At 52.3% G+C, this 114244-nt stretch carries 109 protein-coding genes, 4 tRNA genes and 1 pseudogene (1 of these 114 only partly in view); 75 read left to right on the plus strand and 39 right to left on the minus strand.

What is annotated here, in order from left to right; all coding sequences use genetic code 11:
* On the plus strand, nucleotides 1–126 hold the final stretch of the coding sequence (gene uraA, locus OGX99_RS14855) for a uracil permease (protein WP_003037932.1). Its footprint begins 1164 nt before the window's first position; the window shows 126 of its 1290 coding nt (coding positions 1165–1290); its start codon lies beyond the left edge, outside the window; the stop codon is at nucleotides 124–126.
* 95 nt (nucleotides 127–221) lie between these two features.
* Nucleotides 222–923 (plus strand): DnaA inactivator Hda, encoded by a 702-nt coding sequence (locus tag OGX99_RS14860; protein ID WP_211924219.1) that lies wholly within the window; start codon nucleotides 222–224, stop codon nucleotides 921–923.
* Nucleotides 924–957: 34 nt separating this feature from the next.
* Here the strand turns inward: OGX99_RS14860 and arsC are convergent, their stop codons facing one another.
* Both arsC and bepA read right to left on the minus strand, forming a co-directional pair.
* The gene (arsC, locus tag OGX99_RS14865; RefSeq protein WP_151224079.1) at nucleotides 958–1317 is read right to left on the minus strand and encodes an arsenate reductase (glutaredoxin); all 360 of its coding nucleotides are present in this window, start codon (nucleotides 1315–1317) and stop codon (nucleotides 958–960) included.
* 12 nt (nucleotides 1318–1329) lie between these two features.
* Entirely contained in the window at nucleotides 1330–2793 is a 1464-nt protein-coding gene (gene bepA, locus OGX99_RS14870) for a beta-barrel assembly-enhancing protease (RefSeq protein ID WP_252837828.1), read from the minus strand.
* Between the two features lie 226 nt (nucleotides 2794–3019).
* Between bepA and OGX99_RS14875 the strand changes: the two genes are divergently transcribed.
* From OGX99_RS14875 to iadA, 4 genes are all read left to right on the plus strand, one after another.
* Complete coding sequence (locus tag OGX99_RS14875) at nucleotides 3020–4084, plus strand: AI-2E family transporter (RefSeq protein ID WP_151217644.1); 1065 nt, start codon at nucleotides 3020–3022, stop codon at nucleotides 4082–4084.
* 166 nt (nucleotides 4085–4250) lie between these two features.
* Nucleotides 4251–4910: a hypothetical protein gene (locus OGX99_RS14880; RefSeq protein ID WP_286544066.1), complete on the plus strand. Its 660-nt coding sequence runs from the start codon at nucleotides 4251–4253 to the stop codon at nucleotides 4908–4910.
* 1 nt (nucleotide 4911) lies between these two features.
* Nucleotides 4912–5373, plus strand: a complete 462-nt coding sequence (locus OGX99_RS14885) for a YjiG family protein (protein ID WP_003037948.1) — start codon at nucleotides 4912–4914, stop codon at nucleotides 5371–5373.
* Nucleotides 5374–5384: 11 nt separating this feature from the next.
* On the plus strand, nucleotides 5385–6548 hold the full coding sequence (iadA, locus tag OGX99_RS14890) for a beta-aspartyl-peptidase (RefSeq protein ID WP_286544068.1): 1164 nt from the start codon (nucleotides 5385–5387) through the stop codon (nucleotides 6546–6548).
* Nucleotides 6549–6634: 86 nt separating this feature from the next.
* Here iadA and bcp read toward each other — a convergent pair whose 3' ends face one another.
* Nucleotides 6635–7105, minus strand: coding sequence for a thioredoxin-dependent thiol peroxidase (gene bcp / locus OGX99_RS14895; protein ID WP_151217641.1), 471 nt, complete (start codon nucleotides 7103–7105; stop codon nucleotides 6635–6637).
* Nucleotides 7105–7677, minus strand: coding sequence for a glycine cleavage system transcriptional repressor (locus tag OGX99_RS14900; RefSeq protein ID WP_043017165.1), 573 nt, complete (start codon nucleotides 7675–7677; stop codon nucleotides 7105–7107). The genes bcp and OGX99_RS14900 overlap by 1 nt, the downstream gene beginning before the upstream one ends.
* 145 nt (nucleotides 7678–7822) lie before the next feature.
* Here OGX99_RS14900 and dapA point away from each other — a divergent pair, with 145 nt between their 5' ends.
* The 6 genes from dapA to ypfH all read left to right on the plus strand — a co-directional run bounded on the left by dapA (nucleotide 7823) and on the right by ypfH (nucleotide 14376).
* Nucleotides 7823–8701: a 4-hydroxy-tetrahydrodipicolinate synthase gene (dapA, locus tag OGX99_RS14905; RefSeq protein WP_006683510.1), complete on the plus strand. Its 879-nt coding sequence runs from the start codon at nucleotides 7823–7825 to the stop codon at nucleotides 8699–8701.
* 16 nt (nucleotides 8702–8717) lie between these two features.
* On the plus strand, nucleotides 8718–9752 hold the full coding sequence (gene bamC / locus OGX99_RS14910) for an outer membrane protein assembly factor BamC (RefSeq protein ID WP_151217639.1): 1035 nt from the start codon (nucleotides 8718–8720) through the stop codon (nucleotides 9750–9752).
* A gap of 111 nt (nucleotides 9753–9863) precedes the next feature.
* Nucleotides 9864–10577 carry a phosphoribosylaminoimidazolesuccinocarboxamide synthase gene (gene purC, locus OGX99_RS14915; protein ID WP_003835086.1) on the plus strand — a complete coding sequence of 238 codons (714 nt, stop codon included), beginning with the start codon at nucleotides 9864–9866 and terminating at the stop codon, nucleotides 10575–10577.
* Nucleotides 10578–10706: 129 nt separating this feature from the next.
* Nucleotides 10707–11573: a KPN_02809 family neutral zinc metallopeptidase gene (ypfJ, locus tag OGX99_RS14920; RefSeq protein WP_005121887.1), complete on the plus strand. Its 867-nt coding sequence runs from the start codon at nucleotides 10707–10709 to the stop codon at nucleotides 11571–11573.
* Between the two features lie 15 nt (nucleotides 11574–11588).
* Complete coding sequence (locus OGX99_RS14925) at nucleotides 11589–13604, plus strand: tRNA(Met) cytidine acetyltransferase TmcA (RefSeq protein WP_286544072.1); 2016 nt, start codon at nucleotides 11589–11591, stop codon at nucleotides 13602–13604.
* A 73-nt stretch (nucleotides 13605–13677) separates the two neighbouring features.
* A complete protein-coding gene (ypfH, locus tag OGX99_RS14930; RefSeq protein WP_187258616.1) occupies nucleotides 13678–14376 on the plus strand; it encodes an esterase in 699 nt (232 codons plus the stop codon).
* 47 nt (nucleotides 14377–14423) lie between these two features.
* Here ypfH and OGX99_RS14935 read toward each other — a convergent pair whose 3' ends face one another.
* From OGX99_RS14935 to OGX99_RS14945, 3 genes are read right to left on the minus strand one after another with little or no spacing between them, the layout of a single operon-like run.
* Nucleotides 14424–14624, minus strand: a complete 201-nt coding sequence (locus tag OGX99_RS14935) for a membrane protein (protein WP_003037974.1) — start codon at nucleotides 14622–14624, stop codon at nucleotides 14424–14426.
* A 27-nt stretch (nucleotides 14625–14651) separates the two neighbouring features.
* On the minus strand, nucleotides 14652–15779 hold the full coding sequence (gene dapE, locus OGX99_RS14940; RefSeq protein WP_005121892.1) for a succinyl-diaminopimelate desuccinylase: 1128 nt from the start codon (nucleotides 15777–15779) through the stop codon (nucleotides 14652–14654).
* Nucleotides 15780–15782: 3 nt separating this feature from the next.
* Nucleotides 15783–16139 carry an ArsC family reductase gene (locus OGX99_RS14945; RefSeq protein WP_286544077.1) on the minus strand — a complete coding sequence of 119 codons (357 nt, stop codon included), beginning with the start codon at nucleotides 16137–16139 and terminating at the stop codon, nucleotides 15783–15785.
* Between the two features lie 387 nt (nucleotides 16140–16526).
* Here OGX99_RS14945 and ypfM point away from each other — a divergent pair, with 387 nt between their 5' ends.
* The gene (ypfM, locus tag OGX99_RS14950; protein ID WP_001386977.1) at nucleotides 16527–16586 is read left to right on the plus strand and encodes a protein YpfM; all 60 of its coding nucleotides are present in this window, start codon (nucleotides 16527–16529) and stop codon (nucleotides 16584–16586) included.
* Between the two features lie 75 nt (nucleotides 16587–16661).
* Here the strand turns inward: ypfM and acrD are convergent, their stop codons facing one another.
* The gene (gene acrD / locus OGX99_RS14955) at nucleotides 16662–19775 is read right to left on the minus strand and encodes a multidrug efflux RND transporter permease AcrD (protein ID WP_151217635.1); all 3114 of its coding nucleotides are present in this window, start codon (nucleotides 19773–19775) and stop codon (nucleotides 16662–16664) included.
* A gap of 172 nt (nucleotides 19776–19947) precedes the next feature.
* Nucleotides 19948–21645 (minus strand): nitrate/nitrite two-component system sensor histidine kinase NarQ, encoded by a 1698-nt coding sequence (gene narQ, locus OGX99_RS14960; RefSeq protein ID WP_151217634.1) that lies wholly within the window; start codon nucleotides 21643–21645, stop codon nucleotides 19948–19950.
* A 264-nt stretch (nucleotides 21646–21909) separates the two neighbouring features.
* On the opposite strand from narQ, the gene aegA reads away from it, so the two are divergent.
* From aegA to OGX99_RS14975, 3 genes are all read left to right on the plus strand, one after another.
* On the plus strand, nucleotides 21910–23889 hold the full coding sequence (gene aegA / locus OGX99_RS14965) for a formate-dependent uric acid utilization protein AegA (RefSeq protein WP_151224072.1): 1980 nt from the start codon (nucleotides 21910–21912) through the stop codon (nucleotides 23887–23889).
* A gap of 67 nt (nucleotides 23890–23956) precedes the next feature.
* On the plus strand, nucleotides 23957–24532 hold the full coding sequence (gene nudK / locus OGX99_RS14970) for a GDP-mannose pyrophosphatase NudK (RefSeq protein WP_151217632.1): 576 nt from the start codon (nucleotides 23957–23959) through the stop codon (nucleotides 24530–24532).
* Nucleotides 24533–24654: 122 nt separating this feature from the next.
* Nucleotides 24655–25698: a DUF1176 domain-containing protein gene (locus tag OGX99_RS14975; protein WP_151217631.1), complete on the plus strand. Its 1044-nt coding sequence runs from the start codon at nucleotides 24655–24657 to the stop codon at nucleotides 25696–25698.
* Here OGX99_RS14975 and tkt read toward each other — a convergent pair.
* Complete coding sequence (gene tkt / locus OGX99_RS14980; RefSeq protein WP_286544081.1) at nucleotides 25688–27682, minus strand: transketolase; 1995 nt, start codon at nucleotides 27680–27682, stop codon at nucleotides 25688–25690. The two genes, OGX99_RS14975 and tkt, sit on opposite strands and share 11 nt — an antisense overlap.
* Nucleotides 27683–27960: 278 nt before the next feature.
* Between tkt and maeB the strand changes: the two genes are divergently transcribed.
* From maeB to eutR, 18 genes are all read left to right on the plus strand, one after another.
* Entirely contained in the window at nucleotides 27961–30240 is a 2280-nt protein-coding gene (gene maeB, locus OGX99_RS14985) for an NADP-dependent oxaloacetate-decarboxylating malate dehydrogenase (protein WP_151217626.1), read from the plus strand.
* Nucleotides 30241–30399: 159 nt separating this feature from the next.
* Complete coding sequence (eutS, locus tag OGX99_RS14990) at nucleotides 30400–30735, plus strand: ethanolamine utilization microcompartment protein EutS (protein ID WP_003037995.1); 336 nt, start codon at nucleotides 30400–30402, stop codon at nucleotides 30733–30735.
* A gap of 12 nt (nucleotides 30736–30747) precedes the next feature.
* Complete coding sequence (eutP, locus tag OGX99_RS14995) at nucleotides 30748–31227, plus strand: ethanolamine utilization acetate kinase EutP (RefSeq protein ID WP_151217625.1); 480 nt, start codon at nucleotides 30748–30750, stop codon at nucleotides 31225–31227.
* A complete protein-coding gene (eutQ, locus tag OGX99_RS15000; protein WP_151217624.1) occupies nucleotides 31205–31918 on the plus strand; it encodes an ethanolamine utilization acetate kinase EutQ in 714 nt (237 codons plus the stop codon). The genes eutP and eutQ overlap by 23 nt, the downstream gene beginning before the upstream one ends.
* A 9-nt stretch (nucleotides 31919–31927) precedes the next feature.
* The gene (eutT, locus tag OGX99_RS15005; protein WP_286544086.1) at nucleotides 31928–32731 is read left to right on the plus strand and encodes an ethanolamine utilization cob(I)yrinic acid a,c-diamide adenosyltransferase EutT; all 804 of its coding nucleotides are present in this window, start codon (nucleotides 31928–31930) and stop codon (nucleotides 32729–32731) included.
* Nucleotides 32728–33744: a phosphate acetyltransferase gene (pta, locus tag OGX99_RS15010; protein ID WP_048210962.1), complete on the plus strand. Its 1017-nt coding sequence runs from the start codon at nucleotides 32728–32730 to the stop codon at nucleotides 33742–33744. The genes eutT and pta overlap by 4 nt, the downstream gene beginning before the upstream one ends.
* Before the next feature lie 41 nt (nucleotides 33745–33785).
* Nucleotides 33786–34079 carry an ethanolamine utilization microcompartment protein EutM gene (gene eutM / locus OGX99_RS15015; RefSeq protein ID WP_005121908.1) on the plus strand — a complete coding sequence of 98 codons (294 nt, stop codon included), beginning with the start codon at nucleotides 33786–33788 and terminating at the stop codon, nucleotides 34077–34079.
* A 121-nt stretch (nucleotides 34080–34200) separates the two neighbouring features.
* Nucleotides 34201–34488 (plus strand): ethanolamine utilization microcompartment protein EutN, encoded by a 288-nt coding sequence (gene eutN / locus OGX99_RS15020; protein ID WP_005121909.1) that lies wholly within the window; start codon nucleotides 34201–34203, stop codon nucleotides 34486–34488.
* 11 nt (nucleotides 34489–34499) lie between these two features.
* Entirely contained in the window at nucleotides 34500–35903 is a 1404-nt protein-coding gene (locus tag OGX99_RS15025; protein WP_005121910.1) for an aldehyde dehydrogenase family protein, read from the plus strand.
* 11 nt (nucleotides 35904–35914) lie between these two features.
* Nucleotides 35915–36754 carry an ethanolamine utilization protein EutJ gene (eutJ, locus tag OGX99_RS15030; RefSeq protein ID WP_286544089.1) on the plus strand — a complete coding sequence of 280 codons (840 nt, stop codon included), beginning with the start codon at nucleotides 35915–35917 and terminating at the stop codon, nucleotides 36752–36754.
* Nucleotides 36744–37931, plus strand: a complete 1188-nt coding sequence (eutG, locus tag OGX99_RS15035; protein WP_187253533.1) for an ethanolamine utilization ethanol dehydrogenase EutG — start codon at nucleotides 36744–36746, stop codon at nucleotides 37929–37931. The genes eutJ and eutG overlap by 11 nt, the downstream gene beginning before the upstream one ends.
* 27 nt (nucleotides 37932–37958) lie before the next feature.
* The gene (gene eutH, locus OGX99_RS15040) at nucleotides 37959–39191 is read left to right on the plus strand and encodes an ethanolamine utilization protein EutH (protein WP_003038023.1); all 1233 of its coding nucleotides are present in this window, start codon (nucleotides 37959–37961) and stop codon (nucleotides 39189–39191) included.
* Complete coding sequence (eutA, locus tag OGX99_RS15045) at nucleotides 39188–40591, plus strand: ethanolamine ammonia-lyase reactivating factor EutA (protein ID WP_151224069.1); 1404 nt, start codon at nucleotides 39188–39190, stop codon at nucleotides 40589–40591. The genes eutH and eutA overlap by 4 nt, the downstream gene beginning before the upstream one ends.
* A gap of 11 nt (nucleotides 40592–40602) precedes the next feature.
* Nucleotides 40603–41964, plus strand: a complete 1362-nt coding sequence (gene eutB, locus OGX99_RS15050) for an ethanolamine ammonia-lyase subunit alpha (RefSeq protein ID WP_003038029.1) — start codon at nucleotides 40603–40605, stop codon at nucleotides 41962–41964.
* Nucleotides 41965–41984: 20 nt separating this feature from the next.
* A complete protein-coding gene (eutC, locus tag OGX99_RS15055; RefSeq protein WP_003038033.1) occupies nucleotides 41985–42875 on the plus strand; it encodes an ethanolamine ammonia-lyase subunit EutC in 891 nt (296 codons plus the stop codon).
* 9 nt (nucleotides 42876–42884) lie between these two features.
* Nucleotides 42885–43544 (plus strand): ethanolamine utilization microcompartment protein EutL, encoded by a 660-nt coding sequence (gene eutL, locus OGX99_RS15060; protein WP_040233508.1) that lies wholly within the window; start codon nucleotides 42885–42887, stop codon nucleotides 43542–43544.
* Nucleotides 43545–43555: 11 nt separating this feature from the next.
* Nucleotides 43556–44086: an ethanolamine utilization microcompartment protein EutK gene (gene eutK / locus OGX99_RS15065; protein ID WP_151217621.1), complete on the plus strand. Its 531-nt coding sequence runs from the start codon at nucleotides 43556–43558 to the stop codon at nucleotides 44084–44086.
* A gap of 47 nt (nucleotides 44087–44133) precedes the next feature.
* The gene (gene eutR, locus OGX99_RS15070) at nucleotides 44134–45186 is read left to right on the plus strand and encodes an HTH-type transcriptional regulator EutR (RefSeq protein WP_005121920.1); all 1053 of its coding nucleotides are present in this window, start codon (nucleotides 44134–44136) and stop codon (nucleotides 45184–45186) included.
* Nucleotides 45187–45274: 88 nt separating this feature from the next.
* Here eutR and hemF read toward each other — a convergent pair whose 3' ends face one another.
* Nucleotides 45275–46174: an oxygen-dependent coproporphyrinogen oxidase gene (hemF, locus tag OGX99_RS15075; protein WP_187253531.1), complete on the minus strand. Its 900-nt coding sequence runs from the start codon at nucleotides 46172–46174 to the stop codon at nucleotides 45275–45277.
* A 2-nt stretch (nucleotides 46175–46176) separates the two neighbouring features.
* On the minus strand, nucleotides 46177–47046 hold the full coding sequence (gene amiA, locus OGX99_RS15080; protein WP_005121924.1) for an N-acetylmuramoyl-L-alanine amidase AmiA: 870 nt from the start codon (nucleotides 47044–47046) through the stop codon (nucleotides 46177–46179).
* 211 nt (nucleotides 47047–47257) lie between these two features.
* Between amiA and OGX99_RS15085 the strand changes: the two genes are divergently transcribed.
* The 6 genes from OGX99_RS15085 (at nucleotide 47258) to OGX99_RS15110 (ending at nucleotide 52951) form a co-directional block, all read left to right on the plus strand.
* Complete coding sequence (locus OGX99_RS15085; protein ID WP_003038048.1) at nucleotides 47258–47683, plus strand: GNAT family acetyltransferase; 426 nt, start codon at nucleotides 47258–47260, stop codon at nucleotides 47681–47683.
* On the plus strand, nucleotides 47670–48119 hold the full coding sequence (locus OGX99_RS15090; RefSeq protein WP_187258623.1) for a DUF2919 domain-containing protein: 450 nt from the start codon (nucleotides 47670–47672) through the stop codon (nucleotides 48117–48119). The genes OGX99_RS15085 and OGX99_RS15090 overlap by 14 nt, the downstream gene beginning before the upstream one ends.
* Before the next feature lie 59 nt (nucleotides 48120–48178).
* A complete protein-coding gene (locus OGX99_RS15095) occupies nucleotides 48179–48754 on the plus strand; it encodes an RpoE-regulated lipoprotein (protein ID WP_278238394.1) in 576 nt (191 codons plus the stop codon).
* 93 nt (nucleotides 48755–48847) lie between these two features.
* Nucleotides 48848–49747 (plus strand): porphyrinogen peroxidase, encoded by a 900-nt coding sequence (yfeX, locus tag OGX99_RS15100; protein WP_151217617.1) that lies wholly within the window; start codon nucleotides 48848–48850, stop codon nucleotides 49745–49747.
* A 448-nt stretch (nucleotides 49748–50195) separates the two neighbouring features.
* Nucleotides 50196–51572, plus strand: a complete 1377-nt coding sequence (gene argH / locus OGX99_RS15105; protein WP_187258624.1) for an argininosuccinate lyase — start codon at nucleotides 50196–50198, stop codon at nucleotides 51570–51572.
* A gap of 62 nt (nucleotides 51573–51634) precedes the next feature.
* Complete coding sequence (locus tag OGX99_RS15110) at nucleotides 51635–52951, plus strand: anaerobic C4-dicarboxylate transporter family protein (protein ID WP_187258625.1); 1317 nt, start codon at nucleotides 51635–51637, stop codon at nucleotides 52949–52951.
* A gap of 123 nt (nucleotides 52952–53074) precedes the next feature.
* On the opposite strand, the gene OGX99_RS15115 is transcribed toward OGX99_RS15110, so the two are convergent.
* Nucleotides 53075–54391, minus strand: coding sequence for an anaerobic C4-dicarboxylate transporter family protein (locus OGX99_RS15115; protein WP_187253526.1), 1317 nt, complete (start codon nucleotides 54389–54391; stop codon nucleotides 53075–53077).
* Nucleotides 54392–54535: 144 nt separating this feature from the next.
* Between OGX99_RS15115 and OGX99_RS15120 the strand changes: the two genes are divergently transcribed.
* The 7 genes from OGX99_RS15120 (at nucleotide 54536) to cysM (ending at nucleotide 61106) form a co-directional block, all read left to right on the plus strand.
* Nucleotides 54536–55192: a FadR/GntR family transcriptional regulator gene (locus OGX99_RS15120; RefSeq protein WP_151217613.1), complete on the plus strand. Its 657-nt coding sequence runs from the start codon at nucleotides 54536–54538 to the stop codon at nucleotides 55190–55192.
* A 173-nt stretch (nucleotides 55193–55365) separates the two neighbouring features.
* On the plus strand, nucleotides 55366–56157 hold the full coding sequence (gene ucpA, locus OGX99_RS15125) for an SDR family oxidoreductase UcpA (RefSeq protein ID WP_103771634.1): 792 nt from the start codon (nucleotides 55366–55368) through the stop codon (nucleotides 56155–56157).
* Between the two features lie 157 nt (nucleotides 56158–56314).
* Entirely contained in the window at nucleotides 56315–57331 is a 1017-nt protein-coding gene (cysP, locus tag OGX99_RS15130) for a thiosulfate/sulfate ABC transporter substrate-binding protein CysP (RefSeq protein ID WP_187258626.1), read from the plus strand.
* On the plus strand, nucleotides 57332–58165 hold the full coding sequence (cysT, locus tag OGX99_RS15135) for a sulfate/thiosulfate ABC transporter permease CysT (RefSeq protein WP_006683552.1): 834 nt from the start codon (nucleotides 57332–57334) through the stop codon (nucleotides 58163–58165). It begins immediately after the preceding gene.
* Nucleotides 58165–59040 (plus strand): sulfate/thiosulfate ABC transporter permease CysW, encoded by an 876-nt coding sequence (gene cysW / locus OGX99_RS15140; protein WP_086550289.1) that lies wholly within the window; start codon nucleotides 58165–58167, stop codon nucleotides 59038–59040. Before cysT ends, cysW begins: the two co-directional genes overlap by 1 nt.
* A complete protein-coding gene (gene cysA / locus OGX99_RS15145) occupies nucleotides 59030–60127 on the plus strand; it encodes a sulfate/thiosulfate ABC transporter ATP-binding protein CysA (protein WP_151217610.1) in 1098 nt (365 codons plus the stop codon). Before cysW ends, cysA begins: the two co-directional genes overlap by 11 nt.
* A 67-nt stretch (nucleotides 60128–60194) precedes the next feature.
* A complete protein-coding gene (cysM, locus tag OGX99_RS15150; RefSeq protein WP_151217608.1) occupies nucleotides 60195–61106 on the plus strand; it encodes a cysteine synthase CysM in 912 nt (303 codons plus the stop codon).
* Nucleotides 61107–61178: 72 nt separating this feature from the next.
* Here the strand turns inward: cysM and OGX99_RS15155 are convergent, their stop codons facing one another.
* Both OGX99_RS15155 and ptsJ read right to left on the minus strand, forming a co-directional pair.
* On the minus strand, nucleotides 61179–61913 hold the full coding sequence (locus OGX99_RS15155; RefSeq protein ID WP_286544093.1) for a type 1 glutamine amidotransferase: 735 nt from the start codon (nucleotides 61911–61913) through the stop codon (nucleotides 61179–61181).
* A gap of 13 nt (nucleotides 61914–61926) precedes the next feature.
* Nucleotides 61927–63219 (minus strand): MocR-like B6 salvage transcription factor PtsJ, encoded by a 1293-nt coding sequence (ptsJ, locus tag OGX99_RS15160; RefSeq protein WP_286544096.1) that lies wholly within the window; start codon nucleotides 63217–63219, stop codon nucleotides 61927–61929.
* Between the two features lie 82 nt (nucleotides 63220–63301).
* Between ptsJ and pdxK the strand changes: the two genes are divergently transcribed.
* Both pdxK and OGX99_RS15170 read left to right on the plus strand, forming a co-directional pair.
* The gene (pdxK, locus tag OGX99_RS15165) at nucleotides 63302–64168 is read left to right on the plus strand and encodes a pyridoxine/pyridoxal/pyridoxamine kinase (protein ID WP_286544099.1); all 867 of its coding nucleotides are present in this window, start codon (nucleotides 63302–63304) and stop codon (nucleotides 64166–64168) included.
* Nucleotides 64165–64404: a cytoplasmic protein gene (locus OGX99_RS15170; protein ID WP_151217601.1), complete on the plus strand. Its 240-nt coding sequence runs from the start codon at nucleotides 64165–64167 to the stop codon at nucleotides 64402–64404. Before pdxK ends, OGX99_RS15170 begins: the two co-directional genes overlap by 4 nt.
* A gap of 61 nt (nucleotides 64405–64465) precedes the next feature.
* Here the strand turns inward: OGX99_RS15170 and crr are convergent, their stop codons facing one another.
* From crr to cysZ, 5 genes are all read right to left on the minus strand, one after another.
* On the minus strand, nucleotides 64466–64975 hold the full coding sequence (gene crr, locus OGX99_RS15175; RefSeq protein WP_000522253.1) for a PTS glucose transporter subunit IIA: 510 nt from the start codon (nucleotides 64973–64975) through the stop codon (nucleotides 64466–64468).
* Between the two features lie 40 nt (nucleotides 64976–65015).
* On the minus strand, nucleotides 65016–66743 hold the full coding sequence (gene ptsI, locus OGX99_RS15180; RefSeq protein ID WP_003038080.1) for a phosphoenolpyruvate-protein phosphotransferase PtsI: 1728 nt from the start codon (nucleotides 66741–66743) through the stop codon (nucleotides 65016–65018).
* 45 nt (nucleotides 66744–66788) lie between these two features.
* Entirely contained in the window at nucleotides 66789–67046 is a 258-nt protein-coding gene (ptsH, locus tag OGX99_RS15185; protein ID WP_003038086.1) for a phosphocarrier protein Hpr, read from the minus strand.
* A 383-nt stretch (nucleotides 67047–67429) separates the two neighbouring features.
* Complete coding sequence (gene cysK / locus OGX99_RS15190) at nucleotides 67430–68401, minus strand: cysteine synthase A (protein ID WP_151217599.1); 972 nt, start codon at nucleotides 68399–68401, stop codon at nucleotides 67430–67432.
* A 163-nt stretch (nucleotides 68402–68564) separates the two neighbouring features.
* Nucleotides 68565–69326: a sulfate transporter CysZ gene (gene cysZ / locus OGX99_RS15195; protein WP_187253521.1), complete on the minus strand. Its 762-nt coding sequence runs from the start codon at nucleotides 69324–69326 to the stop codon at nucleotides 68565–68567.
* Between the two features lie 230 nt (nucleotides 69327–69556).
* On the opposite strand from cysZ, the gene zipA reads away from it, so the two are divergent.
* From zipA to OGX99_RS15210, 3 genes are all read left to right on the plus strand, one after another.
* Nucleotides 69557–70555: a cell division protein ZipA gene (gene zipA / locus OGX99_RS15200; RefSeq protein WP_151217595.1), complete on the plus strand. Its 999-nt coding sequence runs from the start codon at nucleotides 69557–69559 to the stop codon at nucleotides 70553–70555.
* Nucleotides 70556–70626: 71 nt separating this feature from the next.
* On the plus strand, nucleotides 70627–72642 hold the full coding sequence (ligA, locus tag OGX99_RS15205; protein ID WP_187253520.1) for an NAD-dependent DNA ligase LigA: 2016 nt from the start codon (nucleotides 70627–70629) through the stop codon (nucleotides 72640–72642).
* Between the two features lies 1 nt (nucleotide 72643).
* Nucleotides 72644–72862 (plus strand): DUF3820 family protein, encoded by a 219-nt coding sequence (locus tag OGX99_RS15210; RefSeq protein ID WP_003038102.1) that lies wholly within the window; start codon nucleotides 72644–72646, stop codon nucleotides 72860–72862.
* Here the strand turns inward: OGX99_RS15210 and OGX99_RS15215 are convergent.
* Nucleotides 72859–73857: a bile acid:sodium symporter family protein gene (locus OGX99_RS15215; protein WP_210904502.1), complete on the minus strand. Its 999-nt coding sequence runs from the start codon at nucleotides 73855–73857 to the stop codon at nucleotides 72859–72861. The two genes, OGX99_RS15210 and OGX99_RS15215, sit on opposite strands and share 4 nt — an antisense overlap.
* Before the next feature lie 89 nt (nucleotides 73858–73946).
* Here OGX99_RS15215 and OGX99_RS15220 point away from each other — a divergent pair, with 89 nt between their 5' ends.
* On the plus strand, nucleotides 73947–74873 hold the full coding sequence (locus tag OGX99_RS15220; RefSeq protein WP_286544102.1) for a LysR family transcriptional regulator: 927 nt from the start codon (nucleotides 73947–73949) through the stop codon (nucleotides 74871–74873).
* Nucleotides 74874–74898: 25 nt separating this feature from the next.
* Here OGX99_RS15220 and OGX99_RS15225 read toward each other — a convergent pair whose 3' ends face one another.
* Nucleotides 74899–75660 carry a nucleoside-specific channel-forming Tsx family protein gene (locus OGX99_RS15225; protein WP_286544105.1) on the minus strand — a complete coding sequence of 254 codons (762 nt, stop codon included), beginning with the start codon at nucleotides 75658–75660 and terminating at the stop codon, nucleotides 74899–74901.
* Nucleotides 75661–75913: 253 nt separating this feature from the next.
* On the opposite strand from OGX99_RS15225, the gene xapA reads away from it, so the two are divergent.
* The 4 genes and pseudogenes from xapA (at nucleotide 75914) to OGX99_RS15245 (ending at nucleotide 79212) form a co-directional block, all read left to right on the plus strand.
* The gene (gene xapA, locus OGX99_RS15230) at nucleotides 75914–76747 is read left to right on the plus strand and encodes a xanthosine phosphorylase (protein WP_151217587.1); all 834 of its coding nucleotides are present in this window, start codon (nucleotides 75914–75916) and stop codon (nucleotides 76745–76747) included.
* A gap of 56 nt (nucleotides 76748–76803) precedes the next feature.
* Nucleotides 76804–78060 (plus strand): annotated as a pseudogene (locus tag OGX99_RS15235) (nucleoside permease).
* Between the two features lie 57 nt (nucleotides 78061–78117).
* The gene (locus OGX99_RS15240) at nucleotides 78118–78276 is read left to right on the plus strand and encodes a XapX domain-containing protein (RefSeq protein WP_003847305.1); all 159 of its coding nucleotides are present in this window, start codon (nucleotides 78118–78120) and stop codon (nucleotides 78274–78276) included.
* A 51-nt stretch (nucleotides 78277–78327) separates the two neighbouring features.
* Nucleotides 78328–79212 carry a LysR family transcriptional regulator gene (locus OGX99_RS15245; RefSeq protein ID WP_252837897.1) on the plus strand — a complete coding sequence of 295 codons (885 nt, stop codon included), beginning with the start codon at nucleotides 78328–78330 and terminating at the stop codon, nucleotides 79210–79212.
* A gap of 149 nt (nucleotides 79213–79361) precedes the next feature.
* Here the strand turns inward: OGX99_RS15245 and OGX99_RS15250 are convergent.
* Nucleotides 79362–79437, minus strand: a tRNA-Lys gene (locus OGX99_RS15250).
* A 4-nt stretch (nucleotides 79438–79441) separates the two neighbouring features.
* Nucleotides 79442–79517, minus strand: a tRNA-Val gene (locus OGX99_RS15255).
* A 258-nt stretch (nucleotides 79518–79775) separates the two neighbouring features.
* Here OGX99_RS15255 and gltX point away from each other — a divergent pair.
* Nucleotides 79776–81191 carry a glutamate--tRNA ligase gene (gene gltX / locus OGX99_RS15260; protein WP_151217583.1) on the plus strand — a complete coding sequence of 472 codons (1416 nt, stop codon included), beginning with the start codon at nucleotides 79776–79778 and terminating at the stop codon, nucleotides 81189–81191.
* A 58-nt stretch (nucleotides 81192–81249) separates the two neighbouring features.
* Here the strand turns inward: gltX and OGX99_RS15265 are convergent, their stop codons facing one another.
* The gene (locus OGX99_RS15265) at nucleotides 81250–81642 is read right to left on the minus strand and encodes a MerR family transcriptional regulator (protein ID WP_286544110.1); all 393 of its coding nucleotides are present in this window, start codon (nucleotides 81640–81642) and stop codon (nucleotides 81250–81252) included.
* Nucleotide 81643: 1 nt separating this feature from the next.
* On the minus strand, nucleotides 81644–82006 hold the full coding sequence (locus OGX99_RS15270) for a YfeC-like transcriptional regulator (protein ID WP_006683575.1): 363 nt from the start codon (nucleotides 82004–82006) through the stop codon (nucleotides 81644–81646).
* A gap of 221 nt (nucleotides 82007–82227) precedes the next feature.
* On the opposite strand from OGX99_RS15270, the gene OGX99_RS15275 reads away from it, so the two are divergent.
* Together OGX99_RS15275 and OGX99_RS15280 are read left to right on the plus strand one after the other, a co-directional pair.
* Nucleotides 82228–82303, plus strand: a tRNA-Ala gene (locus tag OGX99_RS15275).
* A gap of 42 nt (nucleotides 82304–82345) precedes the next feature.
* A tRNA-Ala gene (locus tag OGX99_RS15280) sits at nucleotides 82346–82421 on the plus strand.
* Nucleotides 82422–82564: 143 nt separating this feature from the next.
* Here the strand turns inward: OGX99_RS15280 and nupC are convergent.
* Nucleotides 82565–83767 carry a nucleoside permease NupC gene (nupC, locus tag OGX99_RS15285; protein WP_151217579.1) on the minus strand — a complete coding sequence of 401 codons (1203 nt, stop codon included), beginning with the start codon at nucleotides 83765–83767 and terminating at the stop codon, nucleotides 82565–82567.
* A gap of 272 nt (nucleotides 83768–84039) precedes the next feature.
* Here nupC and OGX99_RS15290 point away from each other — a divergent pair, with 272 nt between their 5' ends.
* Nucleotides 84040–85350: an Nramp family divalent metal transporter gene (locus tag OGX99_RS15290; RefSeq protein ID WP_286544113.1), complete on the plus strand. Its 1311-nt coding sequence runs from the start codon at nucleotides 84040–84042 to the stop codon at nucleotides 85348–85350.
* Between the two features lie 32 nt (nucleotides 85351–85382).
* Here the strand turns inward: OGX99_RS15290 and ypeC are convergent, their stop codons facing one another.
* Together ypeC and mgrA are read right to left on the minus strand one after the other, a co-directional pair.
* Nucleotides 85383–85709, minus strand: a complete 327-nt coding sequence (ypeC, locus tag OGX99_RS15295) for a DUF2502 domain-containing protein YpeC (RefSeq protein ID WP_137384261.1) — start codon at nucleotides 85707–85709, stop codon at nucleotides 85383–85385.
* 137 nt (nucleotides 85710–85846) lie between these two features.
* Nucleotides 85847–86836, minus strand: a complete 990-nt coding sequence (gene mgrA, locus OGX99_RS15300) for an L-glyceraldehyde 3-phosphate reductase (protein WP_151217575.1) — start codon at nucleotides 86834–86836, stop codon at nucleotides 85847–85849.
* 181 nt (nucleotides 86837–87017) lie between these two features.
* On the opposite strand from mgrA, the gene OGX99_RS15305 reads away from it, so the two are divergent.
* Nucleotides 87018–88670, plus strand: coding sequence for an alpha-keto acid decarboxylase family protein (locus tag OGX99_RS15305; RefSeq protein ID WP_210904505.1), 1653 nt, complete (start codon nucleotides 87018–87020; stop codon nucleotides 88668–88670).
* Here the strand turns inward: OGX99_RS15305 and OGX99_RS15310 are convergent, their stop codons facing one another.
* Nucleotides 88671–89906, minus strand: coding sequence for an ion channel protein (locus OGX99_RS15310; RefSeq protein WP_286544116.1), 1236 nt, complete (start codon nucleotides 89904–89906; stop codon nucleotides 88671–88673).
* A 204-nt stretch (nucleotides 89907–90110) separates the two neighbouring features.
* Between OGX99_RS15310 and glk the strand changes: the two genes are divergently transcribed.
* From glk to ptsP, 6 genes are all read left to right on the plus strand, one after another.
* Entirely contained in the window at nucleotides 90111–91076 is a 966-nt protein-coding gene (gene glk, locus OGX99_RS15315; RefSeq protein WP_151217573.1) for a glucokinase, read from the plus strand.
* A 191-nt stretch (nucleotides 91077–91267) separates the two neighbouring features.
* Nucleotides 91268–91594: a PTS fructose transporter subunit IIB gene (locus OGX99_RS15320; RefSeq protein WP_286544119.1), complete on the plus strand. Its 327-nt coding sequence runs from the start codon at nucleotides 91268–91270 to the stop codon at nucleotides 91592–91594.
* A gap of 20 nt (nucleotides 91595–91614) precedes the next feature.
* Nucleotides 91615–92862, plus strand: coding sequence for a PTS fructose transporter subunit IIC (locus tag OGX99_RS15325; protein WP_151217572.1), 1248 nt, complete (start codon nucleotides 91615–91617; stop codon nucleotides 92860–92862).
* Between the two features lie 17 nt (nucleotides 92863–92879).
* Nucleotides 92880–93965 (plus strand): aminopeptidase, encoded by a 1086-nt coding sequence (gene ypdF, locus OGX99_RS15330; protein WP_151217571.1) that lies wholly within the window; start codon nucleotides 92880–92882, stop codon nucleotides 93963–93965.
* Entirely contained in the window at nucleotides 93965–95005 is a 1041-nt protein-coding gene (gene ypdE / locus OGX99_RS15335; RefSeq protein ID WP_151224060.1) for an aminopeptidase, read from the plus strand. Before ypdF ends, ypdE begins: the two co-directional genes overlap by 1 nt.
* 23 nt (nucleotides 95006–95028) lie before the next feature.
* Nucleotides 95029–97524 carry a phosphoenolpyruvate--protein phosphotransferase gene (ptsP, locus tag OGX99_RS15340; protein ID WP_286544123.1) on the plus strand — a complete coding sequence of 832 codons (2496 nt, stop codon included), beginning with the start codon at nucleotides 95029–95031 and terminating at the stop codon, nucleotides 97522–97524.
* Between the two features lie 43 nt (nucleotides 97525–97567).
* On the opposite strand, the gene OGX99_RS15345 is transcribed toward ptsP, so the two are convergent.
* The 4 genes from OGX99_RS15345 to OGX99_RS15360 are packed head-to-tail and all read right to left on the minus strand — an operon-like array spanning nucleotide 97568 to nucleotide 101132.
* Nucleotides 97568–97747: a hypothetical protein gene (locus OGX99_RS15345; RefSeq protein ID WP_151217566.1), complete on the minus strand. Its 180-nt coding sequence runs from the start codon at nucleotides 97745–97747 to the stop codon at nucleotides 97568–97570.
* Nucleotides 97748–97806: 59 nt separating this feature from the next.
* Nucleotides 97807–98670 (minus strand): AraC family transcriptional regulator, encoded by an 864-nt coding sequence (locus OGX99_RS15350; protein WP_151217565.1) that lies wholly within the window; start codon nucleotides 98668–98670, stop codon nucleotides 97807–97809.
* 15 nt (nucleotides 98671–98685) lie between these two features.
* Entirely contained in the window at nucleotides 98686–99420 is a 735-nt protein-coding gene (ypdB, locus tag OGX99_RS15355; RefSeq protein WP_151217563.1) for a two-component system response regulator YpdB, read from the minus strand.
* A gap of 14 nt (nucleotides 99421–99434) precedes the next feature.
* Nucleotides 99435–101132, minus strand: a complete 1698-nt coding sequence (locus OGX99_RS15360; protein ID WP_187258635.1) for a sensor histidine kinase — start codon at nucleotides 101130–101132, stop codon at nucleotides 99435–99437.
* Nucleotides 101133–101519: 387 nt separating this feature from the next.
* Between OGX99_RS15360 and alaC the strand changes: the two genes are divergently transcribed.
* Nucleotides 101520–102758 (plus strand): alanine transaminase, encoded by a 1239-nt coding sequence (alaC, locus tag OGX99_RS15365; RefSeq protein WP_151217560.1) that lies wholly within the window; start codon nucleotides 101520–101522, stop codon nucleotides 102756–102758.
* A 65-nt stretch (nucleotides 102759–102823) separates the two neighbouring features.
* Here the strand turns inward: alaC and ypdK are convergent, their stop codons facing one another.
* Nucleotides 102824–102895: a membrane protein YpdK gene (ypdK, locus tag OGX99_RS15370; RefSeq protein ID WP_010723117.1), complete on the minus strand. Its 72-nt coding sequence runs from the start codon at nucleotides 102893–102895 to the stop codon at nucleotides 102824–102826.
* Nucleotides 102896–103238: 343 nt separating this feature from the next.
* On the opposite strand from ypdK, the gene OGX99_RS15375 reads away from it, so the two are divergent.
* A complete protein-coding gene (locus OGX99_RS15375; protein ID WP_286544125.1) occupies nucleotides 103239–103856 on the plus strand; it encodes a lysozyme inhibitor LprI family protein in 618 nt (205 codons plus the stop codon).
* 41 nt (nucleotides 103857–103897) lie between these two features.
* On the opposite strand, the gene lpxP is transcribed toward OGX99_RS15375, so the two are convergent.
* On the minus strand, nucleotides 103898–104818 hold the full coding sequence (gene lpxP / locus OGX99_RS15380; protein WP_252837809.1) for a kdo(2)-lipid IV(A) palmitoleoyltransferase: 921 nt from the start codon (nucleotides 104816–104818) through the stop codon (nucleotides 103898–103900).
* Nucleotides 104819–105255: 437 nt separating this feature from the next.
* On the opposite strand from lpxP, the gene OGX99_RS15385 reads away from it, so the two are divergent.
* Nucleotides 105256–105498 carry a DUF2545 family protein gene (locus OGX99_RS15385; RefSeq protein WP_151217556.1) on the plus strand — a complete coding sequence of 81 codons (243 nt, stop codon included), beginning with the start codon at nucleotides 105256–105258 and terminating at the stop codon, nucleotides 105496–105498.
* A 108-nt stretch (nucleotides 105499–105606) separates the two neighbouring features.
* On the opposite strand, the gene pgtP is transcribed toward OGX99_RS15385, so the two are convergent.
* Nucleotides 105607–106998 carry a phosphoglycerate transporter PgtP gene (gene pgtP, locus OGX99_RS15390; protein ID WP_187253508.1) on the minus strand — a complete coding sequence of 464 codons (1392 nt, stop codon included), beginning with the start codon at nucleotides 106996–106998 and terminating at the stop codon, nucleotides 105607–105609.
* A 413-nt stretch (nucleotides 106999–107411) separates the two neighbouring features.
* Between pgtP and pgtC the strand changes: the two genes are divergently transcribed.
* From pgtC to pgtA, 3 genes are read left to right on the plus strand one after another with little or no spacing between them, the layout of a single operon-like run.
* Nucleotides 107412–108611 (plus strand): phosphoglycerate transport regulator PgtC, encoded by a 1200-nt coding sequence (gene pgtC, locus OGX99_RS15395; RefSeq protein ID WP_187253507.1) that lies wholly within the window; start codon nucleotides 107412–107414, stop codon nucleotides 108609–108611.
* An 11-nt stretch (nucleotides 108612–108622) separates the two neighbouring features.
* Nucleotides 108623–110617 carry a two-component system sensor histidine kinase PgtB gene (gene pgtB / locus OGX99_RS15400; RefSeq protein ID WP_286545315.1) on the plus strand — a complete coding sequence of 665 codons (1995 nt, stop codon included), beginning with the start codon at nucleotides 108623–108625 and terminating at the stop codon, nucleotides 110615–110617.
* Nucleotides 110607–111854 carry a two-component system response regulator PgtA gene (gene pgtA / locus OGX99_RS15405; protein ID WP_151217550.1) on the plus strand — a complete coding sequence of 416 codons (1248 nt, stop codon included), beginning with the start codon at nucleotides 110607–110609 and terminating at the stop codon, nucleotides 111852–111854. The genes pgtB and pgtA overlap by 11 nt, the downstream gene beginning before the upstream one ends.
* Before the next feature lie 90 nt (nucleotides 111855–111944).
* Here pgtA and OGX99_RS15410 read toward each other — a convergent pair whose 3' ends face one another.
* The gene (locus OGX99_RS15410; RefSeq protein WP_187253506.1) at nucleotides 111945–112484 is read right to left on the minus strand and encodes a DUF2058 domain-containing protein; all 540 of its coding nucleotides are present in this window, start codon (nucleotides 112482–112484) and stop codon (nucleotides 111945–111947) included.
* A gap of 113 nt (nucleotides 112485–112597) precedes the next feature.
* On the minus strand, nucleotides 112598–113488 hold the full coding sequence (locus OGX99_RS15415; RefSeq protein WP_187253505.1) for an AraC family transcriptional regulator: 891 nt from the start codon (nucleotides 113486–113488) through the stop codon (nucleotides 112598–112600).
* A gap of 112 nt (nucleotides 113489–113600) precedes the next feature.
* Between OGX99_RS15415 and OGX99_RS23805 the strand changes: the two genes are divergently transcribed.
* Entirely contained in the window at nucleotides 113601–114131 is a 531-nt protein-coding gene (locus OGX99_RS23805) for a helix-turn-helix domain-containing protein (protein ID WP_151224799.1), read from the plus strand.
* Nucleotides 114132–114244 lie beyond the last annotated feature (113 nt).

A 114244-nucleotide genomic window follows, 5' to 3' on the forward strand; every position in this document is an offset into this window, starting at 1 on the left:
CTGAAAGGCATGGCGCTGGCGACTATTGTGGGTGTCTGTCTGAGCCTGATTTTCAAAGTTATCAGCCTGCTGCGTCCGGAAGAAGTGGTGCTTGACGCCAAAGATGCCGACACTGAGCAACAGTAAACCTTTGACCGGGCGGCGACGCTGCCCGGTTCTATCGCGATGCATTTCTGTGTTAAACTCAACGCGATTTTATGAAATCCTGGGTTGAGGTATCTCTGAACACACCGGCACAGCTCTCTTTGCCACTTTATCTGCCTGACGACGAAACTTTCGCAAGTTTCTGGCCGGGGGATAACTCCTCTTTACTGGCTGCACTGCAAAATGTGCTGCGTCAGGAACATAGCGGGTATATTTATCTTTGGTCGCGTGAAGGCGCTGGCCGTAGCCATTTGCTGCATGCAGCCTGTGCGGAACTGTCTGCGCGGGGCGATGCGGTAGGCTATGTGCCGCTTGATAAGCGCACCTGGTTCGTCCCCGAGGTGCTTGACGGTATGGAGCATTTGTCGCTGGTCTGCATCGACAACATCGAATGCGTGGCCGGCGATTCGCTATGGGAAATGGCGATCTTCGATCTCTACAATCGCATCCTGGAGTCGGGGAAAACTCGGCTGCTGATCACCGGTGATCGCCCGCCAAGGCAGCTCAATTTGGGGCTGCCAGATCTCGCTTCGCGCCTGGACTGGGGGCAAATCTATAAGCTACAGCCGCTTTCTGATGAAGATAAACTGCAGGCGTTGCAATTACGCGCCAGGCTACGTGGGTTTGAACTGCCGGAAGATGTGGGACGCTTTCTGCTTAAGCGTTTGGATCGGGAAATGCGTACGCTGTTTATGACGTTGGATCAACTTGATCATGCATCAATCACCGCCCAGCGTAAGCTGACCATTCCGTTCGTAAAAGAGATACTGAAGCTGTAAGCGCCGCAGCCAAAAGACTGCGGCAGGTTTCAGGTTAACCGACGATTTCCAGTACCTGCTCCGGGGGACGTCCAATTCGTGCCTGGCCTTTGGCAACCACAATGGGGCGCTCCATCAGTTTCGGGTTTTCTACCATTGCCTGAATCAGCGCATCTTCACTCAGGTTTTTGTCCGCCAGGTTAAGTGACTTATAGAGATCTTCTTTCTGGCGCATCAGCTCACGCGCGCTGGACATGCCCAGCATCTGCAGAAGTTCACGCAGGGTCGCGGGGTCAGCCGGGGTTTCCAGATATAGCACCACTTCCGGATCCACGCCGTTGGACTTCAGTAATTCCAGTGTTTCACGGCTCTTGGAGCAGCGTGGGTTATGGTAGATTTTAATCGCGTCGGACATTTTTCTTTCCTGTTACATCTTGGTGTACGGTTTAAAGCGTTCTTGCAGCTGGCGTAGCTGGTCGATACGGGCATCGTATCTGGCCTGTTGTTGACTGCCCAGTTTCACCTGGGAACTTGCGCTGCTGAGCATCGAAATCGCCTGATCCAGACGTCCGGCGAGGGCATACCCTTCCGCGCGCGCCGCCAGCTCCTGATCGCGGTTGTTCAGGCTAGCTTCCGTTTGCGCTAACAGATCCCAACCGTTAGGGTCATCCTTATGGTTAAATGTATAGCGATTCAGGATGGTTGCCGCTTCTTTGGCTTGTCCGCCCTGTAGATACGCATTCGCCAGGTTAAGCTGCAGTACCGGGTTGGTTCGCAGGTCACGGGCGTTTTTCAGCCGGTTAATGGCGTCGCTGGTTTTCTTCTGGCCGAGATCGATATCCGTTGCCAGGTCGAGATACCAGGCATTGTTTGCATCCGCCGCCAGCAGCGGTTGCAGCGCTTTACGCGCCTCGTCATATTTGCTGGCTTCCATCGCCTGCAATGCACGCCCATACTGGGCGGCACGTTGTTCACGTACGTTGCCTTTCGACCAGTTACTCAGCAGGTCATCGGTCAACTGGTTACGACCCGAGTTGTACATGCCCAATGTTCGCGCCTTAGCAAGATAAAAATCTTCCGATGATTGGACGACAACCGGACGCATCTGGTTGGCGCGGTTACGGGCATCCGCCAGACGGCTTTCAGGCAGGGGGTGAGTCAGCAAAATTTCCGGCGGACGCGAAGAGTAACGGGCCTGATCGAGCAGTTTTTCGAGGAACGTTGGCATGGCCTGGGGATCAAAGCCCGAACGTTGCAGTACCTGAATACCGATACGGTCTGCTTCCTGTTCATTTTGTTGCGTAAAGCTAATCATACCCTGACGTGTACCTGCCAGCGTACCGGTCAGCGCAGCCATACCCGCCTGCGGGCTGGCCATCGCCAATAAAATTGAACCTAACGCTCCAACCCACGTTAACGGCGCGCTGCGTTTCTGATCTTCCATTGCACGTGCCAGGTGGCGCTGAGTGACATGGGAGATTTCGTGCGCCATGACCGATGCTAACTGGCTTTCGTTATCGGAATAGCGGAATAGTGCGGAGTGCAGGACAACGTTGCCGCCAAAGAAAGCAAAGGCGTTGATTTCATCGTTGTTAATCAAAAAGAAGGTGAAGGGCGTTTTTACCGAGTCGGCGTGCGAGACCAGACGCATACCCAGAGAATTAATGTATTGGGTCAGCAACGGATCGTTAATTAATGGCGCACTACCGCGCAGCTGGCGTACGTAATAATCGCCCATCTGCATTTCCTGTCCTATGGAAAGCGTACTCCCTGCCGAGGTTCCCATATCAGGCAGGGTGTCCGCGGTGTCTGCAAATGCGGGCGCGACCTGACCGATAGTCAGTGCGGCAATGAGGGTAGCAACCAGGTTTTTTTTCAACTGCCTGAACATAACCTCTGTCCTGTATTCTTTTTTGAGATAGCCATTTGACCAATGCCGTGAAGTATCGTTCACACTCCGCAAGCTTAGGGAGTGTAACTGCGAAACCTGACGATGAACACCCAGGAAAAATGTCTTTTCACTTTGCGTAATCAGCCATAAAAAGCGAAGTCTTTTTTGTGACATTTCGATACAATTCGGGATCGCAATCCCGCTATTGGGTTCATGGAAGGGTTTTATGCTCGAAATGTTGATGCAATGGTATCGTCGCCGCTTTAGCGACCCCGAAGCCATTGCCCTGCTGATTATTCTGGTTGCCGGTTTTGGCATCCTGTTCTTCTTTAGCGGTCTTCTGGCGCCGCTACTGGTCGCCATAGTGCTGGCGTATCTGCTTGAGTGGCCAACGGTGCGGCTGGAGCATATTGGTTGTTCACGACGTTGGGCGACATCGATTGTACTTATTCTGTTTGTCGGTATTTTGCTGCTGATGGCGTTTGTGGTGATGCCCGTTGCGTGGCAGCAGGGGATCTACCTGATCCGCGATATGCCCGGCATGCTCAATAAACTGTCTGATTTTGCCGCTACCTTGCCGCGGCGTTATCCGGCGTTGATGGATGCGGGCATTATTGATGCGATGGCGGAGAATATGCGCTCGCGAATGCTCACCATGGGCGATTCGGTGGTGAAATATTCGCTGGCTTCACTGGTCGGTTTACTAACGCTGGCGGTCTATCTGGTGCTTGTCCCGTTGATGGTGTTCTTCCTGATCAAAGATAAAGGACAAATGCTGAACGCCGTGCGCCGGGTGCTGCCGCGTAATCGCGGGCTGGCGGGGCAGGTGTGGAAAGAGATGAACCAGCAAATCACCAACTATATCCGCGGCAAGGTGTTGGAAATGGTGGTGGTCGGCGTAGCGACCTGGCTCGGCTTCCTGATGTTTGGCCTCAACTATTCGCTGCTGCTGGCGGTGCTGGTCGGATTTTCCGTGCTGATCCCGTATATCGGTGCTTTTGTGGTGACGATTCCGGTGGTCGGTGTGGCGTTGTTCCAGTTCGGGCTTGGTACCGAGTTCTGGAGCTGTTTTGCCGTGTACCTGATTATCCAGGCGCTGGACGGTAATTTGCTGGTGCCGGTGCTGTTCTCTGAAGCGGTAAATTTGCATCCGCTGGTCATTATTCTCTCAGTCGTGATATTCGGCGGCCTGTGGGGCTTTTGGGGCGTATTCTTTGCGATCCCACTGGCGACGTTAATCAAAGCGGTAATGCATGCCTGGCCGGATGGTCAGGCCGTTGACGAACCCTAATCGGCAAGTACCGGCGGCGCAACGTCGCCGGAACTGAACTTGTCTGACCTCTATCCACTCTTTCTGAATAATTTCCTCTGGTGTCGTTTTTCTCCGTGTTTGCCTTTAACTTGACCAACGTGATGTCTTTTCGTCACGCAAGGAATAAGACCAACAGGAGAACAACATGGGTCATAACACACACACGCAGCAAAAAGTGGGATGGGGCGGTTATCTCGCTTTTTTTATTACAATTGTGCTTTTTTCAGGCATGTTTGCGAAAAGTACCGAATGGTGGCGAGTCTTTGACTTCACCATCCTCAATGGCGCGTTTGGGCAGATCAATGCCGCAGGCGATACGGCAGTCTCTTTTCGCGGTGCAGGGGGAATGGGAGCAAAAGATGGCTTCTTATTCGCACTTGAGCTGGCACCTTCCGTCATTCTTTCTCTCGGCATAATCTCCGTCACTGAAGGGCTGGGCGGTTTGCGCGCGGCGCAACAGTTAATGACGCCTGTCCTGCGCCCGTTACTCGGTATTCTTGGTATTTGCTCGCTGGCGCTGATTGCGAATTTGCAAAATACCGATGCTGCGGCAGGGATGACCAAAGAGATGGCGGAAGAGGGAATTATTACTGAACAGGAACGCGCTATTTTTGCCTGCTGGCAAACCAGCGGCAGCGCGTGTATTACCAACTATTTTTCCTCGGGTGCCGCGCTGTTTACCATGGTGACCGTGCCGGTGATTACGCCGCTGGCGGTGATCCTTGTCTTCAAATTTGTGGGAGCGAATCTGCTGCGTCTGTGGATCGCGCAGCTTGAAAATCGCCGTCTGCAGCGGGAGGTCTGAGATGACAACGCAGGTACGTAAAAACGTCATGGATATGTTTATCGATGGCGCACGGCGCGGGTTTACTATTGCAACTACCAGCCTGTTACCAAACGTGGTGATGGCGTTTGTGATTATTCAGGCGTTGAAGGTGACGGGGTTGCTCGAGATTGTCGGGCGGGTGTGCGAACCGGTTATGGCGCTGTGGGGGTTACCGGGGGAATCTGCCACCGTGCTGCTGGCGGCGGTGATGAGTATGGGAGGCGGTGTCGGCGTTTGCGCCAGTCTGGTTGTCGCTGGTACGCTTTCGGGACATGATGCGACTGTATTGCTACCGGCTATCTACCTGATGGGCAATCCGGTGCAAAATGTGGGACGCTGTCTGGGGACTGCGGGGGTCCATCCTCGTTATTATCCACTGATTATTGCGGTATGCGTCATTAATGCGCTGCTCTCTATTTGGGTTATGCAGGTAATTGCCTGACAAGGAAGGTTATGAACTGTTCAATTCTTAATTTGACGTTGTTCCTGCAGGGACATGTGTACGCGCCGGAAGATTTAGGACGCCAGGATATTCTGGTCTCTGGTACTAAAATTGTTGCCATCGCGCCGTCGATTTCTCCTGAAGACTTTCCCGGTTGCAAGTGCATCCATCTTGATGGTGCTATTGTGTGCCCGGGGTTTATTGATCAGCACGTCCACCTGATTGGCGGCGGCGGGGAAGCGGGGCCGCACACGCGTACGCCGGAAGTGCGCTTGTCACGACTGGTGGAAGCTGGCGTCACTTCGGTGGTGGGATTGCTGGGTACCGATGGCATCACCCGTCACCCGGAATCGCTGCTGGCGAAAACCCGCGCGCTGGAGTTGGAAGGTATCAGCGCATGGATGCTGACCGGGGCCTATTCTCTGCCATCGCCGACCATCACCGGGAGTATCGATCGCGACGTGGCGCTGATCGATAAAGTCATTGGCGTGAAATGCGCGGTTTCTGACCATCGTTCCTCCGCCCCGGACACCTCGGCGCTGGCGAACATGGCGGCGCAGTCACGCGTTGGCGGATTGTTAGGGCGCAAGCCGGGGATCAGTGTTTTCCACATGGGTGACAGCCCGCGCATGCTGGAGCCGTTGTACGACATCCTCGAGTGCTGTGATGTTCCGATCACCAGGCTGTTGCCGACACACGTTAACCGTGCGGAACCGTTGTTCCAGGCGGCGTTGGAGTATGCCCGCCAGGGCGGATTTATCGATATTACCAGCAGCATTGATGAGCCTGTCGATCCGGCCATGGCCATTGCCACGGCGCTGCGCCAGAATGTGCCGCTGTCACGCATTACCCTGAGTTCGGACGGCAACGGTAGTCAGCCGGAATTTGATGCGTTGGGTAATCTCACCGGCATTGGTGTCGCAGGGTTTGAATCTCTGGCTGAAACGGTGCGTCAGTTAGTGAAGGTGCATGCCGTCCTGCTGGAACAGGCGCTGTGTCCGCTGACGCGTACGGTCGCAGAATTTTTGGGTCTCGAACATAAGGGGCGTCTGGCGGCGGGATGCGATGCAGACATTCTGGTGCTTAACGATGCGCTGGAGGTTAATCACCTGTGGGCGAAGGGAAAAGCCGTGGTCAGAGAGAAGAAAGCCTGCGTAAAAGGGACGTTTGAATAAACGCTTTTTCCGGCCTATGGGGGGGCGGATCCAGGCCTGATAAGACGCGTAGTGTCGCCATCAGACCTGGATCGGTAAAACGTAAATCAGGCGTTCTCTTTCAGCCAGTTCAGTACCACGTCGTGGTGATTGCTGGTTTTGAAGTCATCGAACACGTGCTCAATTTTGCCTTCGGCATCAATCAGGAAACTGATGCGATGGATGCCATCGTAGGTTTTGCCCATAAATGACTTCTCACCCCAGACGCCGAACTGCTCGCAAACCTGATGATCTTCGTCGGACAGAAGCGTGAAGTTAAGGACTTCTTTTTCCGCAAAACGGGAAAGTTTCTCCGATTTATCGGTGCTGATTCCCAGCACTTCAACGCCTGCTTTTTTTAACTCATCCATGTTATCGCGCAGGCCGCAGGCCTGGACGGTACAGCCGGGTGTCATGGCTTTCGGGTAAAAATAAACCAGAACACGCTGTCCCTGGAAGTCGGTTAAATTTACTTGTTCTCCGTCTTGATCCGGCAAGCTAAATTTCGGTGCGATATCACCGGCTTTCAGTGGGTTCATTACTTAACTCCATCCTGTTCATCATGCTGTGAGTAATTGACGACGTTAATACTGCCTTGCGCATTGAGTTCTGTACAGAGTGCTTTAAAGGCATCTTCAATATTTGCCGCATCATGTGACGCAGGACTATGTGCGGTAATTTGAATAAACAACTGCGCCGCCTTTCCGTTTTCCGCCGGTTGTGTGCGTGACACCAGTTCTGCAATATTCATTTGGTGGCTGTCGAACAGGGCGGTGAAGCGTTCAATTAAATGCGGAGAATCGGGAACATCGACCTGCACCCATACCGTGGCGGGCATTGCCGGACGGGGACGCGCGGTCGTGCGTTTCATCACAATCAGTAAATCCAGCTCTGCGCCTTTCAACGGCAAGGTTGATTCAATCAGGGTGATGGCATTCCAGGTGCCAGACAACAGCATGATAAACGTGAACTCGTCACCCAGCATGGCCAGTCGGCTGTCTTCGATATTACAGCCGCAACTGCTGACATGACGAGTGATGGTGTTCACAATTCCCGGGCGGTCGGCACCCAGCGCAGTAATGACCAGATAGTGTTGCGATGACGAAGTCAAACCTGTTCTTCCTTTGAGCGGTGAGGTAATCATAAGGAAAGCATAAAAAAAACATGCATACAACAATCAGAACGGCTCTGGTCGCTTGCTTTTATTGCCGTACCAAACGTACCATTGAGACACTTGTTTGCACAGAGGATGGCCCATGTTCACGGGAAGTATTGTCGCGCTTGTTACGCCGATGGATGAGAAAGGTAAAGTCTGCCGGTCGAGCCTGAAAAAACTGATTGATTATCATGTCGCCAGCGGCACCTCGGCGATCGTTTCGGTTGGCACCACTGGTGAGTCGGCCACCCTGAGTCATGATGAACATGGCGATGTGGTGATGATGACCCTGGAGCTGGCTGACGGGCGTATTCCGGTCATTGCCGGAACCGGCGCCAATGCGACCGCGGAAGCCATTAGTCTGACGCAGCGTTTCAACGACAGCGGAGTTGTCGGCTGCCTGACGGTGACGCCTTACTACAACCGCCCAACCCAGGAAGGTTTGTTCCAGCATTTCAAAGCCATCGCTGAACATACTGACCTGCCGCAAATTCTGTATAATGTGCCGTCCCGTACCGGCTGCGATATGCTGCCGGAAACCGTAGGTCGTCTGGCGAAAGTAAAAAATATTATCGCTATTAAAGAGGCCACGGGGAACTTAAGTCGCGTTCACCAGATCAAAGAGCTGGTTTCAGACGACTTTATTCTGCTTAGCGGTGATGACGCGACCGGACTGGATTTCATGCAGCTCGGTGGTCATGGCGTGATTTCCGTAACGTCTAACGTTGCGGCGCGCGATATGGCTGAAATGTGCAAACTGGCGGCGGCTGGTCACTTTGCTGAAGCACGGGTGATTAACCAGCGTCTGATGCCGTTACACAACAAACTATTTGTCGAACCCAATCCTATCCCCGTGAAATGGGCATGTAAGGAGTTGGGACTTGTGGCGACCGATACGCTGCGTCTGCCGATGACGCCAATCACGGACAATGCTCGTGAAATCGTCAAAGCGGCGCTTAAGCATGCCGGTTTGCTGTAAAGTTTAGGGAGATTTGATGGCTTACTCAGTACAAAAGTCGCGCCTGGCCAAGGTTGCGGGTGTTTCGCTTGTTATGTTGCTCGCGGCCTGTAGTTCTGACTCGCGTTATAAGCGCCAGGTGAGCGGTGATGAATCCTATCTGGAGGCCACACCGCTTGCTGAGCTTCATGCTCCAGCTGGAATGATTCTGCCGGTGATGTCGGGTGATTATAATATCCCGGTAACCAACGGCAGCGGTGCCGTGGGTAAGGCACTGGATATTCGTCCACCGGCTCAGCCGTTAGCGTTAGTCACCGGTGCTCGCACGCAAATCGCAGGCGATACCTCAACGTTGCTGGTTGAAAATGGTCGTGGTAACACGCTGTGGCCGCAGGTTGTGAGTGTCATTCAGTCTAAAAACTACACAATCGCCAAGCGTGATGATGCCAGCCAGACGTTAACCACCGACTGGGTCGACTGGAACCGTCTGGATGAAGACGAGCAGTACCGTGGGCGTTATCAAATCTCGGTTAAACCGCAGGGCTATCAGCAAGCGGTAACGGTGAAACTGATTAACCTTGAGCAGGCGGGCAAACCCGTTGCCGATGCGGCATCAATGCAGCGTTACAGCGCTGAGATGATGAACGTTATCTCTGCTGGTCTGGACAAGAACGCCAACGACGCCGCGAATGCTGCGCAGAACCGCTCTGCAGCCACCATGGATGTTCAGAGCGCCGCCGATGACACCGGTTTACCTATGCTGGTGGTACGCGGACCGTTCAACGTGGTGTGGCAGCGTCTGCCGGCAGCGCTTGAGAAAGTGGGGATGAAAGTGACCGACAGCACCCGTTCTCAGGGCAGCATCGCCGTGACCTACAAACCACTGTCTGATAGCAGCTGGCAGGAGCTGGGCGCAAGCGATCCGGGGTTGGTATCCGGCGACTATAAACTGCAGGTCGGTGATTTAGACAACCGTAGTAGCTTGCAGTTTATCGATCCGAAGGGGCATACCCTGACGCAAAGCCAGAACGACGCGCTGGTCGCAGTCTTCCAGGCAGCGTTCAGTAAGTAAAAATGAAGGGCTGGAGTTATCCAGCCCTTTTTTTCTGATATGATACGCAAACGTGTGCGTCGGCAGAAAAACGCAATATTTATCGTTAATTCACACCCAGGAGTAATAAAGATGCAAAAGCAAGCTGAGTTGTATCGTGGTAAAGCGAAGACCGTATACAGCACGGAAAACCCGGACCTGTTGGTGCTCGAATTCCGCAATGATACGTCAGCAGGGGATGGCGCGCGCATTGAACAGTTTGACCGTAAAGGCATGGTGAACAACAAGTTCAACCATTTCATTATGACTAAACTGCAAGAAGCGGGCATTCCTACCCAGATGGAGCGACTGCTTTCTGATACCGAATGTCTGGTGAAAAAACTGGAGATGGTACCGGTTGAATGTGTGGTACGTAACCGCGCGGCAGGCTCACTGGTTAAGCGTTTAGGCGTTGAGGAAGGTATTGAACTGAATCCACCGCTGTTTGATCTGTTCCTGAAAAACGATGCTATGCACGATCCAATGATTAACGATTCCTATTGCGAAACCTTTGGTTGGGTGAGCAAAGAGAATCTGGCACGTATGAAAGAGCTGACCTACAAAGCCAACGACGTGCTGAAAAAGATGTTTGATGATGCAGGTCTGATTCTGGTCGACTTCAAACTTGAGTTTGGTTTGTATAAAGGCGAAGTGGTCCTGGGCGATGAATTCTCACCGGACGGTAGCCGTCTGTGGGACAAAGAAACGCTGGATAAAATGGACAAAGATCGCTTCCGCCAGAGCCTTGGCGGCCTGATCGAAGCCTATGAAGCCGTCGCGCATCGTCTGGGTGTGAAGTTAGACTAATCCTCCCCTGAGCCGGCGATCGCTCTCCGGCTCATCAATCCCGCCGATTTTGATTACTGTTTCTTATGGTAATCCTGTTCCGAACCGCCTACGATCATCATCATAATGAATAAAAAAGTTGAGGTGATTATGCGCTGGCAAGGGCGTCGTGAAAGTGACAATGTGGAAGACAGACGAAACAGCTCTGGCGGCGGCCCCTCTATGGGCGGACCAGGTTTTCGTTTACCCAGTGGTAAAGGCGGTATCATCCTGCTGATTGTGGTGCTTGTCGCAGGTTATTATGGCGTGGATCTTACCGGATTAATGACCGGCCAACCTGTATCCCAACAGCAATCTTCACACTCCATCAGTCCCAATGATGATGAAGCGGCAAAATTCACCTCGGTGATTCTGGCCACCACGGAAGATACCTGGGGGCAGCAGTTTGAAAAAATGGGGCGGACCTACCAACAGCCAAAGCTGGTCATGTATCGCGGAGCGACTCGGACCGGTTGTGGCGCGGGCCAGTCCGTAATGGGGCCATTTTATTGCCCGGCGGATGGTACGGTGTATATTGACCTCTCATTCTATGACGATATGAAAAACAAGCTGGGCGCCGATGGTGATTTTGCCCAGGGCTATGTTATCGCGCATGAAGTGGGCCACCACGTACAGAAACTGCTTGGTATTGAACCGAAAGTTCGCCAGATGCAGCAGAACGCCTCACAAGCTGAGGTGAACCGTCTTTCCGTACGTATGGAATTGCAGGCGGACTGCTTTGCTGGCGTCTGGGGCCACAGCATGCAGCAGCAGGGCGTGCTGGAGTCCGGCGACCTGGAAGAGGCGCTGAACGCCGCTCAGGCCATTGGCGACGATCGCCTGCAGCAGCAAGGGCAAGGGCGCGTAGTGCCGGACAGCTTTACCCACGGTACTTCCGAACAGCGTTTTACCTGGTTTAAGCGCGGCTTTGACAGCGGCGATCCGGGACAATGTAATACGTTTGGTAAAGGCATTTAAGATACTGGGGCAGGGATGTCTGATAACACAGCGCTGAGCGCGTTAACCGAACAGATGGCTCGTGAGGGGATCCGTCGTCTGCTGATTATCAGTGGCGAGGAAAACTGGTGTCAGGGGCAGGCGTTATCGCTACGCGACATATTACCCGGCGACTGGTTGTGGGTAGGGGCGAATGCCCCTGCTGAACCAAACTGTACGCCACAGGCGCTGCAAACGTTACTGGGGCGTGAGTTTCGTCATGCTGTTTTCGACGCCGGGCAGGGATTTGACGCTGCAGCATTTGCCGCCTTAAGCGGTACGCTGATCGCCGGGAGCTGGCTGGTGTTGCTGACTCCACCGTGGCATACCTGGCACACGCATCCTGATGCGGACTCACTGCGCTGGAGCGACTGCGCAGAACCCGTCCCAACACCGCACTTTATTGAACACCTCAAAAGAGTGATTTCCCGTGACGGGCAGGCTCTGCATTGGCAGCAACATCAGCCCGCTTTGTGTCCGCACTTTCCTGCTCGTGTCGACTGGCACGCGGCAACCGGTGAACCACAGCCTGAACAGGCGATGATTTTAACGCACTTGTTGGATATGTCTTCCGGCGTGGTGGCCATCACAGCTGCGCGTGGTCGGGGTAAGTCCGCGCTGGCAGGACAGCTGATATCACGCATAAACGGGACGGCGATCGTTACCGCGCCCGCGAAAGCAGCAACAGATGTGCTGGCGCAATTTGCCGCAGAGCGTTATCACTTTATGGCACCAGATGCGCTGTTAAGCAGTACAGCACGCGCAGACTGGCTGATCGTGGATGAAGCTGCTGCGATCCCCGCGCCGCTGCTGCAGCAACTGGTGGCGCGTTTTCCCCGAACGCTGTTAACCACTACGGTACAGGGCTACGAGGGGACCGGCAGGGGCTTTTTGCTCAAATTCTGCGCCCGCTTTCCCAATCTGCGACGCTATGAGTTGCAGCAGCCCGTGCGCTGGGCGCAGGGATGCCCCCTGGAGAAAATCGTCAGCGATGCACTGGTGTTTGACGATGATAACTTCACGCATGTTCCATCGGGGGAGTTGCACTACTCGACATTTGAGCAGCAATCATGGCGTTTTCAACCGGCGCTGCCGCTGGCGGTATATCAGCTGCTTTCCGGGGCGCATTATCGTACCTCACCGCTGGACCTGCGACGCATGATGGACGCGCCGGGGCAGCATTTTCTGCAGGCTTCGGCTGCTGATTCGGTGGCGGGAGCCGTCTGGCTGGTCGATGAAGGGGGATTATCCGCAGAATTAAGCCAGGCCGTCTGGGCCGGATATCGCAGACCCAGAGGCAATCTGGTTGCGCAGTCGCTGGCGGCGCACGGTAGTGACCCCTTAGCGGCGACGCTTGTCGGGCGGCGGGTCAGTCGAATCGCGGTTCATCCTGCGCGCCAAAGAGAAGGTATTGGGCAACAGCTGATTATGCAGGCCCGGCACTATTGCACGCAGTGTGACTATCTGTCCGTCAGTTTTGGTTATACGGCTGAACTATGGGGTTTCTGGCAGCGCTGTGGTTTTGTGCTGGTGCGGATGGGGAACCATCGCGAAGCCAGCAGCGGTTGTTATACCGCCATGGCGTTGCTGCCCATCAGCGAAGCGGGCAGGCGCCTTGCCGGGCGAGAGCATCAGCGTTTGCGTCGGGATGCGGAAATCCTGGCGCAGTGGAACGATGAGCACATCCCGCTTACTCCGCTGAAAGAGACTACGCTTAATGAGGATGACTGGGATGAGCTGGCTGGGTTTGCCTTCGCGCATCGACCACTATTGACATCACTGGGCTGTCTGAGTCGTCTGCTTGAGCACAGCGAGTTACCCCTTCCGGCATTGCGCGGACGTATACAGGCTCAACGCAGCGACGGCGAATTGTGCCAACAGCTGAAGGTCTCAGGCCGTAAAGCGCTGCTGGTCGTTCAGCGCGCTGAAGCGGCACAGGCCTTAAATCAGCTGGATGCTGAGCGTGCACAGCGGCTACATAATCGCATTATGCAATGGCAATTTTTTCACTAACATCTTCAATTTCCTGGCATGGTCATTGCGGTTAAGCGGCGTAGAATGATTCTCATCAGTTAAGGAGATCGCCATGAAACATGACCATTTTGTTGTTCAAAGTCCCGATAAACCCGCTCAACAGCTATTGCTGCTGTTTCATGGCGTCGGCGATAACCCGGTTGCCATGGGCGAAATTGGCTCCTGGTTTGCGCCGCTGTTTCCGGATGCGCTAATTGTCAGTATTGGCGGGGCAGAGCCTTACGGTACGACTTCCGGACGTCAGTGGTTTTCGGTACAGGGCGTAACGGAAGATAACCGCCAGGCGCGTATTGACGCGATTATGCCGGTATTTATCGAAACTGTTCGTTACTGGCAGAAGCAAAGCGGCGTTTCACCGCAGGCTACCGCGCTGATTGGTTTTTCTCAGGGTTCGATTATGTCGCTTGAGAGCATCAAAGCCGAGCCGGGGCTGGCGTCGCGGGTCATTGCCTTCAATGGTCGCTATGCTACTTTGCCAGAGACGGCAACCACCGCGACGACGGTGCATTTGATTCACGGCGGTGAAGATCGGGTGATTGAGTTATCTCACGCCGTTGCTGCGCAAGAGGCATTAATTGCTGCGGGTGGAGATGTGACACTGGATATCGTCGAAAACCTGGGGCATGCCATTGATGAACACAGCATGCAGTTTGCACTCGATCATCTGCGTTTTACCGTACCGAAGCATTACTTTGATGAAGCGCTGAGCGGCGGTAAGCCTCATGATGATGATGTGATTGAGATGATTTAATCCGTAGGCCGGATGGCGATATGAAGTCTCCTCCGGCCTGTGTTGGTTTATTTTTTCGGTTGATCCTTGTTCGGCCAATCGTCATCGTCGTCCCATTTATCGTTAAAGTCGCGATGCGGGGGAAGCTCCGGCTTGTTGGCGAGATATTTCTTTGGATCGACGCGCTTGAGATCTTTAATCACGTTAAGCAGCACGCCTACCAGAAACACTAACACTAAAATCCACCAATATTTAGCTAGCCAGTCCATGCATTTTTCCTCTTGCGGGAGTACTCATCAGGCGACGAGTTGCTCCATGATACGTTGATACATACGGGCAAGCAGTTGCAGGTCGGCGGCATTAACACATTCATTTATTTTATGAATAGTGGCGTTGACCGGCCCAAGTTCGACTACCTGTGCCCCCATGCGGGCAATAAAGCGCCCGTCGGACGTCCCGCCTGTAGTCAGTAACTGCGGTTTAATCTCATTATAGTGCTCAATAGCGTTCACTACTGCATCCACCAGTTTACCGCGTTCGGTCAGGAACGGCTGACCGGAAAGCCACCAGTCGACGGTATAACGCAGCTGATGTTTTTCCAGCAGCGCGTGAACCCGTGCTTTAATCATTTCATCGGTCAGTTCTGTGCTGAAACGGAAGTTGAACTGAATAAACAGTTCGCCGGGGATAACGTTGTTGCTGCCGGTGCCTGCCTGAATATTGGCAATCTGCATGCTGGTCGCCGGGAAAAATTCGTTCCCCTGGTCCCACTCAATCGCCACCAGTTCGTTGAGCATTGGTGCTGCGCGGTGTACCGGGTTATCGGCCAGATGAGGGTAGGCTACGTGGCCTTGCACGCCGTGAATGGTCAGGTTGCAGGTCAGTGAACCTCGACGTCCATTCTTCACCACGTCGCCAACGATTTCCGTGCTGGACGGTTCGCCGACCAGGCAATAATCCAGTCGTTCGTTACGTGCCATTAGCGCTTCAACCACCTTCACGGTGCCGTTTTTGGCGCTGGCTTCTTCGTCTGAAGTTATCAAAAACGCCAGACGACCCTGATGGTTTGGATGCTGGGCGACAAAACGCTCTGCGGCCACGACCATTGCCGCCAGTGAGCCTTTCATATCGGCAGCGCCACGCCCGAATAACATGCCATCGCGAATGGTCGGCTCGAACGGCGGATTGATCCAGCGATCGACATCGCCGGCAGGCACTACGTCAGTATGACCGGCAAACGCCAGGGTTTCACCTGTACCGCGCCATGCCCAAAAATTCTGTGTGTCACCAAAATCCATACGCTCAACGGTAAAACCTACCGCGCGCAGACGTTCAATCATTAACGCCTGGCACCCGGCATCATCCGGGCTCAGAGAAGGACGGCGAATAAGCTGCTGTGTCAGCTCAATAACCGGGCACGACATAGATTACACCTCATTAAAAAACAGAGTATAACTGGATTCACTGAAACCAAGCAGCATAGGCTTACCCGGCGCGCAGAGCAATGGGCGTTTGATAATTGCTGGCATTTCAATCATCAACTCGGCGGCGGAAGCCGCATCGATGATTTGACTGCGAGTGGATTCATCCAGTTTACGCCAGGTCGTGCCACGGGTATTGAGCAGTGCCTCCCAACCTAACTCGCTGATAAAAGTGTGTAATAGCGCGTTGTCCAGACCATCGACGCGATAATCATGAAAGCGGTAGTCGACCTCATTTTCTTCCAGCCAGCGTCTGGCTTTTTTAATTGTGTCGCAATTCTTAATACCGTAGAGGGTGATCATTTGAATCCTTATTAACTAATTTTGAATATCTATTCTTGTGCTGATGAATGCAGATAATACATATTGTCATTCAGGCGTTATAGAAAAATATAACATTGTTGAGCAATGGTTAATAATAATTCCTGAAAGTTCCAATAATCTGTACTGAACCACAATTCAGAATTTATCTGTTTGCATCAGTCTGTTTTTCCATCAGAATTGGCAAAGTAGTAGATAGTGTATGAATATTTCAAAATATTGCATTAAGTCACATAAAATTTATGGGTATGGCGCATAGTGAATACATAACCCCAAACACGGGAGGATGTAATCACAACCATCGGTTAAATGATCTTCTTTTGATGATGATGTTTTTGTAGAATGCTCATAATAATAAGAGAGGTTGTTATGATTGAACGTGAACTGGGGAACTGGAAAGACTTTATCGAAGTGATGCTTCGTAAATAATTTTCTGGAAGAAATTCATATCCTGCAAGGGATAAAAAAAGGCGACTCAACGTAAGTCGCCTTTTTTGTGTCCGATTATTCCGGGCGCGGTTTCAACGGGAAGCGTCTGCGCACCAGTACAAAGAACAGGGGCACGAAGTAAATCGCCAGGATCGTGGCTGAAATCATCCCACCCATTACGCCAGTCCCCACCGCATGTTGGCCGCCGGAACCTGCGCCGCTGCTAATGGTCATCGGCAAGACTCCGAAGATAAACGCCAGCGACGTCATCAGAATTGGACGCAAGCGCTGGCGGCAGGCATGCAGCGTGGCGTCGAGCAGATCGTGTCCTTTCTCGTTCATCTCATTGGCGAATTCAACAATCAATATCGCATTCTTTGCCGAAAGCCCGATAACGGTGAGTAACCCGACCTGAAAGTACACATCGTTTTCCAGGCCGCGCATCCAGGTGGCGAGTAGCGCGCCAATTACCCCCAGAGGCACAACCAGCATGACGGAGAAGGGAACCGACCAGCTTTCGTACAGGGCAGCCAGACACAGGAATACCACCAACAGAGAAATAGCGTACAGGGCTGGAGCCTGAGAGCCCGACAGTCGTTCCTGATAGGACATTGCCGTCCATTCGAGGCCGAATCCGGTTGGTAACTGATGGACCAGCGATTCCATGATGTCCATCGCTGTACCGGTGCTGACGCCGGGCGCGGCTTCACCGACGATCTCGACGGCGGAGTAGCCGTTATAGCGTTCCAGACGCGGTGAACCGGTTTCCCAACGTGATGTGGCAAAGGCCGAGAAAGGCACCATGCCGCCGCTATTGTTGCGTACGTACCATAGGTTGATGTCGTCCGGGAGCATGCGATATTTTGCCGCCGCCTGCACGTAGACCTTCTTCACGCGGCCCCGGTCCATGAAGTCATTAACGTAACTGGAGCCCCAGGCTGTTTGCATTGTGTCGTTGATATCGTCAATGGAAACGCCCAACGCCTGGGCTTTGCGCTGATCGATATCAATTTGCAGCTGCGGGCTGTCGTCCAGACCGTTGTGACGAACGCGGGTCAGGGACGCGTCTTTCCCGGCCAGTTCAATCAACTTGTCGCGTGCGGCCATTAACGCGTCATGACCGGCACCAGCGTGATCCTGCAGCTCCATATCGAAACCGGCAGAGCTTCCGAGGCCGCTAATCGCCGGAGGACTGCTGGCGAAGACGCGGGCCTCTTTAATCTTATTAAAGGCTTTGGTCGCACGTTCGATAATGGCGAAAGAGGTTCCGGTGATGGCGTCGCGCTCATCCCAGTCTTTTAAACGGACAAACATACGCGCTACGTTTTGACCGTTCCCGCCCGGGCCGGAACCAACCGTGGAAAAGACCGACATAATGTTGTCTTTCTCATGGGTGAAGTAATACTTCTCTACTTCCTCAACCACTTTCAACGTTTGCTGCTGTGTGGAGCCGCTGGGCAACTGTATCGAGGTAGTAAACATGCCGCGATCTTCCAGCGGCAGGAAGGAGGTGGGCAGACGCAGGAACAGGAAGACCATGCCGCCGAGCAGCAGGCCGTAGATCAGGATCCAGCGCAGGCTACGGTGCAAAATTTTGGCGACACCTTTTTCGTAGCGCTCGGCGTTGCGATTAAACATCCGGTTAAACCAGCCAAAGAAACCCGTTTGTCCGTGATGTTCGCCCTTATGCAGTGGTTTGAGCAAGGTGGCACACAGGGCGGGGGTGAGGATCATCGCCACCAGAACGGACAGCACCATCGCGGAGACGATGGTAATCGAGAACTGGCGGTAAATAGCCCCGGTAGTACCACCAAAGAAGGCCATCGGGATGAACACCGCCGACAGTACCATAGCAATGCCGACCAGCGCGCCCTGAATTTGCCCCATCGATTTCCGCGTTGCCTGACGCGGCGTGAGTCCTTCCTCACTCATAATACGCTCGACGTTTTCCACCACCACAATGGCGTCATCGACCAGCAGGCCGATCGCCAGCACCATTGCAAACATCGTCAAGGTGTTAACGCTGTAGCCAAAGGCGTAAAGCACGGAGAAAGTGCCCATTAACACTACCGGAACGGCGATGGTCGGTATAAGCGTGGCACGGAAGTTTTGCAGGAACAGGTACATCACGAGAAATACCAGCGCAATCGCTTCCAGCAGCGTTTTCACCACGTCGATAATTGAGGCTTTAACAAAAGAGGTGGTTTCATACGCCACCTTGTATTCCAGCCCGTGCGGAAAATACTGTGACAGTTCGTCAAGGCGGTTAAGCACCAGCTCTGCCGTTGCCATTTCATTGGCCCCGGAGGCCAGTTTCACCCCCAGACCAGAAGCCGGGTTGCCGTTAAAGCGGCTGAGGTAGTCATACTTTTCTGCACCCATTTCAACTGTTGCTACGTCACCCAGTTTAACTTCAGATCCGTCCTGGTTGACACGAAGTGTAATCGCACGGAATTCATCTGGCGTTTGCAGCAGGGACTGGGCGTTGATCGTCGCATTTAGCGCCTGCTTGTCCACCGAAGGCGTGCCGCCAAGTTGTCCGACGGCAATCTGCGCATTTTGTGACTCGATAGCGTTGGTCACATCTTTGGCAGTCATCTGGAAGCTGTTTAGCTTGGCTGGGTCGAGCCAGATCCGCATGGAATATTGTGAGCCGTAGGCGTCTATATCGCCCACGCCGTTGATGCGGCTGAGCGGGTCCTGAATATTACTGGCGACGTAGTCGGCGATATCCTGCTTATCCATTGAGCCATCGGTGGAGACGAAGGCGATGGTCAGAATATTGGTGTCCCCGGTTTTTCGTACCGTGACCCCCTGATCCTGTACCGCCTGCGGCAGCTTACGCATTGCCGATTGCAACTGGTTTTGCACCTGCTGGACGGCCTCATCAGGATCGGTTCCGGCGACGAAGCTCAGCGTAACTGACGCCTGGCCTGTCCCGCTGCTTTGTGACGACATGTACATCAGATTGTCGAGGCCGGTCATGTTCTGCTCGATAACCTGGGTTACGGTATTTTCCAGCGTTTGCGCAGAGGCACCTGGATAGTTCGCGGTAATCCGCACGTTGGGGGGCGCCAGATCGGGATATTGCTCAACGGGCAGCGAAAAAATAGCCAGGGCTCCTGTCAGGCACAACAGGATAGCTAACACCCAGGCAAAAATGGGGCGATCGATGAAAAAATTCGCCATTAAAAGGGGACCTCGTGTTTCTGCGTATCGTTATAGGTATGACTTGCTTCACTTTAGCGGCAAGGTACGGGTCAAACGTGGAGAAAAAAAGAAGATAATGTAAATTATCATGCCCGTTTACGGCGTACCTTTCGTGCCAACGCCGTCAGGCCCGACGACGCTGTTCATTTTTTTACGTTAGTCCACCGTCGGATTCTGCCGAACGAAAACTGATGCTCACCAGCGTTCCCCCGCCAGAGGGTTGTGAGAAGGTCAACGTGCCGCTCAGCCTTTCTGCCCGCTCACGCATAATATTTAACCCGTAGTGTCCCGAAGGCTCGTGCGGTTCACCTATGCCGATGCCGTTATCGCGTATATAAACCGTGTGGTTGCCATCCGGCGCGGTGACACAACTGACGGCAATTTCGGTGGCGCTGGCATGCTTAATCGCGTTCAGCACCGCTTCACGGATGATCTGCAGCAGATGCACCTGCATTTGCGCGTCCAGCGCCAACGTAGGTAGTCGGCAATCGAGCGTCAGTTTAGCCGAGGTCTGATTTTGCAGCGTCTCCAGCATTTCATGTAATGCTGAGGGCAGATCGGCCTGCTGTAAGGTCAGGCGGAAGGTGGTGAGCAGTTCGCGTAACTGACGATAGGCATCGTTCAGCGCCTGAGAAAAATCGGCCATAATACTTTGCGCCGGGGCGTTATCTTCCGGGATCGAGCGCTTCAGCAACGTGAGCTGAATGCGTAAATAAGAGAGCACCTGCGCCAGCGAGTCGTGCAGCTCGCGCGCAATCGTCGCCCGCTCCTCCATTAACAACAGCTGCTGAAAATGTTTTTGCGCCTGATTGAAGTACAACCCGCGTCCCAGCATTGAGGAAACGCTGTTGAGCAGCGGGATGGAAGCATTCACGTTTGGGCTTTGCCAGTGCAGTTCACCATAAACGGTCTCCTGCATCGTGACCGGCAGGATCTGCATCGGGAGATCGGGGCTTTTCGTCCCTTCGCTGATACGCCAGTTATCGCCGACGGTCAGTTCCAGGAAATACGCGGCGTCATGCTCACGGACAATCTGTAAAATGTGGCGGAAGCAGTACACGTCAATCTGGCTGGTATTCAGCGCCTGAGAACACTGATACAGCACTTCCAGGCGACGATTAGCTTCGTGGAGATCGTGCGTTTTCTCCGCAACGGAGGCTTCCAGTGAGCGGTAAAGCTTATGTAACTCACTCGACATCTGGCTAAAGGTCTTGCCCAGCAACCCCAGTTCGTTGGGCAAACCGGTATCCAGCGACGGGATATCAAACTGACCGTGTTCAATGTGCTGGCTGGCCATCACCAGCTTATTGAGTGGGCGTACCACCTGCTGGCGAATGCGCCGCAAGGTAAAGAAGACGAGAGTGAATATGCCGATTCCGCCTGCCAGTGAAATACCGAAAACTAACATCACTTTGCGTTCGGCATAATGCTGCAGCGCCAGCACGAAGAGATCGATTTGATCGACATAGCTATTGATATTGGCCTGGTACCATTTTAAATCGCCATCGATCAGACGGGCGTTCATTTCCAGCCAGTTGGCGTGCAGATGCCCATAGCGGCTTTTTACCGCTTGCGGAACATACCATGCGTTCAGATTTTGTAATGCGGGTGAGTTTAACGCCTGCTGGAAAAGCTGGCGGTGAGCGTTGAGCTGCGGGCTTTGGCTTTGCAGATCGTAACCCAGACGGTAACTTTGCATGCGCAATGAGCCCGCAACGTTGATGGCTTCAGCATCCCGTAAGCTGCTGGTCAGCGTGAGCAGCGCAATACCCGTTGAGAGAATCGACAGCAACACGATGTAGAAAAAAGCTTTAGCCAGACTGGCCGAGACCGGACGCTTTACCGTCACTTGTGCATCCCCACACAATACACGTCGCGCCTTAAAACAGCCTGAACGATGCGGTGTATTTGATAAATGTTAATAAAAACGCCATGAAACTGAATAGTAACTGAAACACAATTTCATATGCGATGAAATAAATTGATCTGCCACAGGTTCTGGATAAATAGTTGCGCTTCCTGGGCAAATGAACATTGCCGCTTCCTTCCGTGTCGGTTAATAACAACACTCATATAAAGAATAAGGTTTTTGCAACCAAAAAAGAAGGAAGCCATGAATCGTTTTGTTATGGTCAATAGCCAGCAGTGCCTGGGATGCCATGCCTGTGAGGTCGCCTGCGTCATGGCTCACAACGGCGAGCAGCATGTCCTGAGCCAACGGCATTTTCAGCCCCGAATTACCGTCATCAAGCATCAGAAGCAGCGCAGTGCGGTAACCTGCCATCACTGTGAAGATGCGCCCTGCGCCCGAAGTTGCCCGAACGGGGCAATCAGCCATGAAAATGACAGCGTCCAGGTTAACCCGCAAAAGTGTATTGGCTGTAAATCGTGCGTTGTGGCCTGTCCTTTCGGCACCATGCAGATCGTACTCACGCCCGTCGCTAAAGGAAAGGTCAAAGCGACCGCGCACAAATGCGATTTGTGTCAGGAGCGTGAACAGGGACCCGCCTGCGTAGAAAACTGTCCGGCGCAGGCGTTACAGCTGGTGACGGAGAATTCGCTGACCGGTCTGTCAAAAGCGCGCAGGTTGCGTACCGCCAGTCTGGAAAGCCAGCCCTGGCATGCCAGCGCTACCGATTTTGTTCCACATGTCATTACCAAACGTGAGCAAATGCAGGCTACGCCTGCGCGTGGCGAACCGGATAAACTACCGATTGAAGCGCGTAAAACAAGTTTTGAAGAGATCTATCTGCCGTTTCGCACAGTACAGGCGGAGCGGGAAGCGTCCCGCTGCCTGAAGTGCGGCGACCACAGTATTTGCGAATGGACTTGTCCGTTGCATAACCATATTCCGCAGTGGATTGAGCTGGTCAAAGCCGGGAACATCGACGCGGCGGTTGAACTTTCTCACCAGACCAACTGCTTACCGGAAGTGACAGGGCGCGTGTGCCCGCAGGATCGGCTCTGTGAAGGCGCCTGTACCGTACGTAACGAGCATGGCGCGGTGACTATCGGTAATATTGAGCGTTACATCTCCGATCGGGCGTTGAGCAAAGGATGGCGACCAGACATAAGCCACGTGCAGAAAGTGGACAAGCGTGTTGCCATCATCGGTGCGGGCCCTGCGGGGCTGGCCTGCGCAGATGTGTTGGCGCGCAGCGGTATCAACACCACCGTGTACGATCGCCACCCTGAAATCGGCGGTTTGCTGACGTTCGGTATTCCGGCCTTCAAACTGGACAAATCGCTGCTGACGCGCCGCCGCGAAATCTTCAGCGCCATGGGTATTCATTTCGAACTGAATTGTGAGGTCGGCAAGGACGTTACGCTGGCCACGTTACTCGAGGATTACGATGCCGTGTTTGTGGGGGTCGGGACTTATCGCTCGATGAAGGCGGATCTGCCGAATGAAGACGCGCCTGGCGTGTATGACGCACTGCCATTCCTGATTGCCAACACCAAACAGGTGATGGGGCTGGATGAGTTGCCTGAAGAGCCGTTTATCGACACCGCCGGGTTGAACGTGGTTGTTCTCGGCGGAGGCGATACGGCCATGGACTGTGTACGTACCGCGCTGCGCCACGGTGCAAGCCAGGTGACCTGCGCCTATCGTCGTGATGAAGCCAACATGCCGGGTTCGAAAAAAGAGGTGAAGAATGCCCGGGAAGAGGGGGCATTCTTTGAATTTAACGTCCAGCCGGTGGAGCTGGTATTGCATGCCGACGGTCGCGTCAGCGGCGTGCGTTTCTTACGTACCCAGCTTGGCGAGCCTGATGCACAGGGGCGGCGTCGCCCGGTCCCCATCGCCGGGAGTGAATTTGTTATGCCCGCAGATGCGGTGATTATGGCGTTTGGTTTTCATCCGCACGGTATGCCGTGGCTTGAGAAGCATGGTGTTAAGGTCGATAGCTGGGGGCGCATTGCCGCCGATGTTGAAAGCGCATACCGTTATCAAACCAGTAACCCGAAAATCTTTGCCGGTGGCGATGCGGTTCGCGGTGCGGATCTGGTGGTGACGGCGATGGCGGAAGGGCGACATGCTGCACAGGGGATCGTTGACTGGCTGGGCGTAAAATCAGCCAAATCTCACTAGCCTGAGCTCAAGACAAACCCGGTTTCACGGCGTAGTATTATTTCTCACTTTTCGTCGTGGAGCCGGTATGTCGCAAAAAATCACCCTCATCAAAGACAAAGTCCTTTCCGATAACTACTTCATCCTGCGCAACATCACCTATGATCTGACCCGTAGCAACGGTGAGGTGATTCGTCATAAACGCGAGGTTTACGATCGCGGCAACGGTGCCACTATCCTGCTGTATAACCCGGAGAAGAAAACGGTGGTGTTAATTCGCCAGTTTCGCGTTGCTACCTGGGTCAATGGTAACGAAGATGGTCACCTGATTGAAGCCTGCGCCGGGCTTCTGGATAACGACGAACCGGAGGCGTGCATTCGCAAAGAGGCCATTGAAGAGACCGGTTTTGAAGTAGGTGAAGTGCGTAAGCTGTTCGAACTGTACATGTCGCCGGGGGGCGTGACGGAGATAATCCACTTTTTCATCGCCCAATACAGCGACAACCAGCGGGCAAACGCGGGCGGCGGTGTGGAGGATGAAGATATCGAGGTTCTGGAGCTGCCGTTTACACAGGCGCTGGAAATGATTAAAACGGGTGAGATCCGTGACGGTAAAACGGTGCTATTACTGAATTATTTGCAGTCGTCGCATCTCATGGACTAATACCGGTATTTATATTTCTTTACAAATTTTCGGCCAATCCGACGATTCTTATTGAGCCACATCAGTCGCGCAAGGAAGATACCGCTTAGGCTGTGTGTTTTGACTTCGGGGTTGTACCGTTCATGCGCTATCGCGTTATTTTACTTTTCCTGCTCGGGTTGTTACCCGTCAGTTTGCTGTGGGCAGCGCCTGCGCAACAGGCGTTTTCTGACTGGCAGGTAACGTGCAATAACCAAAACTTTTGCGTGGCGCGCAATACCGGAGAACATCACGGCCTGGTCATGACTTTAAGCCGTAGCGCTGGGGCACATACCGACGCTGTGTTGCGTATTGAATTGGGTGGACTGGAGTCTTCCAATATCAAAGAGAGCGATATTGCGCCACGTCTGCTGTTGGATGGCGCACCGCTCTCGCTTCGCGGCGAACGCTGGCGTATTACCCCCTGGCAGCTGATGACCGATGATCCGGCCACCATCAGCGCATTTTTACAAACCGTCCAGGACGCGAAGGCGATAACCCTGCAAAAAGGCGCACAAACCTTGTCACTGGTCGGGCTAAAAGCCGCGCTGCTGTTTATCGACGCCCAGCAAAAACGGGTCGGTAACGAAACCGCATGGATCGAAAAAGGCGACGAGCCACCGCTCAGCGTACCACCGGCTCCCGCTTTAAAAGGCGTGGCTGTCATTAACCCAACACCAACGCCTCTCACGCAGCAAGAGCGCAGTGAACTGTTGGACTACGGTAACTGGCGGATCAACGGTATTCGCTGCTCGATCGATCCGCTGCGTCGCGAGATACGCGTGACGGCCTTAACGGATGATAAAGCGCTGATGATGATCGGCTGTGAGGCCGGGGCGTATAACACCATCGATCTGGCGTGGGTGGTTTCACGTACTACGCCATTGACTTCACGTGCGGTACGGCTAAGTCTGCCTTTTAAAACGGATGCAGAAAGTCGCGATATGGAGCTGACCAACGCTACGTTTGACGAGAAATCGCGGGAGCTGGTAACTCTCGCCAAAGGGCGAGGGATGGCAGATTGCGGGATCCAGACTCGCTGGCGCTACGACGGTCAGCGTTTTCGTCTGGTGCGTTATGCCCAGGAGCCAAGCTGCGATAACTGGCATGGGCCAGATGCCTGGCCCACGCTTTGGATCACGCGTTAAGCACCTTATGCGCTTTCTCTACGATGTTGTCCGCCGTAAAGCCGAAGAACGGGAACAGCTTGTCTGCCGGCGCCGACTCCCCATAGCCCGTCATACCAACAATCGCCCCTTTCAGCCCAACATATTTGTACCAGTAATCGGCAATACCGGCTTCTACCGCCACGCGTGCGCTAACGTTTGCTGGCAGGACCGACTCCCGGTACGTCTCATCCTGGGCGTCGAAGATATCGGTTGAAGGTAGAGAAACAACCCGTACGTTACGGCCTTCGCCGGTCAGTTTTTCCGCAGCCAGCAGCGTGATTTCCATTTCTGAACCGGTAGCAATCAGGATAACATCCGGCTTACCGCCGCTATCTTTCAGCACGTAGCCGCCGCGGGCAATCTGCTGCACTTGCTCAGGCGTGCGTTCAACCTGCACCAGATTCTGCCTGGAAAGGATCAGCGCCGTAGGGCCATTATGACGCTCGACAGCCAGCTTCCAACCCACTGCTGCCTCAACCTGATCGCACGGTCGCCAGGTGCTGAAATTCGGCGTCAGTCGCAGGCTGGCGAGCTGTTCGACGGCCTGATGTGTGGGACCATCTTCCCCCAGACCAATCGAGTCGTGGGTATAAACCATGATTTGTCGGGCTTTCATCAGCGCCGCCATGCGTGCGGCATTACGGGCATATTCAACAAACATCAGGAACGTTGCGGTGTATGGTACGAAGCCACCGTGGTGCGCGATACCGTTGGCAATCGCGGTCATACCAAATTCACGCACGCCATAGTGGATGTAGTTTCCTGCATGATCCTCCTTAAGAGAAGTGGAGTCTTTCCAGATGGTCAGGTTGCTGGGCGCAAGATCCGCTGAGCCGCCAAGCAGTTCGGGCAGCATCGGTCCGTAGGCGTTCAGGGTATTTTGCGAGGCCTTACGGGTGGCTATTTTGGCCGGGTTGGCTTGCAGGTCGGTAATATATTTCTGGGTTGTTTCTTCCCATGCTTCCGGCAGTTCTCCGCTCATCCGCCGGGTAAACTCTGCCGCCAGTTCCGGATGCGCTTGTCGATACGCCGCGAATTTCTCATTCCAGTCCTGTTGCGCTTTTTCGCCTTTCTCGCGCGCGTCCCACGCGCGATAAATCTCTTTGGGGACCTCAAAAGCAGGATGATGCCAACCTAATTTCTGTCGGGCCAGCGCCACTTCTTCTTCACCTAACGGCGCACCGTGCGCTTCCTCTTTCCCGGCTTTATTCGGTGATCCAAAACCAATCACCGTGCGGCAGATAATCAACGACGGCTTGTCGGTAACGCTTTGCGCTTGCTGAATCGCTTTTTTCACCGCTTCAGGATCGTGACCGTCAATATCGTGTATCACATGCCAGTGGTAGGCCTCGAAGCGTTTCGCAGTATCGTCGGTAAACCAGCCGTCGGTTTCGCCATCAATTGAGATGCCGTTGTGATCGTAGAAGCCGATGAGTTTACCAAGTCCCAGCGTGCCCGCCAGCGAACAGACTTCGTGAGAAATCCCCTCCATCAGGCAGCCGTCGCCCATAAAAACCCAGGTGAAATGGTCGACAATCTCATGGTCCGGCTGGTTAAACTGCGCCGCCAGCGTGCGTTCGGCAATCGCCATTCCGACAGCGTTGGCTAAACCCTGGCCCAGCGGCCCGGTGGTGGTTTCCACGCCCGGCGTGTAGCCAAGCTCCGGGTGGCCGGGAGTTTTTGAATGCAGCTGGCGGAAGTTTTTTAATTCTTCCAGCGGCAGGTCATAGCCGGAAAGATGCAGCAGACTGTAAAGCAGCATTGATGCGTGGCCGTTGGACAAAATAAACCGATCGCGATCGTACCAGTGAGGATCGCTTGGATTATGGCGGAGGAAATCATTCCACAGTACTTCGGCGATATCAGCCATACCCATTGGCGCGCCGGGGTGGCCTGAGTTAGCTTTTTGTACGGCATCCATACTTAGCGCACGAATGGCATTGGCAAGATCTTTACGGGTCATAGGAAATACTCCTTGAAAAGTAAAGCGTTAGAGCGTGTGTTAATTCACACTTTTGGAGAATTTGCAGGCGTTGTCAGCAAAAAGCATAGCAGACAGGCATGGTATTGCTGGCTTAAGCAGGTAACATGGTTGTTATAAATTGATAACAAATTCTTTCTTTGAGTAGTGAGAGTTTGGGGACCTTCAAAGTTTGCGCCGCTGACAGAGGTGATAATGTGCGGCTCAATAGAAGGGTACCTGCGACACTTTTTTGATCGATACGTGAAAGGAACAACAAGATGGATGACCAGTTAAAACAAAGCGCCCTCGATTTCCACGAATTTCCAGTACCAGGCAAAATTCAGGTTTCTCCGACCAAACCGCTTGCCACTCAACGTGATCTTGCGCTGGCCTATTCACCCGGTGTTGCAGCACCGTGTCTGGAAATTGAAAAGGACCCGCTGGCGGCCTACAAATACACCGCGCGCGGCAACCTGGTTGCGGTTATCTCTAACGGTACGGCGGTGCTGGGGCTGGGCAACATTGGCGCGCTGGCTGGCAAGCCGGTGATGGAAGGTAAAGGCGTTCTGTTTAAGAAATTCGCCGGGATTGACGTGTTCGACATCGAAGTAGATGAACTCGATCCGGATAAATTTATCAACGTGGTCGCGGCCCTGGAGCCCACGTTTGGCGGCATTAACCTCGAAGATATTAAAGCGCCAGAATGCTTCTACATTGAGCAAAAGCTGCGTGAGCGCATGAATATTCCGGTCTTCCACGACGATCAGCACGGCACGGCAATCATCAGTACCGCCGCCATTCTTAACGGTCTGCGGGTGGTTGAGAAAAATATCTCTGATGTGCGCATGGTGGTGTCCGGCGCAGGTGCGGCAGCGATTGCCTGTATGAACCTGCTGGTGGCGCTGGGGATGCAGAAACACAACATTGTGGTTTGCGACTCCAAGGGCGTGATTTACAAAGACCGCGAACCGAACATGGCGGAAACCAAAGCGGCTTACGCGGTGGTGGATGACGGTAAGCGCACGTTGGACGACGTGATTGATGGCGCAGACATTTTCCTTGGCTGTTCCGGCCCGAAAGTGCTGACGCAGGAAATGGTCAAGAAGATGGCGCGTGCGCCAATGATTCTGGCGCTGGCGAACCCGGAACCGGAAATCCTGCCGCCGCTGGCAAAAGAGGTGCGTTCCGACGCCATCATTTGCACCGGTCGTTCCGACTACCCGAACCAGGTTAACAACGTTCTGTGCTTCCCGTTCATCTTCCGCGGCGCGCTGGATGTCGGCGCTACTGCTATCAACGAAGAGATGAAACTGGCCGCGGTACACGCCATTGCTGAGCTGGCGCACGCCGAGCAGAGCGAAGTGGTGGCTTCTGCCTATGGCGATCAGGACCTGAGCTTTGGCCCGGAATACATTATTCCTAAGCCGTTCGACCCACGTCTGATCGTCAAAATCGCCCCTGCGGTCGCGAAGGCGGCGATGGACTCCGGTGTGGCAACGCGCCCGATTGCCGACTTTGACGCTTATATCGATAAGCTGACCGAATTCGTCTACAAAACCAACCTGTTTATGAAGCCGATTTTCTCGCTGGCACGCAAAGCGCCGAAGCGCGTGGTGTTGACGGAAGGGGAAGAGGCGCGAGTGCTGCACGCCACTCAAGAATTGATCACTTTAGGTCTGGCGAAGCCGATCCTGATTGGTCGTCCGAGCGTGATCGAAATGCGCATCCAGAAACTGGGTCTGCAGATCAAAGCGGGCGTTGATTTTGAGATCGTCAACAATGAATCCGATCCGCGTTTTAAAGAGTACTGGAGTGAGTATTATCAGATCATGAAGCGTCGTGGGATCACTCAGGAGCAGGCGCAGCGGGCGGTGATTGCTAATACCACGGTGATCGGCGCGATCATGGTGCAGCGCGGTGAAGCGGATGCGATGATCTGCGGCACAATCGGCGACTACCACGAGCACTTCAGCGTGGTAAATGCGGTATTTGGTTACCGTGATGGCGTACATACGGCTGGGGCAATGAACGCCCTGCTGCTGCCAAGCGGTAACACCTTTATCGCCGATACCTACGTCAATGACGATCCTACGCCGGAGCAACTGGCAGAGATCGCTGTGATGGCGGCAGAAACCGTGCGTCGCTTTGGCATCGAGCCGAAGGTGGCACTGCTGTCGCACTCCAATTTTGGTTCATCTGACTGCCCGTCGGCCAGCAAAATGCGTGAGGCGCTGGCGCTGATTAAGGCTCATGCGCCAGAACTGATGATTGACGGTGAAATGCACGGTGACGCCGCGCTGGTGGAAAGTATTCGTAATGACCGGATGCCGGACAGCCCGCTGAAAGGCTCCGCCAATATTCTGGTCATGCCGAATATGGAAGCCGCGCGTATTAGTTACAACTTACTACGAGTTTCAAGTTCAGAAGGCGTAACGGTCGGCCCGGTACTGATGGGCGTAGCGAAACCGGTTCACGTATTAACACCGATTGCTTCTGTTCGTCGTATCGTAAATATGGTGGCGCTGGCGGTCGTAGAAGCGCAAACGCAGCCGCTGTAATTTCACTTTAATTAATTCCGGCGCGGGTTTCTCCCGCGCCTTTTTATTTCCTCTTTCTTAGTGATCCACTTCACCTTTTAAACCTGGTTGCCGAATTTTGTTATTTACTCTGACAAAAAATTGCCACGATGAGGGCAGTTTTAGCGGAGGCGGTGAGCAATGGAAAAAGAACGCATTATTCAGGAGTTTGTGCCGGGGAAACAGGTCACGCTGGCGCATCTCATTGCGCACCCCGGTGAGGAACTGGCGAAAAAGATCGGCGTTCCCGAAGCGGGCGCTATCGGCATCATGACGTTGACGCCAGGCGAAACCGCGATGATTGCAGGTGACTTAGCGATGAAAGCGGCGGATGTACACATCGGCTTTCTCGATAGATTCAGCGGCGCGCTGGTGATCTACGGCTCAGTAGGCGCGGTAGAAGAAGCGTTATTACAGACGGTAAGCGGCCTCGGGCGATTATTAAATTTCACTTTGTGCAATCTGACAAAAAGTTAATCAGAGGCGGTGATGAAACGTATTGCGTTTGTCGGTACGGTGGGGGCAGGGAAAACAACGCTCTTTAACGCGCTACAAGGGAATTATTCCCTCGCCAGAAAAACACAGGCCGTGGAGTTTAATGAAAACGGCGATATCGATACGCCAGGAGAATATTTTAGCCATCCGCGCTGGTATCACGCCTTAATTACCACGCTGCAGGATGTCGATACGTTGATTTATATACATGCGGCAAATGATAAAGAAAGTCGCTTACCTGCCGGGCTGTTGGATATCGGCGCCAGTAAACGACAAATCGCCGTTATCAGCAAAACGGATGTGCCGGATGCCGACGTCGCCGCAACGCGACAACTACTTCGTGGGATGGGGTTTCAGGAGCCAATTTTTGAGCTCAATTGCCACGACCCAAGCAGTGTGCAGCACCTGGTGGATTATCTGACTGAGCTCAGCCAAAAGGAGGAAAGGGCAGGTGAAAAAACTCATCACAGCTAACGATATTCGTGCGGCCCACGCACGCGGCGAACAGGAAATGTCTGTTGTTCTGCGCGCCAGTATCATCACCCCGGAGGCGCGCGAAGTTGCGGCGCTGCTCGGCGTCACTATCACTGAATGCGATGAATCCGCTCCGGCCACTATGTCGGCCACAACCGCAGCGCCTGCTGCGGTGGAGGACGGCAAAACGGAAAGCCAGCGCATTCGTGAAACCATCATTGCGCAATTGCCAGAAGGGCAGTTTACCGAAAGCCTGGTCGCCCAACTGATGGACAAAGTGATGAAGGAAAAGCAGTCGCTGGAACAGGGCGGAATGCAGCCGAGTTTTAAATCGGTGACTGGCAAAGGCGGTGTGAAAGTCATCGACGGCAGCAGCGTGAAGTTTGGTCGTTTTGATGGCGCGCAGCCGCACTGCGTCGGTTTAACCGATCTGGTGACCGACCAGGACGGCAGCAGTATGGCCGCCGGGTTTATGCAGTGGGATAACGCATTTTTCCCATGGACGCTGAACTACGACGAAATCGACATGATTCTGGAAGGCGAGCTGCACGTTCGTCATGAAGGCGAAACCATGATTGCCAAAGCCGGGGACGTGATGTTTATCCCGAAAGGCTCCAGCATCGAATTTGGTACGCCATCAACAGTGAAGTTCCTGTATGTGGCCTGGCCTGCGAACTGGCAGTCCTGCTAAGGCGGATGTATGAAGGATTTCATTACCGAAGCATGGCTCAGAGCGAATCATACGCTCAGCGAAGGGGCTGAAATTCATCTCCCCGCTGATGCTCGCCTGACGCCGTCTGCCCGGGAATTGCTGGAAAGCCGTCGTCTGCGCATTAAGTATATCGACGAGCAGGGAAGCTTGTTTGTTGACGACGAGGAACAGCAGCAGCAGCCGGTACATGGTTTAACCAGCAGCGATACACATCCGCAGGCGACCTGTGAACTGTGTCATCAACCGGTGGCGAAGAAACCTGACACGCTGACGCATCTGACGGCGGACAAAATGGTCGCCAAAAGTGACCCGAGGCTTGGATTTCGCGCCGCGCTGGACAGCACCATTGGTCTGGCCGTGTGGTTGCAAATTGAACTGGCGGAGCCGTGGCAGCCGTGGCTGGCGGATATTCGCTCGCGCCTGGGCAATATTATGCGGGCTGATGCTGTGGATGAACCGCTGGCCGCACAAGCCATTGTTGGTTTAAGCGACGAAGATTTACACCGCCTTTCGCATCAGCCGCTGCGTTACCTGGACCACGATCATCTGGTGCCTGAAGCCAGCCACGGACGTGATTGCGCGTTGCTTAATCTGCTGCGCACTAAAGTCCGCGAAACGGAAACGGTGGCCGCTCAGGTATTTATCACCCGCAGTTTTGAAGTCTTGCGACCGGACATTCTGCAGGCGCTCAACCGTCTTTCCAGTACGGTTTACGTAATGATGATTCTGAGCGTGGCGAAGCATCCGCTAAGCGTCAGCCAAATCCAACAGCGACTGGGGGAGAAGTCATGATCATTGAACGTGCTCGCCAACTCGCCAAACAAACGCCCGCTCGGGTGGTGTTCCCGGATGCGCTGGATGTACGGGTGCTGAAAGCCGCCAATTACCTGCACCAGCACGGTCTGGCACGCCCCATTCTCGTCGCCAGCCCGTTTGCGCTACGCCAGTTTGCACTCAGCCATCGCGTAGCCATGGATGGTATTCAGGTTATTGATCCACAAAGCAATGTACAGATGCGTGAAGAGTTTGCCCTGCGTTGGCTGGCCCGCGCGGGCGAAAAAACGCCGCCGGATGCGCGCGAGAAGCTCAACGATCCACTGATGTTTGCCGCCGCGATGGTCAGTGCCGGTAAAGCCGATGTGTGTATTGCAGGCAACTTGTCGTCAACGGCAAACGTGCTGCGTGCAGGATTGCGCATTATTGGATTACAGCCTGGCTGCAAAACGCTGTCGTCAATTTTCCTGATGCTGCCGCAGTATCTCGGGCCGTCATTAGGATTTGCAGACTGTAGCGTTGTGCCGCAGCCCACCGCTGCACAGTTGGCGGACATCGCCATCGCCAGCGCTGAAACCTGGAAGGCGATCACGGGTGAAGAGCCGCGCGTGGCCATGCTGTCGTTTTCCAGCAACGGCAGTGCTCGTCATCCCAATGTTGCTAACGTGCAGCAGGCTACGGAGATCGTTCGTGAGCGTGCCCCACAGCTTACCGTGGATGGGGAACTGCAATTTGATGCCGCTTTTGTGCCGGATGTCGCCGCGCAAAAAGCGCCCGCCAGTCCGTTAAAGGGCAATGCCAATGTGATGGTTTTTCCATCGCTGGAGGCAGGCAATATTGGTTATAAAATCGCCCAGCGTTTGGGAGGGTATCGTGCCGTTGGTCCATTGATTCAGGGCCTTGCAGCACCGCTTCATGACCTCTCTCGTGGCTGTAGCGTACAGGAAATTATCGAACTGGCGTTAGTGGCAGCTGTGCCGCGCCAGACTGACGTGAGCCGTGAAAGCGTCTCGCAAACACTGGTTGAATGAACGGTCCCGTTCTGGACCCCTTTGATTAAGAGGAAAGCATAATGGAAGCATTAGGAATGATTGAAACCCGGGGCCTGGTTGCACTGATTGAGGCTTCTGACGCAATGGTTAAGGCGGCGCGCGTGAAACTGGTTGGCGTGAAGCAGATCGGTGGCGGCCTGTGTACTGCCATGGTTCGTGGTGATGTGGCAGCCTGCAAAGCGGCTACGGATGCTGGTGCTGCTGCCGCGCAGCGTATCGGTGAACTGGTTTCTGTGCACGTTATCCCGCGTCCGCATGGCGATCTGGAAGAAGTGTTCCCGATCAGCTTCAAAGGCGACAGCAACGATATGTAAGTCGTCCAAGTGACGCCACTGGAGCGTTGAGAGAAAGCTGGCGTCACCCTCTCTCCTTTTCACATTACCTTTTGCGGAGGGTAGGGGGAGGTTTTACCTGAAATATGCCACGGAGGCGGGTATGAAACTGGCAATCGTCACAGGACAAATTGTTTGTACCGTTCGCCATCAGGGGCTCGCGCACGACAAGTTGCTGATGGTGGAAATGATTGATGCCCAGGGAAATCCCGACGGGCAGTGCGCTGTTGCGATAGACAGCATCGGGGCGGGAACCGGAGAGTGGGTGCTGCTGGTCAGTGGAAGCTCAGCCCGCCAGGCGCACCATAACGACTCATCGCCTGTCGATCTGTGCGTGATTGGCATCGTCGATGAAGTGGTGGCAGGTGGGAAAGTGGTATTTCACAAATAAGGCAGAAAATCATGAATCAACAGGATATTGAACAGGTCGTGAAAGCGGTGCTGCTGAAAATGAAAGACAGCAGTCAGCCCGTCAGTGCCGTTCAAGAAATGGGCGTCTTTGCCTCCCTGGATGACGCAGTAGCGGCAGCAAAAGTGGCTCAGCAGGGGCTGAAAAGCGTCGCTATGCGCCAACTGGCCATTCACGCCATTCGTGAAGCGGGCGAAAAACACGCCAGAGAATTAGCGGAATTTGCCGTCAGTGAAACCGGCATGGGACGCGTTGAAGATAAATTTGCCAAAAACGTGGCGCAGGCTCGTGGCACCCCAGGCGTGGAATGCCTGTCTCCACAGGTATTGACCGGCGATAACGGCCTGACGCTGATTGAAAACGCACCTTGGGGCGTGGTGGCTTCGGTAACGCCGTCCACCAACCCGGCGGCGACCGTCATTAACAACGCCATCAGCCTGATTGCCGCGGGTAACAGCGTCGTCTTTGCGCCGCATCCGGCAGCAAAAGGCGTTTCTCAGCGCGCGATCGGCCTGCTTAACCAGGCGGTGGTCGCCGCAGGTGGTCCGGCTAACCTGCTGGTAACCGTTGCTAATCCGGATATCGAAACCGCACAGCGTCTGTTCAAGTACCCGGGCATCGGACTGCTGGTCGTCACCGGTGGTGAAGCGGTGGTGGAGTCTGCGCGTAAGCATACCAACAAGCGTCTGATTGCCGCAGGTGCCGGTAACCCGCCGGTGGTGGTGGATGAAACGGCCGATCTGACTCGCGCCGCGCAGTCCATCGTCAAAGGCGCATCGTTTGATAACAACATTATCTGTGCCGATGAAAAAGTGTTGATCGTCGTGGATAGCGTTGCTGATGAACTGATGCGTCTGATGGAAGGCCAGCACGCGGTCAAACTGACAACCGCCCAGGCTGAACAGCTACAACCGGTACTACTGAAAAATGTCGATGAGCGCGGTAAAGGCACGGTCAGCCGTGACTGGGTCGGGCGCGACGCGGCAAAAATCGCCGCGGCGATCGGCCTGAACGTTCCGGAGCAAACCCGCTTGTTGTTCGTCGAAACCTCCGCCACGCATCCGTTTGCTGTGACTGAACTGATGATGCCGGTGCTGCCGGTGGTGCGGGTAGCTAACGTTGACGAAGCCATTGCGCTGGCCGTTACGCTCGAAGGTGGTTGTCACCATACGGCGGCGATGCACTCACGCAACATCGACAATATGAACCGTATGGCTAACGCCATCGACACCAGCATTTTCGTCAAGAACGGACCATGCATTGCCGGCCTTGGACTTGGTGGCGAAGGCTGGACGACCATGACCATTACCACGCCAACCGGGGAAGGGGTGACCAGTGCGCGCACGTTTGTACGCCTGCGTCGCTGTGTGCTGGTGGATGCGTTTCGCATCGTATAAGGAGTGAAAAGATGGCGCATGACGAACAACTGTGGCTCACACCCAGACTGCAAAAAGCGGCATCGCTGTGTAACCAGACGCCTGCCGCAAGCGATTCACCGCTGTGGTTGGGCGTTGATTTGGGAACCTGTGATGTGGTGTCGATGGTTGTCGACAACGAAGGGCAGCCGGTTGCGGTTTGTCTGGACTGGGCCGACGTCGTGCGCGATGGCATCGTCTGGGATTTCTTCGGTGCTGTGACCATTGTTCGTCGCCATCTCGATACGCTCGAACAACAACTGGGTTGCCGCTTTACCCATGCGGCAACCTCGTTTCCACCGGGAACGGACCCACGAATCTCCATTAACGTGCTGGAGTCAGCCGGACTTGAAGTGAGTCATGTGCTCGACGAGCCGACTGCCGTGGCGGATCTGTTGCAGCTCGATAACGCTGGCGTGGTGGATATCGGCGGTGGAACGACCGGTATCGCCATTGTGAAACAGGGCAAAGTGACTTACTCCGCTGACGAAGCGACCGGTGGGCACCACATTTCCCTGACGCTCGCCGGGAATCGTCGTATTCAACTGGAAGAAGCCGAGCAGTTCAAACGCAGCAACGGCAAAGAAATCTGGCCGGTGGTTAAGCCGGTTTACGAAAAGATGGCGGAAATTGTCGCCCATCATATTGCCGGACAAGGGATTACGGATTTATGGCTGGCCGGTGGGTCCTGTATGCAGCCGGGGGTTGATGAGCTGTTTCGTAAGCGTTTCCCGGAGCTGCAGGTGCATTTACCGCAGCACAGTCTGTTTATGACCCCGCTGGCGATTGCCAATAGCGGAAAAGTAAAAGCGGAAGGAATCTATGCAAGCTGAATTGCAGACCGCGCTCTTTCAGGCATTCGATGCACTGAATCTGCAACGCGTAAAAACGTTCAGCGTTCCACCGGTCACATTATGCGGACTGGGAGCGCTCAGTACCTGCGGACAGGAAGCGCAAACGCGCGGACTGACGCATATGTTCGTCATGGTTGACAGCTTCCTGCATGAGGCGGGGATGACCGCCGCTCTGGAACGTAGCCTGGCGATGAAAGGCGTGGCAATGACGCTGTGGCCATGTCCGGTCGGCGAACCGTGCATCACGGACGTCTGCGCGGCGGTCGCGCAATTGCGTGAATCGAAGTGCGATGGCGTGGTGGCCTTTGGTGGCGGCTCTGTGCTGGATGCCGCTAAAGCAGTGGCGCTGCTGGTGACCAACCCGACGCAAACGCTAGCTGACATGACGGAGCACAGTGTACTGCGCCCGCGTCTACCGCTGATTGCCGTGCCAACCACCGCCGGGACCGGGTCAGAAACCACCAACGTTACGGTGATTATTGATGCCGCCACCGGACTTAAAAAAGTGCTGGCCCACGCAACCCTTATGCCAGACGTCGCCATTCTGGATGCCGCGGTAACGGAAGGCGTTCCTGCGCACGTGACGGCAATGACTGGCATTGACGCGCTGACCCATGCCGTTGAAGCGTATAGCGCGCTAAACGCGACGCCGTTTACCGACAGCCTGGCGATTGGCGCGATTGCGATGATTGGTAAATCGCTGCCGAAAGCGGTGGGATACGGCCATGATCTGGCGGCGCGGGAAAGCATGTTACTGGCGTCCTGCATGGCGGGAATGGCGTTTTCCAGCGCGGGACTGGGCCTGTGTCACGCGATGGCACACCAGCCGGGCGCTGCGCTGCACATCCCGCACGGACAAGCTAACGCCATGCTGCTGCCCACGGTAATGGGGTTCAACCGCATGGTGTGCCGTGAGCGTTTCAGCCACATCGGACGGGCGTTAACCAACAAGAAGTCGGACGATCGTGATGCCATCAACGCCGTCAGCGAGCTGATTAGCGAAGTGGGCCAGACCAAACGACTCTCTGACGTTGGGGCAAAGCCCGAGCATTACAGCGCATGGGCAAACGCCGCGCTGGAGGATATTTGTATTCGCAGTAATCCACGCACCGCCACGCAGGCCGACATTATCGCGTTGTATGCGGCGGCACAATAAATACACATATGACAGGGAGTGAAGGCTATGGGAATTAACGAAATCATCATGTACATCATGATGTTCTTTATGCTGATTGCTGCCGTGGACAGGATCCTGTCTCAGTTCGGCGGTTCGGCGCGCTTCCTCGGTAAGTTTGGTAAGAGCATTGAGGGATCGGGCGGTCAGTTCGAAGAAGGCTTTATGGCAATGGGCGCGCTGGGCCTGGCGATGGTCGGTATGACCGCGCTGGCGCCGGTACTGGCGCATGTGCTCGGACCGGTAATCATTCCGCTGTACGAAATGCTGGGCGCGAACCCGTCGATGTTTGCCGGAACGCTGCTGGCGTGCGATATGGGCGGCTTCTTCCTGGCGAAAGAACTGGCGGGCGGCGACGTGGCGGCATGGTTGTACTCTGGCCTGATTCTCGGCGCGATGATGGGACCGACACTGGTCTTCTCCATTCCGGTTGCGCTGGGAATTATTGAACCGTCTGACCGTCGTTATCTGGCGCTGGGCGTGCTGGCCGGTATCGTCACCATTCCGATTGGCTGTATTGCGGGTGGTTTGGTTGCGATGTACTCCGGCGTGGAAATAAATGGTCAGCCAGTGGAGTTCACCTTTGCACTGATCCTGATGAACATGATCCCGGTGCTGATCGTGGCCGTGCTGGTGGCGCTGGGACTGAAATTCATCCCGGAAAAAATGATCAACGGCTTCCAGATCTTCGCCAAGTTCCTGGTAGCGCTGATCACCCTCGGTCTGGCGGCGGCAGTCATCAAGTTCCTGCTCGGCTGGGAGCTAATCCCGGGTCTTGATCCTATTTTCATGGCACCGGGCGATAAGCCGGGTGAAGTGATGCGCGCCATCGAAGTTATCGGTTCTATCTCCTGTGTGCTGCTGGGCGCCTACCCGATGGTGCTGCTGCTGACCCGCTGGTTTGAAAAACCGCTGATGAGCGTTGGCAACCTGTTGAAAGTTAATAATATTGCGGCTGCGGGTATGGTAGCAACGCTTGCCAACAACATCCCGATGTTCGGCATGATGAAAAACATGGATACCCGCGGCAAAGTGATCAACTGCGCCTTTGCAGTCTCTGCGGCCTTCGCCCTGGGTGACCACTTAGGCTTCGCCGCTGCCAACATGAACGCCATGATCTTCCCGATGATTGTCGGCAAGCTGATCGGCGGCGTGACGGCGATTGGCGTGGCTATGCTGTTAGTACCGAAAGACGAAGATGTTCCGGCTCCAGCAGAAACCAATCCGGAGGCGCAATCGTGAATACCCGCCAGCTACTCAGCGTCGGTATCGATATCGGCACCACCACCACTCAGGTAATTTTCTCGCGCCTTGAGCTGGTCAATCGTGCGGCAGTGTCGCAGGTGCCGCGTTACGAATTCATCAAACGCGAAATTAGCTGGCAAAGCCCGGTGTTCTTTACACCCGTTGATAAGCAGGGTGGGTTGAAAGAGGCCGAACTGAAAGCTCTGATCCTCGCCCAGTATCAGGCGGCGGGGATTGCCCCAGAGACCGTCGATTCCGGTGCGATCATCATTACCGGGGAAAGCGCCAAAACCCGCAATGCACGACCTGCGGTGATGACGCTCTCCCAGTCGCTGGGTGACTTCGTGGTGGCAAGCGCTGGTCCACATCTGGAATCGGTGATTGCCGGTCACGGCGCGGGAGCGCAAACCCTGTCCGAACAGAAATTGTGCCGCGTACTGAATATCGACATCGGCGGCGGTACGTCGAACTACGTCTTGTTCGACGCGGGAAAAGTCAGCGGCTCGGCCTGCCTGAACGTCGGCGGACGGCTACTGGAAACGGACGGTCAAGGGCGCGTGGTGCATGCGCATCAGCCAGGACAGATGATTGTTGATGACGTATTTGGTCCAGGCACTGATGCCCGAACCCTCAATGCGGCGCAGCTTGTTCTGGTGGCCCGGCGGATGGCTGCGCTGATTGTGGAGGTGATTGACGGCACGCTGTCACCGCTGGCGCAGGCGCTGATGCAAACCGGTCTGTTACCGGTTGGCGTGAAGCCTGAAGTGATTACGTTGTCCGGTGGGGTGGGCGAGTGCTACCGCAACCAACCTGCCGATCCGTTCTGTTTTTCCGACATTGGGCCGCTGTTAGCAACGGCGCTGCATGAACATCCGCGCCTGCGTGAGATGAACGTGCAGTTTCCGGCGCAAACCGTGCGCGCCACGGTGATTGGCGCCGGGGCGCATACGCTGTCGCTTTCGGGCAGCACTATCTGGCTGGAGGGTGTGGCGCTTCCGCTGCGCAATCTGCCAGTGGCGATTCCGGTTGATGAGGCTGATCTGGTGGCCGCCTGGCAACAGGCGCTAATGCAGCTCGATCTGGACCCGCAAACGGACGCCTACGTGCTGGCGCTGCCCGGTTCGCTACCGGTGCGCTACGCCGCGCTGTTAACGGTGATTGATGCGCTGCTGGCCTTTGTCGCGCGCTATCCGAATCCGCATCCCCTGCTGGTGGTAGCCGAGCAGGATTTTGGTAAAGCCCTGGGCATGCTTTTACGCCCACAGTTACAGCAACACCCGCTGGCGGTCATCGATGAGGTGGTTGTCCGGGCGGGGGACTATATCGACATTGGTACGCCTCTTTTTGGCGGATCGGTTGTGCCGGTGACGGTGAAATCACTCGCATTTCCTTCCTGAGGGAACGACTTATGAAACTAAAGACCACATTGTTCGGCAATGTTTATCAGTTTAAGGATGTTAAAGAGGTGCTGGCAAAAGCCAACGAACTGCGTTCGGGGGATGTGCTGGCAGGTGTGGCAGCAACCAGTTCGCAAGAGCGCGTGGCGGCCAAGCAGGTGCTGTCGGAAATGACGGTAGCGGATATTCGCAACAACCCGGTGATTTCCTATGAAGAGGACTGCGTGACGCGTCTTATTCAGGATGACGTCAACGAAACGGCCTATAACCGCATCAAGAACTGGAGTATCAGCGAGCTGCGCGAGTATGTGCTGAGCGATGAAACCTCCGTGGATGACATTGCGTTTACGCGCAAAGGGTTAACGTCGGAAGTGGTCGCCGCGGTAGCAAAAATCTGCTCTAACGCTGACCTGATCTACGGCGGAAAGAAAATGCCGGTGATCAAAAAAGCCAACACTACCATCGGTCTGCCGGGCACCTTCAGTTGCCGTTTACAGCCTAACGACACCCGTGATGATGTGCAGAGTATTGCCGCACAAATCTACGAAGGGCTGTCCTTTGGTGCGGGCGATGCGGTAATTGGCGTCAACCCGGTAACGGATGACGTGGAAAACTTAAGCCGTGTGCTCGATACCGTGTATGGCGTGATCGACAAGTTTAATATTCCAACTCAGGGCTGCGTACTGGCACACGTTACCACCCAGATCGAAGCGATTCGTCGTGGCGCGCCGGGTGGGTTGATTTTCCAGAGTATCTGCGGCAGTGAGAAAGGCTTAAAAGAATTTGGCGTTGAGCTGGCGATGCTGGATGAGGCGCGTGCAGTGGGCGCGGAATTTAACCGCATAGCCGGGGAAAACTGCCTGTACTTCGAAACAGGACAAGGCTCCGCGCTCTCTGCGGGCGCTAACTTCGGCGCCGATCAGGTGACGATGGAAGCGCGTAACTACGGGCTGGCGCGTCACTACGATCCGTTCCTCGTGAACACCGTGGTGGGCTTTATCGGGCCGGAGTATCTCTACAACGACCGCCAGATTATTCGCGCGGGCTTAGAAGATCACTTTATGGGCAAGCTGAGCGGCATCTCAATGGGCTGTGACTGCTGCTACACCAACCATGCTGATGCTGACCAGAACCTCAACGAAAACCTGATGATTCTGCTCGCCACCGCTGGCTGCAACTACATCATGGGCATGCCGCTCGGTGACGACATCATGCTCAACTACCAGACCACCGCATTCCACGATACCGCGACCGTGCGCCAGTTGCTGAACCTGCGTCCGTCGCCGGAGTTTGAACGCTGGCTGGAAACCATGGGCATTATGGCAAACGGTCGCCTGACCAAACGGGCGGGCGATCCGTCACTGTTCTTCTGATGACGCGGGGATGACACACGATGGATCAAAAACAGATTGAAGAAATTGTACGCAGTGTAATGGCGTCAATGGGGGAGCCGCAGGTTCAAGCGCCATCAGCGGAAGTGAAATGCAGCACTACGCAGTGCGCCGCGCCGACCGGTGAAAGCTGTGCGATGGACTTAGGCTCAGCCGAAGCGAAAGCGTGGATTGGCGTTGAGAATCCGCATCGGGCAGAGGTATTGACCGAACTGCGCCGTAGCACCGCTGCGCGTGTATGTACCGGGCGCGCCGGTCCTCGTCCGCGTACCCAGGCGCTGCTGCGCTTCCTGGCTGACCACTCGCGTTCGAAAGATACGGTATTGAAAGAAGTGCCGGAAGAGTGGGTAAAAGCCCAGGGACTACTGGAAGTGCGCTCGGAAATCAGCGACAAAAACCTGTATCTGACGCGCCCGGACATGGGACGTCGTCTGAGTGCGGAAGCCATTGAAGCACTGAAATCACAGTGTGTAATGAATCCGGATGTGCAGGTGATTATTTCTGATGGCCTGTCTACTGACGCCATAACCGCCAACTACGAAGAGATTCTCCCACCGCTGTTGTCAGGCTTAAAACAGGCCGGACTGAAGGTCGGAACCCCGTTCTTCGTTCGCTATGGTCGCGTGAAAATCGAAGATCAGATCGGCGAACTGCTCGGCGCGAAAGCGGTGATTCTGCTGGTAGGTGAACGTCCGGGCCTCGGCCAATCGGAAAGTCTTTCTTGCTATGCCGTCTATTCGCCGCGCGTGGCGACGACCGTTGAAGCCGACCGTACCTGTATCTCGAATATTCACCAGGGCGGTACGCCACCGGTTGAAGCGGCGGCGGTGATTGTAGATTTGGCCAAACGCATGCTGGAGCAAAAAGCGTCCGGCATCAATATGACCCGTTAAGGAGGCATCATGCCCGCATTAGATTTGATTAGACCTTCAGTCACCGCAATGCGCGTGATTGCCTCGGTAAATGACGGTTTTGCCCGTGAACTTAAATTACCGCCACATATACGTAGTCTCGGACTCATCACAGCAGATTCTGATGACGTGGCGTATATTGCCGCAGACGAAGCGACAAAACAGGCGATGGTGGAAGTGGTTTATGGCCGCTCGCTGTATGCCGGTGCGGCGCACAGTCCCTCTCCAACCTCGGGCGAAGTGCTGATCATGCTCGGTGGACCTAACCCGGCAGAAGTTCGCGCCGGTCTGGATGCGATGGTCGCCAATATTGAAAGTGGCGCGGCGTTCCAGTGGGCCAATGACGCAGAAGATACCGCTTTCCTCGCGCACGTGGTTTCGCGTACCGGTTCGTATCTCTCGGCGACCGCAGGATGCCGACTTGGCGATCCGATGGCGTATCTGGTTGCACCGCCGCTGGAAGCAACATTTGGTATTGATGCGGCGCTCAAATCTGCCGATGTACAGATTGTCACCTATGTGCCGCCACCGTCAGAAACCAACTACTCAGCGGCGTTTTTAACCGGTAGCCAGGCCGCCTGTAAAGCTGCCTGTAACGCTTTTGCTGATGCTGTTCTGGATATTGCTCGTAATCCTGTTCAGCGCGCGTAAGAGAGGTTGCAATGATCAATGCACTGGGATTACTGGAAGTGGATGGCATGGTGGCTGCCGTAGACGCGGCGGATGCCATGCTGAAAGCCGCGAACGTGCGTCTGCTCAGTCACCAGGTGCTGGATCCTGGCAGGCTGACTCTGGTTGTGGAAGGCGATCTGGCCGCGTGTCGTGCAGCGCTGGACGCCGGAAGCGCAGCCGCAGCGCGTACAGGACGTGTTGTCAGTCGCAAGGAGATAGGGCGGCCAGAAGATGACACCCAGTGGCTGATCGGCGGTTTTACGCGCCAGCCGAAGAAACCAGAACAGAAGTCAGAAGTGAAAGCAGATGTAAAAGCAGAGAAGACGCAGGGTGCCCCGGTGGCTTCTGAATCCTCTGCACAGCTTCTGACGCTGTTGGCATCGGTCCGTCAAGGAATGACGGCAGGGGAAGTGGCTGCGCACTTTGGCTGGTCACTTGATGAAGCCAGAAAGGCGCTTGAACAGCTCTTTTCTGACGGAGCGTTGCGTAAACGCAGTAGTCGCTATCGCTTAAAAAATTAACCTGTCGGAGGGCCGGGGCTTCGTTGAAGCTTCCGGCTTAAAAGATCATGAAAAAGACCCGTACTGCTAACCTGCACCATCTTTATCATGAAGCATTACCCGAAGACGTTAAACTTACGCCGAAAGTGGAGGTGGACAACGTTCACCAGCGGCGAACAACGGATGTGTATGAGCATGCGCTGACGATTACCGCCTGGCAGCAGATCTACGACCAATTGCATCCGGGAAAATTTCATGGCGAGTTCACGGAAATCCTGCTCGACGATATTCAGGTGTTCCGTGAATACACCGGTCTGGCGCTGCGTCAGTCGTGTCTTGTCTGGCCGAACTCATTCTGGTTTGGTATTCCGGCCACTCGCGGCGAACAGGGATTTATCGGCACCCAGTGTCTGGGCAGTGCTGAAATCGCTACTCGTCCAGGTGGGACAGAGTTTGAACTGAGTACGCCGGATGATTACACCATTTTGGGTGTCGTTATTTCAGAAGAGGCGATTGCCCGTCAGGCTAACTTCCTGCATAACCCGGAAAGGGTGCTGCATATGCTGCGCAACCAGTCGGCACTGGAGGTGAAAGAACAACACAAAGCCGCGCTTTGGGGCTTTGTACAGCAGGCGCTGGCAACGTTCAGCGAAAATCCGGCGAATCTCCATCAGCCTGCGGTGCGTAAAGTGTTGGGCGATAACCTGCTGCTGGCAATGGGCACGATGCTGGAAGAAGCGCAACCGATAATCACGGCGGAGAGCATCAGCCATCAGAGCTATCGCCGCCTGCTGTCGCGGGCGCGCGAATACGTGCTGGAAAATATGTCGGAACCGCTGACTGTGCTCGACCTGTGTAACCAGCTGCACGTCAGCCGCCGGACGTTGCAAAATGCCTTTCACGCAATCCTCGGTATTGGGCCGAATGCCTGGTTAAAACGCATTCGCCTGAACGCCGTGCGTCGCGAGCTGATAAGCCCGTGGTCACAAAGTACCACGGTGAAAGACGCCGCCATGCAGTGGGGATTCTGGCATTTAGGGCAGTTCGCCACCGACTACCAGCAACTGTTTGCGGAGAAACCGTCGCTGACGCTGCATCAGCGTATGCGCCAGTGGGCGTGATGAAATTATTATGCCGGATGCCTTGCGTCTTATCCGGTCTGGGAGGCGGCGCTGTTGTTGGCCTGAGAAGCCTGGCGCCATCAGGCCATTACACCCAGTCACGCACCTGAATAAACTCGCTAAGGGCGGCTTCCGGACTGTTCGCTTCCGGATGGTAGTCATATTCCCAACGCACCAGCGGCGGCATCGACATTAGAATGGATTCCGTCCGCCCGCCGGTCTGCAGACCGAACAATGTGCCGCGATCCCACACCAGGTTAAATTCCACATAGCGTCCGCGACGATAAAGCTGAAAATTGCGTTCACGCTCGCCCCAGCTCATTGCTTTGCGGCGCTCGACGATGGGCAAATACGCCTCGGCATAACCCTTTCCAACAGCCTGCATAAAGGCGAAGCTGCGATCGAAATTCGGCGTATTCAAATCATCGAAAAAAAGTCCGCCAATGCCGCGCTGTTCGTTGCGATGTTTGAGAAAGAAGTAGTCATCGCACCACTTCTTGTAACGTGGATAAACGTCATCGCCGAACGGCTGGCACAGATCCCGCGCCGTGCGGTGCCAATGAACTGCATCCTCATCAAAGCCGTAGTAGGGCGTTAAGTCAAAGCCGCCGCCAAACCACCACACCGGGTCGGCGCCCGGTTTTTCCGCGATAAAAAACCGTACGTTGGCATGGCTGGTCGGAATGTAAGGATTCTGTGGATGCACCACCAGCGATACGCCCATGGCCTCAAAGCTGCGACCGGCAAGCTCCGGGCGATGGGCGGTAGCCGATGCTGGCATTGCATCGCCATGGACGTGGGAGAAGTTGACGCCCGCTTGCTCAAAAATACCGCCGTTACGCAGTACCCGGCTGCGCCCGCCGCCGCCCGCTTCGCGCTGCCAATTATCTTCAACGAATCCGGCACCATCTACGGCAGATAACTGCTGACAAATATCATCCTGCAGGCTGAGCAGGAACTGTTTTACGCGCTGTGCATCGGGCTTCATGATTAACGTTTCTTCGAGTGTGCTTTCTGGTTATCAAACCAGTGGAAATAGCTGATGATGCCATTGGCGATAGCGGTAGCGATTTTTTGACGAAACGCCGTCGTGCCCAGCAGTCGCTCTTCTTCCGGGTTGGTAATGAACGAGGTTTCGACCAGTACCGACGGAATTGAGGGGGATTTTAGCACCACGAAGGCGGCCTGTTCAGTGCTACGACTGTGCAGCCGGTGTACCGGCTTAATCTTCTTGAGAATATGCGACCCTAAGGTCAGGCTGTTTTTAATGGTGTCGGTTTGCACCAGATCGAACAATACCTGCTGCAGCAAATGGTCTTTATCGGTGGTCTTTTTTCCAGCCACTTCATCGGCCCGGTTTTCACGGTCGGACAGATATTTCGCCATGGCGCTACTGGCGCCGCGATTAGACAGCGCAAAGACCGACGCACCTGCGGCGCTCGGATTGGTAAAACCGTCGGCGTGGATCGACATGAACAGATCGGCACCATGCTTGTGGGCGATCTCGACGCGATCGTACAGCGGAATAAACGTATCGCCGGAGCGGGTCAGGCGCGCATCAATCCCCTGGTTACGTAGAATCGAGCGCACGTTTTTGGCAATCGCCAGTACCACGTGCTTCTCCTTTGAACCGTTGCGACCAATTGCGCCGGTATCAATCCCGCCGTGACCCGGATCGAGGACAACTACGCGCTTAGCGCCGGCTTTTTTCGCTTTCGGTTTGCTGTGTCCATTGCTGGTCTTAAGCGCCTCTTCTTTAGCGATGGCTTGCGACATGCCTGACAGCGTCAGGGCGGCCAGCCCGGCTTTCAACACCTGGCGGCGCGATGTGAGTGTTTTTAGTGGTTTAAAAGTGCTCATACGGCCTGAGTTGTAAAAAAAGGTTCTAAACGTTATATCGTATCGCGTTGTCCGTTGCGACGGATCGGGATAAGAATTGTTTTACTTTTCATTTCAATACGTGACAATTCCGTATTATGCCATTTTTTCCGCCGCTTCGCGTCAGATATTGGCTAAATCAGCCGTTCGCGCCATAATCGCTTTTTAACGTCCTGAAAAGGTAACCAATACCATGGAAATACGCGTTTTTCGCCAGGAAGATTTCGAAGAGGTGATCACCCTCTGGGAGCGCTGTGATTTGCTGCGTCCATGGAACGATCCGGAAATGGACATTGAGCGTAAGGTCAATCATGACGTCAGCCTGTTTCTGGTCGCTGAAGTGAACGGCGAGGTAGTTGGTACGGTGATGGGCGGCTACGACGGGCATCGCGGTTCGGCTTATTATCTTGGCGTGCACCCTGAGTTTCGCGGTCGCGGCATCGCTAATGCGCTGCTTAACCGACTGGAGAAAAAGCTTATTGCCCGCGGTTGCCCCAAGATTCAAATCATGGTGCGTGACGATAATGATGTCGTGCAGGGCATGTATGAACGTCTGGGCTATGAACATGCGGATGTACTCAATCTGGGCAAGCGCTTGATCGAAGATGAAGAGTACTGAGTTTCATCCGGCCGACTATGACAGCCATGGGCGTCTGCGCCTGCCTTTTCTCTTCTGGTGCGTATTGCTGCTGCAGGCACGCACCTGGGTACTGTTTGTCATTGCTGGCTCTTCCCGTGAGCAGGGCAATACATTACTGAATTTGTTTTATCCCGATCATGATGCGTTCTGGCTGGGGTTACTTCCCGGCGTTCCGGCGGTACTGGCGTTTTTAGTCAGCGGCAGGCGTTTTGCGTTTCCTGTGATATGGCGCTGGCTGCGCGGATTACTGATCCTCGCTCAACTGGTGCTGTTGTGCTGGCAGCCGGTGATGTGGCTGGGAGGCGATCCGGTCAACGGCGTCGGGCTGGCGCTGCTGGTGGCGGATATTGTCGCGCTGATCTGGCTGTTAACCAATCAACGTTTGCGCGCCTGTTTTTCCCTCGAGAAAGAATAACGGCACTTTTTGGCGAAAGCGGACTCCAAGCAACGTTGATAAATAAGGAAGGAAGTGAAATGAAATCACTGCGTTTGACTTTATGCGCGATGCCGCTACTACTGACCGGGTGTTCAACGTTGTCGTCAGTAAACTGGTCTGCCGCCAATCCGTGGAACTGGTTTGGTTCTTCAACGCAGGTCACTGAGCAGGGCGTCGGAGCGTTAACGGGCGCGACACCGCTGGATGAAAAATCCATTGCTGATGCGCTGGACGGGGAATACCGTCTGCGCAGCGGAATGAAGACCGATAACGGGAATGTGGTGCGTTTCTATGAAGCGATGAAAGATGACAAGCTCGCGATGGTTATCAATGGCACCCAGGGAAGCATCAACCGTATTGATGTATTAGACAGCGATATTTCGTCTTCTACGGGTGTCAAAATCGGTACACCGTTTAGCGAGCTTTACACTAAAGCCTTTGGTCATTGTCAGAAAGCAACCGGCGATGATAGCGCGGGCGTTGAATGTAAAGCTGAAGGAAGTCAGCATATTAGCTATGTCTTTTCCGGCGAGTGGAGCGGGCCTGAAGGCTTAATGCCGTCTGACGACACGCTGAAAGCATGGAAAGTAAGCAAAATTATCTGGCAGCGTTAATTTGCGTCTGAACAAATCGGCTTACTAAAAAAACAGGTAGAATAGCGCCAATCAATGCCACGATGTCGTGGCATCTTTTTTTCAGGAGGAACAATGTCTCAGGTTCAGAGTGGCATTTTGCCAGAACATTGCCGTGCGGCGATTTGGATTGAAGCCAATGTTAAAGGCGACGTTGAGGTCCTGCGTGCGGCCAGCAAAATCTTCGCCGATAAGCTGGCAACCTTTGAAGCTACGTTCCCGGATGCGCATCTGGGCGCGGTTGTCGCTTTTGGCAACAACACCTGGCGTACACTGAGTGGCGGCGTTGGCGCAGAAGAGTTAAAAGACTTTATCCCTTACGGTAAAGGTCTGGCGCCGGCGACCCAATATGATGTGTTGATCCATATTCTCTCTTTGCGCCATGACGTAAATTTTTCTGTCGCGCAGGCGGCAATGGAAGCATTTGGCGATTGCATTGAGGTTAAAGAAGAGATCCACGGTTTCCGTTGGGTTGAGGAGCGCGATCTCAGCGGCTTTGTTGACGGCACTGAAAACCCGGCAGGCGAAGAAACACGCCGTGATGTCGCAGTGATTAAAGATGGCGTGGATGCTGGCGGCAGCTATGTGTTTGTGCAGCGTTGGGAACATAACCTGAAGCAGCTTAACCGCATGAGCATTCACGACCAGGAAATGATGATTGGCCGTACCAAGGAAGCCAACGAAGAGATCGACGGCGACGAGCGCCCGGCTACCTCTCACCTGAGCCGCGTCGATCTCAAAGAAGACGGTAAAGGGCTGAAAATTGTGCGCCAGAGCCTGCCATACGGCACCGCCAGCGGTACGCACGGTCTCTATTTCTGCGCCTACTGCGCCCGTCTGCACAACATTGAGCAGCAGTTGCTGAGCATGTTTGGCGATACAGACGGTAAGCGCGACGCGATGCTGCGTTTCACCAAACCGGTGACTGGCGGCTATTACTTTGCCCCATCCCTGGATCGACTGATGGCGCTGTAATTTTTGTTTCCTGATGGCGGTTACACCGCCATCTTTCACAAAATAGTTACCTATTGAACCCCACAACGTCTGCCATGCAGATGATGCATCCGCATTGACGCTCATCGTAAAAAATCCCATTCCAGGTTCAGTGTTGTTTACCTGTCAGTTAGTTGTTTAAAGCACCGATATTAAACACTACCCTTTTGAATTAATAAGTTCCGGATAGTTACTTTAAAAAATCTAAATATATCTGAATTAAATCACGGCTTAAATGTGACGAAGATCTGATTCTTTTACTCTATTCATAAAAATAAAACGTCTTATAAGTGTAATTAATTTCATCATAAATTGATTTAATGCCTTCATTTGTTGACAATTAAAATGATGGTCTTGTAATCTGAAAATGAGCGAAAAATAACGGAATTTATTCTTAACCATTTGGCAACAAAAGTGCATTGGAGGTTTTATGTCTACAAAATTATGGGGTGGGCGTTTTGATATGCCTACAAATAAGCTGGTCGAATCATATAACGCGACAATTATGCTGGAACAACGCCTCTGTCCTTTTGATATTCAAGGGAGTATTGTCCACGCAACTATGTTGGGCCGTCAGGGGATTATTGCACAGGATGAAGCGAATGCAATTATTGGCGGGTTAAGGCAAGTAGGTAAAGAAATTGAAGAAGGGCAGTTCGTTTTTGACACTGTTGATGAAGATATTCATATGGCAATCGAAAGACGTATGACCGAAATAATTGGTCCTGTAGGTGGGAAACTACATACAGGTCGAAGTCGTAATGACCAGACGACTGTCGATTCTAAAATGCATATGAGATCAACTATTCGTGAGATTCAGCAGGATATTGTTCATCTGCAAAAAATTATTATTAATAAAGCTGAAAATAATATTAATGCGATTATGCCGGGCTATACTCATTTACAGACCGGTCAGCCTATTCTTTTATCACACTGGATCATGGCATATTATTGGATGTTACGTCGTGACTGGACTCGTTTTGAAGACCTTTATCAACGCATGGGAGAATGTCCTTTAGGTTCAGCAGCTCTTGCAGGTACGACTTTCCCTATTGATCGTGATTTCACTGCTCAACAGCTTGGCTTTGATAAGCCGACTGAGAATAGTATTGATTCTGTCAGCGATCGTGACCATATGGTTGAATTCACTGCTGCAGCCGCTATGTGCTTTATGCATCTTACCCGTTTGTCAGAAGAATTGGTTTTATTCTCAAGTCAGGACTTTAAATTTATTGAGCTTTCTGATGATTTCTGTACTGGCTCCAGCATCATGCCACAGAAGAAAAATCCTGATGTGGCTGAAAAAATGCGCGGTAAAGGCGGTCGGATGTACGGAAATTTAATGGCGATGCTGACCATTATGAAAGGGATCCCTCTCGCCTATAATACTGATATGAGTGAGGATAAAGAGCAGGTCTATGATTCCATGGATACTTTGCAAACCAGTCTAAAAATTATGGCGCCGATGCTCGATAAAATGGTTATTCTTTCTGAGAATACTCGCAACGCGGCGGCAAGAGGCTTCTCAAATGCGACCGATATGGCTGATTACCTGGTTCGTAAAGGAATTCCTTTCAGGGAAGCTCACCATATTGTCGGCAGTGCTGTTAATTACTGTATAAAACATAGAAAAATGCTGGAAGAGCTTACAATGGATGAATTTCATTCATTTGATAATAAAATTGAAAATGATATTTATGAGAATATATCTCTGGAAGCTTGTATTAAAGCAAGGATGTCTTATGGCGGAACAGGAACGGATGCCGTTAAAAAACAGATCGAAATTGCTAAATCATATCTGAACTAATCCTAAGCATAATAATTAATATCTCCCGGATGCAATATCCGGGAGGGCTTTGAGGTGAAAAAATGGATGCTTTGTTTTTTTTACAATTATTTATTGTGCTCGCTTGTATTGGTATCGGCGGGCGTTATGGCGGAATGGGACTTGGTGCTGGGGGCGGACTTGGTGTTGCAATATTAGTTCTGGGTTTTGGACTTAAGCCCTCCACACCATCTATTACTGCAATGTTAATTATTATTTGTGTTATTGGCGCAGTCAGTGTATTACAGGCTGCTGGTGGACTTGATTATCTTGTGCGCGTGGCTGAAAAATTACTCCGTAAAAAGCCACAAGCTATTACTTTTGTTGCTCCAATACTGACTTCAATATTTACGTTATTCTGCGGGACCACTTACGTTGCATTCTCTTTGTATCCGGTCGTCGCTGAGGTTGCCGCTGAAGCTAAGGTCCGCCCGGAGCGAGCGTTATCAGCAACAGTTATAGCGGCTAGTGTCGCGGTTGCCGCCAGCCCGATGAGTGCAGCAACAGCGGGGATGCTGGCTATTCTGCATGAATATGCTGGAATTAGCCTTGGACAAATACTGGCTATTGCTCTTCCTTCATTTTTTATGGCTGCCATTGTTACAAGCTTTTCAGTTTACAAACGCGGTAAAGAGCTGGAGGATGATCCTGAGTTTCAGAGGCGTGTTGCCGCTGGTGAATATGAGTTCATGCATACTGCGCAGAAAAAAGAATATGTTGCTTCAGCGGGCGCAAAAAAAGGGGTCGTTATCTTTGCGATTGGGGTGGTGCTGGTTCTAATTTTAGGTTCTTTTACCGGGTTACTCCCTTCCTGGGATGGAAAAAGACTGTCAACCCCGATGGTTATTCAAATGATTATGCTGACAGCTGCTTTGTTTATTATGATTGTCAGTAAAGTACCAAGTAGTACCTTGAACAGTGGCTCAGTATTCCGTGCTGGTTTAATGGGGGTGGTTGCAATACTTGGCGTTTCATGGATGACGGCAACGTTTTTTGATGCTTATCAGCCAGAATTGATTAAGGTCTTTGGTGGTATGGTAAATGGCGCACCGATGCTTTTTGGTGTGGTTGTGTTCTTGTTCTCTCTGGTCATTATGAGCCCTGCGGCGACGGTTGCCGCCATCATGCCACTAGGTGTTACCCTGGGAATACCAGCACCGTATCTTATCGCCATTTTTGCCTGTACCTGTGGTGATTTTATTATACCGGGCGCCAATCAAATCGGTTGCGTTGCATTTGACCGAACAGGCACGACAAAGATTGGACGTTTTGTTGTCAATCATAGCTACATTCGTCCGGGTTTTGTGATGGTTATCTCTCAGGTAATTTTTGCCTACTTAATTGCTCAGGTTGTCCTGTAGAGCGCATTCTGTGGGAAATGGCAGTAGTAATATTGAGAAGGACGTAATGGCATCCTCTCTGAACTGAATCAAGGGGGATGCCAAAACAAGTAGGTATTAGCTCTATTTAATTACTCTACCGCGCTACATCAGCATACTGGAAAAAAGGAAGCAAAAAAGCGTTGATGCGACAACGGTAACAAGGCCGGGTAGCATATAGCTGTGATTAACCACATACTTGCCAATTCGAGTTGTCCCAGTACGATCAAACGCCACACAGCCAATCTGTGCTCCCCCCGGAATAATGAATGATCCACAGGTTAGTGGGAGCAGGGCGACCAAAGTTTCTGCCGGATATCCCATTAACACGCCTGCGGGGAGTAATGCTACAGCAGTTGCCGCTGGGCTATAAATTACGGCAGAAAGCCCAAAAACAATAATGCCGAACAATACTGGATTCTGAAAATCGTGGAAAGCCGTGTTAAATAATTCGTGCCATGCTTCAAAAAAGGAGTTCATCATCCATGACAGACCAAATATGGCGACAACACCCACAAGGCCGGCTTTGAAAACAGAACCTGAATCAAGTTTTGAAGGAGAAATTCGACACACCATCATAATAATACATGCTGTTGTCAGCATAACTATTTGCAGCGTGGTTGGGATACTCATACGCTCCATCCCTGTGCCGTTATTCCATTCAGGACGTAGTTCAGGAATTGAACCCATAAGCACGACCAGGATGATCCCGATAAGAAAAATCAGTAATCCTCTCTTGGCCTCTTTAGTCACTATGCTGGCTGCTCGCTCTTCAGCTTTTATCGATTCGAACTCACCTTCAGCAACTCTGCGTTGGAATTCCGGATCGCTGCTAAGCTCGTGACCTCTTTTAAAGACGAACAGGCAGCCGACAAGACAGCCAAGGAAAGTTCCGGGAATGGTGACTAACAAGATATCTAAAGCAGAGACATGTAATCCAGCAAGAACTGCAATTGTCCCTGTCACGACCGCACTGACTGGGCTGGCAATGAGCCCAAAATTGGCAGCGATGACTGACATCGACATAGCTCTTTCTGGCCGTACCCTCGCATCTGCTGCAATTTCTGCAATTACTGGATAAACGGAAAAGGCAACATATCCAGTTCCGCAGATTGCAGTGAAAAGGTAAGCGACTGCTGGTCCGAGAAAAGTGATAGCGCCCGGCCACTTTCTGAGGATCCGTTCAGCCATCGTAACGAATAAATCAAGCCCGCCAGCAGCCTGGAGAATTGTGATACAAGTGATAACAGCAAGGATAATAGAAATAACAGTTATAGGAGGTGAGTCGGGCGGGAGTCCAAAACCAAAAGTCAGGATAGCGAGTCCTAAGCCGCCTGCAGCCCCCAGGCCAATCCCGCCAAAACGCCCACCTATACCGATACATATAAGCACTATCGCAAACTGAGTTACGAATAACACCATAATTAATTCCTTTTTATTAACAAATAGCTTGATATAATTTGAATAATAGGGGCTATAATCTTACCATAACAGTATATTAAGCAATCTAACTTATTAGATTATTTATACTCATGAGTTTTGTTGCTCTTTAATCAGAGAGTGTTTATGGATAACAAAAACGAACTATTTGAAAGTATTAAAAATTATCTGCTTGATGATGCTAACCGTGATGCAGATGGTCGCATTGAAACTGAGACTGAACTTGCTGTTCGTTTTAATACATCAAGATATAAAGTTCGTCAGGCGCTCAGCACACTGGTTCAGATGGGAATGCTTGAACGCTCTCCCCGTCGTGGCAGCGTCTTGAAAAATTTGGAACAGCACAACATAAATAACCAGTTGCTAATGCAGTTTGATTTGTCCGGGTTTGATATCACAGAATTTACAGAGGCAAGGATCCTGATTGAGTGTGCGATTATCCCTCTGGCAACGCGCAGAATTTTCCCGGCAATGCTCTCTAAACTGGAGAGTGAGTTAAGGCTCATTGAAGAAAATGCTGATAACCCGCTGGTGGCCGATCGTCACGACAGGGATTTTCATTTACTGTTGCTACAGGCGAGTGGTAACCGGGTGCTTCAGGTTTTCTCTGATGTTTTGATTACTTATTTCGAGAAAACCAGGGAGTCGCTACCTGCTAACGATCGTCAGTATTTTCTTGATACGGCGACAAAACAGAGAGAAATACTGCTTCATATCAAAAAAGGGGATGCACAGATGGCATCTGAGTTGATGAGAGCACATTTGCTGGAAAAAAGGCTGTAGGTCCTCTGTTCATCTGTTCAGATCGTGAATGTTGTTGAGTCCCCGCACCGTCGGGGATTTTTTTAGCTGAGATTAACCTGATTTAGTGAGCTATTCCTCAGCACTAATTTGTTATTGCTGTATCTTCTGCGTGAATGAAGCGAAGGCTTCATATTCAAAAGGAGAATATTGAAATGGGAAAACTCACGGGCAAAACAGCATTGATTACGGGCGCATCTCAGGGTATTGGCGAAGGGATTGCCAGAACGTTTGCCCGCCATGGCGCGAACTTAATCCTGCTGGATATCTCCGATGAGATTGAAAAACTGGCGGATGAACTGGCTGGACGCGGCCACCGTTGTACGGCGGTTCACGCTGACGTCAGAGATTTTGCTTCTGTTACCGCCGCGGTGAAACGCGCGAAGAAAATTGAAGGCAAAATCGATATTCTGGTCAACAATGCGGGGGTTTGTCGCCTCGGCAACTTCCTTGATATGAGCGATGAAGATCGCGATTTCCACATTGATATCAACATTAAAGGTGTCTGGAACGTGACGAAAGCCGTTCTGCCGGAGATGATTGCGCGCAAAGATGGGCGTATCGTAATGATGTCATCAGTGACTGGCGATATGGTTGCCGATCCGGGTGAGACGGCCTATGCGCTGTCGAAAGCCGCGATCATCGGTTTGACCAAATCCCTGGCGGTGGAATACGCGCAGTCCGGTATTCGCGTTAATGCTATTTGCCCGGGCTACGTTCGTACGCCGATGGCAGAGAATATCGCGCGTCAATCTAACCCGGAAGATCCTGAATCCGTATTAGTCGAAATGGCGAAAGCGATCCCGATGCGCCGTTTGGCCTGCCCGCTCGAAGTCGGTGAACTGGCGGCGTTTCTGGCGTCGGATGAGTCCAGTTACTTAACTGGCACGCAAAACGTGATTGATGGCGGCAGCACCCTGCCTGAAAGCGTTAGCGTCGGCGTCTGATTGATGCCGGTCTCCTCCCCATGTGCAGGGGAGGAGGTACCTCTTATTCTCTTTTCAACTTTCAAATCATCAAACGGTATATAAAACCGTTACTCCTTTAGCGCTGGTTATAAATATGATGGCAAATAGAAAGTCATTAAATTTATAAGGGTGCGCAATGGCCGTTAACTTACTGAAAAAAAGAACCCTGACGCTGGCTGCAATGGTATTGCTGGTGGGTCAGGCGCAGGCAACGGAACTGCTGAACAGTTCATATGATGTTTCACGTGAGCTTTTTGCCGCCCTTAATCCATCGTTTGAACAGCAATGGGCGAAGGATAATGGCGGTGATAAACTGACGATTAAACAATCACATGCCGGGTCATCAAAACAAGCGTTAGCGATTCTGCAAGGGCTGAAAGCCGATGTGGTGACCTATAACCAGGTCACCGATGTGCAGATCCTGCATGACAAAGGCAAACTGATCCCCGCCGACTGGCAAAGTCGTCTGCCGAATAACAGCTCGCCGTTCTATTCCACCATGGGTTTCCTGGTGCGTAAGGGGAACCCGAAAAACATTCATGACTGGAATGACCTTGTGCGTTCTGATGTGAAACTGATTTTCCCGAACCCCAAAACCTCCGGTAACGCGCGCTATACCTATCTTGCGGCGTGGGGCGCTGCGGATAAAGCGGACGGTGGCGATAAAGCCAAAACCGAACAGTTCATGACCCAGTTTCTGAAAAACGTCGAAGTGTTTGATACCGGCGGTCGCGGTGCTACCACCACTTTTGCAGAGCGCGGATTGGGCGATGTGCTGATTAGCTTCGAATCAGAAGTGAACAACATTCGTAAACAGTATGAAGCGCAGGGTTTCGAAGTCGTTATCCCGAAAACCAATATCCTCGCCGAATTTCCGGTAGCCTGGGTAGATAAAAACGTGCAGGCCAACGGGACTGAAAAAGCGGCGAAAGCGTACCTGAACTGGTTGTACAGCCCACAGGCGCAAACCATCATTACCGATTTCTATTACCGCGTGAATAACCCGCAGGTGATGGACAAACAGCAAGATAAATTCCCGCAGACCGAACTTTTCCGCGTGGAAGACAAGTTTGGTTCATGGCCTGAGGTCATGAAAACGCACTTTGTCAGCGGCGGTGAACTGGACAAACTGTTGGCGGCGGGGCGTAAGTAAATGTTTGCTGTTTCTTCCCGACGCGTGCTGCCTGGCTTCACCTTAAGCCTGGGCACCAGCTTACTTTTTGTCTGCCTGATATTGCTGCTGCCGCTTAGCGCGCTGGTGATGCAATTGGCGCAAATGAGCTGGGCACAATACTGGGATGTAATTACCAACCCGCAGGTGGTAGCGGCTTATAAAGTGACGCTGCTGTCGGCATTTGTGGCATCGATTTTCAACGGCGTGTTTGGCTTGCTGATGGCGTGGATCTTGACCCGCTATCGCTTTCCGGGCCGTACGCTGCTGGATGCGTTGATGGATCTGCCGTTTGCGTTGCCAACGGCGGTAGCAGGTCTGACGCTGGCGTCGTTGTTTTCGGTCAACGGTTTCTACGGTGAGTGGCTGGCGAAGTTTGATATCAAGGTGACCTACACCTGGCTCGGTATCGCGGTGGCGATGGCGTTTACCAGCATTCCGTTTGTGGTGCGAACCGTGCAGCCTGTGCTGGAAGAGTTAGGCCCGGAATATGAAGAAGCCGCAGAAACGCTCGGTGCCACGCGCTGGCAGAGCTTTCGTAAAGTGGTGCTGCCGGAGCTGTCTCCTGCGCTGGTGGCGGGCGTTGCGCTTTCGTTTACCCGCAGCCTCGGTGAGTTTGGCGCGGTTATCTTTATCGCTGGGAACATCGCATGGAAAACGGAAGTGACCTCGCTGATGATTTTTGTTCGGCTACAGGAGTTTGACTACCCGGCCGCCAGCGCGATTGCCTCTGTGATCCTCGGGGCGTCATTGCTGCTGCTGTTTTCGATTAACACCCTGCAAAGTCGCTTTGGTCGACGCGTGGTAGGTCACTGATGGCAGACATTACTCAATTGAAACACTATGGCGCACCCCGCATTAACTGGGGGAAATGGTTTCTGATCGGGACTGGCATGCTGGTGTCAGCGTTTATTTTGCTGGTGCCGATGATTTACATCTTCGTGCAGGCGTTCAGCAAGGGATTAATGCCGGTATTACAGAATCTGGCCGACCCGGACATGCTGCACGCTATCTGGCTGACGGTGCTGATTGCGCTGATTGCTGTACCAGTGAACCTGGTGTTTGGCGTGTTGCTGGCGTGGCTGGTGACCCGTTTTAACTTCCCTGGACGTCAGCTATTGCTGACCTTACTGGATATTCCTTTTGCCGTTTCGCCGGTGGTCGCCGGCCTGGTGTATCTGCTGTTTTACGGCTCTAACGGTCCGCTGGGGGGATGGCTGGATGAACACAATCTGCAAATTATGTTTGCCTGGCCGGGAATGGTGCTGGTCACAGTATTTGTCACCTGTCCGTTTGTGGTGCGTGAACTGGTGCCGGTGATGTTAAGCCAGGGCAGCAATGAAGACGAAGCGGCGGTTCTGCTTGGCGCATCCGGTTGGCAGATGTTCCGCCGCGTGACGTTGCCGAATATTCGTTGGGCGTTGCTGTACGGCGTGGTGCTGACCAACGCCCGTGCGATTGGCGAGTTTGGTGCGGTATCGGTGGTTTCCGGCTCGATTCGCGGCGAAACCTTGTCCCTGCCGCTACAGATTGAATTACTGGAGCAGGACTACAACACCGTCGGCTCTTTTACCGCTGCGGCGTTATTAACGCTGATGGCGATTATTACCCTGTTTTTGAAGAGCATGTTGCAATGGCGCCTGGAAAACCAGGAGAAACGCGCGCAGCAGGAGGAAAATCATGAGCATTGAGATTGCCAATATTAAGAAGTCTTTTGGTCGCACCCAGGTGCTGAACGATATCTCGCTGGATATTCCTTCGGGTCAGATGGTCGCGCTACTGGGGCCATCCGGCTCGGGTAAAACCACGCTGCTACGCATCATTGCCGGGCTGGAGCATCAGTCCAGCGGGCATATCCGTTTTCACGGTACTGACGTCAGTCGTCTGCATGCCCGCGACCGTAAGGTGGGATTCGTGTTCCAGCATTATGCGCTGTTTCGCCATATGAGCGTTTTCGACAACATCGCTTTTGGCCTGACGGTTCTGCCACGGCGTGAGCGTCCGAATGCGGCGGCTATCAAAGCAAAAGTTACCCAACTGCTGGAGATGGTTCAATTGGCTCATCTGGCTGACCGTTTCCCGGCGCAGCTTTCCGGCGGGCAAAAACAGCGTGTGGCGTTGGCGCGTGCGCTGGCGGTAGAGCCGCAGATCCTGCTGCTCGACGAGCCGTTTGGCGCGCTCGATGCTCAGGTACGTAAAGAGCTGCGTCGCTGGCTGCGTCAGTTGCATGAAGAGCTGAAGTTCACCAGCGTGTTTGTTACTCACGATCAGGAGGAAGCGACCGAAGTTGCAGACCGCGTGGTGGTGATGAGCCAGGGCCATATCGAACAGGCTGATGCGCCCGATCTGGTATGGCGCGAACCGGCTACCCGTTTTGTGCTGGAGTTTATGGGCGAGGTTAACCGCCTGCAGGGGACGATTCGCGGTGGACAATTCCACGTCGGCGCACACCGCTGGCCGCTGGGCTATACGCCAGGCTATCAGGGACCGGTGGATCTGTTCCTGCGTCCGTGGGAAGTGGACGTCAGCCGCCGTACCAGTCTTGATTCACCGCTGCCGGTTCAGGTGCTGGAAGCCAGTCCGAAAGGTCACTACACCCAATTAGTTGTGCAACCGTTGGGGTGGTATAACGAACCACTGACGGTGGTCATGCAGGGGGATGATTCCCCGAGTCGCGGCGAGCGCCTGTTTGTTGGGCTGCAAAATGCACGTCTGTATAACGGCGACCAGCGCATTGAAACGCGTGAAGAGGAACTTGCTCTGGCGCAAAGTGCCTGATAGGTTAAAAAGTATGTTTATCGCCCGGTAAGCGCTGCGCCCCCGGGCTTTTTTACGAGCTTAAAACGTGAACACATTAGAACAAACAATTGGCAATACGCCTCTGGTGAAATTACAACGTCTGACGCCGGATAACGGTAGTGAAATTTGGGTCAAGCTGGAAGGCAATAATCCCGCGGGTTCGGTGAAAGACCGCGCCGCGTTGTCGATGATCGTCGAAGCGGAAAAGCGTGGAGAAATTAAGCCTGGCGACGTGCTAATTGAGGCCACCAGCGGCAACACCGGCATTGCGCTGGCGATGATCGCCGCGCTGAAAGGCTATCGTATGAAGCTTCTGATGCCAGACAACATGAGTCAGGAGCGCCGTGCGGCGATGCGAGCCTACGGTGCTGAACTGGTTCTGGTGACCAAAGAGCAGGGGATGGAAGGGGCGCGCGATTTAGCCCTTGAGATGGCGCAGCGTGGCGAAGGTAAACTGCTCGATCAGTTTAATAATCCTGATAACCCGTATGCGCATTACACCACGACCGGCCCCGAAATCTGGCAGCAGACGTCAGGACGTATCACTCATTTCGTCTCCAGCATGGGGACCACCGGCACCATAACCGGTGTGTCGCGTTTTCTGCGCGAGCAGGAAAAACCGGTTACTATCGTGGGTCTGCAGCCGGAAGAGGGCAGCAGTATTCCGGGAATCCGCCGCTGGCCAGCGGAGTATATGCCGGGCATTTTTAACGCCTCGCTGGTGGATGAAGTGCTGGATATTCATCAGAACGATGCGGAAAACACCATGCGTGAACTGGCCGTTCGCGAAGGCATTTTCTGTGGTGTCAGCTCTGGCGGCGCGGTGGCCGGTGCGCTACGCGTGGCGCGTGCGACGCCGGGAGCTGTGGTGGTGGCGATCATCTGCGATCGCGGCGATCGCTATCTTTCGACCGGTGTCTTTGGTGAAGAGCACTTCAACCAGGGGTTGGGGATTTAACTGGTAGGCCTGATAAGCGTAGCACCATCAGGCAACCGCCTGGCACGATGGCTGGATAAGCTGTTGCGTGTTTTATCCAGCCTGAGATGATCCATCGTTACGTTTTTCCACCAGCTTATCAAGGAATTGCCACAGCTTCTCATTCATCTGTTGGTAATCCCATGCGCGCATCTCTTCAGCAGAGCGGATGAAACGCTTCCCTTTGGCTTCGGCCAGCTCCTGCTCTGAGTGCTGAATTAATCCTTCGACCGCTTCGGCGGTAAATTCCATATGACACTGAAAACCATAGACGAAATTACCGTATTGTACGATTTGTCGCGGGCAGCCAACGCTTGTGGCGAGAATTGTCGCCTGGTCGGTTAATCCCGGCATATCGTTGTGCCAGTGACCGACGGTAAGCGGTGAACCAAAATGGCTGAACAACGGATGCTGTTGGCCTGCTTCGGTCAGGGCGATCGGGTAGTGACCAATCTCTTTTTCCGGGCTCTGGCATACTTTCGCGCCCAGCGCTTCGCCGATTAACTGCGACCCCAAACAGATCCCCACCACGATTTTACGTGCCGCAATCGCCTGGTTGATCAGATGCTGCTCGGCCAGAGCGTCAAAGTATGGACACTCTGCAAGCGTGGTCCGGGGTGACTGCGGACCGCCAAATAACACCAGCATATCGAAGCCATCGGCGTTAGCGGGAACCTTTTCTCCGGCGTAAACGTGCGACCAGGTGATGGTATAGCCGCGTGATTCGGCCCACGGCAGATACGCGCCAGCAGATTCAAAGGACTCATGAATAACAAAATGAACTCGCACTTTTTCTCTCCTGTTAGCGCTTTAGCGCCTGATGGATATCACTCGCCAGCTTATCAATGTCGCTGTCTGATAATGTTGACAGCGTAATGCGCAGGCCGTGCGCAGGGGTATTAACGCCAAATACTTCGCCTTCGCGTACCAGCCAACCGGATTTTGCTAGCGCAAAAGCGGTCGCCTGGCTGTTATCTTCCAGCGGCAGCCACAGATTGAGACCATCCCCGACCGGCAGCGCAATGCCATGTTGCAGTAGGGCGGCCGTCAGCTTTTGCTGCTGGGCGGCGTAAAATTGCTGGGTTTGTGCCAGCGTATGCTGGTAATCCTTGTCACTAAGACAAGCGCAGACTAAATCCTGAAGCAAATGGCTGACCCACTGACTGCCGGAGTTGAGCCTCAAACGCAGTTTCCCGGAAGTGAGCGGATCGCTGGCCACAATGGCCAGACGTAAATCCGGGCCTAACGTTTTAGACATCGAACGGACAACAGCCCAGTGGGTGGTTTCTTTCGCAATCACTGGATACCAATGGCAAGCGGACAGCAGCGCAAAGTGGTCGTCGACGATTACCAGCGTCTGCGGATAACGGGCCAGGATTTCCTGCAATTGCGCCGCGCGGGATGCGCTCAGGCTGCATCCCGTCGGGTTATGAGCGCGCGGCGTCAGAATCACCGCCCGTGCGCCTTTCTGTAGCGCAGTTTCCAGCATGTCTGGTTGCATGCCTTCGTGGTCAACGTTGACAGGGTTTGCTGAGAATCCGGCATAACGCAGCATGTTAATGCTGCTCAAAAAGCATGGATCTTCTACGACAACGCTATCACCAGGCAGTAAATGTGCGCACAGCAGACGTTCAATGGCGTCAATAGCGCCGCTGGTGATATCGATTTCTCCCTTGCCTGGGACTGCTTCCTGCATCCATTGCGTGGCCCACGCCTTAAGATCGGGGGATACGGCGGCATCGCCGTATAAACGCGGATTCTTATTTATTTTCACGAAATAACGGCTAAGGTCTGGAAGACGCGAAGGCGCTGGATTACTGCCGGAAAGATCGACAAGCGCGGTATCCGGATTGCCACCTTCCAGCGCAACGGGGGTAGAAATTTCTTTGATCACCGTGCCATTGCGTCCAAGGCTCTGCGCCAGTCCGGAGGTGACAAGGCGTTTATAAGCCGCCGCGACAGTATTACGGTTAACGTTCAATGCTGTTGCCAGTTCACGCACTGGCGGCAATGTTTCTCCTGCTGCCAACGTGCCTGTAGCGACATGTTGACGAATACTGTCAAAAATTTCGTTAGCGGTTTTTCCGTCGATCATTATTGACCTATGACAAAATGAATTTTAGCATATGACGATAATAGTGAGGCGTAAGCCCGCTGTCCAGCGAGAGGAGAGATTTATGGAGCAGGGGAGTGATATTCAGTCAGTGCTCTTCGACGACAAGCATCGGGCGCTACAGACCGATATCGTCGCCGTCCAGTCACAGGTGGTGTATGGCAGCGTAGGCAACAGCATCGCCGTTCCGGCCATTAAAGCGCAGGGATTACGCGTGACGGCAGTCCCAACGGTGCTGTTCAGCAATACCCCGCATTATGAAACCTTTTACGGCGGTATTATTCCGCCCGACTGGTTTAGCGGGTATCTCCGCGCCTTAAATGAGCGCGATGCCTTACGCGAGCTGAAGGCGGTGACCACGGGCTATATGGGTAGCGCAGAGCAAATCGCTCTGTTAGCAAAGTGGCTGAAAACGTTACAGATTACGCATCCAGGACTGTGCATATTGGTCGACCCAGTGATGGGCGATACGGACAGCGGCATGTACGTAAAAGCCGAAATTCCGCAGGCCTACCGTCAGCACCTGCTGCCGCTGGCTCAGGGGTTGACGCCGAATGTGTTTGAGCTGCAAATGCTGAGTGGAAAACCATGTAGTACGCTTGATGAAGCCATAACGGCGGCGCAATCTCTGCTTACCGAAACGCTGAAATGGGTAGTGATTACCAGTGCGCCGGGGAATACCGAAGAGATTATCAACGTTGCGGTGGTAACGGCTGAAACGGTTGAGGTGCTCGCACATCCGCGGGTGAAAACAGATCTGAAGGGGACTGGCGATCTGTTTTGTGCTGAGCTGGTGAGCGGTATTGTATTGGGTAAAAGGCTGACAACTGCGACGCACGATGCTGCACAGCGTGTGCTGGACGTGATGACGTGGACGCACCAGTGCGGTTGTGATGAGTTAATTTTGCCACCGTCAGGGGAGGCGCGATGAAGAGTTACCGGCTGGTGGTTCGCCAGAATGGGCGTATGGTTGGACATTTTGATACCAGCGGGATAACGGCGCTGGAAGATATCTGCGTGGCGCGGGCTATGTTCGGGATTGCGGGTGGTTACGACTGTGAGCTGTTAGTGGCGGATTCGGAACGACGCATGCTGGAGAGCGGGCCGGAGGGCATGAAAATCCTGATGCGTGAGGCGTATTATCGACCGATGACCACACACATTTAATGGCGGATGAGGTGTATAAAAAAATGGCGCCAATCGGCGCCATTCTTCTCTGCGGCAAGAATTATTTCTTGATGCGGATAACCGGAGTTTCACCCACGGTCACGCTACCGGACAGTTTGATCAGTTCTTTGATTTCGTCCATGTTGGAGATAACAACCGGAGTCAGGGTAGACTTGGCTTTTTCTTCCAGCAGCGGCAGATCGAATTCAATAACCGGGTCGCCCACTTTCACGCGCTGACCTTCTTCAGCGATACGCTTAAAGCCTTCGCCTTTCAGTTCAACGGTATCAATACCGAAGTGAACAAACAGCTCAATGCCGCTGTCGGATTCGATAGAGAAAGCGTGGTTGGTTTCAAAGATTTTGCCGATGGTGCCGTCTACAGGGGCAACCATTTTGTTACCGGTTGGTTTGATAGCAATGCCATCACCAACGATTTTTTCAGCAAAAACTACATCCGGCACGTCTTCGATGTTGACGATCTCGCCAGAGAGCGGAGCAACAATCTCAATAGTTCCGGTGTCTTTCTTATCATCAGAAACCAGAGATTTCAGTTTATCGAACAAACCCATGATCTTCTCCTAAGCAGTAAATTGGGCCGCATCTCGTGGATTAGCAGATTGTTTTTTCTTCAATGAACTTGTTAACCAGCGTCATTAACTCGTCCGTTGTCGGTTGAGCAAGAGCCTGCTCTGCTAACACCTTCGCATCTTCGAAGTTCGTGTTACGGATAATCTTCTTAATGCGCGGGATAGAAATGGCGCTCATAGAGAATTCGTCCAGACCCATCCCCAGCAACAGAAGTGTAGCACGTTCGTCGCCTGCAAGCTCACCACACATGCCAGTCCATTTGCCTTCAGCATGAGAAGCATCAATAACTTGCTTGATCAGCGTCAGCACAGATGGCGACATCGGTTGGTAAAGGTGTGAAATCATATCATTACCACGGTCAACTGCCAGGGTGTACTGCGTTAAATCATTGGTGCCGATACTAAAGAAATCAACTTCTTTGGCTAAATGACGTGCAATTGTTGCCGCAGCCGGTGTTTCCACCATCACGCCAATCTCAATGCTTTCGTCAAATGCTTTACCTTCGTCGCGCAGTTCCTGTTTGTAGATTTCGATCTCTTTGCGCAGTGCGCGCACTTCTTCAACAGAGATGATCATAGGGAACATGATGCGCAGTTTGCCGAAAGCAGAGGCGCGCAAGATAGCGCGAACCTGGTCACGCAGGATCTCTTTACGATCCATGGCGATACGTACGGCACGCCAGCCCAGGAACGGGTTCTCTTCTTTCGGGAAGTTCATATACGGCAGCTCTTTATCACCGCCGATGTCCATGGTACGGACGATGACCGCCTGAGAGCCACAGGCTTCAGCTACGGCTTTATACGCAGCAAACTGTTCTTCTTCAGTCGGCAGCGATTCACGGTCCATGAACAGGAATTCGGTGCGGTACAGACCCACACCTTCGGCGCCATTACGCTCAGCGCCTTCAACGTCACGAACGGTACCGATGTTGGCGCAGACTTCAACCTGATGTCCGTCCAGCGTGATAGCGGGGAGATCTTTCAGCTTAGCGAGTTCCGCTTTCTCGGTCGCAACCTGCTCCTGAACGGCGCGCAGTTGTTCAATAACGTCGTTGGTCGGATTGACGTAAACCTGGTTGTTTACGGCATCCAGAATCAGATAGTCGTCGTTTTTAACCTGAGAGGTGACGCTACCCGTACCGACGATGGCAGGCAGTTCCAGAGAACGCGCCATGATAGAGGTATGGGAAGTCCGTCCACCCGCGTCAGTAATGAAACCCAGCACCTTGTTCAGGTTCAGCTGTGCGGTTTCTGACGGGGTCAGGTCTGCGGCTACCAGGATGACTTCTTCCTGAATAGCGCTGAGGTCGATAATTGCCAGACCCAGAATGTTACGCAGCAGGCGTTTACCGATGTCACGTACGTCGGCCGCACGTTCTTTCAGGTATTCATCATCCAGCTCTTCCAGGGCAGTGGCCTGTCCTTCGATAACTTCATGCGCAGCTGCATCAGCCGTCATGTGCTTATCTTTAATCAGGGCTATGATTTCCTGCTCCAGCTCCTCATCTTCGAGCAGCATGATATGCCCTTCAAAGATGGCTTCTTTTTCTTCACCGAACGTTTCACCAGCTTTGGTTTTGATCGCTTCCAGTTGCGCAGATGCCTTGGCACGACCGCTCAGAAAACGTTCAACTTCCTGATCAACCTTGTCGGCAGAAATTTTTTTCCGGTCAATGACGATCTCGTCTTCTTTCAGCAGCAATGCTTTACCGAAAGCGATACCCGGGGATGCTAAAATGCCTGAAATCATAACCCTACCTTACTTGTGACTGATATTTAAAAGAACTCGTTGAACTTACTCGAGTTCAGCCATCAGTTTAACCAGATGCTCAACTGCTTTCTGCTCGTCTTCACCTTCTGCGGACAGGGTAACAACGGTACCCTGAGTCAGGCCCAGAGTCTGCAGTTTAAACAGGCTTTTGGCGCTAGCGCTTTTGCCGTTGGAAGTCACAGTAATATCAGAAGTAAAGCCTTTTGCTTCTTTAACAAACTGAGCAGCAGGGCGAGTATGCAGACCGTTCGGAGCGGTAATGGTAACTTCTTGCTGGAACATTATATTTCCCCAACTTATAGGTTTAGTGTTGTGGAACTAAAGTCTAGCCTGGCGGTTCAACTTTAGCCTGTATTGTTAGCATCGGCGTAAACTGGACGCGACACAAAAGGAGTTCGGTGCAATCCGTTGCTGGCAACTTCTTGCCGCTGACGTTTCGTTCGTCATTAAACATTATGCCGCGAAAGGAAGAGTTGAACCAAATCATAAAATCGATTCAGCTAGCGCTTTTCCTGTAACGATTAATTTCGCGCATCAAAATAATTAGCTTGGTTAAATACCAGTTCTGGAGGGTTGAATCAATGCCAGGCGAGTTGAAACTTTGAAGCAGACCACAAAAAAGCACCCAAAAGGGTGCTTTTTTACGCGTTTTTAACATGCTGGCATTACTGTTGCAGTTCTTTCTCTGTGAAGAGATCGGCAAACAGTGCAGTGCTCAGATAACGCTCACCCGATGACGGTAGAATAACCACTATATTCTTATTGGTAAAGGTTTCATCTTCCTGCAGCTTAAGCGCGGCAGCAACGGCTGCACCAGAAGAGATGCCCGCCAAAATACCTTCTTCTTCCATCAGGCGACGCGCAGTAGAGATTGCCTCATCATTGGTGATGGCGACGACTTTATCGATAAGCTTCAGATCGAGGTTGCCTGGAATGAAGCCCGCGCCAATTCCCTGGATTTTATGTGGGCCCGGTTTCAGCTCCTCACCCGCCAGCGCCTGGGCGATAACCGGGGAGTCGGTCGGCTCTACCGCGACGGTGATCAGATCCGTTTTACCTTTGGTGCCTTTAATGTAACGGCTTACGCCAGTCAGCGTACCACCGGTACCTACACCGGAAATAAAGACATCAACCTGACCATCGGTATCTTCCCAGATTTCCGGGCCGGTGGTTTTTTCGTGGATTTCCGGGTTCGCCGGGTTGCTGAACTGCTGCAGCAGCAGGAATTTTTCCGGATCGCTGGCGACAATTTCTTCAGCTTTCTGGATTGCGCCCTTCATCCCTTTTGCGCCTTCAGTCAGGACCAGATTCGCACCCAGAGCCTTCAACAGCTTGCGGCGCTCAATGCTCATTGTTTCCGGCATGGTCAAGGTCAGTTTGTAGCCACGGGCGGCAGCAACGTAGGCCAGTGCTATCCCTGTGTTGCCGCTGGTTGGCTCTACCAGTTCAACGCCAGGTTTCAGTACACCACGTTTTTCGGCATCCCAAATCATATTGGCACCGATACGGCATTTGACGCTAAAGCTGGGGTTACGTGATTCCACCTTCGCCAGAATGCGTCCGTTACCGATACGGTTCAGTCGAACCAGCGGCGTATGACCGATAGTCAGCGAGTTATCTTCAAAAATCTTACTCATGGCCTGTCCTTAACTGTATGAAATTGGGATACCGCTTCAGCATACCTGTTGAGAATGTATGGGGAAGTAAGGAATTCGCATATCTATATGCTGATGAGAAATAATGCTTTGCAGTATGGAATAAGAGCGGGCATAAGCCAGCCCGCTTTTACACATTTTTGCATTACTTCCATAACGCATGCTTATCACGATAGCAGTCTACCCACATCGCCGTGGCACCACAAACTGCCACCGGCATGATGAACAGATTGAGTACCGGAATCATGGTAAACAGGCTGGTCAACGCACCAAACTGCATATTGGTCACCTTACGCGTGCGCAGCGCGACGCGCATTTCCTTAAAAGGAACTTTGTGGTTATCAAATGGATAATCGCAGTATTGAATAGCCAGCATCCATGCGCTGAACAGGAACCACAGTACCGGGGCGACGGTCTGCCCAATGCCCGGAATAAAATAGAGGATCAGCAACACGAAAGCGCGCGGGAGATACCATGCCAGCTTTTGCCATTCACGTTTCATAATGCGCGGAAGGTCTTTCATGATGCCGAGAACGCCTGTATCGGGAGGCGTTGCGCCCGTCAAGCGCGCTTCCAGCTGTTCCGCCAGCAGGCCGTTAAACGGCGCAGCAATCCAGTTGGCAAGGGTGGAGAACAGGTAACCGAACACCAACAGTACGGAGAGGGTTACAATCGGCCACAGTAAATAGCTGAGCCACTGTAGCCAGTCAGGGACGTGGCTCATCAGCGCGGGGATCCAGCTACCGAGTTGAGTAAATAACCACCAGAATGCGCCGCCCATCAGCAGGATATTCACCAGTAAAGGCAGAATAACAAAACGACGAATACCTGGTTGGGTGATGAGCTTCCATCCCTGGGAAAAGTAATAAAGGCCGCTGCGAGGTACAACTGCAGATGATGAAACCATGGTCAGGACATACTCCTTGTTATAAAAGCTCTGGTAAACTTTGCGTATCTTACCGGGTTGTTGAGCGTTAAGCTGTTCGGAAATGTTCGAAAAAACAGCAAAAAGCACAATTTTGTTCATCTTTATGCTGTGAAAGCCAAGAGTACACTTGCACTTGGCGTAATCGACAAATACTCTTAGTGAGTAAATGTTTGCCGTGGTGGCAAGGTGTTAGAACAACAGAGAATATAATGATGCAGGATTTGCGTCTGATATTAATCATTGTTGGCGCGATCGCCATAATCGCTTTACTGGTACATGGTTTTTGGACTAGCCGTAAAGAGCGGTCTTCTATATTCCGCGATCGCCCACTGAAACGCATGAAGTCTAAACGTGAAGACGAGGATTCGTTCGACGACAACGTCGAGGAAGACGAAGGCGTGGGCGAAGTTCGCGTTCATCGTGTGAATCATGCTCCCGGTAATGCGCAGGAACATGGTGTTCCTCCTCAGTCGCCGCAACACCAGTACCAGCCGCCTTATGCGTCTGCTCAGCCGCGTCAACCCGCGCAGCAGCCTGCGCAAGCGCCGGTACCGCCGCCGCATGTTCAACAGCCGCAGCCTGTGCAACCGCAGCAGCCGGTGCAACATCAGCCTGTTCCGCAGCAACCTGTCCAGCAGCCGATGCAGCATCAGCCCGTTGCGCCTCAGGTCCAGCAGTCCGTGCAGCCAGCGCCGCAGACCTTCCAGCCAGCAGAGCCTGTCGTTGAACATCAGCCGCAGCCTGAGCCGGTCGTTGAAGAAGCGCCTGTTGCAGAAAAACCGCAGCCTAAAGAGACGGTCATCATTATGAACGTTGCGGCTCATCATGGCAGCGAACTCAACGGAGAAGTGCTGCTCAATAGCATTCAGCAGGCCGGTTTTAAATTTGGCGATATGAATATTTTTCATCGTCATTTGAGCCCGGATGGCAGCGGTCCGTCGCTGTTTAGCCTTGCTAATATGGTTAACCCGGGGACATTTGACCCCGAAATGACAGGCGACTTCAGTACTCCTGGCGTAACTATTTTTATGCAGGTTCCGTCCTATGGGGACGAGCTGCAAAACTTTAAGCTGATGCTGCAGTCAGCACAGCACATTGCCGATGAAGTTGGCGGTGTGGTGCTCGACGATCAACGTCGCATGATGACGCCGCAGAAACTGCGCGAGTATCAGGACCGCATCCGCGAAGTTAAAGAATCTCGCGCCTGATTTTCCTCTGGCGTGACATCTCCTTGCTAAACCCCCGCCTGTCGGGGGTTTTTTATCATTGATGGTGCGATATGGAATCAATCGAACAACAACTGACTGAACTGCGAACCACGCTTCGCCATCATGAGTATCTCTACCATGTGATGGACGCGCCGGAAATTCCCGATGCGGAATACGATCGTCTGCTGCGCGAACTCCGCGAGCTGGAAGCGCAGCATCCGGACCTTATTACACCCGACTCGCCAACACAACGCGTTGGTGCCGCTCCGTTAACGGCGTTCAGCCAGATTCGCCATGAAGTGCCCATGCTGTCGCTGGATAACGTATTTGATGAAGAGAGTTTTCTCGCCTTCAACAAACGCGTACAGGATCGGCTAAAGCGTACGGATAAGCTGACCTGGTGCTGTGAGCTGAAGCTTGACGGGCTGGCGGTGAGTATTCTCTACGAAAACGGTGTACTGGTTAGCGCCGCAACGCGCGGCGATGGCACCACCGGGGAAGACATCACCTCAAACGTGCGTACCATCCGCGCGATCCCGTTAAAACTGCACGGCGATAACATTCCGACACGTCTGGAAGTGCGCGGTGAGGTGTTCCTGCCGCAGGCCGGATTTGAAAAAATTAACGACGAAGCCCGCCGCACTGGTAACAAAGTGTTTGCTAACCCACGTAACGCGGCGGCTGGGTCATTGCGTCAGCTCGATCCACGTATTACAGCGAAGCGACCGCTTACTTTCTTCTGCTATGGCGTTGGCGTACTGGAAGGCGGTGAGCTGCCTGATACCCATCTGGGTCGTCTGCTGCAATTTAAAGCGTGGGGACTGCCGGTGAGCGACAGAGTGGCGCTTTGCGACTCTCCGGAGGAAGTACTTGCTTACTATCATAAGGTTGAAGAAGACCGACCGACGCTGGGATTCGATATTGACGGCGTGGTGATCAAAGTCAACTCCATGGCCTTGCAGGAACAACTGGGTTTTGTTGCCCGCGCGCCGCGCTGGGCGGTGGCCTTTAAGTTCCCGGCTCAGGAGCAGATGACCTTTGTCCGCGATGTTGAGTTTCAGGTTGGACGTACAGGGGCAATTACGCCCGTTGCCCGCCTTGAGCCAGTGCAGGTGGCCGGGGTGCTGGTCAGTAACGCAACGTTGCATAACGCTGACGAAATAGAACGGCTGGGTTTGCGTATTGGCGACAAAGTCGTTATTCGCCGTGCGGGCGATGTCATCCCGCAGGTGGTGAATGTCGTACTTTCCGAGCGTCCGGAAGATACGCGCGAAATCGAGTTTCCAACCCATTGTCCGGTTTGTCACTCTGATGTTGAACGGGTGGAAGGCGAAGCAGTTACTCGTTGTACCGGAGGTTTAATCTGCGGGGCGCAGCGTAAGGAATCGTTGAAACACTTCGTTTCTCGCCGGGCGTTGGACGTTGACGGCATGGGCGACAAAATTATCGATCAACTGGTCGAGAAAGAGTATGTCCACACGCCTGCGGATCTCTTCACGTTGACCGCCGGTAAGCTGACCGGTCTTGATCGAATGGGGCCGAAGTCGGCGCAAAACGTAGTGAATGCGCTGGAAAAAGCGAAAGAGACCACATTTGCTCGTTTCCTCTATGCGCTGGGTATTCGTGAAGTCGGCGAAGCTACAGCTGCAGGTCTGGCGGCATATTTCGGCACGCTTGAGGCGTTGGAAGCGGCCTCTATTGAAGAGCTGCAAAAAGTGCCGGATGTCGGCATCGTGGTAGCGACGCACGTGTTTAATTTCTTCGCCGAAGAAAGCAACCGTGAGGTGATAGTGCAACTTCTGGCGCAAGGGATCCACTGGCCTGCGCCGGTGGTTATCAACGCTGAAGAAATCGACAGCCCGTTTGCCGGCAAAACGATTGTGCTGACCGGGAGCCTGAGCCTTATGTCGCGCGATGATGCCAAAGCTCGACTCACCGAGCTGGGCGCAAAAGTGGCGGGGAGCGTGTCGAAGAAAACCGATCTGGTGATAGCTGGGGAAGCGGCGGGTTCGAAGCTGGCAAAAGCGCAGGAGTTGGGCATTGCAGTGATCGACGAAGCTGAAATGATCCGCTTGCTGGGTGCTTGAGATGGAAAAAGAGCAGCTGGTAGAGATCGCCAATACCGTCATGCCCTTTGGCAAATATAAAGGGCGTCGGCTGATTGATGTCCCGGAAGAGTATCTGCTGTGGTTTGCCCGCAAGGATGAATTTCCGCCGGGCAAACTTGGGGAGCTGATGCAAATCACGCTGCTGATTAAAACTGAGGGGCTGACGCAGCTGGTTCAGCCCCTGAAACGCCCACTTTAGGCCTTCGCGGCGCGGCTCTTCTGCTGCGCCTGCAGCGCGTCCGTCTGTTGTTTGTAGCGACGCGCCAGCACGGCGCACACCATCAGCTGAATTTGGTGGAAAATCATCAATGGCAATACCATCATACCGATCACCGACGTCGGGAACAGGATGTTTGCCATGGGGATCCCATTCGCCAGACTTTTCTTCGATCCACAGAATACAATCGTGATTTCATCGGCTTTGCTGAAACCGCATTTGCGCGCAACAAAGACGTTAATAGCAATCACGATGGCCAGCAATATGATGCTGACAACCACGATAAACAGCAGTGATCCCACCCCTACTTTGTGCCAGATCCCATTAACCACGGCTTCACTGAAGGCGGAGTAAACCACCAGTAAAATGGAAGATTGATCCGTTTTTGCAATCCATTTTTTATGCTGTGACACCCAGTTGCCAATCCACGGTCGCGAGAGATGACCCAGCACGAACGGCAGCAGCAGCTGCAGCATGATTTTCCCTACCTGTTCCAGGCTGCCTTCTGCGCCATGCATATTCATGACCAGGCCTACCAGCAGTGGCGAAAGAAAAATACCCAGTAAGCTGGAGGCCGAAGCTGAACACACGGCGGCGGCAACGTTACCACCTGCCATTGAGGTAAAGGCGATAGCCGATTGCACCGTGGCTGGCAAAATACACAGATACAGGAATCCGGTGTACAGCATCGGATCAACGTTGACGGGGGCCCACCAGGCGAACAGAACGCCCAGCACCGGGAAAACAACAAACGTGCTGCACATTACCCACAGATGCAAGCGCCAGTGGCTACCGCCGGCAATAATTGCGTCACGAGAGAGCTTGGCCCCGTGCATAAAAAACAGCAGGGCAATGGCGGCGGTGGTCAAGCCTTCAAAGAAAGGCACAAAGCCACCTTCGGCCGGGAAAAACGACGCCAGCAAAACGACGGTAATCAGCGTTATCGTGAACGGATCAAGAATACGAAAAAGTTTCATAAAGACTCCTGAAATTCGGTAGCAACATTTTGCGTTTTTCCGTTTGAGAAATAAAATTGATTTATTGCATCCATATATGAATCGAATAGATGAATTACTCTCTGCGTCAGTTGCGTATCTTTGTCACCGTCGCCCAGGCCAAAAGTTTTAGCCGGGCGGGCGATATTATTGGCTTAAGCCAGTCGGCGGTCAGCCATAGCGTTAAAGAGCTTGAAGCTCAGACGGGGGTGCGCTTATTGGACAGAACAACGCGGGAAGTGGTGCTGACGGAAGCCGGACACCAGCTGGCGACGCGGCTGGAACGTATTCTGGATGAGCTGCACAGCACGCTGCGCGAAGCCGGTCAGGTGGGAACGCAGTTAACCGGTACAGTACGGGTTGCCGCCAGCCAGACAATCTCTGCTCACCTTATTCCGCAGTGTATTGCCCAGAGCAATCGGCTTTATCCGGCAATCGATTTTGTGCTGCATGACCGGCCACAGCAGTGGGTACTGGAGAGTATTCGCCAGGGAGAAGTAGATTTTGGTATTGTGATTGATCCCGGGGCAGTGACCGATCTGCAATGTGAAGCCGTACTGTCCGAACCGTTCCTGCTGCTGTGTCGCCAGGATCATCCGTTGGCCCAACGTGAGTGGGTAAACTGGCAGGATTTGTACCACGAACGTCTGGTGTTACAGGATTACGCTTCCGGCAGTCGACCGCTGATCGATGCGGCGCTGGCCCATTTCTCCATTGATGCCAATATTGTTCAGGAGATTGGTCATCCCGCCACGCTGTTCCCAATGGTTGAAGCGGGGATTGGCATCAGCGTGCTGCCCGCGCTGGCGCTCCCCTTACCGCAGGGGAGTCATCTGCAGGTTAAGCGCCTGACGCCGGTTGTTGAACGGCAGCTGATGCTGGCTCGACGTAAAAACCGCTCTTTATCAACCGCGGCTCAGGCGCTGTGGGATGTGGTGCGTATGCAGGCCAGTGCATTAACCGCCGGTCGTGCCCGCGATCCGCTGTATCAGATTTAATTATCTGTCCGACTGGGTTAATGTGTTAGAACAAGTATTTAAGAGAATAAATAATACCATCCTGCAGGAATGATTCTCCCAGTTTATTATCTGCGTAACGATACTGAATACCTGCGGTAAGATGCGGCGTCGCATTCCACCAGAAAGCGACTGCGCCGTTGATTCCGTCCTTACCGCCATTACCTGCCGCGTAGGTTTCATTGCGGTCAAATTCGTATTCGTTCCAGTTCGTTACGCTGAATTTCTCGCTGCCGAGCGAGAAGCTATATCCGGCCACCCAGCCCATTACATAACCATTATCCCCAGTATAATATGTCTGATCGGTATAACGTTTGGCAAAGAAGGGCTTAAACCAATACCCATTGCCTGTGAAATTATAACCTAACCCATAGAGAAACATATCATCATGGAAGTTAGCACGATTCGGCGAACCATAAGTTCCGTAAGCATGGAGATAGAGGTTTAACCCTGTATCACCAAGATAGATACGGTTGGTATTTTTGAAAGTGTAACGCTGTTCGCTGCCGGGTTTAGCGTGACGGCCATTGTAGAAATTCTCCCAATCGAAGAAGCCGTACATTTCTCCCCAGCTAAAGTTCGCTCCGCCTTCAAGCTCCAGATACCCAAAGTCATCTTTGTGTGATTTTTTACTGGTTTTTTCTGTAGTCTCTGATGTCCAGTCGAGATAATGCAGGCCGATATCGGCAAATCCACTTTTATATTCCGCATGGGATGGTGCGGGAATAATGAGTAAAGATGAGAGTGTCAGAGTAAAGAATTTTTTCATAGCATATTTCCCTATGCCAATAGTTATTAACAGGTTAATTAAAAAAGTGATTTATAAAAATATAAACAGCATATTGTTAAGATAAAGAGTAGATAACTACCAATACTGTTTTGCCTCTTTATTAATACAGAAGCGATCTAAATCCATCGATATCAAATGACTATTGATAGCACGTGAAAAGTGTATTGGTCAGCACAGGTCGAAGGTCGTTATAAAAAGGAGTCAAATTTAAACCGATAGAACAAGGATACTTATGTCTCACGCTCTTTTTTCTCATAATCCTGAGTATTGTGTTGATATTATTCGTGCATATGCACCGGAATTTACCCCGCGAATCGCGTTTATTTTGGGTTCTGGCCTGGGTGCGCTGGCGGAGCAAATTGAGAATGCGGTCGCCATCTCCTATGAAAAACTTCCAGGTTTTCCTGTGAGTACCGTTCACGGTCATGCTGGAGAACTGGTACTCGGTCATCTGGCGGGTGTTCCTGTTGCTTGTATGAAAGGGCGTGGGCATTTTTATGAAGGTCGGGGTATGACGGTTATGACTGACGCCATTCGCACCCTGAAATTGCTGGGTTGTGAAGTATTGTTCTGTACAAATGCGGCAGGATCACTGCGTCCTGAAGTTGGCCCAGGAAGTCTGGTGGCGTTGTGCGATCACATTAACACTATGCCGGGTACGCCGATGGTTGGAGCGAATGATGAGCGTTTTGGCGATCGCTTTTTCTCGCTGGCAAATGCTTACGATGCAGATTACCGCGCCATTCTTCAGGTCGTTGCGGCAGAGGAGGGATTCCCCCTCACCGAAGGCGTATTTGTTTCTTATCCGGGTCCGAACTTCGAAACTGCGGCAGAAATACGCATGATGCAGATTATTGGCGGCGATGTGGTCGGAATGTCAGTGGTGCCGGAAGTTATTACCGCACGTCATTGTGGTCTCAAGGTCGTTGCCGTCTCTGCGATCACCAATCTGGCGGAAGGGTTAGGAGATGTAAAACTGTCCCATGCTCAGACGCTGGCTGCGGCTGAGCTGTCCCGTCAGAACTTTATTAATCTGATTTGCGGTTTTTTACGCAAATTAGCCTAAACACACAATAACAAAGGCTCCTTTTGGGAGCCTTACCTCACGGCAAGGAATAAAAAATGGGTATTACGTCCCGCTTAAAAATCATGTCGTTTTTGCAATATTTTATCTGGGGTAGCTGGCTGGTTACCCTGGGTTCTTACATGATTAACACCCTGGATTTTACCGGCGCGAATGTGGGTATGGTCTACAGCTCGAAAGGGCTTGCCGCGATTATTATGCCGGGAATTATGGGGATCATCGCCGATAAGTGGCTGCGTGCCGAGCGCGCTTATATGCTGTGCCACCTGGTGTGTGCTGGCGTGTTGCTATACGCCACAACCGTTACCGATCCATAGACCATGTTCTGGGTAATGTTGGTTAATGCGATGGCGTATATGCCGACAATTGCGCTATCGAACAGCGTCTCATATTCATGCCTTGCACAATCGGGTCAGGATCCGGTCACTGCGTTCCCGCCAATTCGTGTGTTTGGCACGATAGGTTTTATTGTTGCTATGTGGACGGTCAGCTTAATGGGACTGGAGCTGAGCAGCGCGCAGCTGTATATCGCTTCAGGCGCATCACTGCTGCTGGCTCTGTATGCGCTGACGTTGCCAAAAATACCGGTTGCGGAGAAAAAAGCGTCCGCCACGCTTGCCAGTAAACTGGGGCTGGATGCGTTTGTGCTGTTTAAAAATCCGCGCATGGCAATTTTCTTTTTGTTTGCCATGATGCTGGGGGCGGTGCTGCAAATCACCAACGTCTTTGGCAATCCGTTCCTGCATGATTTTGCCCGTAACCCTGAGTTTGCCAACAGCTTTGTGGTGAAATATCCCTCCATTTTGCTGTCAGTTTCGCAGATGGCGGAAGTGGGTTTTATCCTCACTATTCCATTCTTCCTGAAACGCTTTGGCATTAAAACAGTGATGCTGATGAGTATGCTGGCGTGGACGCTGCGCTTTGGCTTCTTTGCCTTTGGCGATCCGTCTCCGTTTGGCTTTGTGCTGCTGCTAATGTCGATGATCGTTTACGGTTGTGCGTTTGATTTCTTCAACATCTCCGGCTCGGTATTTGTCGAGCAGGAAGTTGATTCAAGGATTCGCGCCAGCGCCCAGGGGCTGTTTATGACGATGGTAAATGGCATTGGCGCGTGGGTGGGTTCAATCCTGAGCGGGATGGCGGTGGACTATTTTTCTGTCGATGGCGTCAAGGATTGGCAAACTATCTGGTTGGTGTTTGCTGCTTATGCTTTGGCACTGGCAATTGTTTTTGCGTTGTTCTTTAAATATCAACATCATCCAGAAAAATTGTCGACTAAATCATTGGCTCATTAAAATTATTTAACTGGCGAGGGGATGCTCGCCAGCTCATTTCACAAACAAGGATTTCACGTGAAAGAAATCATTCTATCCTCAGGCATTGGGTTTGGCATTGGGGCATTATTTACTTTATGCCGAATACCTATTCCTGCACCAAATGTTTTACCCGGGGTTTTATCTATTGTGTTTATGTATATTGGGTATCTTGTCGTTAAATCTATTTTTTACTAAGCAATGTGGTAGATTCCAGACGTTATCCCTTATTCCTGGAGTGTAACAGTGATGGAACGAGCTCACCGAATCGATCTGAAGTTATTGCGTTATTTTCTCGCTGTTGCAGAAGAGTTGCATTTTGGCCGGGCTGCTGCCCGGTTAAATATGTCACAACCCCCTCTGAGTATTCATATCAAAGAACTTGAACAGCAACTTGGTACCTTGTTATTTATTCGCCATTCTCGCAGCGTTGCGTTAACTCATGCCGGGAAAATTCTGATGGAGGAGTCGCGTCGTTTGTTAGCCAATGCAAATCAGGCTATGGCGAGAGTGGAGCAGATTGGTCGCGGCGAAGCGGGGCGTATTGAATTGGGTGTGGTTGGTACGGCACTGTGGGGAAGAATGCGTCCCGCAATGCACTATTTTTTGAAAGCAAATCCCAATGTTGAAGTACTGTTTCGCGAAAAATCGCCAGGTATGCAAATGGCGTTATTAGAGCGTCGGGAGCTCGATGCAGGGATATGGCGTATGGCAATTGAACCAACGGTTGGTTTTACCAGCTTACGTCTGCATGAATCTTCATTCATGGTTGCAGTACCGGAAGATCACATTCTGGCCTCCAGGGATTCTGTTCCTCTGGCGGCGCTGCGCAACGAATATTTTGTCACGCTGCCGTCCGTACATTCCGATTGGGGATTTTTGCAACGTGTATGTCAGCAGGCGGGCTTCTCGCCAATGATTATTCGTGAGGTTGTTGAGCCCCAGACAGTGCTGGCAATGATCAGTATGGGAGTCGGGATTACGTTAATGGCTGATGGTTATGCACAAATGAGCTGGCCTGGCGTGGTATTCCGGCCATTAGAGGAACGTATTCCGGCGGATTTGTATATTGTCTATGAACAGCATCAGGCCACGCCAGCGTTAACGAAGTTGATTGATGCTTTGGTCGGGTAAGCAGTGCAGGATGACTCGCTTGCTCGCCCTTCGGGCCGTCACCGTAAACGGCTCCGTTGTTTCGCTGCGCTCAACACCGAACCTGCTGCAGGTTCGAATCTTAAAAATCGCAGATAGCAAAAAGGCGCCTTTAGGGCGCCTTTTTACATTGGTGGGTCGTGCAGGATTCGAACCTGCGACCAATTGATTAAAAGTCAACTGCTCTACCAACTGAGCTAACGACCCGAAGTGGTGGGTGATGACGGGATCGAACCGCCGACCCCCTCCTTGTAAGGGAGGTGCTCTCCCAGCTGAGCTAATCACCCCCGCTGTGTGGAGTCGCATTATAGGGAGAGTTGAAAATGAGTCAACGCATTTTCTAAAGAAATTGTTCGTTCGTCGTAAATTTAAACAAAACGATCGCAAAACAATCCATGTCGCATGATTTGTATACGAAAATGGCAAAGCGTGATGTTCCAACCTGAACAACATTGAGGAATCAGACCACGGTGATAGAATACGAGCCTGATAATCTTCCCTGGATTTGCCGGTTGTCGGCATCTTTATAAACGTAAGGCCATTTCATGAAAATCAAAACTCGCTTCGCGCCAAGCCCGACAGGCTACCTGCACGTCGGCGGTGCGCGTACTGCTCTTTATTCCTGGCTTTTTGCACGCAACCATGGCGGTGAGTTTGTGCTGCGTATTGAAGACACCGATCTCGAACGCTCCACTCCGGAAGCTATTGAAGCCATTATGGATGGCATGAACTGGCTGAATCTGGAATGGGATGAAGGCCCATACTTCCAGACCAAACGTTTTGATCGTTACAACGCGGTTATTGATGAGATGCTGGAAGCGGGTACCGCGTATAAATGCTACTGCTCCAAAGAACGCCTGGACGCGCTGCGTGAAGAGCAGATGGCGAATGGCGAGAAACCGCGTTACGACGGCCGCTGCCGTCATGGGCATGAACATCACGACGCGGATGAGCCTTGCGTGGTGCGTTTTGCCAACCCGCAGGATGGTTCCGTTATTTTTGACGACCAGATCCGTGGGCCGATCGAATTCAGCAACCAGGAGCTGGACGATCTGATCATCCGCCGTACCGACGGTTCCCCGACCTACAACTTCTGCGTGGTGGTTGACGACTGGGATATGGAAATCACCCACGTTATTCGTGGTGAAGACCATATCAACAACACCCCGCGTCAGATTAACATCCTGAAAGCGCTGAACGCACCGGTGCCGGTTTACGCACACGTGTCGATGATTAACGGCGACGACGGTAAAAAACTATCCAAACGTCACGGTGCAGTCAGCGTCATGCAGTATCGCGACGACGGTTATCTGCCGGAAGCGCTGCTGAACTATCTGGTGCGTCTGGGCTGGTCCAGCGGCGATCAGGAAATCTTCACCCGTGAAGAGATGATCAAACTGTTCTCCCTGGGGGCGGTGAGCAAATCTGCGAGCGCGTTCAATACCGAAAAACTGCAGTGGTTGAACCATCACTATATTAATGCGCTGGCGCCAGAATATGTGGCGACACATCTACAATGGCACATTGAGCAGGAAAATATTGATACTCGCGTGGGGCCGCAGCTGTCAGAGCTGGTTAAACTGCTCGGTGAGCGCTGCAAAACGCTGAAAGAGATGGCACAGAGTTGCCGCTATTTCTACGAAGACTTTGCTGAGTTTGATGCTGATGCTGCGAAGAAGCACCTGCGTCCTGTAGCGCGTCAGCCGCTGGAAGTGGTTCGCGACAAGCTGGCTGCGATTAGCGATTGGACGGCAGAAAACGTGCACCACGCGATTCAGGCAACCGCTGATGAGCTGGAAGTGGGGATGGGTAAAGTCGGGATGCCGCTGCGCGTAGCCGTTACCGGTGCGGGTCAGTCCCCGGCGTTAGACGTCACGGTGCATGCGATTGGTAAATCCCGCAGTATTGAGCGCATTAATAAAGCGCTGGCGTTTATTGCTGAGCGTGAAAGCCAGCAGTAAGACCGACTGAACGATGAAACACAACGGCAGGAGCGCATCCTGCCGTTTTTTTTGCCTGTTATTCAGACTCATCAATCCCTAATCGGGCAAGAAAATTGCGAATACCTTCACGTGAGATAAACTGCCATAACTTTTCTTGTTCCGTTGGCGACATGTTGTCCAGTGCGCTGATTATCTGCCGACAGGCGTGACTACGCATAACGTGAGTGTATTCTGCCAGCGGTTCTTCAGCCTGATAAACGTCAGGTACTTTGCGAAAAGCCGGAATATTGAGCAGAAACGTGCGGACGTTGGAGTCGATATGAATCAGTCTTGCACGACCACCTTTAACGCCGGGAAACTTTTCGGTGGTCCAGTTTTGTTCTCTGATCCAGCGATTGACGGTTTGTTTGGCAACCCCGAGACATTCAGCCAGTTCTTCGGTCGTCATTTTGCTGCGTAATTTTTTCATATTATTTGTTTTCGCGGATCCCTAAGCGTTGTAGTAAACCCGTAATGCCTTCACGCAGGATCAGTGACGTAAACATTTTCTGTTCTGACGGCGTCATTTCTTTGGCGAGCCTAATCAGTAGCGCCTCAATAGAGGTATCACCGGATAACGATAAATTGTCTGATAAGCCTTCGGCTGAACGCTCAGCGCTGCGAATGTATTCGCGAACTTGTTCGGTGACGTGAACCAGTCGGGCTTTACCGCCCTGAACGCCAGGTTTAGGTGATGTAGCCCAGCCTTCCTTGCGCACCCATTTATTGATGGTTTGTCGGCTGTATCCGGTCAGATTAGCTAGCTCTTCTGGCGTCATCCGTTCCTTGAACATAACGATTCCCTGAATAGTCGTGGGGTTAATTAGTGGCTCATTTTATAGCACCATTTTAGTAGAAACCGTGACGCGTTTAACTACTGAATGCGAGTTGTTACGCAATGTTCTTCATTTGACTGCTTTTTCAGCGATTGAATTCTATGAGTTAATTTTGCCGTTGACACACGCGAAGGGAATTCATATGATGCCGCCCGTCAACTCGACAAGCTTTACGTAATGGGGCTATAGCTCAGCTGGGAGAGCGCTTGCATGGCATGCAAGAGGTCAGCGGTTCGATCCCGCTTAGCTCCACCAAATTTTATCCCAATAAATTTGGCATATACGTAAAAGCATCGTGGGGCTATAGCTCAGCTGGGAGAGCGCTTGCATGGCATGCAAGAGGTCAGCGGTTCGATCCCGCTTAGCTCCACCAAAATTTAAACCCTCGCTGAAAAGCGGGGGTTTTTTGTTTCTGTATCCTGTCGGTTTTTACCTGGTATCTCCGGTTTGCTGAATAGCAGGCATAAAAAAGCCGGGGAAATTCCCCGGCCTTATTACTACGACGTTGTCTTACGCTTACAGCACCAGTGCTGCGATAGATGCAGACAGTACGCTCACCAGCGTAGAACCGTATACCAGCTTCAGACCAAAGCGGGAAACCACGTTACCTTGCTCTTCGTTCAGACCTTTAATCGCACCGGCGATAATACCGATAGAAGAGAAGTTAGCGAAGGAAACCAGGAACACAGAGATGATGCCTTCAGCGCGTGGAGAGAGCGTAGCGGCGATTTTCTGCAGATCCATCATTGCAACGAATTCGTTAGAAACCAGTTTTGTCGCCATGATACTACCTACCTGCAGCGCTTCGCTGGACGGCACACCCATTACCCATGCAACCGGATAGAAGATGTAACCCAGGATGCCCTGGAAGGAGATGCTGTAGCCAAACCAGCCGGTTACGGTGGCAAACAGGGCGTTCAGGGCAGCGATCAGCGCGATGAAACCAATCAGCATCGCCGCAACGATAATTGCCACTTTGAAACCCGCCAGAATGTATTCACCCAGCATTTCGAAGAAGCTCTGACCTTCGTGCAGGTTAGACATCTGGATGTTTTCTTCGCTGGCATCAACACGGTAAGGGTTGATCAGCGACAACACGATAAAGGTGCTGAACATGTTCAGTACCAGCGCCGCAACAACGTACTTCGGCTCCAGCATGGTCATGTACGCGCCGACGATAGACATGGAAACGGTAGACATCGCCGTTGCAGCCATGGTGTACATACGGTTGCGAGACATTTTGCCGAGAATATCTTTATAGGCGATAAAGTTCTCAGACTGACCCAGGATCAGAGAGCTGACGGCGTTGAAGGATTCCAGCTTGCCCATACCGTTCACTTTGGAAAGCAGGTAACCAATTGCGCGGATGATAACCGGCAGCACACGGATATGCTGAAGGATACCGATCAGGGCGGAGATAAAGACGATAGGGCACAGTACTTTCAGGAAGAAGAATGCCAGGCCTTGATCATTCATGCTACCGAAGACGAAGTTCGTCCCCTCGTTGGCAAAACCGAGCAGTTTTTCGAACATTTCGGAGAAGCCTTTTACGAAGCCCAGGCCGACGTTGGAGTTCAGGAAGAACCACGCCAGTAACACTTCAATAACAAGCAGTTGAATAACATAACGAATGCGAATCTTTTTACGGTCACTGCTTACCAGCAGCGCAAGGATCGCAACAACGGCCAATGCCAATACAAAATGAAGGACGCGGTCCATATTTGCTCCAAATATGAGGCAGGTTTAGTTTTCGTGCACATTCTATGTAACAACCATAAAGAAAACGAGATCAAACACACACTATAGTAAGGACCTGTGACGAGATTCAAAATTAGTGATCGGTGATACACTTCCGTTATGCTTGGTATCTAAGTGAAAAGTTATGTCATTGTGCTAATCTATAACAATAATTAAACATCTTGCCGTTTTTTCCTGAATCCTTATCGATCCATAGACCAACACTATCAGAGAAATCAACTTCACCCATTAAAATGAATTTGATAATCATTCTCAATAGGCGTAGCTTGAAATATAGCAAAGGCTATGTTTCTGAGGCATTAAAAATGACTAACGATCGCGTTGAGAGTAGCAGTGGACGGGCTACGCGCAAGTTGAAGCTCGCATTAATGGGACCTGCGTTCATCGCGGCGATCGGCTATATCGATCCAGGTAACTTTGCTACCAATATCCAGGCTGGGGCCAGCTTTGGTTATAAACTGCTGTGGGTAGTGGTATGGGCAAACCTGATGGCGATGCTGATTCAGGTGCTGTCGGCAAAACTGGGTATTGCCACGGGTAAAAACCTGGCGGAGCAAATTCGCGATCACTATCCCCGCCCGGTGGTGTGGTTCTACTGGGTGCAGGCTGAAATTATCGCCATGGCGACAGACCTTGCTGAATTTATTGGCGCGGCAATTGGCTTCAAGCTGATCCTCGGCGTTTCGTTATTGCAAGGGGCCGTGCTCACCGGTATCGCGACGTTCTTAATTCTGATGCTGCAGCGTCGCGGACAGAAGCCGCTGGAAAAAGTGATTGGCGGCCTGCTGCTGTTTGTGGCTGCTGCTTATATTGTGGAGCTGGTTTTTTCCCAACCGAACTTTGCGCAGCTTGGTAAAGGGATGATTATTCCCAGTCTGCCTAATTCTGAGGCGGTATTCCTCGCCGCTGGCGTGCTGGGCGCGACAATTATGCCGCACGTTATTTATCTGCACTCTTCCTTAACCCAGCATCTGCACGGTGGAACGCGACAACAGCGCTATGCAGCCACAAAATGGGATGTGGCCATCGCCATGACGATTGCTGGATTTGTCAACCTGGCGATGATGGCGACGGCTGCAGCCGCGTTTCACTTTAGTGGACATACCGGTATTGCCGACCTGGATCAGGCGTATCTGACCCTTGAACCGCTGTTAAGTCACGCTGCGGCGACGGTGTTCGGTTTAAGTCTGGTGGCCGCAGGGCTCTCTTCCACTGTGGTCGGTACGCTGGCGGGGCAGGTGGTGATGCAAGGGTTTATCCGCTTTCACATTCCCTTATGGGTTCGCCGGACTGTTACCATGATGCCATCATTTATTGTGATTCTGATGGGATTGGATCCGACGCGTATTCTGGTAATGAGCCAGGTATTGCTCAGTTTCGGTATTGCGCTGGCGCTGGTGCCACTGTTGATTTTTACCAGCGACAGTCAACTGATGGGCGATTTAGTTAACCGCCGGTGGGTGAAACAGCTGGGCTGGGTGATTGTGGTACTGGTGGTGGCACTCAATATCTGGCTGCTGGTGGGAACCGCGCTCGGTTTGTAAAAACAAAAGGGCCTGCAGGCCCTTTTGTTACATTAATGTCGGTGCCCGTGACCGCGTCCACGCCCACGATGGTCATCGCGATCGTTCCAGCCTTCACGATAGCCGCGCTCATAAGCTTTGCGTTTATCCCAACCGCGATGATAGCCATTGTCATGACGCCACCAGCGATTTTTGCGCCACTCATAGTTATGGTGCCAGTAATCCCGGTCGCGCCAGCGTCCGCCATCCCAGTAGTTACCATAATTATCGCGATCGCCAATTTGTAATTTGATCGATGGCAGCAGGGTGATTTCGCCAGCGTTCGCGGCCAGCGGTGTAAAAGCCAATAAGACTGCCGCCAGAATCAGTGACCTGAACATGTTTTCTCTCCTTCACGATCGAGCCGTAGCCGGCCTGTTAATACAATATTACGGGGCAGTAAAGCCCCGTTTCATCGGCTTAACTCCTAAATCGTAAGTGAGAGCACTTTTTGTTAATAAATGTGTCTTTATTTCAATCAACTCAGGATGGCATCAATCTCCGTGCACTCTTCGGGCGTAAAGTGACGATTGGCCAGCATACCGACAGCATCTTCAATTTGCGCCGGTTTACTGGCACCAATCAGCACAGATGTGACGTTGTCATCCCGTAGCACCCACGCGAGCGCCATCTGAGAAAGCTTTTGTCCGCGTCGCTCTGCAATCACATTCAGCGCCCGCACCTTCTCCAGTTTCTCTGGCGTAATCTGATCCGGGTTCAGGAAACGACTGCCGCTTGCCGCACGAGAATCAGCAGGAATACCGTTCAGGTAGCGGTCGGTTAACTGCCCGCCTGCCAGCGGTGAAAAGGCGATACTGCCGACGCCTTTTTCCTGCAACAGCGACAGCAGGCCATCTTCGACCCAACGTTCAAACATGGAGTATTTGGGCTGATGGATAAGACATGGCGTACCTAAATCGTCGAGTATTTCAATCGCCTGCCTGGCAAGGTCTGCCGGGTAATTAGACAACCCGACGTACAACGCTTTACCCTGACGAACGATATGATCCAGCGCACGCATGGTTTCCCGGAGCGGCGTTTCAGGGTCGGGGCGATGGTGGTAAAAGATATCGACATATTCCAGTCCCAGTCGCTTCAGGCTTTGGTCGAGGCTGGCTATCAGGTATTTGCGTGAACCCCAGTCCCCGTAAGGCCCTTCCCACATGGTGTAGCCCGCTTTGGTGGAGATGATTAGCTCATCTCGCCATGGTAAAAAATCTTCCTGCAGGATGCGGCCAAAATTTCGTTCCGCTGAACCCGGCGGCGGACCATAGTTATTTGCCAGATCAAAATGGCTGATCCCAAGGTCGAATGCGCGCTGTAACAACGCCCGGCTATTCTCGACCTGCGTGGTATCACCAAAATTGTGCCACAAACCCAGCGAGACAATCGGCAGTTTAAGGCCGCTGTGCCCGCAACGGCGGTACTCCATTGTCTGGTAACGATTTTCATCAGCCTGATAAGCCATGTAGCCTCCTGTCGGATAACATAAGAGAATCAATGTATACGTTTACACCAGGCGTGTCGCAATGAAATTTTGGGTGAAAACTGTACATCCTGCTTTCCACCCCCTTCACCGCGACTTTCCTGGACAGCTAACCCAGTTCTTCGATACTCAACATGAGGTTACCGTCAGAAGGATAGCTGTCATGCAAACCCCGTATTCCGTTGCTGATTACCTGCTGGACAGACTGGCAGGCTGTGGCGTCGGCCATCTCTTTGGTGTGCCTGGCGATTATAATTTGCAGTTTCTTGACCATGTGATTGAACATCCCAGCGTACGTTGGGTCGGGTGTGCGAATGAGTTGAATGCGGCTTATGCTGCGGATGGCTATGCGCGGGTGTCTGGGGTGGGGGCGCTGCTCACCACGTTTGGCGTGGGCGAGTTAAGTGCGATTAACGGTATCGCAGGAAGTTATGCGGAATATGTTCCTGTTTTGCATATTGTTGGGGCACCCTGTCGCGGCGCACAGCGCCGCGGGGAGCTGATGCATCACACGCTGGGTGATGGTGACTTTCAACATTTTTATCGTATGCAACAGGCGGTGACGACGGCGAGCGCGGTACTGGATGAACAAAACGCCTGCTATGAAATTGACCGCGTGCTGCGAACAATGCTTATCGAACGCAGACCGGGCTATCTGATGTTACCTGCTGATGTGGCAAAACAGCCCGCGACGCCGCCGGATGACATTCTGACTGTTCCTTTGAGCGAACCGGAAAGTAGCGTGGCAGAGGCGTTTCGCTACCATGCCCGTGAAAGATTGCTGGACAGCCCGCGTGTCGCGCTGCTCGCGGACTTTCTCGCGCTACGTTTTGGGCTGCAGCCGGTTTTACAACGCTGGATGGCGGAGACGCCGATGGCCCATGCCACGCTGTTGATGGGCAAAGGGCTGTTCGATGAACGTCATCCGGCGTTTGTTGGCACGTACAGTGCTGGTGCCAGTAGCGATTATGTTCGTCTGGCTATCGAGGATGCCGACACGATATTTTGTGTCGGCACACAATTTGTCGACACCCTGACCGCCGGGTTTACGCAACAGCTACCGCAGGAGCGCACCATTGAGGTTCAGCCTCATGCCTCACGGATTGGAACCAGCTGGTTTAACATCCCGATGGAGCAGGCGGTCACCACATTGCGGGAGCTGTGTCTGGAAATGTCGTTTTCACTGCCGCCAGAACGTCCGCCAGTTACGCGCACTCTGGTTGAGAAGGGACCTCTGACGCAGGAAAACTTCTGGCATACGGTGCAGCAGTATCTGGCGCCTAATGACATTATCCTTGTTGACCAGGGAACCGCAGCCTTTGGCGCGGCTGCGCTCTCGCTACCCGGCGGCGCGGAGGTGCTCGTTCAGCCTTTGTGGGGATCGATCGGCTATGCGCTCCCGGCTGCATTCGGCGCGCAAACCGCCTGTCCGGAGCGCCGAGTGGTCCTGATTATTGGCGACGGCGCGGCGCAGCTCACCATTCAGGAACTGGGTTCTATGCTAAGAGATGGGCAGTCTCCCGTTATTTTGCTGCTTAATAATGATGGTTACACCGTGGAGCGGGCCATACATGGGGCAACTCAGCGTTATAACGATATCGCCGCCTGGAGCTGGACGCAGGTGCCGCAGGCGTTTAGTCGTGAATGTCAGGCGGAATGCTGGCGAGTGACGCAGGCTGTACAACTGGAGGAAGTGCTGGCCCGGTTGTGGCGCCCGCAACGATTGTCGTTAATTGAGGTGGTGCTTCCGAAAGCCGATCTTCCTGAGTTATTGCGCACGGTGACCCGTGCGCTGGAAACGCGTAACGGGGGATAGCTATTGATCAGGACGGCTGGCTATCATCATCGGCTTGCCCGCCAGCAGCAGCCAGGCGGGCAGCATGACAATGCACAGCAGCGGTAGCAGGGTCGTGTCTGGCACGACCACTGCTGCCATAAACAGGCTGAGCCAGGCGTCACGGGTGACGACCAGCACGAGCCCGAGAATCGCGCAGGAAACCGTGATAGCCGCCGGTACCGCTTCAACGTGGGCGTGCAGCATCAGCCCCAGCGCGACGCCAACGAACACTGCCGGGAAAATTCGCCCGCCGCGAAAACCACTCGCTGCAGCCACCACCAACGCCGCCAGCTTAATGATGGCGAGCATGAAATAATCCGATGTGCCCAGCGTCTGACTAAACGCCATTTGCTGCATTTCATCCAGCCCCTTAAATAAGGTAAGCGGCCCACCGATAACGCCCAAAATACCGAGGATAAAGCCGCCAACCCCAAGGATCAGCACCGGGTGCTTTAATCGATGCATTACATGATGCAAACGCGGCAGACACCAGACGGCTACCATTCCGGCAGCAATAGCGATGGCGGCCACGACCGCACCGCTGAGAATGTCGATCAAGTGCATCTGCGTGTAGTGCGCGATGGGCAGTGAAAAATGAGGGTGAAAAAACAGGCTGGTGGTCAGCGAGCCCGCCGCCGCGGCCATTAACGGCGCAAACAGGCGATCCCACAAGGGAACATCGTTCGAGCTATTCAGCGTTTGTGAAAACACCAGCGCGGCGGCAACGGGGGTGCCAAATAGCGCCCCGATGGTGCCGGCAGAGGCGAGAATAGTCCAGTCCAGCTTTGCAATGCGGGGGAACATGCGGCTACCGAGCGCCACTGTCAGTGCGATATTCACCGTCATGATGGGGTGTTCCGGTCCCAGACTGACGCCACCCGCGAGGCCAAGGATGAGCGCGGCCAGCAGACCCGGTATTGCTGACGTTGGGACCGGCATACCAATTAATGGTTCACAAGCCGGATCCGGACCTGCATGGCCGTGGCTGTAGCGGATGACAACGCCAACCATCAATCCGATCAGCGTGAGCATTCCGATAATCCACAGCGGAGAGTCATGGGCGATTCCGATTCCAGCGGGCAAACGCTCCCATAAAAAAAGCTGTAAAACAGAAGCCACTTTCATCACAACGATCAACACCAGGCTGGACGCTATGCCAATGATGAGCGCCGGAGTTGATAGTAACAGCATCGTTCTGGCTCGCGGATGGAGCATTTTCTATTCCTTAAAACAGAGTCATAGACATAGTTTGCACAGCCAGCCTGACGGCATCGCTGCAAATGGTGCTGAAACGATAAAGTAATTGTGTGATCTGGATCGATTTTCCACGGGCATCAGCTTTTAGACCGTTGTTGTTATGCCCCCATGAATTTACAGTGTGGCAAAGATTTATTTTGACTTTAGCGGAGCAGTAGAAGAATGACAAAATATGCTTTAGTAGGTGACGTTGGTGGCACCAACGCGCGTCTTGCTCTGTGCGATATTGCCAGCGGCGAGATTTCGCAGGCAAAAACCTATTCCGGGCTGGATTACCCAAGCCTTGAGGCCGTGGTGCGCGTGTACCTGGATGAGCATAGCGTCAGCGTTGAAGATGGCTGCATTGCCATTGCCTGTCCGATCACCGGCGACTGGGTGGCAATGACCAATCATACCTGGGCATTCTCTATTGCTGAGATGAAAAAAAATCTGGGCTTCAGCCATCTGGAAATTATCAATGATTTCACCGCTGTATCGATGGCGATTCCGATGCTGAAAAAAGAGCATTTGATCCAATTTGGCGGCGCGGAACCTGTCGAAGGTAAACCGATTGCGGTCTATGGTGCCGGAACCGGACTCGGCGTGGCGCATCTGGTGCACGTGGATAAACGTTGGGTGAGCCTGCCCGGCGAAGGCGGTCATGTAGATTTTGCGCCTAACAGCGAAGAAGAAGGGATTATCCTTGAAGTTCTGCGCGCCGAAATTGGTCATGTTTCCGCGGAACGCGTGTTGTCCGGACCGGGTTTGGTGAATCTGTATCGCGCTATCGTTAAGTCTGACGGGCGGCTGCCGGAAAATCTGCAGCCGAAGGATATCACTGAACGTGCGCTGGCTGACTCCTGTATCGACTGTCGTCGGGCGCTGTCACTGTTTTGCGTCATCATGGGGCGTTTTGGCGGCGATTTGGCGTTAACGCTGGGGACATTTGGCGGCGTATACATCGCTGGCGGTATCGTCCCGCGCTTCCTCGACTTCTTTAAGGCTTCAGGCTTCCGCGGTGGTTTTGAAGATAAAGGCCGTTTTAAAGCCTACGTCCAGGACATCCCAGTATATCTGATTGTGCATGATAACCCGGGCCTGCTGGGTTCCGGCGCACATCTGCGCCAGGCACTGGGACATATTTTATAATTGCTTCGCAAAAAACCTGCAAAGCCGCGTTATTTACGCGGCTTTTTTATGCCTGCCGCCCGCCTTTCCGACCTTCGTCACACTTCCTGCTTGCGGGATTATTTGTACAGTAAAAGCATTATTTCTCTGGTAACGATCGTTCCTTTTCCCGGACCATAATTTCACTCGTTAACTATTACGAGGAAATGAATATGAGCAAAAAATTGATTGCTGTTTGTGCATGCCCGATGGGGCTGGCCCATACCTTTATGGCGGCTCAGGCGCTGGAAGAAGCGGCGGTTGAAGCGGGTTATGAAGTAAAAATTGAAACCCAGGGCGCGGATGGAATTCAAAACCGTTTGACGGCGCAGGATATCGCAGAGGCGAAGTTAATCATTCACTCCGTCGCCGTCACCCCTGAAGACAACGAGCGTTTTGAGTCGCGTGACGTCTATGAAATTACGTTACAGGACGCGATAAAAAATGCAGCCGGCATCATTAAAGAGATCGAAGAGATGGTTGCCGCTGAACAACAATAATTATCGACAGGGAATCACGTATGGCCATTAAAAAACGCAGTGCAACCGTTGTGCCTGGCGCATCTGGTGCCGCAGCGGCAATAAAAAATCCACCGGCCTCCCGCAATAGCTTCTGGGGCGAACTTCCGCAACATGTGATGTCGGGTATTTCACGCATGGTGCCGACGTTAATTATGGGCGGGGTCATTCTCGCCTTCTCACAGCTGATCGCCTATAGCTGGCTCGATATACCTGCTGACACTGGCATCATGGATGCGTTGAACAGCGGAAAATTCACCGGTTTCAATCTCGCATTACTGAAATTTGCCTGGCTGTCGCAATCTTTTGGCGGCGTGCTGTTTGGCTTTGCTATCCCGATGTTTGCCGCGTTCGTCGCCAACTCAATCGGTGGCAAGCTGGCATTTCCCGCGGGGTTCATCGGTGGTCTGATGTCCACCCAGCCCACGCAAGTACTGAATTTTGACCCAGCGACGCTGCAATGGGCAACCAGTGCTCCTGTTCCGTCAACTTTTATTGGCGCGCTGATTATCTCGATTGTTGCCGGGTATCTGGTGAAGTGGATGAACCAAAAAATCCAGTTGCCTGATTTCCTGCTGGCGTTCAAAACCACCTTTTTACTGCCCATTCTTTCCGCCATTTTCGTCATGCTGGCGATGTATTACGTGATAACGCCGTTTGGCGGCTGGATCAACGGCGGAATTCGTACTCTGCTGACGGCGGCCGGAGAGAGAGGCACGCTGATGTATGCAATGGGGATTTCCGCAGCAACGGCGATTGACCTCGGCGGTCCTATCAATAAGGCTGCAGGATTCGTCGCTTTTAGCTTTACCACCGATCACGTTCTGCCGGTAACCGCGCGTTCTATTGCGATTGTGATCCCTCCAATTGGTCTCGGGCTGGCCACGCTTATTGACCGTCGCTTAACCGGTAAACGTTTGTTCAGCGCACAGCTCTACCCGCAGGGAAAAACGGCGATGTTCCTCGCGTTTATGGGTATCAGCGAAGGGGCGATCCCGTTTGCGTTGGAAAGCCCCATCACGGCAATTCCTTCCTATATGGTGGGTGCTATTGTCGGATCGACGACAGCCGTCTGGCTGGGGGCGGTGCAGTGGTTCCCGGAATCGGCTATCTGGGCATGGCCGCTGGTGACTAACCTCGGCGTCTATATGGCGGGGATCCTGTTAGGCGCGGTGATTACGGCATTGATGGTGGTGTTCCTGCGTAACATGATGTATCGCAAAGGCAAATTGCTGATTGAAAGCCTCTGATTAAAAGGATTGTGACCATGAGCTTACTTGCCTCACTGCGTGACTGGCTAACGGCGCAACATCTCGACGCGATGCTGCTGTCCTCTCGGCAGAATAAACAGCCGCATATAGGGATCTCCAGCAGTTCTGGGTTTGTGTTTATCAGCCATAAAAGCGCGCATATTCTGGTCGATGCCCGTTACTACACTGATGTCGCTACGCGTACTCAGGGCTATCAGATCCATCTACTCGATGGAACGCACACGCTGTATTCGCGGGTGAATCACATCATTGCGGACGAAAAGCTGCAGACGGTGGGGTTCGAAGGTGAGCAGGTAAGCTGGGAAACGGCGAGCGCGTGGTCGGGTAAACTGCACGCCCGACTGGTGAGCGCCGTACCGGATGTGCTTCGGCAGATAAAAACGGCGCAGGAGATAGCCAGCATTCGCGAGGCCTGCCGAATTGCAGATCTTAGCGTTGAACATATTCGCCGCTTTATTCAACCCGGTCTCAGCGAACGTGAAATCGCCGCTGAACTGGAGTGGTATATGCGTACGCTCGGCGCAGATAAAGCCTCTTTTGACACCATTGTTGCCAGCGGCTGGCGCGGCGCACTGCCGCACGGTAAAGCCAGTGATAAGCGTGTCGAGGCAGGTGAGTTCATCACGCTGGATTTTGGTGCGCAGTATCAGGGCTATTGTTCGGATATGACGCGAACCTTTCGCATCCCAGATGCCAGCCAGCCAGCGGAAGAGAGTCCTTTGTTTTCCGTCTATCAGATTGTACTGGCGGCACATCGTGCGGCGGTGGCGGCAATTCGACCGGGTCGGCGCTGTCATGAAGTGGACGAAGCTGCCCGTCAGGTGATTGCTCAGGCAGGCTACGGCGATAATTTCGGCCACAATACCGGACACGCTATCGGCATTGAGGTGCATGAAAACCCGCGCTTTTCTCCCTCTGACATGACCCCTCTGGCGGCTGGCATGCTGCTCACAGTTGAACCGGGTATTTATCTGCCGGGGCAGGGAGGTGTGCGTATTGAGGATGTCGTGCTGGTGACGCCAGACGGCGGTGAGGCGCTCTACACCATGGCGAAAACATTGTTACACACGGGGGAGGCGTAATGGACTTATCGCTACTGAAAGCGCTGAGCGAGGCGGATGCGATCGCTTCTTCAGAACAGGAAGTGCGACAGATCTTGCTTGAGGAGGCGGATCGCCTGCACAAAGAAGTGCGCTTTGATGGTCTGGGATCGGTACTGATCCGTCTGAATGAATCAGCGGGGCCGAAGGTAATGATCTGCGCGCACATGGATGAAGTGGGATTTATCGTGCGCAGTATTTCCAGCGAAGGGGCGATTGATGTCTTACCGGTGGGAAATGTGCGCATGGCGGCCAGACAACTGCAGCCGGTGCGGATCACCACCCGCGAAGAGAGCAAAATCCCCGGTCTGCTTGACGGCGAGCGTAGCGGCAATGATGTGAGCGCGCTGCGGGTGGACATTGGCGCGCACTCTTATGAAGAGGTGCTTCAGGCCGGCGTCCGTCCGGGCGATCGTGTCACCTTTGACACCACCTTTCAGGTTTTGCCGCACCAACGAGTGATGGGCAAAGCCTTTGATGACCGGCTTGGGTGCTATTTGCTGGTGGCGCTACTGCGTGAATGGCATCACGCCACTCTCCCTTGTGAAGTTTGGCTGGTAGCCAGTTCCAGTGAAGAAGTGGGATTGCGCGGCGGACAAACGGCAGCACGCGCGGTCGCACCGGATGTGGCGATCGTGTTGGATACCGCCTGCTGGGGCAAAAACTTTGATTATGGTACGGCCAACCATCGGCAGCTCGGCAAAGGTCCGATGCTGGTGTTAAGCGATAAATCGCTGATTGCGCCACCAAAACTGACGGCTTGGGTTGAAAGCGTGGCCGCTGACGCGGGCATTTCCCTGCAAATCGATATGTTCAGTAACGGCGGTACTGACGGCGGGGCGGTGCACGTCAGCGGCACGGGGATCCCAACGGTTGTTATGGGGCCCGCCACGCGGCATGGGCACTGCGCTGCATCGATTGCCGACTGTCATGACATCATTCAGACGCAGCAATTGTTATCGGCTCTTATTTCACATCTTACGTGCGAAACCGTGGCTCATCTGACGGATTTCAGATGCTGATTTCGCGCTAATCAGGAGTTGTTATGCTTACGATTCAATTTCTTTGCCCGTTACCCAACGGCCTGCATGCGCGCCCTGCATGGGAGCTGAAAGAGCAGTGCAACCAGTGGCAAAGTGAGGTGATATTTATTAACCATCGCCAGAATGTGAGGGCGGATGCGAAAAGTTCGCTGGCGCTGATTGGCACCGGGACGCTGTTTAACGACAGCTGTAGCCTGGCCATCACTGGTCGCGATGAAGAACAGGCCCGGCGAGCGCTGGAGGAGTATCTCCAGCATCGGTTTATTGACAGCGACAGCGTTCAGCCGACGCAGGCGGAACTGGCGGCGCATCCGTTGCCGCGTTCGTTGATTCGCCTAAATCCAGACCTTCTTTATGGTACTGTGCTGGCAGGGGGCGTGGGGGCGGGGACGCTCACGCTTTGGCAGAGCAATAATCTGGAAAGCTATCGCGTGATAGCGGCGAGTGCTGAAGACAATACCCGACTTGAGCACAGTCTGGCGACGCTAGCCGAACAGCTCAATCAGCAGCTGCGCGAGCGCGATGGTGAGAGTAAAACCATCCTTAGCGCGCATCTGTCGCTGATTCAGGACGACGAGTTTGCCGGGAACATTCGCCGCTTAATGCTGGAGCAGCATCTGGGGCTAGGCGCGGCGATTATCGTCAATATGGAGCAGGTATGCGCCAGGCTGTCGGCCTCCGGTAGCGATTATCTGCGCGAGCGCGTCAGCGATATCCGTGATATCAGCGAACAGTTGCTGCACATCACCTGGCCTGAAAGACGACCGCGTAATGCGCTGGTGCTAAATAAACCGACAATTCTGGTTGCTGAGGATTTGACGCCCAGCCAGTTTTTAAGCCTTGATTTGCAACATCTTTCTGGCATGATCCTCGAGAAAACAGGGCGCACCTCGCATACCCTGATCCTCGCCCGTGCGTCGGCTATTCCAGTGCTTAGCGGCTTGCCGCTGGAGGCTATCAGCCGCTATGCAGGACAGCAGGCAGTACTGGATGCGCGTTGTGGGGTGATGTCCATCAATCCGGACGAGGCGGTTCGCGGCTATTACGCGATTGCGCAGAGGCTCGCTGATGAATGCCAGCGACGCCAGGCGCTTGATGCTGCCCAATCCGCGCTGACCAAAGATAATCAGCGTATTGACGTTGCGGCGAATATTGGTACCGCGTTGGAAGCGCCGGGAGCGTTTGCCAATGGCGCGGAAGGGATTGGTCTGTTTCGGACTGAAATGCTGTTTATGGACCGCGACAGCGCGCCTGATGAGCAGGAACAGTTTGAAGCCTACCAGCAGGTCTTATTGGCCGCGGGCGACAAGCCGGTTATCTTTCGCACCATGGATATTGGCGGTGATAAGAACATTCGCTATCTCAATATTCCGCAAGAAGAGAATCCGTTCCTGGGCTACCGTGCGGTGCGGATTTATCCGGAGTTTGCTGGACTGTTTCGCACGCAGTTACGCGCTATTTTACGTGCGGCGACCTTCGGTAATGCACAACTGATGATCCCGATGGTACACAGTCTCGACCAGATTTTATGGGTAAAAAACGAACTGCAGAAAGCGATGGTTGAGCTGAAAACCGACGGTTTACGCCATGCCTCAACCATTCCGCTGGGGATTATGGTTGAAGTGCCATCGGTGTGTTACATCATCGACCATTTCTGCGATGAGGTGGATTTCTTCAGTATTGGTTCAAACGATATGACCCAGTACCTGTACGCCGTCGATCGTAATAACCCGCGCGTTTCGCCGCTGTACAACCCGATTACGCCCTCGTTCCTGCGTATGTTACAGCAGATTATCCGCGTGGCGCACGAGCGCGGTAAATGGGTGGGTATTTGTGGGGAACTGGGCGGGGAAGGACGCTATTTACCCCTGCTGCTGGGCTTAGGGCTCGACGAGCTGAGCATGAGCAGTCCACGCATTCCGGCGGTGAAAAGCCAGCTTCGTCAACTGGACAGCCACGCATGCCGTGAACTCGCCATGCAGGCCTGTGAGCGCCGTAGCGCTCAGGAGATAGAAGATCTGCTCAACCAGTTTGCACCGCAGAAAGATGTGCGTCCGCTGCTGGCGCTGGAGAATATTTTCGTTGGTGAGCCACTGACCAATAAAGAGCAGGTGATTCAGTTTCTGTGCGGCAATCTTGGCGTTAATGGGCGAACTGAATATCCGTTTGAGCTGGAAGAGGATGTTTGGCAGCGCGAAGAGATCGTCACCACCGCCGTCGGTTTTGGCGTGGCTATCCCGCACACAAAATCTCAGTGGATCCGCCACTCCAGCATCAGCATTGCCCGACTTTTGCAACCCGTTGACTGGCAGTCTGAGATGGGTGACGTGGAACTGGTGATCATGCTGACGCTGGGTGCCGATGAAGGCATTAATCACGTGAAGGTCTTCTCACAGTTGGCGCGCAAGCTTGTGAACAAGCAGTTCCGCCAGTCGCTGTTTGCCGCTGAAAATGCTGACAGTATTCTGGCGCTGCTGGAGGCGGAACTGACGTTTTAAGTTTGACAGCAAGAGTGGATAAGAGGGTCAGAAAGGGAAATTATCAATCAGAGAACGGTAGTTTCCCGGCCCTCAACAACGTCATCTCTTGTTTGCAGAGCAGCACTACCGCTTCGCGACCCTTTACACGATGAGAGGTGAGAGCTCTTTTCACGGTCCGACGATCCGTACCTGATTCCAGCATCTGATAACACATCAGGGAGAGTGCACGTCTGTTTTTCATTGCATATTCACTTTATTGATTAAGTCTGCGGGGTATTAAACCCGTTGATGCTGTCTCAATCAACGTGCAGATTGAAAACGTGCGCCATACTCACCCGGCGTCAGACCAAACTGACGCCGGAACAGGCGGCAGAAATAATCACTGTCCTGATATCCACACCGTTGTGCGACTTCGCTAATCGACAGATGGTATTTCTGTAATATGATGCGTGCCTTCGCCATTCTGACCCACCGCAGATACTCGACAAATCCCATAGTGCCGTGCTGGGCAAACACTTTTGACAGGTGATTGGGAGTGATATTGAAAAATTGGGCCACACTTTCCCGGGTCAGCGGTTGGGCATAGTTATCCTGTACCCAATTACACATACTGTGATAGAGAAATTCAGTGCGTGGACGCTCAGTTTCAGGGCGCGTATTCACCACGCTACGACACAGATGCAGCAGGCTAAGCACCAGCGGTTGAATGATATCCTGAGCCTGAGGAGAGCGGCTTAAATGGGTTAATGCAGTTAGCATCGCCTCGCCTTCACCGCGTTGCGGATGCGGTAACTCAATCCGGCGTAGCGGGCGCAACAGCGATGCGGTTCGGTTATCGTAAAATGAGAGCCCCAGCCAGGCCGGAGAAAAAACCAGGCTCAGCAGCATTACGGGCTTATCGCTGCCAGGCTGATTCGCCGCTTTCGCCGGGATAAACAGCATGTCGCCTTCTGGCAGACTGTATTGCTTTTTTTCCAGTCGGTTGCTGTATTCGCCACGTAAAACGATATCGAGGCGCGGAAGATCAATACATAAACTACCACCTGGTAGCGTAGTGGGATGGGTCGCGAACCATACGCGCCCCAGGCGCTGCGGGTTTAATACCAGGCCACTGAACAGATCGGCGAAAAACTGTTGGTCTGCGGGTAGGCCTGGCTCTTTCATCGCTCTTTCTCTGCGCTATAAATGCATTAACTGTCTGAACTCTTTCACTTTACTCCGACTAACCGGGATTTCAAATTCCAGATCTTTTAAGCGCAAAATGTAGGTGTTGTTAAACCAGGGTTCAATCTCGCGGATTTTATTCAGATTCACGCAAAACGAGCGGTGGCAGCGAAAGAAATGCGAGGCGGGCAATTTACTGCAAAATTCGGTGATGTTCATCGGCATTACGTATGATTCACGTCGGGTGTAGACAAACGTCATCTTTTCATGGGCTTCTGCGTAGTAGATGTCGTTGATCGGAGTGACGATGATCCGCTCATCTTTGATGAGATTGATCGTGTCGTTCTCGCGGGCCACCGGACTGGCGGGCAAGGTTCCCGTTTGCTGTTGCTGCCAGGCGGCTTGCAGTTTTTGCAACATCCCGACGATGCGTGATTCCTGATACGGCTTCAGAATGTAGTCGAAGGCTTCCAGTTCAAAGGCTTCGACGGCGTGCTCTTTCCACGCGGTAATAAAGACAATAAAAGGCTTGTGCGCGAACTGACTGATATTTTGCGCCAACAGTACGCCATCCAGCGAGGGAATATTGATATCCAGAAAAATGGCGTCCACGCGGTTGTGCTGGAGATATTTCAGCACGTCCAGACCGTCGTCAAATGTGCCGACAATCTCCATCTGGCTGTGCTCTTTTATCAGCCAGCTCAGTTCCTGTTGGGCCAGGAATTCATCTTCGACAATGATGACTTTCACGACTTCACTCCTGGTTAAAGCAATAATGTAGCCGGTGCGGCTGCGGGCGAATGCTGATTCGGCACATAAAAGGCAATCTCAGTGCCTGGTTCCAGACGGCGGATATGTAAGCCTTCACCGTAGAGTAGCTTAACGCGATGATGCACATTCAGCAGACCAATTTTATTGCCCGGCATTTCATTGGATTCGACCCGTTCAATCACTTTTGGATCGATACCGTGGCCGGTATCCCGCACAGCAATACGAACCCGATTGCCGCACTCTGCAACGCTGATGGTAACCACGCCTTTCCCTTTGCAGGGCTGAATCCCATGGACGATAGCGTTTTCTACCAGCGGCTGAATCAGCAGGCTGGGAATATAACAGCTTACCTCTTCATCGATATCATAAATAACCGTGAGTTTGTCGCCAAAACGTGCCTGTTCGATGGCGATGTAATCTTTGATTTGATACAGCTCTTTTTTGATGTCGATCTGCTCATCGTCTTTTAATTCGATATTGTAGCGAAGATAACGCGACAAATTAAAAATGAGCTGGCGTGCGGTGTCTGGGTTAAGCCGTACCGAGGATGAAATCGCGTTCAGGGCGTTAAACAGGAAATGGGGATTTATTTTACTTTGTAGTGCGCGTAGCTCTGCCTTATTTGCCATTTCGCGTAGCTGTTCCGCCCGGGAAACTTCAAGCTGCGTCGAGATAATTTGCGACAGGCCGATGGCCATTTCCTGCAGCGAGGAGGTTATCTGGTGGGCGTGACAGTAGTAGATTTTTAGCGTACCGGTGACAACACCTTTCTCCCAAAGCGGGATAACCAGCATGGAGTGTATTTCCGGCGTGCGATGCGCTTCATCATTGTTTTTAATGATGATTTTTCCGTAATTGATCGCCTGCTGCGTGGTCGGACTGACGAAATCATCGTTATCGCGGTAGTTAAGTTCCCCCACGCCAACGTAGGCCAGAACGTGCTGGGTATTGGTAATTGCGACGGCGTCCGCATGGATGTCATGGCGAATAATTTCGCACACCTGGCGGAGCGACTCGCTGTTAACCTGCCGAAAAAGCGGTAAGGTTTTGTTGGCAATATCCAACGCCAGTTTGGCCTGCTTCGCGGCGCTGGCTTCTTTCTCACCTTCCACGCTTTGCACCAGCATGACGATAAAGCCAATGCAGACGCTGCCCAGGATCATTGGGATGCCGATTTTCGAGACAATATCCAGTCCCAGTGCTGTAGAGGGGGCCCAGGCGACGACGAGGATCATCGTCAGGGATTCGCACAGCATTCCGCCTAAAATGCCCGCGCGCCAGTGCTGCGTTTTCGGGATCTTACGGTTGATCCACCCTGCAATACAGCCAGCCAGAATACTGGTGATAAAGCAGGGCAGGGCGGTGACGCCGCCGATGTCGATCAGGTAGCGGTGAGTACCCGCGATGAGGCCCGTAATGATACCGACCCATGGACCAAACAGAATTCCCCCTGACATGACCGCGATAATACGCACGTTAACCAGCGAGCCTTCAACCGGTACGCCGGACCAGGTACTGAACAGGGCAAACATTGAGAAAATCGCGGTAACAGCGAGTAGCTCTTTCGGAGAGTGGGCTGATTTGTGTAACAGTTCGCGAAACAGGCGGATACGAATCAGGAAAAACAGACAAAACAGCATCAGTGCTGCCCGGTCAAATACCGCCAGCAGCATATTGAATATTTCGTGCACGGATGACTCTTGCGCAAGGGTTAAACCTCTATGATAGGTAACCTGGGCCAGGATGACCAGCGTCCACGCAGCATGTATCTAATGAGGAAAAACCATAATATTAAAAGGGGATTGTTGCGTGATTGTTGTATTTACAATACCTGTCCTGTCAGCGCTGCGCTCAAAGTAATGTAATTAACAACAAAATGTTAAATGAAGGTAATTTTAAGCGAGGTGTGAAAATGGTTATTTCCTCATTTTTACTGGTTGTTCCTCTTTTGTGTCAATTAAAAATATTTTGTTTTGCCTCTCGACAGAAGGAAATTATTCAGGCTATTTTCTAAACGTGCCACCATTGTGGCAGCGTCGCTCGGACGGTCCGGGCGCTAACGTTAATCTGAGGATATTATGGCTGACACCCGCCCTGAACGTCGCTTTACGCGTATTGATCGCCTTCCCCCTTACGTTTTTAACATTACTGCTGAACTGAAGATGGCTGCGCGTCGGCGCGGCGAAGATATTATCGATTTCAGCATGGGGAACCCGGATGGGGCCACGCCTCCTCACATTGTCGAAAAACTCTGTACCGTGGCGCAGCGCCCGGATACGCACGGTTATTCCACCTCGCGAGGCATACCGCGTCTGCGTCGGGCGATTTCCCGCTGGTATCATGAACGCTATGACGTTGAGATTGATCCTGAATCTGAAGCAATTGTGACGATTGGTTCCAAAGAAGGTCTGGCGCACCTGATGCTGGCCACGCTGGATCACGGCGATACTGTTCTTGTCCCGAACCCGAGCTATCCGATCCATATTTATGGCGCGGTGATTGCTGGCGCGCAGGTACGATCTGTGCCGCTGGTCGAAGGCGTCGATTTCTTTAATGAGCTGGAGCGCGCGATTCGCGAAAGCTATCCGAAACCGAAGATGATGATCTTAGGTTTCCCGTCGAACCCGACTGCGCAGTGCGTCGAGCTGGAGTTCTTCGAAAAAGTTGTGGCTCTGGCTAAACGCTATGACGTGCTGGTGGTTCATGATCTGGCCTATGCCGATATCGTCTACGACGGCTGGAAAGCACCCTCAATTATGCAGGTACCGGGTGCTCGCGATGTCGCTGTTGAATTTTTTACCCTGTCGAAAAGCTACAATATGGCGGGCTGGCGTATCGGATTTATGGTAGGTAACAAAACGCTGGTAAACGCGCTGGCGCGAATTAAGAGCTATCACGATTACGGAACCTTTACACCGTTGCAAGTTGCGGCCATCGCCGCGCTGGAAGGCGATCAGCAGTGCGTGCGAGATATTGCAGAGCAATATAAACGTCGTCGTGATGTCCTGGTCAAAGGGCTGCATGAAGCGGGCTGGATGGTTGAGATGCCCAAGGCCTCAATGTACGTGTGGGCGAAAATTCCTGAGCAATACGCCGGGATGGGGTCACTTGAATTTGCCAAGAAACTGCTGAATGAAGCGAAGGTATGCGTTTCGCCGGGGATTGGGTTTGGTGACTATGGCGATACGCATGTACGTTTTGCGCTTATTGAGAACCGCGACCGTACTCGCCAGGCCATTCGTGGCATCAAAGCAATGTTTCGCGCGGATGGTTTGCTGCCTGCCAGTGCGAAATCGACCACCGAAAGTACCGACTAACAACACGTTTCTCCAAAAGCAAACAGGAGCCTGAGGGCTCCTGTTTTTTTGCTGCGTCTTTATATTTAGATCATCAGGGCGAAAGTACCGGCCCAAACGATGACCATAAAAGAAATGCCCATAAAGAAATATTTCACTTTTCATCTCTCCGCGTACCTGAGGTACGTCTGAATGAACATATGCTTACCTGACAGAGAGCTGATGCACGCATAAACGAAATGAAGAATTCCCCTCGTTTGCTTGGCTGCATCACCTCAGAATTCTGAGCTTTAATGCTCCAGACGGCGCTAATGTACGCCTAAAAATGAGGTGAGACAAGAGGCATTTTTTTATTTAATTTTAATAACTTACAAGTGTCGTAATTCGGCGACAGTTTAATTTCTTTCGGTAATAAATTGCTATTGAGCGACGGAATGCTTACTCGGATAATTCTCATATCGCCATGATGTTAATGCGGTTAATTTTTCGCGGAATTTAATAATGAAAAGGTTAAAAATGACCAGGTTAATGATGTTAGCACTTGCTCTTACGCCGTTGACGTCGATGGCGGCCTCGCCGCTGGCGTTCAATTTCAGCTGCGCAAGTATTGGTGGTGTGAATAGTGATGGTAAAGGTAATGTCTGGATTGATGGCGCGAAGGCGACGGTGAAGGCTTTCAATGAAAACTATTGGGAGGCGACAATTGGTAAGAATACCGTTTCTATCTCCCGCAACGATGACGGAAATCCGGATGTATCATGGACTGGACCTAATCGTCAGCACGGGGTTTGCCTGCCGGAGGACAATATTGATTATTCTCCAGCGAAAAAATCGACCAACGCTGGTCCGTCTTACTCCTGCTCTGCTGTTCAAAAGGGAAGTGCGGAAGATATTATTTGCCAGAGCCCATCGCTCTCTGCAATGGACCTGAAATTGAACGAAATTTTTAAACAGGCACTGGCTAAATCGAACAATGATCCGATGTTAAAAGCAGAGCAGCGCGGTTGGATCAAAGGACGCAACGAATGCTGGAAGGAGAAGGATAATGAGCCAGCCTGCATTGCCCGAAGCTATAACGAACGAATGACTGAACTCCACAATAAGTGGGGCGTGAAGTAATTCAGCTGGAGAAAAAAAGAAAGGCCTTGCGGCCTTTCTTTTCAGATATACAACGAGGCTTCACCCATCGGGCGCGTTTTGAAGCGACGGTGGATCCAGAGATACTGTTCGGGGGCGCGCATGATCTCTTTTTCGATAATTTTGTTCATATAGGCTGCGGCCTGGCACTCATCAGCCGGGTAACCTTCCATTTCAGGCGTGATGAACAGGCGATAACCAGAGTTATCTGCTTTTCTCACCATGGTTACGGTCAGCATCGCTGCACCCGACAAACGCGACAGCACGTAGGTACCGTTGGTGGTTGCCACATCTTTGACGGCAAAGAAGGGAGCAAATGAGCTTCCTTTACGGCCGTAGTCCTGATCGGGAGCAAACCATACGGCTTCTCCTTTTTTCAATGCTCCGACAATACCGCGCAGATTATTTCTGCCGATCATGGCCTTGTTCGAGCGCATACGACCGCGGGTTTGGATCCACTCCATCAACTTATTGTTGTGCGGGCGATAGGTTGCCATCATCGGTTGGCAAAGCCCCATAACACGACCGCCCAGCTCGAGCGACATAAAGTGTACGCCGACCACCATCACGCCACGGTTGTGCATCTGCGCACGTTTCAGGTTGTCTAATCCTTCTACATCAAACCATTTGCGAACCCTGCGGTCTGACCAGAACCAGGCCATACCCGTTTCAAGAAGCGCCATGCCGAGTGAGCGAAAATTTTCGTCAACCAGTTTGTCTCTCTCTTCCTGCGACAGATTGGGAAAGCAGAGCTCAAGATTTTTATGGGCAATAGATTCGCGACGTTTTAAAAATGGTCGCGCCAGCGTTCCTGTACGAGTACCAAGAAAACATAATATTGGATAAGGAAGTTGCACCAGTAACCAGAGCACGCCGACACCAAACCACGTGAGCCAATAGCGCGGATGCAAAAACGCGCGTGAAAATTTACATTGGGGGAACATAAGCACCTGTTGTTGATACGGAATAAATGTATCGCGAAGATTCTTTGTCTACAGCGTTACTCTCTGATACTGATCGTTAGGCCGCCATGAACGACATTGGTTCCTGTAAAGAGTGTAAAACTGAGTCAGGACAAAACCACGAGGGGGCATGAATGATCGGACGCACAATGTACACCCGAAGATTAATGTCAGCCAGAAATAATTACTCAAGATTCGTAAATGTTTTTACGGCGATTAAGCGTAAAAATTAACCTATTTATAATTCGTTGTTTTTATGCAGATAAAAAAATCTTTCAGACAGTTGAATAGTGCGCAGGTCAATGATTTTGTAACTAAGATGTTGCTTAAATTGCGCAGAAATGGGACTTGTCTTAGAATATAAAGTTAAGGAAGCGTAAGGACTTACGTTAAGTTTACGGCAGACAGGAGGTATCGCTATGCTCTATTTCTGGATCTTTCTTGTACTAAGCATTTTGGGCGTCAGTTGTTATATCTGGCAGGTTATGGGCGCTGCGGCGTCGATCAGCGCTTTCCTCGGCATGGCCATCCTTGCGGCATTAATTTACATTTTAACTATGCGGTTGACCAATGGTAACGAAATGGTAACCGGATTATTTCTTTTTATTGCTCCTGCATGCGGTTTGATTATTCGCTTCATGGTGGGTTACGGTAAGCAATAATTTTGAATGTTACGATTAGCAATAAATATCACGTTGAGATATTTATTCTTTATCTGAATTTATTGAAGTGCCAGCATCGCTGGCACTTTTTTGCGAGACTGAAATTGATTAGCGGGCATCGGCCAACTGCAGTGATGCTTCCTCTTGCTGAGCATTTTTTCGTTGTTGTTCGAGCTCCAGAGCGCCACGATGAGAGAGGTAGCAGAACAGGATGCAGCAGACAATCCCACCCATCAGCAGATAGAAGCCACCATGCCATCCCATTTTGTCGACCATGACACCAAACAGGCTGGTCCCCAGCGATGCGCCAAAAATGTAACTCATAAATCCGCGTAGTCCTACCGCAGAGCCTACTGCGAAGCTGGGCACGATTTCCATCGTCTGAACGGAAGCGAGGAACTGCGGAACATAAATCAGGCAACCCACGATGGCGGCAAAAATTGTGACCATCAGCAGCGACTCGCTTTTCCAGTAGCCGATCAGGCAGACAAAAATCAGCGCCATACAAATCATAGCCAGCGGCATGCGACGGCCTTTAAACAGTTTATCGGTGAGCCAGCCCGCCAGTAATGTGGAAGGAATTGCCGCCCATTCGAAAAACAGAAACGCTATGCTCATTTGCTCTTTGGAGAAATGTTTTTCGGTTAATAAATAAATTGGCAGCCAGCTAATCATGCCAAAACGCACCATATAGACAAAGACGTCTACCAGTGAAACATACCAGGCATTTTTATTCCGCAATACATAAGTACAGAAGATCTGGAAGGCGCTCATATTTTCTGGCGCCTGGTCAGCGTGTCGGGAATTTAATACGACTTTTTCTTCTGGCATCATTTGTTCCAGAGCCGGTAAGCCTTCCTGGCGCGGTGAACCTTTCCCCAGCATCAGCACAATAAAAGCAAACAGTACGGCAACACCGGCCGGGACAATATAGCTGGCACTTTGCCAGTGTTCACTCCCTAAAATGGCAAAGGCAGCACCCACAATCGGGGCGACAATACCACCGCCAACGTTGTGTGAGATATTCCAGAATGCGCCGACACGTCCACGCTCTTTACGTGGAAACCAGTTAGCGATGGTAATAAATGAGGGGCCAACGCCCATCCCCTGGAACAAACCGTTGAAAACGACCAGAGCGGCAAAAATCCAGAACCCGGTACTGAATCCCAGGCCTACGTTGACGATAGCACACAGTATCAGGCCGCATGCCATGAACACTTTCGGGCTGGCCTTGTCCGCCAGACTGCTCATAACACCTTTACTGATCCCATAGGCAATCAGCATACAGCTGCTGAGTAAACCGATCTGCGTGGCGCTGAGATCCAGATGTTCCTTCAGGTACGGAGTCGAGAGGGTAAAGTTATTGCGCACAATATAGTACGCAAGATAGCCAAGAAATACGCTGAGTAATGCCTGAATGCGGTATCGGCCATAAGTTTCCTGGACTTTCTCCGCCGGGACTTTATTTGCCGCTGTCCCTGCCTTAAATATTGATAACATATCATCACCTAAATTTTTATTGATGTGAATATCAGGGTTTTTCGCTGGGAAGAGTGGAATAGACGGCAAAGAAACTCAAGTTGATGATATGTGTCACTATTGACACAATTTATGCACGGCATGGCTTATTTTGACTCTTTTTTAATAATGAATTTTAAAGATCATTCTTTTATGGTCGTTTTTATCATCGGTGTGTGCGGATATTAACAAATTCAGGCTGCATTTTCGGGTAATCTTTACGCATGTTGTTACTTTCTGTTTGGTTATTCTGAGAATAACCTTATTCTTCCCCTGTCGTGATAAACGGGTAAGTTTTGTCTCAATATTATTTTTTGCACATGTTGGTATTTATGAACGGGATCACAAACAGACTTTTAGGATGGGGGCATTTTTGGGCGATCTCGCTTTGTTTTATGTCACTGTCGGCGAGCTGTCTGGGCCAGAGTAAAGAGCTGGTGATGGCGACAACCTTTTCCCCAGGGGCAACGGCCTGGATTATCCAGCGCTGGCAAACGGAGCCGGGGTCAGTGATGATTCGCACGCTAAACCGGACCAGCAGTTCGCTGGAACAACTGCTGGATAATGCGAATGCGGAAAACGTCGATCTGATTTTGACCTCATCGCCCATGCTGTTGCAGCATCTTCAGGAGCATCAGAAGCTGGCACCTTTCGATAATGTGTTGCCGGAAAGTCAGCGGCTGGTGCCTGATTCGATTCGTTCGACCTCCGTGGCTGTGGCGATATCTGGTTTTGGCCTGTTGATAAATCGTTCTGCGCTGGCGGCAAGGCATCTGTCGCCTCCTGCCGACTGGGGAGATTTAACGCAGCCTAAATATCAGAACGCGCTGCTGATGAGTAGCCCGTCGCGTTCCGACACCAATCATCTGATGGTTGAGTCGTTGTTGCAGCAAAAAGGGTGGGAAGAGGGCTGGGCGACGTTGTTGGCCAGCGCCGGTAATCTTGTAACGATTTCATCACGCAGTTTTGGCGTGGCCGATAAAATTAAGAGCGGTTTAGGCGTTGCGGGGCCGGTCATTGATAACTATGCCAACCTGTTGCTTAACGATCCGCACCTGGCTTTTACCTATTTTCCTCGCTCGGCGGTGTCGCCGACCTATGTTGCCGTTCTTAAGAATAGCCAGCACGGCAATGAAGCGCGTCGGTTTATTCGCTATCTGTTAAGCCCGGAAGGACAACGGATCCTTGCGGATGCTAACACGGGTAAATATCCGGTCACGCAGCTCGCGCCAGATAATCCACGTGCCGCTCAGCAGGCTATTTTGATGAACCAGCCTGCGCTTAATTACCGACTGATCCTGAAGCGGCAACAACTGGTGCAGAGGATGTTTGATACTGCCATCAGTTTTCGACTCGCACAGCTGAAGGATGCCTGGCGGGCGCTATACAGTGCGGAAGCACGCCTGAAACGGCCGCTACCTGAAATAAGAGCACTGCTGACCAGCGTCCCGATAGACGCCAGAAGTAGTGAAGATGAGGCCTGGCTGGCGCAATTTGACAATAAAAGCGTGGCCGAACAGCAGATGATGGAGTGGCAGCTCTGGTTTCTTAACAATCAGCGTCAGGCGATATCCAAACTGGAAGAGTTAAAATGAAAGGTGGCTCGATACTGCAGCGCCTGCGTCAGCTCAGCATCAGCAGCAGCCTGCGAGGCGCGTTTCTGATGGGCGCACTACTGACGCTGAGCGTAAGTTGCGTCAGTTTGTACTCCTGGCATGAGCAGAGCTCGCAGATACGCTATTCGCTCGATGATTACTTCCCACGAGTGCATTCTGCTTTTTTGATTGAAGGGAATCTGAACCTGGTTGTGGATCAACTGAATGAGTTTCTGTTAGCCCCCAACACGACGGTGAGATTGCAACTGCGCAATCAAATTATTGCACACCTGGACAAAATTGAAGGGTTGAGCCGCGGGCTTCAGTCGACAGAACAGCAGCAGCTGGCGGTGATGTTGCAAGATAGTCGGGCGCTGATGGCGGAGCTGGACCGGGTGCTCTACAACATGTTTCTCGTACGCGAAAAAGTCAGCGAACTCTCTGCGCGTATCGACTGGCTCCACGATGATTTTACTACCGAGCTGAATTCGCTGGTGCAGGATTTTACCTGGCAGCAGGGAACGTTGCTGGATCAAATCGAGGCCAAAAACGGCGATGCGGCGCTGTATCTCAAGCGTGCCAGAGAGGTGCAAAACGAGCAGCAACAGGTCTACACCCTGGCAAGAATTGAAAATCAGATCGTGGATGATTTACGCGACAGGCTCAATGAACTGAAGTCGGGTAGTGACGACGGCATGTTGGTGGAGAATCACATCCGCTATCTGGAGAATCTGAAGAAAACGGCGGATGAAAATATCCGTACCCTCGATGACTGGCCCAGCACAATCACCTTGCGGCAAACCATTGATGAGCTGCTGGAAATCGGGATGATGAAAAATAAAATGCCCGATACGATGCGTGATTATGTCGCCGCACAAAAAGCGCTCGTTGATGCCAACCGTGTCCGAGAAGCAACGCTCGGGCGCTTTCGAACGCTGCTTGAGGCGCAGTTGGGAAGCAGCCATCAGCAAATGCAGATGTTTAACCAACGGCTGGAACAAATTGTTCGTGTCAGCGGGGGACTTATTCTACTGGCGACGCTGCTGGCGCTACTTCTTGCCTGGGGGCTTAACCACTATTTTATTCGTTCACGTCTGGTGAAGCGTTTTACCGCGCTCAACCAGGCTGTGGTGCAAATTGGCCTTGGCAGAACGGATGCCACTATCCCGGTTTATGGGCGCGATGAGCTGGGGCGTATCGCAAGATTGCTGCGCCATACTCTGGGTCAGTTGAGTGCGCAGAAAAATCAGCTTGAGCTGGAGGTGGCAGAGCGCAAGGAGATTGAGTCCGATCTCCGGGCAACGCAGGATGAACTGATCCAGACGGCAAAATTGGCGGTGGTTGGCCAGACCATGACCACGCTGGCACACGAGATTAACCAACCGCTGAACGCGCTGTCGATGTACCTGTTTACGGCGGGAAGGGCAATTGAACAAGGGCAATCCGTTCAGGCCAGAAGTACATTAACCAAAGCTGAGGGGCTGGTTACCCGTATTGACGCCATTATCCGCTCACTGCGTCAGTTTGCTCGTCGGGCCGAACCGGGCGCACCTTTGCATCCGGTCGATCTCCGACAAACATTCAGCGCTGCCTGGGAACTGTTGGCCATGCGACATAAGCCGCAGCAGGGTACGCTGACGCTTCCCGACCACAGCGTATGGGTGACAGGTGATGAAGTGCGTATTCAGCAGGTGCTGGTAAACGTACTGGCAAATGCGCTGGACGCCTGCCCAACTGCCGCACAAATAGCGGTTTACTGGCAGGTTGAGGGTAGCCGATTGTGCGTCTTTGTCAGTGATAACGGTCCCGGCTGGCCTGAGGCATTATTGCCATCGCTGTTAAAGCCGTTTACTACCAGTAAGGATGTGGGTCTCGGTATCGGCTTATCGATTTGTGTATCGTTAATGGGGCAAATGAATGGCGAGCTGCGCCTTGCGTCGACACTGGGGCGTAATGCCTGCGTCGTTCTGCAATTTAATCTGACGGATGTAAACGATGTTGAGTGATGAATATTCTGTTCTGTTGATTGATGATGATGCCGATGTTCTCGACGCTTACACGCTGTTGCTTGAACAGGAGGGGTATCGTGTCTACGCATGCAGTAATCCTTTTGATGCCCGAAACTGGCTGCAGGCTGACTGGCCGGGGATTGTTCTGAGTGATGTATGTATGCCCGGGTGCAATGGGATCGATCTGATGACGTTGTTCCATCAGGATGATAATCAGCTGCCAATCCTGCTTATTACCGGGCATGGCGACGTTCCGATGGCGGTGGAAGCCGTAAAGAAAGGCGCATGGGACTTTCTGCAAAAGCCGGTCGATCCCGGCAAACTGCTGTCGCTGGTTGATGATGCGCTGCGTCAGAGAAAATCCGTGATTGCTCGTCGCCATTATTGCCAACAAAAGCTCCAGGTGGAATTGCTCGGTTACAGTGACTGGGTTAATCAGTATCGTCGGCGCCTGCAGCAACTGGCGGAAACGGATATCGCCGTCTGGTTTTATGGCGAGCCGGGAACGGGGCGCATGACCGGAGCCCGTTATTTGCATCAGTTTGGACGTAGCGCGGAGGGACCGTTCATCCGCGGTGAACTGACGCCCGGGAATACGGGACAACTCAATGACCTTATTGCACAGGCGCAAGGAGGAACGCTGGTTCTCAGCCATATTGAGTGCCTGACGAGCGAACAGCAGCACCATCTGGTGCACTTGCAAAGCCTGGAGCGGCGCCCGTTTCGTCTGATAGGCATTGGCGGCGCATCGTTGGTGGAACTGGCAGCAACCAATCTAATTGCGGCTGAACTTTATTACTGTTTCGCGATGACACAGATTGGTTGCCTGCCGCTGTCTCAGCGACCGGATGATATTGAGCCGCTGTTTCGTCACTATCTGCAGAAAGCCTGTCTGCGCCTGAACCATCCCGTGCCCGACGTTGAAGGCGATTTATTGAAAGGCATGCGGCGTCGCGTGTGGTTAAGTAATGTCCGGGAACTGGCGAATGCCGCTGAACTTTTTGCCGTTGGGCTACTCCCGCTGGCTGAAACCGCGAATCCGCAATTGCATTTGCTGGAACCGACACCGCTCGATCGTCGGGTTGAAGAGTACGAGCGACAGATCATTACTGAAGCGCTGAATATTCACCAGGGGCGAATTAATGAAGTGGCGGAGTATTTACAAATCCCGCGTAAAAAACTGTATTTACGCATGAGAAAATACGGGCTGAGCAAAGAGCACTACAAGTTTTAGTCGACAGTGTCAGGGGATAAATGACGTCGATAGTATTTCGGTGGCGGCGTTGGCGTTCACCGAAATACATAACGAATATCTGTTTTTTTCTTACCACATTAAATCATCAGGGATGACGAAATCAGCATATGGATCGTCTTCGTCCTTCGCTTCCTGACTCAGCTCGCAATTTAAAACAATATAGCTTGCGTCACGCTGTGCAATCTTGTCGGCAACGACAGCCGGAATGATGGCGTATTCGCTCTCGCTGCCGTTTTCCGCCGTCAGTCGGGCTATGGCCAGACGGCCTTTAATCAGCTGAGACTGCGTCACTTTATCAACATAGACTTTTTTGATCAGATTATTATCAGTGAAGTTGTACCCAATATCGCCACTGGTAATGGTGATTTTGTTCATCTCAATCAGTTGCTTGATCTGCGCTTTATACTCTTTAGATTGAACGGCTTGCTTCTGCTGCTCACTGAGCTGTTTGTCGCGCTCAATTTGCGCTTTTTTATTCTCTTCAACCGCTTCTCTGGCTTCACGAGCCTGAACGCGTGACTTCTTCGCCGTTCTTTGCACTTTGGCCATTTTTTTGCTGCTGACCAGACCTGCTTTAAGCATCTGTTCTTGTAGGGTAAGTTTTGTCATTGTCGCTTCTAATCCAATAAAATCGTTGTAAGGATTATAACCTTAACGTTCGACGGGATGCCAGAATGGGGAAGCGTTCTCCAGATAGCCCACGGATTCACTCCGTGGGTAGTTTATTTACCAGATGAGAGATAGTCTCCTGGTGCTGTCCCCATAACACGTTTAAATGCCTGATAGAATCCAGATAATGATTCATATCCTACTCTGCTGTAAATGACCTCATTTTTTATACCTCTTCTGAGCAGGTTTAATGATACATAAATCCTTAATTTGCTTAATACCTGGTTCGGTGTGTAGCTTGTCGCTTTCAATATACGGCGAATAAATGTCGAACGCGACATATAGGTGAAGCGAGCCATATCATCCAGCGACCATGAATACTGTGGGTTGTCTATTATTGCAATGATTAATTTGGCTAAGGCTTCATCATTTGCCGCATTCAAGAGGTTTACGTCAATATCATATAAGGAAGAGGATTCGCTAATGACATAATGCAATATAGCATCGGTCAGGTGCGCAATAATGCAATTATTTTCATCGGCAGATGCGTTTACTTCAGTCAGTAGTAACTCAAAGAGAGTGTGTATTTTATTGCTGACGTCGTCTTTTTGTTTGATCACAAAAATGTCCGGAAGTAAGGCAAATAGCAATTGGCTAGCGATAGATCTGGGTTGGATGAAACCACAAAGCAGATCGGTGGATTCTGAAGATGATTCTTCAATCTTACTCATCTGTTTACGTGGTAAATCATCAAGACTTGTATCAGGAGATGAGGCCAGAAAAAAAGGAAAATTATTAAAAAAGAAGAGAATATCTCCCTTTTCCAGTTTGATACGTGGTTGTTGGTTAAGTAAATCCAGCCAGCACTCCCCGCTCAGGACGATATGAAAACTCGGTTCACCATAGGAGTATGTTGATGCTTTCCATTCGCTACAATACCTGCCGAGGTGGAAGACGGATGTTTTTGCTTCTCCACCCTTAAGAAGCCAGCCAGAAGTATTCATGTTTTCCCCAATATTGTCATTAATAGACTGATTTTGAAACGATGGCGTATAGATAGTTGCCATTGGTGACTATAATATTTGTTAATTAAAATACACATTGCAGGAGAGGATAGTGTTTTTGATTTTTACTAAAGATATTATGTTGTTACAGGCTATTTACCATCTTTTTAAAAATGATGTGATCATTCATGTCCAGCATGCACATGAGCTATGTGCTTTAGAAAATCATAATGCGAAAGTGATCATTGATACATTAAATAACAATATTTTCCATACTCGATTAGCGTATCAATTAGAGAAAATTAAGCCTTCAAAAATTTATATACTTTCACCGTTTAGAATCAAACGGTGCTTCGGTGATATCCCCGTTTTTTTTGTCAATCGAAACGTTTCGCTGAGTGGCTTCATTACTTTGCTAAATTGCAATGAAAATAATGCTATCACTCCGGAATTATCGCTTTCTCGCCGACAGCATCAGATTCTTACTTATATTCTGCAGCAAAAGTCATGTTCTTCAATTGCTGAGCGAATGCACATCTCATTGAAGACCTATAATTGCCATAAGTATAATATAATGTTGTTGCTTAAACTCAGAAAAATGAGTGACTTAGTACGACATAAGATTTCATGTTATCTATTGTGAAAAGGTATCGTAGGTCATTGTTCAAGACCAGAATTAAGTTGTTAAAGTGCAGAGGAGGGCAAATATTATATAACACAGTCTTCAAAATATGTAGCTCTTAGTTTAATAGTTAA

It is taken from the genome of Citrobacter sp. Cu096 (genome assembly GCF_030332285.1).
In the GTDB taxonomy this organism is placed as follows: domain Bacteria; phylum Pseudomonadota; class Gammaproteobacteria; order Enterobacterales; family Enterobacteriaceae; genus Citrobacter; species Citrobacter meridianamericanus.

Excerpts from the sequence above, each read along its gene's own strand:
- arsC (WP_151224079.1), bottom strand. The coding sequence starts at position 1,317 with ATGTCCGACGCGATTAAAATCTACCATAACCCACGCTGCTCCAAGAGC.
- bepA (WP_252837828.1), bottom strand. The coding sequence starts at position 2,793 with ATGTTCAGGCAGTTGAAAAAAAACCTGGTTGCTACCCTCATTGCCGCA.
- OGX99_RS14875 (WP_151217644.1), top strand. The coding sequence starts at position 3,020 with ATGCTCGAAATGTTGATGCAATGGTATCGTCGCCGCTTTAGCGACCCC.
- OGX99_RS14880 (WP_286544066.1), top strand. The coding sequence starts at position 4,251 with ATGGGTCATAACACACACACGCAGCAAAAAGTGGGATGGGGCGGTTAT.
- OGX99_RS14885 (WP_003037948.1), top strand. The coding sequence starts at position 4,912 with ATGACAACGCAGGTACGTAAAAACGTCATGGATATGTTTATCGATGGC.
- iadA (WP_286544068.1), top strand. The coding sequence starts at position 5,385 with ATGAACTGTTCAATTCTTAATTTGACGTTGTTCCTGCAGGGACATGTG.
- bcp (WP_151217641.1), bottom strand. The coding sequence starts at position 7,105 with ATGAACCCACTGAAAGCCGGTGATATCGCACCGAAATTTAGCTTGCCG.
- dapA (WP_006683510.1), top strand. The coding sequence starts at position 7,823 with ATGTTCACGGGAAGTATTGTCGCGCTTGTTACGCCGATGGATGAGAAA.
- bamC (WP_151217639.1), top strand. The coding sequence starts at position 8,718 with ATGGCTTACTCAGTACAAAAGTCGCGCCTGGCCAAGGTTGCGGGTGTT.
- purC (WP_003835086.1), top strand. The coding sequence starts at position 9,864 with ATGCAAAAGCAAGCTGAGTTGTATCGTGGTAAAGCGAAGACCGTATAC.
- ypfJ (WP_005121887.1), top strand. The coding sequence starts at position 10,707 with ATGCGCTGGCAAGGGCGTCGTGAAAGTGACAATGTGGAAGACAGACGA.
- OGX99_RS14925 (WP_286544072.1), top strand. The coding sequence starts at position 11,589 with ATGTCTGATAACACAGCGCTGAGCGCGTTAACCGAACAGATGGCTCGT.
- ypfH (WP_187258616.1), top strand. The coding sequence starts at position 13,678 with ATGAAACATGACCATTTTGTTGTTCAAAGTCCCGATAAACCCGCTCAA.
- OGX99_RS14935 (WP_003037974.1), bottom strand. The coding sequence starts at position 14,624 with ATGGACTGGCTAGCTAAATATTGGTGGATTTTAGTGTTAGTGTTTCTG.
- dapE (WP_005121892.1), bottom strand. The coding sequence starts at position 15,779 with ATGTCGTGCCCGGTTATTGAGCTGACACAGCAGCTTATTCGCCGTCCT.
- OGX99_RS14945 (WP_286544077.1), bottom strand. The coding sequence starts at position 16,139 with ATGATCACCCTCTACGGTATTAAGAATTGCGACACAATTAAAAAAGCC.
- acrD (WP_151217635.1), bottom strand. The coding sequence starts at position 19,775 with ATGGCGAATTTTTTCATCGATCGCCCCATTTTTGCCTGGGTGTTAGCT.
- aegA (WP_151224072.1), top strand. The coding sequence starts at position 21,910 with ATGAATCGTTTTGTTATGGTCAATAGCCAGCAGTGCCTGGGATGCCAT.
- nudK (WP_151217632.1), top strand. The coding sequence starts at position 23,957 with ATGTCGCAAAAAATCACCCTCATCAAAGACAAAGTCCTTTCCGATAAC.
- OGX99_RS14975 (WP_151217631.1), top strand. The coding sequence starts at position 24,655 with ATGCGCTATCGCGTTATTTTACTTTTCCTGCTCGGGTTGTTACCCGTC.
- tkt (WP_286544081.1), bottom strand. The coding sequence starts at position 27,682 with ATGACCCGTAAAGATCTTGCCAATGCCATTCGTGCGCTAAGTATGGAT.
- maeB (WP_151217626.1), top strand. The coding sequence starts at position 27,961 with ATGGATGACCAGTTAAAACAAAGCGCCCTCGATTTCCACGAATTTCCA.
- eutS (WP_003037995.1), top strand. The coding sequence starts at position 30,400 with ATGGAAAAAGAACGCATTATTCAGGAGTTTGTGCCGGGGAAACAGGTC.
- eutP (WP_151217625.1), top strand. The coding sequence starts at position 30,748 with ATGAAACGTATTGCGTTTGTCGGTACGGTGGGGGCAGGGAAAACAACG.
- eutT (WP_286544086.1), top strand. The coding sequence starts at position 31,928 with ATGAAGGATTTCATTACCGAAGCATGGCTCAGAGCGAATCATACGCTC.
- pta (WP_048210962.1), top strand. The coding sequence starts at position 32,728 with ATGATCATTGAACGTGCTCGCCAACTCGCCAAACAAACGCCCGCTCGG.
- eutM (WP_005121908.1), top strand. The coding sequence starts at position 33,786 with ATGGAAGCATTAGGAATGATTGAAACCCGGGGCCTGGTTGCACTGATT.
- eutN (WP_005121909.1), top strand. The coding sequence starts at position 34,201 with ATGAAACTGGCAATCGTCACAGGACAAATTGTTTGTACCGTTCGCCAT.
- OGX99_RS15025 (WP_005121910.1), top strand. The coding sequence starts at position 34,500 with ATGAATCAACAGGATATTGAACAGGTCGTGAAAGCGGTGCTGCTGAAA.
- eutJ (WP_286544089.1), top strand. The coding sequence starts at position 35,915 with ATGGCGCATGACGAACAACTGTGGCTCACACCCAGACTGCAAAAAGCG.
- eutG (WP_187253533.1), top strand. The coding sequence starts at position 36,744 with ATGCAAGCTGAATTGCAGACCGCGCTCTTTCAGGCATTCGATGCACTG.
- eutH (WP_003038023.1), top strand. The coding sequence starts at position 37,959 with ATGGGAATTAACGAAATCATCATGTACATCATGATGTTCTTTATGCTG.
- eutB (WP_003038029.1), top strand. The coding sequence starts at position 40,603 with ATGAAACTAAAGACCACATTGTTCGGCAATGTTTATCAGTTTAAGGAT.
- eutC (WP_003038033.1), top strand. The coding sequence starts at position 41,985 with ATGGATCAAAAACAGATTGAAGAAATTGTACGCAGTGTAATGGCGTCA.
- eutL (WP_040233508.1), top strand. The coding sequence starts at position 42,885 with ATGCCCGCATTAGATTTGATTAGACCTTCAGTCACCGCAATGCGCGTG.
- eutK (WP_151217621.1), top strand. The coding sequence starts at position 43,556 with ATGATCAATGCACTGGGATTACTGGAAGTGGATGGCATGGTGGCTGCC.
- eutR (WP_005121920.1), top strand. The coding sequence starts at position 44,134 with ATGAAAAAGACCCGTACTGCTAACCTGCACCATCTTTATCATGAAGCA.
- hemF (WP_187253531.1), bottom strand. The coding sequence starts at position 46,174 with ATGAAGCCCGATGCACAGCGCGTAAAACAGTTCCTGCTCAGCCTGCAG.
- amiA (WP_005121924.1), bottom strand. The coding sequence starts at position 47,046 with ATGAGCACTTTTAAACCACTAAAAACACTCACATCGCGCCGCCAGGTG.
- OGX99_RS15085 (WP_003038048.1), top strand. The coding sequence starts at position 47,258 with ATGGAAATACGCGTTTTTCGCCAGGAAGATTTCGAAGAGGTGATCACC.
- OGX99_RS15090 (WP_187258623.1), top strand. The coding sequence starts at position 47,670 with ATGAAGAGTACTGAGTTTCATCCGGCCGACTATGACAGCCATGGGCGT.
- OGX99_RS15095 (WP_278238394.1), top strand. The coding sequence starts at position 48,179 with ATGAAATCACTGCGTTTGACTTTATGCGCGATGCCGCTACTACTGACC.
- yfeX (WP_151217617.1), top strand. The coding sequence starts at position 48,848 with ATGTCTCAGGTTCAGAGTGGCATTTTGCCAGAACATTGCCGTGCGGCG.
- argH (WP_187258624.1), top strand. The coding sequence starts at position 50,196 with ATGTCTACAAAATTATGGGGTGGGCGTTTTGATATGCCTACAAATAAG.
- OGX99_RS15110 (WP_187258625.1), top strand. The coding sequence starts at position 51,635 with ATGGATGCTTTGTTTTTTTTACAATTATTTATTGTGCTCGCTTGTATT.
- OGX99_RS15115 (WP_187253526.1), bottom strand. The coding sequence starts at position 54,391 with ATGGTGTTATTCGTAACTCAGTTTGCGATAGTGCTTATATGTATCGGT.
- OGX99_RS15120 (WP_151217613.1), top strand. The coding sequence starts at position 54,536 with ATGGATAACAAAAACGAACTATTTGAAAGTATTAAAAATTATCTGCTT.
- ucpA (WP_103771634.1), top strand. The coding sequence starts at position 55,366 with ATGGGAAAACTCACGGGCAAAACAGCATTGATTACGGGCGCATCTCAG.
- cysP (WP_187258626.1), top strand. The coding sequence starts at position 56,315 with ATGGCCGTTAACTTACTGAAAAAAAGAACCCTGACGCTGGCTGCAATG.
- cysT (WP_006683552.1), top strand. The coding sequence starts at position 57,332 with ATGTTTGCTGTTTCTTCCCGACGCGTGCTGCCTGGCTTCACCTTAAGC.
- cysW (WP_086550289.1), top strand. The coding sequence starts at position 58,165 with ATGGCAGACATTACTCAATTGAAACACTATGGCGCACCCCGCATTAAC.
- cysA (WP_151217610.1), top strand. The coding sequence starts at position 59,030 with ATGAGCATTGAGATTGCCAATATTAAGAAGTCTTTTGGTCGCACCCAG.
- ptsJ (WP_286544096.1), bottom strand. The coding sequence starts at position 63,219 with ATGATCGACGGAAAAACCGCTAACGAAATTTTTGACAGTATTCGTCAA.
- pdxK (WP_286544099.1), top strand. The coding sequence starts at position 63,302 with ATGGAGCAGGGGAGTGATATTCAGTCAGTGCTCTTCGACGACAAGCAT.
- OGX99_RS15170 (WP_151217601.1), top strand. The coding sequence starts at position 64,165 with ATGAAGAGTTACCGGCTGGTGGTTCGCCAGAATGGGCGTATGGTTGGA.
- crr (WP_000522253.1), bottom strand. The coding sequence starts at position 64,975 with ATGGGTTTGTTCGATAAACTGAAATCTCTGGTTTCTGATGATAAGAAA.
- ptsI (WP_003038080.1), bottom strand. The coding sequence starts at position 66,743 with ATGATTTCAGGCATTTTAGCATCCCCGGGTATCGCTTTCGGTAAAGCA.
- ptsH (WP_003038086.1), bottom strand. The coding sequence starts at position 67,046 with ATGTTCCAGCAAGAAGTTACCATTACCGCTCCGAACGGTCTGCATACT.
- cysK (WP_151217599.1), bottom strand. The coding sequence starts at position 68,401 with ATGAGTAAGATTTTTGAAGATAACTCGCTGACTATCGGTCATACGCCG.
- cysZ (WP_187253521.1), bottom strand. The coding sequence starts at position 69,326 with ATGGTTTCATCATCTGCAGTTGTACCTCGCAGCGGCCTTTATTACTTT.
- zipA (WP_151217595.1), top strand. The coding sequence starts at position 69,557 with ATGATGCAGGATTTGCGTCTGATATTAATCATTGTTGGCGCGATCGCC.
- ligA (WP_187253520.1), top strand. The coding sequence starts at position 70,627 with ATGGAATCAATCGAACAACAACTGACTGAACTGCGAACCACGCTTCGC.
- OGX99_RS15210 (WP_003038102.1), top strand. The coding sequence starts at position 72,644 with ATGGAAAAAGAGCAGCTGGTAGAGATCGCCAATACCGTCATGCCCTTT.
- OGX99_RS15215 (WP_210904502.1), bottom strand. The coding sequence starts at position 73,857 with ATGAAACTTTTTCGTATTCTTGATCCGTTCACGATAACGCTGATTACC.
- OGX99_RS15220 (WP_286544102.1), top strand. The coding sequence starts at position 73,947 with ATGAATTACTCTCTGCGTCAGTTGCGTATCTTTGTCACCGTCGCCCAG.
- OGX99_RS15225 (WP_286544105.1), bottom strand. The coding sequence starts at position 75,660 with ATGAAAAAATTCTTTACTCTGACACTCTCATCTTTACTCATTATTCCC.
- xapA (WP_151217587.1), top strand. The coding sequence starts at position 75,914 with ATGTCTCACGCTCTTTTTTCTCATAATCCTGAGTATTGTGTTGATATT.
- OGX99_RS15245 (WP_252837897.1), top strand. The coding sequence starts at position 78,328 with ATGGAACGAGCTCACCGAATCGATCTGAAGTTATTGCGTTATTTTCTC.
- gltX (WP_151217583.1), top strand. The coding sequence starts at position 79,776 with ATGAAAATCAAAACTCGCTTCGCGCCAAGCCCGACAGGCTACCTGCAC.
- OGX99_RS15265 (WP_286544110.1), bottom strand. The coding sequence starts at position 81,642 with ATGAAAAAATTACGCAGCAAAATGACGACCGAAGAACTGGCTGAATGT.
- OGX99_RS15270 (WP_006683575.1), bottom strand. The coding sequence starts at position 82,006 with ATGTTCAAGGAACGGATGACGCCAGAAGAGCTAGCTAATCTGACCGGA.
- nupC (WP_151217579.1), bottom strand. The coding sequence starts at position 83,767 with ATGGACCGCGTCCTTCATTTTGTATTGGCATTGGCCGTTGTTGCGATC.
- OGX99_RS15290 (WP_286544113.1), top strand. The coding sequence starts at position 84,040 with ATGAATTTGATAATCATTCTCAATAGGCGTAGCTTGAAATATAGCAAA.
- ypeC (WP_137384261.1), bottom strand. The coding sequence starts at position 85,709 with ATGTTCAGGTCACTGATTCTGGCGGCAGTCTTATTGGCTTTTACACCG.
- mgrA (WP_151217575.1), bottom strand. The coding sequence starts at position 86,836 with ATGGCTTATCAGGCTGATGAAAATCGTTACCAGACAATGGAGTACCGC.
- OGX99_RS15305 (WP_210904505.1), top strand. The coding sequence starts at position 87,018 with ATGCAAACCCCGTATTCCGTTGCTGATTACCTGCTGGACAGACTGGCA.
- OGX99_RS15310 (WP_286544116.1), bottom strand. The coding sequence starts at position 89,906 with ATGCTCCATCCGCGAGCCAGAACGATGCTGTTACTATCAACTCCGGCG.
- glk (WP_151217573.1), top strand. The coding sequence starts at position 90,111 with ATGACAAAATATGCTTTAGTAGGTGACGTTGGTGGCACCAACGCGCGT.
- OGX99_RS15320 (WP_286544119.1), top strand. The coding sequence starts at position 91,268 with ATGAGCAAAAAATTGATTGCTGTTTGTGCATGCCCGATGGGGCTGGCC.
- OGX99_RS15325 (WP_151217572.1), top strand. The coding sequence starts at position 91,615 with ATGGCCATTAAAAAACGCAGTGCAACCGTTGTGCCTGGCGCATCTGGT.
- ypdF (WP_151217571.1), top strand. The coding sequence starts at position 92,880 with ATGAGCTTACTTGCCTCACTGCGTGACTGGCTAACGGCGCAACATCTC.
- ypdE (WP_151224060.1), top strand. The coding sequence starts at position 93,965 with ATGGACTTATCGCTACTGAAAGCGCTGAGCGAGGCGGATGCGATCGCT.
- ptsP (WP_286544123.1), top strand. The coding sequence starts at position 95,029 with ATGCTTACGATTCAATTTCTTTGCCCGTTACCCAACGGCCTGCATGCG.
- OGX99_RS15345 (WP_151217566.1), bottom strand. The coding sequence starts at position 97,747 with ATGAAAAACAGACGTGCACTCTCCCTGATGTGTTATCAGATGCTGGAA.
- OGX99_RS15350 (WP_151217565.1), bottom strand. The coding sequence starts at position 98,670 with ATGAAAGAGCCAGGCCTACCCGCAGACCAACAGTTTTTCGCCGATCTG.
- alaC (WP_151217560.1), top strand. The coding sequence starts at position 101,520 with ATGGCTGACACCCGCCCTGAACGTCGCTTTACGCGTATTGATCGCCTT.
- OGX99_RS15375 (WP_286544125.1), top strand. The coding sequence starts at position 103,239 with ATGAAAAGGTTAAAAATGACCAGGTTAATGATGTTAGCACTTGCTCTT.
- lpxP (WP_252837809.1), bottom strand. The coding sequence starts at position 104,818 with ATGTTCCCCCAATGTAAATTTTCACGCGCGTTTTTGCATCCGCGCTAT.
- OGX99_RS15385 (WP_151217556.1), top strand. The coding sequence starts at position 105,256 with ATGCTCTATTTCTGGATCTTTCTTGTACTAAGCATTTTGGGCGTCAGT.
- pgtP (WP_187253508.1), bottom strand. The coding sequence starts at position 106,998 with ATGTTATCAATATTTAAGGCAGGGACAGCGGCAAATAAAGTCCCGGCG.
- pgtC (WP_187253507.1), top strand. The coding sequence starts at position 107,412 with ATGTCACTGTCGGCGAGCTGTCTGGGCCAGAGTAAAGAGCTGGTGATG.
- pgtA (WP_151217550.1), top strand. The coding sequence starts at position 110,607 with ATGTTGAGTGATGAATATTCTGTTCTGTTGATTGATGATGATGCCGAT.
- OGX99_RS15410 (WP_187253506.1), bottom strand. The coding sequence starts at position 112,484 with ATGACAAAACTTACCCTACAAGAACAGATGCTTAAAGCAGGTCTGGTC.
- OGX99_RS15415 (WP_187253505.1), bottom strand. The coding sequence starts at position 113,488 with ATGAATACTTCTGGCTGGCTTCTTAAGGGTGGAGAAGCAAAAACATCC.